The following is a 110,878-nucleotide window of genomic DNA, read 5'->3' as shown; positions in this document are numbered from 1 at the left end:
AGCCGCGCGCGATCATCCCGGTCGACCTGTTCGGCCTCGCCGCCGACTACGACGCCGTTGCCGAAATCGCCGCCCGCGAGAACCTGATGGTCATCGAGGATGCCGCCCAGTCGATCGGCGGCAAGGCCGATGGCCAAATGTGCGGTGCCTTCGGCTCCGTGGGCTCGACCAGCTTCTACCCGGCCAAGCCGCTCGGCTGCTATGGCGACGGCGGCGCCATGTTCACCAATGACGACGAACTGGCCGCGCGCCTGCGCTCCTTCGCCTTCCACGGCAAGGGCGAGACCCAGTACGACAACATCCATGTCGGTCTCAACTCGCGCCTCGACACGCTGCAGGCGGCGATCCTGATCGAGAAGCTGGCGATCCTGGAAGACGAGATGGAAGCCCGCCAGAAAGTGGCGCAGCGCTATCGCGACGGCCTGCACAATGTCGTCAAGGTGGCGCATGTGCCGGAAGGCCGCCGCTCGGCCTGGGCCCAGTACGCCATCGAGACGCCCTATCGCGACGAGCTCAAGGCTCACCTGCAGTCGCTCGGCATTCCCTCGGTGATCTACTATGTGAAGCCGCTGCACCAGCAGGTCGCCTACAACCACTACCCGCGCACGCCGAAGGGCCTGCCGGTTTCGGAAAGCCTGCCCGAGCGCATCCTGTGCCTGCCGATGCACCCCTATCTGAGCAATCAGGATCAGGACCGCATCATCGACGCGATCAGCGATTTCATCGCGGCCAGGACGGCTCAGGCCGCCGAGTAACTAGCCCGGCCTGCGACGACTCAGGCCCTGCTCTCTTACGAACCGCGCGCTGGAAACGGCGCGCGGTTTTTTGTTCCGGCTTGGTGCGCTTCATCCGCACCGAACCGCCGGATGAGAGGTCGAGGCATGGGTCCCCGGAACCCCTCGTCGCTCGCTACGCTCGCCCTCGGGGCCCGAGGACGACGGTGAGGCAAGGGCCCGCAATATGACCCCCAAAGAATGCGACGCTGAAGGTCAAAGGGAGGACGTGAAACTTCCGTCGTCCTCGGGCCGGAGCACGAGCGAAGCGACGTGCGGAGGTTCCGGGGACCCATGCCTCGGACTCTCAACAGGCAGTCCGGTGCAGGTTAGCACCCATCTGCGCGTCTAAAACTCCGGCGCGTCCGAAACACGTCCCATCGCGACAAAGGACGGGTTAGCAAAATCCGCCTCGCCCACCCGGTTGCGCTTGCCGTAGACCAGGGGCTTGCCGCCTGCCGTGGTCGTGCTGCCGCCTGCCGCGCGCAGCACGGCATCCCCAGCCGCCGTATCCCATTCCATCGTGCGGCCGAAGCGCGGATAGACGTCCGCCTCGCCCGCGGCGATGAGGCAGAATTTCAGCGACGAGCCCACGGAAACGATCTCGGCCGCCTCGATGCCCCGGACGTAGGCGTCCGTCTCGGGCGTGCGGTGCGACCGGCTGGCGACAATGGTCAGCGGCGTCCGCCCCTCCCTCACAGAGATGCGATGGCGACCGGAAATGGTCTGATCCTCGCCGACCGTCAGCGCTTCCGCCTTGCCCGGACGGCCGGAGAAGAACCGCCCGCTGCAAGGCGCGTAGACCACGCCAATTTTCGGAATGCCGTCGCGGATCAGCGCGATGTTGACGGTAAAGTCGGCGCTTCCGCCGACGAATTCCCGTGTGCCGTCGAGCGGATCGACCAGAAAGAAAGAGTGCCCAAGCTCCGGAGCCCGAATTCCCGCCGATGCCTCTTCCTCGGCCACGCAGGGAATATCCGGGAAGGCTGCACGCAGCCCCGCCAGAATGAGCCGCTCGCTCGCCCGGTCGGCTTCCGTAACGGGCGAGGAGTCCGCCTTGTGCTCCACGGACACCTTCGAGTGGAAGATATCCATGATGACGCGCCCGGCCTCGAGCGCGAGCCCCTCGAAAACCGAGAGGATCGCCTCGTCGTCAGATGCCGCCGCCGTCGTCGTAGTGTTGATTTGCAATGTCGCGCTCACGTAGCCAGCCTTCGAGAACATCTACCATTTCTTCGGGCGTCCTGCCGAGCGTCTGAAGGTGGATTTCCGGGTTTTCCGGCGTCTCGTAAGGAGAGTCAACGCCAGTGAAGTTCTTCATCTCTCCCGCCAGGGCCCGAGCGTAAAGCCCCTTGGGGTCTCGGCTGGCGCATTCGTCGAACGGCGTGTCGACGAACACCTCGATGAACTCGCCCTCGCCCATCAGCTCGCGCGCCATGCGCCGCTCGGCGCGGAAAGGCGAGATGAATGACACCAGCACGATCAGGCCGGCGTCCGCCATCAGCCGCGCCACTTCCGACACGCGGCGAATGTTCTCCACCCGGTCGGCCTCGGAGAAACCGAGGTCGCGGTTCAGGCCGTGGCGGACATTGTCGCCGTCGAGGATGTAGGTGTGGCGGCCGCTCGCATGCAGCTTCTTTTCGAGAAGATTGGCGATGGTCGACTTGCCCGAGCCCGAAAGGCCGGTGAACCACAGCACCGCCGGCTTCTGCTGCTTGGCGGCGGCGCGCGCCTCTTTCGTCACGTCCAGCGACTGCCAGTGGATATTGTCGGCGCGACGCAGCGCGTGCTGGATCATGCCGGCACCGACGGTGGCATTGGTCAGGCGGTCGATCAGGATGAAGGCGCCGGTGGCGCGGTTCTCGGCGAAGGCGTCGAAGGCCACCGGCGACTGCGTCGAGATCGTGCAGATGCCGACCTCGTTCATCTCCAGCGATTTGGCCGCCGCGTGCCCGAAATCGTTGACGTCGAGGCGGTACTTCAGCTCGGTCACGGTCGCACTGGCCTGGTCGGTCTCGGTGCGCAGGATGTAGGAACGCCCGGGAAGCAACGCCTGCTCGTCGAACCAGACGATTTTGGCCGCGAACTGGTCGGCGACATGCGGCCGCGCCGTGGGCGCGACCAGCAGGTTGCCGCGCGAGACCTCGACCTCGTCCTCCAGCACCAGCGTCACCGCCTGCCCCTCGACGGCCTGCGCCACGTCCCCGCCCGAGGCGACAATGCGCTTGACGCGCGAAGCCTTGCCGGATTTGGCGACCACGATCTCGTCGCCCTGTGCGATCGAGCCCGAGGCGATCGTCCCGGCAAAGCCGCGAAAATCAAGGTTGGGCCGGTTCACATACTGGACCGGGAAGCGGAACGGCTTATTCCACGCATCCTGTTCGACATCGACCGCTTCCAGGTGCTCGATCAGCGTTGGACCGGCATACCAGCCGGTCTGCTCGGAGCGGCGGCTGACATTGTCGCCGAACCGTGCCGACATGGGGATTGCGACGATCGATACAAAGCCGAGATCCTTCGAAAAGGCCGTGTAGTCGGCGACGATCTGCTCGAACGCCGCGCGGTCGAAGCCGACGAGGTCGATCTTGTTCACCGCCAGCACGATGTGGCGGATGCCCAGCAGCGAGGCGATGATGGAGTGGCGGCGCGTCTGCCGCAGCACGCCCTGGCGCGCGTCGATCAGAACGATGGCGAGGTCGGCGGTGGAGGCACCGGTGGCCATATTGCGCGTATATTGCTCATGGCCCGGCGTGTCGGCGACGATGAACTTGCGCTTCGATGTGGCGAAGAAGCGATAGGCGACGTCGATGGTGATGCCCTGCTCGCGCTCGGCCTCCAGCCCGTCCACCAGCAGCGCGAAGTCGATGTCGTCGCCGGTCGTGCCGTGCCGGCGCGAATCCCGCTCCAGCGTCGCCAGCTGGTCCTCGAAGATCTGCTTGGTGTCCGACAGCAGCCGCCCGATCAGCGTCGACTTGCCGTCGTCGACCGAGCCGCAGGTGAGGAAACGCAAGAGTGACTTCTGCTCCTGCGCGGCCAGGTAGTCGTCCACCGCCTCGGCGGCGACGAGGTTTTCCGCAAGCATGTGGCGCATGATCAGAAATATCCCTCGCGCTTCTTCTTTTCCATGGAGCCCGCCTCGTCGCGGTCGATCAGGCGCCCCTGGCGTTCGGAGGTGCGCGCGATCAGCATCTCGCTGACGATGCCCTGCAGGTCCGTGGCGTCGGAATCGATGGCGCCCGTCAGCGGGTAGCAGCCCAGCGTGCGGAACCGCACCAGCCTGTTCTCGATCACCTCGCCGGGCTTGAGCTTCATACGGTCGTCATCGCGCAGGATGAGCATGCCGTCACGCTCGACGACGGGGCGTTCCTTGGCGAAGTAGAGCGGCACGATCGGAATGTCTTCACGCAGGATGTATTGCCAGATGTCGAGTTCCGTCCAATTGGACAGCGGAAAGACCCGGATCGACTCGCCCGGCGCCACGCGCGTGTTGAAAATCTTCCACATCTCCGGCCGCTGGTTCTTCGGGTCCCAGGCGTGGCTCGAATTGCGGAAGGAAAAGATGCGTTCCTTGGCGCGGGACTTCTCCTCGTCGCGCCGCGCGCCGCCAAAGGCGGCATCGAAGCCGTATTTGTCGAGCGCCTGGCGAAGGCCCACCGTCTTCATCACATGGGTGTGCGTGTTGGAGCCGTGGTCGAACGGGTTGATGCCGTCGCGCACGCCGTCCTCGTTGATGTGCACCAGGAGATCGAAGCCCAGGCGCTCCGCCATCGCATCGCGAAACTCGATCATCTCGCGGAACTTCCAGGTCGTGTCGACATGAAGGAACGGAAAGGGCGGCTTCGCCGGATAAAAGGCCTTCATGGCCAGATGCAGCAGCACCGAAGAATCCTTGCCCACCGAATAGAGCATCACCGGCTTGGCAAACGTCGCCGCCACCTCTCGGAAAATGTGGATGGCTTCGGCCTCGAGCCGGTCGAGATGGGATAGCCTGGCAAGCATGGGGTGCCTATCAAGAATGCGATGCAAGGACGCTGCGGCTGCAACGCCCTGAATTTCCCCGATTTTCCCCGTAATGGCCCAGCGTCTCAAGGAGAACGCTACCAATTTCGCGGCCTTGGCCGCTCGGAACATGCGCGGCACGGCGCTTCGATGGAATCCTGTTCCTCGCCACCGCATGACTCCGCCTCGGCGGCGAAAATGAATTGCGCCGGTCGCCCACCCATGGCAGGTGATGCTTCAGAAACAAAATTGCGGCCGAAGTTTCCCACCCGACCCTTCATCGCTTCCCAGGCGATCTTAGCGGAATGATTTCATCTTGAAGAAATTCTTGAAATACGAATTCGTGAACCGGGCCTTCGCTTTCTTCTGCTTTGCCGCGGTGCCCGGACTCGGTTCGGTAGTCAGCTTCGTCTGGCACGGCGGCGCACTCTGGTGCGTGTTTGAGATCCTGTCCGGCCGGCGGACATTCAGCCGCGATCACAACATGCTCGTTATGACGCTGCTGGCCCTCCTTTATTGCGTGCTGAACGCGATCCCCACGCTCTGGCACCATTCGACATATGGCGGGGCCGACCAGATGCTGCGCCTGGGCACGCTGCTCCTTTTCCCCTTCTCCTACTCGATCTGGTCGATTTCGGATAAGGCGGCGCTCATGCGTACGGTCATACTGGCCAGCATGGTCGCCTGCTACAGCGGCCTGGCCGTGGCGATGGTGCAGACCTACGGTTTCGGCCACCGGGCAGCGGGCGGCGCCGGCAACGCCATCGTCTTCGCCTTCGCGATCAGCATGGCCGGTTCGATCTCGCTTGCCGGCCTGTTCTCCCAGGAAAACAAGCTGGTCCTGCCGCTGGCCGGGGCCTTCGTCGCCTCGTGGCTCGCTCTGTTCTACTCGGGCACCCGCTTCTTGTGGATCACCACCCTCCCCGTCGATCTGATCGTGCTCTGGATCTACCGCCGGCAGCTCTCCCGCTTCATTTCCCCTCGAACCCTCGCCCTCGTCGTGCTCGGGCTGGCGCTCGGCTTCGGTGCGAGCTTCAAGGGAATCCAGAACCGCCTGCAAGGCCTGAGTTCGGACTGGTACAAGGCCTCCCTCAACGACAATTACGACACCTCTGTCGGGGCGCGGCTCTCTCTGCTTGAGATGGCGCCGGAATACATCATCCAGCATCCGTTCGGCGGCCATGGCCTGGGAGCGACCAGGAAGCTGATCGAGACCGGTTTCAAGGAGAAGCACGGCCTGGACTACAGCTTCTCCCACTTCCACAACGGCTATCTGACCACCGCGGTCGAATCCGGCGTCCTCGGCCTCGTCTCGCTCCTCGCGATCTTCGTAGCGGCGATTGCCAACGCGTTGCGTGCAATCCGCAAAAACCTGGATCCCGTGGAGGTTTTTGGAGGGGCCATGCTCCTCATTCTGACCGCCACCTACGGCATCGGCGCGCTTGCCAACAAAGTTCTCGGCCACGACATCCAGGACACCGTGTTCATCGTGTTCCTGATCATGGGAACCTATCTCGCCTCCGGCACCTCGCGCCTTACCGACAACGACCGGGTCGCGGCTGCCTAGCTCCGAATGATCCCCGCAAACAAAAAGGCCGCGAACCTCCGTTCGCGGCCTTTTTGTTCGAATAGTTTTTCGAGGTCAGCGCTTCGGCAGCAGCGCCCAGACGGCCGGGGCCAGCGTTGAGGCCAGCGCGACCTTGATCAGGTCCGGAACGATGAACGGCACCACGCCGAACTGCCACGACTTCTCGACGCCGATCAGGGTGGCGAGCCAGGCGAAGCCCATCGCCATCATGACGACCTCGGCCGTCAGCACCGCGCCGAACATCTTGAACGGGCTGCGGTCCCAGCCGCGGTCAGCCGCCCAACCGACGATGGCCGCCATGGCCACGAAGCCGGCGAGATAGCCGCCGGTGGAACCGAGCATGTAGGCGATGCCGATGCCCTTTTCAGGCGTGCTCTGGAACACCGGGAAGCCCATGGCGCCCTGCGCCATGTAGAGAAGCAGCGTGGCCACCGCCAGCCGCATGCCGAAGGCGGCGGCGATCAGGAAGATCGCCAGCGTCTGCAGCGACATGTCGACCGGGCCGAGAACGACCTTGGTCTTGGCCGAGAGTGTCAAGAGCAGCGTGCCGGAAACGGCGAGGAAAATCTGGGTTGCAAGCCGCGCGGCGCCGCTCTCGGGCATGGCCAGCGAGACGAGCGGGCGGGCAGTAATTGAATTTGCCATTGTGGTCCCCATTTCTGTCGAGGTCGGCCGATCGGGTCGGCCGGGTTTGCCTATATTGGCTGGCGTGCTAAGCGGCAAACAGTTTTAGCGGTTTGTGCGCCAAAGGCGAGGCAGGTTTCGACGATGTCCCTGGAATTCGATACCAAGTTCGAACCGGCCTACGACGAGGCCGTGCCGGTCGCCAAGGGCATCGCGCGGCTGACGGTGAACAATCCCGGTGCCTTCACCTTCCACGGCACCAACAGCTACATCGTCGGGCAAGACACGTTGGCCGTCATCGATCCGGGCCCCGAGGACGAGGCGCATTTCCAGGCCCTGGTCAAGGCGATCGCCGGACGGCCCGTCAGCCACATCTTCGTCAGCCACACGCACAAGGACCACTCCCCGCTTGCCGCGCGCCTGGCCCAGCATACCGGCGCGGTCGTGGCTGCGGAGGGGCCCCACCGCCCGGCACGGCCGTTGCGGATTGGCGAAGTCAATCCGCTCGACGCCAGCGCCGACATGGATTTCGTGCCGGACCTGCCGCTCAACCATGGCGACATCATCGAGGGCGACGGCTGGCGCATCGGCACCGTACTGACGCCCGGCCATGCCGCCAATCATGCGGCCTTCTCGCTGGAAGGAACAGGCATCCTGTTTTCGGCGGACCATGTCATGGCCTGGGCGACATCCATCGTCGCGCCCCCAGACGGCGCCATGACCGATTACATGACCTCGCTCGATCGGTTGCTGGAACGCGACGACCGGCTGTACCTGCCGGGTCACGGCGGTCCCGTCACCAAGCCCCGCGCCTTCGTGCGCGGTCTGAAGGCGCACAGGAAGATGCGCGAGCGCGCGGTCCTCGAAAGGCTGAGGTCGGGCGACCGCACCATCCGCGAGATGGTGGCTGCGATCTACCGCGACACCGACCCGCGCCTACACGGCGCCGCCGCCCTCTCGGTGCTGGCGCATCTGGAAGACCTCGTCGCCAGCGGCGTGGCGACGACCGAGGGCGCGGTGTCCATCGACGGGCATTTCGCGCCCGCCTGATCGTCGTCAGTCGGAGTCGGCCGGCGCCTCGCCGAGTCGCGTCGCGACCTCGCCATCCAGCTCCTTCAGGAAACTGCCGATGCGCGCCGCATTGTCGCCGAGATCGTGGCGGCCGTAGCGCGAGGCCGAGCGCATGTCGACATAGGTCGTGTCGCCCTCGTCGATCAGGCGGATCGAGACGTCGATTGGAAAGGCCAGCAGCGTCGTATAGGCGAGCGCTTCGATGCTTACCTCTGCTTCGTCGCCGTTGGGATGCATCGGTCCGTACAGTTTCCAATCGGTATGCGACAGCACCGTCTCGACCGCATCGAGCGTGTTATCCAAAGACAGGTTGTAGCGCCGGCCTGTCAAATCCGGGTATTTTTCCATCTGCAGCTTGCGTTGTGCCGGCGTCGGTTCTGCCAGCGGGTTCATTCCGGGAGTGCGTGTCTTCGCTGCCAGCGTCAGGGCCGGCGGATCGTCGAGATCCGTGGAGATGTCGTTGAGTTCCGGATATTTGAAGGCGCGATAGCCCGAGAGCACGAACGGCACCAGCACGAGCAGCGCTACCAGAGCTCCAAACGTCAGGTCCCTGCCGCCGCGATCGCCATTGTTCCAGACACTCGGGAGAGCGTAGGCGACCAGCAAAAGCGCTAGGGCCGTAAGCAGCGCGACGATGCCAAGCACCACGAGGAAAGCGACCGTCTCCAGCAGCGCGTATCTGTGGGCGAGGCCCGACACGATGAACAACACCGCCGAAAACGAGGCCAGGCGTCGGGACCAGACAGCCGCCTTGGACGTTCTCTCTTCCAGATATGCCGCCATGTCGCCGTGCCGCAGGGTGCCCTATTCCGAATGCCGATTCCTTAGAGCATGATCCCGAAAAGTCGCAGACTTTTCGAACAAGATCGTGCTCCAAAAGCAAAAGCTTGAAGCGAGTTGGCCATTCAAGGAAAAGCCATCTCTCTCTAGAGCGTTTCGCCCTCCTGCAAAAGCCCGCTGTCCGTCGGCAGGCGGTAGTCGCCGAATTGCTTGCGCAAGGCGATCTTCTGGATCTTTCCGGTCGCCGTATGCGGTATCTCGTCCACGAAGGCCACATCGTCCGGCAGCCACCATTTGGCGACCTTGCCTTCCATGAAACCGAGTATGTCGGCCTTGGCCGGCTCTGCGCCCGGCTTGCGCACCACCACCAGCAGCGGCCGTTCGTCCCATTTCGAATGCCGTACCCCGATCACCGCGGCCTCCGCCACCTCGGGATGCCCGACCGCCAGGTTCTCCAGATCGATGGTCGAGATCCACTCGCCGCCGGACTTGATGACATCCTTGGCGCGGTCCGTGATCTGCATGTAGCCGCTGGCATCGATATGGGCGACGTCGCCGGTGTCGAACCAGCCGTCATCGTCGAACTGCTCGGCGCCCACGCCGCCATAATAGGCGCGCGCCACCGCCGGCCCGCGCACCTTGAGGCGACCGAAGGTCTTACCGTCCCAGGGCAACACGCGGTCATTGTCGTCCGTCACCTTCATCTCCACGCCGAAGGGCGCATGCCCCTGCTTGGCCTTCAGGTCGAGCAGCGCCTCGCCCTTAATGCCTTCGCATTCGGGTTTCAGGGTACCCAGGGTTCCGAGCGGCGACATTTCGGTCATGCCCCAGGCGTGAACGACCTCGACATCGTAGTTCTGCTCGAATTTCCGGGTCATGATGCGCGGGCAGGCGGCCCCGCCGATGACCACCTTCTTCAGGTAGGGCAGTTTCTTGCCGGTCTCCTCCAGATGCTGGAGCAGCATCAGCCACACCGTCGGCACGGCGGCCGTGAAGGACACTTTCTCGGTATCGAGCAGTTCGTAGAGCGACGCGCCGTCCATGCGTGCGCCGGGCATCACCAGCTTCGCACCGATCATCGGCCCGCTCTGGGCAAGCCCCCAGGCGTTGGCATGGAACATCGGCACCACCGGCAGGACCACGTCGCGCGAGGAGATGCCCATCGCGTCCGGCATGCAGGCCATCATTGCGTGCAGCACGTTCGAGCGATGGCTGTAGACGACGCCCTTCGGCTCGCCCGTCGTGCCGGAGGTGTAGCACATGCCGGCGGCGGTGTTCTCGTGGAATTCCTTCCAGCGGAAGTCGCCGTCCGCCTCGGCCAGCCACTCCTCATAGGCGATCGCGTTGGGCAGCGTGGTCTGCGGCATATGCGCGGCATCGGTGAGCAAGATGACCTGCCTGAGGCTCGGGACCGCCGGGGCGATCCTCTCCACCAGCGGCAGGAAGGTAAGGTCTACAAAGAGCGCCTTGTCCTCGGCGTGGTTCATGATCCAGGCGATCTGTTCGGGAAAGAGGCGCGGATTGAGCGTGTGATAGATCGCGCCCATGCCCATGATGCCGTACCACGCCTCGATGTGGCGCGCCGTGTTCCAGGCCAGGGTGGCGATGCGATCGCCTTGCCGGTAGCCGTCCCGCTCCAGGCGCTGCGCAAGCTTCAGCGCGCGCTGGCGGATTTCGGCATAGGTCGTGCGGACGATCGGCCCGTCGATGGAGCGTGAGACGACTTCACGGTGAGCGTGCTGGATACCGGCATGATCGAGAATTTTGTGACAGAGCAGCGGCCATTCCTGCATAAGTCCAAGCATTGCGATCCTCCCCGACGTTGTTTTCGGGCATTGTTGGAACGATCTGCGGGATTGTCCAGTAGTGCTTTCCCTTGCGTCACCCGGCCTTAGCCTAAATGACTAGGATTTCCGCACTTACCCTCACCAGATAGGAAGGAAGGCACGGCTTTCGTCACAATCCGGCCATGCTCGCTCCCAATTCTTCTTCTAGCGGGGACTATCGTTGATGGAACAGGGGTCCCGCATGAACGAGCAACCTGTCGAAGAGGACGTCGTGGACATCATGTCCGAGAACAGCGTCGAGCTTCCGGAAAAGGGAACCGCCGTCTCCGACCAGGATTTCGAGACCGTGGTGCGCGGTGCCCTCGATGCGGTGGGCGGCACCCTTCTCTTCAAGGTGCGGGTCGACCACGCGGAAGAGCCGCATCACGCAGCGGCAGCCTTCGTCGGCGAAGGCGAAAACCGTCAGTTCCTGGTCATGATCCTGCCGATTGTCGGCGGCCATCTGCGTGTCGAAACCACCGCCAAGAGCAAGAGCCCGATCGCCGGCATCGCCGCTGCCTACGTAGGTCTGGCCGAGGCATTCGGCCACGCTGCCTGAAAACCGCCTCGCTCGCCGCTATCGGCCCCCAAGCTGAAGTCGCGGCGGGAGCCTGCGGAACGGAAAGCCGGGCACGGCGTTTTCGGGCGACGCAGGAGCTTCGCCATGGCAACGTTAGCACCCCCCTCGCCCGGATTGCGGCGCAATCCTAATCACCGCCTCACAGTGAGACGCTTCGCGGGCACGGTCGTTGTCACTTTCGCCGACGCGGTCATCGCCTCGTCCACCGCCGCGAAGGTGCTGCGCGAGGAACACCGTCCGCCGGTCTACTACATCCCCTTCCAGGACATTTATTTCGAGTTCCTCATTCGTTCCGACAAGCGAAACCACAGCCCCTATCTGGGCGATTCATCCCATTGGAACATCACCGCCTCGGGTGCAGCGGAAAAGGATGTCATGTGGGCCTACGAGACGCCCTATGACGAGGCGAAGGCAATCAGGAATCACGGCGCCTTCGATCCGAACAAGGTCAGGGTAGACGTCCTGCCGACAGCGAAGGCGTGGCACCCCTGAGCCACAGTCACGGCAAGGGCCCTCGCCTGTCTTTTGTGGCTGTCAATCGGTGGTGTCGTTGGTTCCCACGCCGTCGGCGTCGTCGAGGCGCACGAAGTGTACGCCCTTTGCCTTGAGTTCGAGAAGCCCCTTCACGAGCCCCTCGCCGGCCGCATGGGTCGGCTGATTGATGTGTGCGATGATGACGTCGCCGTCCTTGGCCGCCGCCACCCGCCGCGCGGTTTCCCTGGCGCTCAGCAGCGAGCCGCCGTCGCCGTTGATCGAGTAGCCGGCGATCTTGAAGCCGAGCTTGCGGATCAACGCGATCGCCGAGGGGCTGTATTGCGCCGTGGCGCCGCGGAACCATTTCGGCGCCGGCTCGCCGGCCTTGGCAAGGGCGTCCGCGCCCTCCTCCACTTCGGCCAGCACGGCGTCGGGGCTGCCGGCGCTGCTGATGCCGTAGATCTTGCGAGGCGTATCCACCGCCGGGATGTGGTGGCCGCCGTGGTTTTCCAGCTCGAACAGGTCGGGATGCGCGCGCATGATCTCCAGCGCGGCGGCATTGCGCTTGAGCCAGGTTCCGGTGACGAAAATCGTTGCCGGGATCCGGTTCTCGACAAGCGCCGAGAGTATGCGTTCATCGGTCCTGCCGCCGCAGGCGTCGAGCGTCAGCGCGACGCGCGGGGTGCCGCTATCCTCATGTGGCTTGAGACGCAGGGTCGGCTCTAGCAGCGGCACGGCGTGGCTGGCGGAAGCCGCCGAGACGAGGAGCCCGGCGGCAAGGAAGGTTTTTACGAGCAGGCGCATGACAGTAAATTTCAGGCAATCGAGGGCCTCTCCCCCAATTCCCCCATCAAGGCGAAAATCGGGACGGCCGACGCCTGCGGCTGATTAAATGACCTTTCGCGACGTTTTGACCGCCGCCTGGGCCGCCGCCAGCCGCGCGATCGGCACGCGGAAGGGCGAGCAGGAAACGTAGTCGAGGCCCACTTCCTCGCAGAAGTGGATCGACACCGGGTCGCCGCCATGCTCGCCGCAAATGCCAAGCTTGATCTGCGGCCGCGTCGACCTGCCCCGCTCTGCGCCAATGCGCACCAGTTCGCCCACCCCTTCAACGTCCAGCGAGACGAATGGATCCTGCTCGATGATGCCCTTCTGGCGATAAACCTCGAGGAAGGAGGCCGCGTCGTCGCGCGAAATGCCGAAGGTGGTCTGCGTCAGGTCGTTGGTGCCGAAGGAGAAGAACTCGGCGTTCTCGGCGATAAGATGGGCGCGGATCGCCGCGCGCGGCAGCTCGATCATCGTGCCGGTGAGATACTCCACCTTCACGCCGGTTTCTTCCATGACGCTCTTGGCGACCGCATCGATGCGCGCCTTCACGAAGTCGAACTCCTTGGCCAGGCCCACCAGCGGGACCATGATCTCCGGCACGACCGGATTGCCCGTCTGCCTGCCGGCTTCCACCGCCGCCTCGAAGATCGCCCGCGCCTGCATCTCGGCGATTTCCGGATAGGATATCGCCAGGCGGCAGCCGCGATGGCCAAGCATCGGGTTGAACTCGTGCAGCAGTTCGGTGCGATGGCGCAACTTGTCGGCCGAGACGTCCATTACCGAGGCGACCTCGGCGATTTCCTCGTCGGTCTTCGGCAGGAATTCGTGCAGCGGCGGATCGAGCAGCCGGATGGTGACCGGCAGGCCGGCCATGATCTCGAACAGTTCCGTGAAGTCCGAACGCTGCATGGGCAGAAGCTTGGCAAGTGCCGCGCGCCGGTCGTTCTCCGTGTCCGAGAGGATCATCTCGCGCATGGCCAGGATGCGGTCGTCCTCGAAGAACATGTGCTCGGTGCGGCACAGGCCGATGCCCTCCGCGCCGAAGGACCGCGCCATGCGCGCATCGGCCGGGGTCTCGGCATTGGATCGCACCTTCATGCGACGGATCTTGTCAGCCCACTCCATGATCGACGCGAAGTCGCCGGAAAGCTCCGGCTGCAGCATCGCCACCGCGCCCTTCAGCACCTGGCCGTTGCCGCCGTCGATGGTGATGATGTCGCCCTTGTGGAAGGTCATGCCCATCGTCGTCAGCGTGCCGGCCTTGTAGTCGACCCGCAGGGAGCCCGCGCCCGAAACGCAGGGCTTGCCCATGCCGCGTGCCACAACGGCTGCGTGGCTGGTCATGCCGCCGCGCGTGGTCAGGATGCCTTCGGCGGCATGCATGCCGTGGATGTCCTCGGGGCTCGTCTCGACGCGCACCAGAATGACCTTCTTGCCGATGGCGCGCATGTCCTCCGCTTCGTTGGAAGAGAACACGATCTCGCCGGTGGCCGCGCCCGGCGAAGCCGGCAAGCCGATGGCGATGACATGACGCTCGGCCTTGGGGTCGATGGTCGGGTGCAGCAGCTGGTCCAGCGAAGCCGGATCGATGCGCGTCACCGCCTCATCCTTGGTGATCAGTCCCTCGGCGGCCATGTCGACGGCAATCTTCAGCGCCGCCTTGGCGGTGCGCTTGCCCGAGCGGGTCTGCAGCATCCACAGCTTGCCGCGCTCGATGGTGAACTCCAGGTCTTGCATGTCGCGGTAGTGCGTTTCCAGCCGCTCCGAGATCGCCATGAACGAGGCGAAGGCTTCCGGCATCAGCTTCTGCAGTGACGGCTTGTCGGAGCCGGCGGCGATACGCGCGACCTCGGTGATGTTCTGCGGCGTGCGGATGCCGGCCACCACGTCCTCGCCCTGCGCGTTCACCAGGAACTCGCCGTAGAGCGCCTTCTCGCCGTTGGACGGGTTGCGCGTGAAGGCCACGCCCGTGGCCGAGGTGTCGCCCATGTTGCCGAACACCATGGCCTGCACGTTGACCGCCGTGCCCCAGCTTTCGGGAATGTCGTGCAGCCGGCGATAGGTGATGGCGCGGTGGTTCATCCAGCTGGAGAACACGGCGCCGATGGCGCCCCATAGCTGCTCTTCCGGGCTCTGCGGAAACGGCTTGCCAAGCTCTTCCTCGACCTTGGCCTTGTAGAGCGCGATCACGTCCTGCCACTCGGCGGCCGACAGTTCGGTGTCGAGTTCATGGCCGAGACGGGCCTTTTCCTCCTGGAGGATTTCCTCGAACACCTCGTGGTCGAGGCCCATGACGACGTCCGAATACATCTGGATGAAGCGGCGATAGCTGTCGTAGGCGAAGCGCGCATCGCCCGAATCGGCGGCCAGCGCCTCAACCGTCTCGTCGTTGAGGCCGAGATTGAGCACGGTGTCCATCATGCCCGGCATCGAGGCGCGCGCGCCCGAGCGGACCGAAACCAGCAGAAGCTTGTCGGGATCGCCGAAGCTGCGCCCGGTGATCCGGCCGATTTGGTCCAGCGCTTCGCCGACCTGTGCATCCAGCCCATCGGGATAGGTGCGGCCGTTGGCATAGAAGGCGTTGCAGACCTCGGTGGTGATCGTAAAGCCGGGCGGCACGGGCAGGCCCAGGCTGCACATCTCGGCCAGGTTGGCGCCTTTGCCGCCAAGCAGGTTCTTGTCGCCCGCGCGCCCTTCGGCGGCGCCGTCCCCAAAGGTGTAGACCCACTTGGCCATGCTCGCTCCTCACCAGTCGGCTCGGGCCGCCTGCAACAAATAGGCCGGCGGCACCCTCTCGCGCGAAGCGATAAATTGCTGCGCTGCGAAAGGCAACATAAGCTTCGCGACGATCCGGCCCTACAATCGATTAAGAAATCCGCTTGTCCAAAGACTTGTGCGCCGGCTCCGAATTATCTAGAACGTAACGAGAACACGAGGATCGCCATGAAGCTTACAGGAAAGATAGATTACCTCGAAATGCCGGCCACTGGCGGCACGCTCGACAGCGTCAAGGCATTTTATGCCACCGCCTTCTCCTGGTCCTTCACCGACTACGGCCCCACCTACTCGGCCTATGACGAAGGGCTCGAGGGCGGTTTCGATGCCGACGCAGCGGGTGCTGTGGCAAAACCACTGCCGGTTCTCTATTCGGAAAATCTGGAGCAGACCCTTGCGGCGGTGGAAGATGCCGGCGGCAAGGTCGTGCGAGCGATCTTTTCCTTCCCCGGCGGCCGCCGCTTCCACTTCACCGACCCGGCCGGCAACGAACTGGCGGTGTGGGGGCAGTAGAGTTGGCTGGCACTTGAAGGCTCAGCGTTGATTGGGCGCCCACCCTCCCCTCGGTGAGAGTGGGCGGCTTGCGCAGGCGGAAGCTGGGAACACGACGCCTTGCGCGCGCAATGATGCCTGGCCCTCTCCCGTTCAAAATTAGCCGCGGCACGATTGTGCTTTTCGATCGCACTGAATATAAGCCGCACTGACTCGACTCGAACGCGTCGACTGTTGGGGCGTAGCCAAGCGGTAAGGCAGCGGTTTTTGGTACCGCCATTCCCTGGTTCGAATCCAGGCGCCCCAGCCACTTCCTCCTTTTCAGCAGAAGAAACCATGCTCAAGGCGCCGCCTTCAGCGCGTCCTTATAGTGGCTTCACCCGCGCCCGCGATAGGTCGGGACGCCCTGTTCCGGGATCCAGACATCGGCTGGCGCCGTGCCGGTCTGATAGAAGACATCAATAGGAATCCCACCGCGCGGATACCAGTAGCCGCCGATCCTCAGCCATTCGGGCTTCAGGTATTCGACGAGCCGCCTGCCGATCGTCACGGTGCAATCCTCGTGGAAGGCGCCGTGGTTGCGGAAGGACGTCAGGAACAATTTCAGCGATTTGCTTTCCACCAGCCACTCGCCGGGAATGTAGTCGATCACCAGATGCGCGAAGTCCGGCTGGCCCGTCATCGGGCAGAGCGAAGTGAATTCGGGCGCGGTGAAGCGGACGCAGTAGCGGGTGCCCGCCTGCGGATTGCGCACCCGCTCCAGCACGGCGTCTTCGGGGCTGGCGGGGATTCGCGTTTCTTTGCCGAGTTGCGTGAGTTCCGAATAGAAGTTGGTTTCCGACACGTTCGAGTGCCTTTCAATGAGGCCCCCGACGCAGCCGCACCGCAAAGGCTGCGATGTGCGATGGCTATCTCGGTGTCCTTGTTTTGACCGGGTAGGCTGCGACCGGGGGCAGTTATGCCAAGGCCCTCAGTTACCAGTTCGCCACGCCGAGGTAAAGAATGTCGGGGACAGACACCGAGTGGCGCGAGCCAAGGCGCTGCCCCTCAGCTCGCCTCGCGCATGCGCTCGGCGGCTTGCAGGTCCACCGAAACCAGCTGGCTCACCCCCTGCTCGGCCATGGTCACGCCAAACAGGCGGTTCATGCGCGCCATGGTGATCGGGTTGTGCGTGATGATGACGAAGCGCGTCTCGGTGGTGCGCGCCATCTCGTCCATCAGGTTGCAGAAGCGCTCGACATTGTGGTCGTCGAGCGGCGCGTCGACTTCGTCGAGCACGCAGATCGGCGCCGGATTGGTCAGGAACACGGCGAAGATCAGCGCCATGGCCGTCAGTGCCTGCTCGCCGCCGGAAAGCAGCGTCATGGTCTGCGGCTTCTTGCCGGGCGGGCGGGCGAGGATTTCGAGCCCCGCCTCCAGCGGATCTTCCGATTCGATCAGCTGCAGTTCGGCGGTGCCGCCGCCGAAGAGGTGGGTGAACAGCCGCTGGAACTGCACGTTCACCTTGTCGAAGGCAGCCAGCAGGCGCTCGCGGCCCTCGCGGTTAAGGCTCTGGATCGCCTGGCGAAGCTTGCGGATCGCCTCGATCACGTCGTCGCGCTCGGAAACGATTGCTTCATGGCGCTCGGAAAGCTCGCGCTGTTCCTCCTCCGCGCGCAGGTTGACCGCGCCCAGTCGCTCGCGCTCTATCTTCAGGCGCTCCAGCCGCCGCTCCACCTCGCCCGCGTCGGGCAGCGGGTCGTCGGCTTCGAGGCCGGTATGTCGGATGACGAGATGCGGCGCGGTGTTCAGCGCCTCGTGGATGCGCGCCTCGATCTCCTTGCGGCGATCATCGGCGGCGGTCAGGCGCTCCTCGGCGCGGCCGCGCGCCTCGCGCGCTTCCGAAAGGCCCTGGATCGCCTCGGTGGCCGCCTTGTCCAGAACCGACTGTTTGTTTTCCGCCTCCTGCAGCCGGTCCGCAACTTCCTTGCGCTCGGCTTCGGCCTTCGACAGCTGCGACAGCAGGCTGCGCCGCCGCTCGTCGATCTCGTCGGGCGCGTCGATCAGCCTCTCGCGCTCCTCGGCAGCCTCGGCCTGCCGCTCGTGCAGCGAGGCGATGTGCCCGGCGGCATTCTCGGCGCGCAGCGTCCAGTTGCGCCGCTCCAGCGCAATCGACTCCAGCCGGCGCGTGCGCGCATCCGCCTCGCGCCTCAGCCCGTCATGCACGGCGCGGGCGTCGGCGACCGCCGCGCGGTCGCGCGAGACACGGGCGGCAGCTTCGTCGAGCCGCGACTGCAAGTCGCCAAGGTCCGGCGCGTCGGCCAGCATTTCCTCCGCCTCGACATAGGCGGCCGCCACTTCCTCGTGGTCAGCCTCGATACGGGCGCGCGCATCTTCCAGCGCGGCGCGGCGGCTGGAAAGCTCGCCGGCGGCCTTCTCCGCCCTGGCCAGCGCGTCGCGCGCCTGGTCGACCGCGTGCTGGGCATCGCGCCACGCCTGGCGCGACTGGCGCTCCTCGTCGATGCGCTGGCGCACCGCGGCTTCCGCCTCGGCCAGCGCCTTTTCGGCCACACGCACCCTGTCTGCGGCTTCCACCGCCTCGGCTTCGAGCTCAGCCAGCCGGTTCTTCTGGGCCAGGCGCAGCGCGGCGGCGGTGGGCGCGTCCGCGCTTGCGGTAAAGCCGTCCCAGCGCCACAGCGCGCCGTCGCGACTCACCAGCCGCTGTCCGGGCGCCAGCAGCGCTTGCAGGCGCGGCCCCTCGCCCGGCTCGACGATGCCGATCTGCGCCAGGCGCCGCGCCAGCTGTTTTGGCGCACGAACGACCGTCGCCAGGCTCTGCGCGCCTTCCGGCAGGGCCGGGTCGCTTGCCGCCGGCTGGCTGTCGCCCCAGTGCACCGGCGCTGCCGGATCGAGCGGCACGTCGAGGTCTTCGCCAAGCGCCGCGCCCAGAGCGGTTTCGAAGCCACGCTCGACGCTGATCTGCTCCAGCACGGCCGGGAAGCCGTCGCTGCTTGTCGCGCTGAGGATCTTGGCGAGCGTCCGCGCCTCGGTCTCGACCTGCGCCAGTGCCGCCCGTGCCTCCTGCAGCGGCGGGCGCGCGGCGGCCTCGGCAGCGCGGGCTTCGGCCACCATCCGTTCGGCCTCTCCGGCACCCAGCTCGGCCTCTTCAAGGGCGGCCTGGGCCTCGTCGGCCAAAAACTTCTTCTCGGCCGGATCGGCCAGCCCGGCGATGCGCGCGGCGATCTCCGAAACCTCGCGGTCGACTTCCGCCAGCTGTCGCGCGAAGCGGTCGCGGCGTTCGGCTGTCTCGCGCAGCGCGCGCTCGAACTGGGTGCGCGAGGCCGCAGCCTCCGCCCGCTCGGCTGTCAGCTTGGAAAGGGCCGCTTCGCTCTGCTGAAGCGTCGCCGCAGCCTCCTCGAGTGCGGCGCTCGTTGCCACCTCGCGTTCGTCGGCGCCGTCGTTCTCGGCTCGCAGCGTCTCCTCTTCCTCAGCCAGCCGGCCAAGAATGTCGGCATTGTCGCGGACGAGTTGTTCCTCGCGCACGATGTCGGCGTCGAGCTGCTGCAGGCGGCGCTCGAGCTCGGCCTGGCGCGCCTTCACGCGGCCGGCCTCTTCCTCGATCTGGGTGCGAGCGATGGTCAGCCGCTGGAAGATCGCTGCAGCGGCGGCTTCCGCCTCGCGCAGTTCCGGCAGACGGTGCGCGCCGATCGCCTGTTCCTTGGCGGCGGTCATCTGGGAGGCGGCACGCTCGCCCACCAGCGAGGTAGCGGTTGCCAGCGCGGAGCGCGCCTCGCCTTCCTGCGTCTTGGCCTGCGTCCAGCGCAGGTGGAGCAGCGTCGCTTCCGCCTTGCGGATGTCGGCCGACAGGTTCTTGAAGCGCGAGGCCTGCCGCGCCTGCCGCTTCAGGCTCTCGATCTGGCTTTCGAGCTCGCCGACCACGTCGTCGAGGCGTTCAAGGTTTTGTTCTGCCGCACGCAGGCGCAGCTCCGCCTCGTGACGACGCGTATGCAGGCCCGAAATGCCGGCTGCTTCTTCAAGCAGCGCCCGGCGCGCCTGCGGCTTGGCCTGGATCAATTCGCCGATGCGCCCCTGCCCCACCATCGAGGGCGAGCGCGCGCCGGTCGACTGGTCGGCAAACAGAAGCTGCACGTCCTTGGCGCGCGCTTCCTTGCCGTTGATGCGGTAGATCGAGCCCGCCTCGCGCTCGATGCGGCGCGACACCTGCAACTCGTCGGCATCATTGAAGGCCGGCGGCGCGGTGCGGTCGCTATTGTCGAGGAAAAGCGTGACTTCGGCGGTGTTGCGCGCGGGCCTTGTGCCGGAGCCGGAAAAGATCACGTCGTCCATGCCCGAGGCACGCATGTTCTTGTATGAGCTTTCGCCCATCACCCAGCGCAGCGCCTCGACCAGATTGGATTTGCCGCAGCCGTTCGGCCCGACGATGCCCGTCAGGCCGCGTTCGATCACGAACTCGCCGGGTTCGACGAAGGACTTGAAACCGAGAAGGCGCAGGCGGGAAAATTTCATGCGCGCGGTCCCGCGACCGCAGGCGCGCCGGAGCGCAAGCGCCCCGGCCAAGCCGAACCGTCAGAGCATGCCGTCGATAATCGCCGACATTTCCTCAATCGACATAGCCCCTTTGTACATATTGCCATTGATGAAGAAGGTCGGGGTGGAATCGATCCCGAATTCGTCCGCACCACGTTTCTGTACTGCCCTGACATCGTCCAGAAGTTTCTGGTCCGTCAAGCAGGCCTCGAAGGACTCCTGTGAAAAACCGGCCAGTTTGGCGATTTGAAGGAGCGCGGACTTGGCATCCTGCACGCCCGCCCAGTTTTCCTGCTGCTTGAACAGCACCTCGACCATCGGGAAATAGTTGTCCTTCGAGCAGCGGGCAAGCATGAAAGCGGCTTCCGCGCGCGGGTCGAAGGGGAATTCGCGCAGGATGTAACGCACCTTGCCGGTGTCGATGTACTTCGTCTTCAACTCAGGGAAGGTCGAGTTGGCGAAGTGCGCGCAGTGGCTGCAGGTCATCGAGGCATATTCCACGATGGTCACCGGCGCATCGGCCTTGCCCATCACCTCGTCGGGCAGCGCACCGGGCTGCAGCAGCTTGGACATGTCGACCGTGCCCTGCGGCTTGGGCGCCTCGACCTTGGCGGATTCGGTCGGGGTGGCGGGCGTCGCCACCTCCTGCACGACAGAGGCCGCGCCCGAGTCGTCGCTGCAGGCGGCAAGCAGAGCAACCGCCGGAAGGGCGGCCAGCGAGGAAAGAACAGTTCTGCGCGAAATGGAACGGGTCATGCGAATCACCTGCCTGCCGTTTGAGTGTGCGATGCCGAAGCAACAAAAAGCGAGAGTTGGCACGAATTAAGGCATCCAAATCCCCAATCCAATTACCAAAATTTTCAGCCCCGATCACGAATCCGAGAGATGAAAGTCAGGACTTTCTTTGCCTTGTGCCGATAATCGTCGCGCCCAGCCTTTCGAGCGACGCGCGCAGCCCCTCATCTTCAATCATTCCCACCGCATTGTGAAGCTTTGCGCGCTCCCCCTCCGTCAGTTGCCGCGGACGCGGTCGCGGCGCAGGCGTGCTGTCGGCGATGGGTTTCTGCACAATGCGAATGCGCCCAATGGCGTTGAATCCGAGGAAGGCGTTGACGCGGCCGATGATCTCGCCGGTCTCGTGCTGCAGGTGAAGCGCGGCCATGCCTTCACAGGCCACCACCAGCGTTGCCGGCTCGAACGGATCGTCCTCGTGCAGACGCCGCGGCCACTGGATCTTCTCCGGCCGCGTCTTGGCCGAGAGGCGCGGTCCCACGATCTCTTCCCAGGACTGCACCAGCCCGACCGAAATGCCGGCGCGCTTGCGTAGCACCGGATCGAGGATTTCGGTGGCGAGATCGCTGACCGGAACGGGATTGCCGAACCGCCCTTTCCCTGTCATGTGCGTTCTCCAGATCAATCTGCGCCCGCGCGACAGGCGCATAGCGTTCCGGCGATCAATGGCATCACCTGGCACATCCCGCAAGAGCGTCGAGGCGACATCCCCCACCGTCGCGCAGCACCTGCTCGCCTGGTACGACGACAACCATCGCGAATTGCCCTGGCGGGTTCCGCCGCGCGAGCTCGCCACGGGCGTGCGCCCCGATCCCTACCGCGTCTGGCTGTCGGAGATCATGCTCCAGCAGACCACCGTCGAGGCGGTAAAGCCCTATTTTAGCGCCTTCCTTGAAAAGTGGCCGAACGTCGAGGCGCTTGCCGCCGCAGAGAACGAAGAGGTGATGAAGGCTTGGGCCGGGCTCGGCTACTATTCGCGCGCCCGCAACCTGAAAGCCTGCGCAAATGCGGTGGCGCAAGCCGGCGGTGTCTTTCCCGATACGGAGTCCGGCCTGCGCGCCCTGCCCGGCATCGGGCCCTATACGGCGGCTGCAATCGCGGCGATCGCCTTCAGCCGGCCGGCGGCGGTCATGGACGGCAATGTCGAACGCGTCATGTCGCGCCTGTTCATGATCGACACGCCACTGCCCGACGCCAAGCCGGAGATCCGCAGCTTGCTGGAAACGCTGGTTCCGGAGGACAGGCCCGGCGACTTCGCCCAGTCAATGATGGACCTCGGAGCAACCATCTGCACGCCGCGCCGGCCGCGCTGCATGCTTTGCCCGCTGCGAGACGAATGCCAGGTTCTGGGCCAGGCGGATCAGGAATTCTATCCGGTCCGCGCGCCCAAGGCGGAAAAACCGTCGCGTCAGGGTGCCGCGTTCGTGGCGGTCCGGCCCGATGGCGCGATCCTCCTGCGCAAGCGTCCGGAAAAAGGCCTGCTCGGCGGCATGACCGAGGTGCCGACGACCGGCTGGACAGCCCGCGCCGACGGTGAAACCTCGGCCGACGCAGCTCCCTTCCCCGCCGATTGGCGCAAGGCCGGCAGCATCAGCCACGTCTTCACCCATTTCGCGCTGGAACTGCATGTCTACCGCGCCGAGATTGCCTGCACCGCCGCGCCGCAAGACCATTTCTGGTCGCCAGCCGAAGCGCTTCATGGCGAAGCGCTGCCCACCGTCATGAAAAAGGCAATTGAGGCTGCGATACCCGGCGCGACTCGCAAGCCCCATTCCACCAACCCGAAGAGGCCCAAATGACCGAGATCCGCCACATCGTCTTCGACATCGGCAAGGTCCTGATCCACTACGATCCCGATCTGCCGTTCAGCCGGTTGATCCCGGACGAGACGGAGCGGAAGCGGTTCTTCGACACGATCTGCACGCATGAATGGAACATCGAGCAGGATCGCGGGCGCAGCTGGGAAGAGGCCGAGGCTCTGCTGATCGCGGAATATCCCGATCATGAAGAGAACATCCGCAACTTCCGCCGCCACTGGCACGAAATGGTGCCGCACGCCTATGACGACAGCGTTGCGCTGATGGAAGAGCTCATCGACGCCGGCCACGACGTGACGCTGCTGACCAACTGGGCCAAGGACACGTTCGTCGAGGCGCGCGGGCGCTTTCCCTTCCTCAACCGTCCGCGTGGCATCACCGTCTCCGGCGAGATCGGCATGATCAAGCCCGACCGCAGCATCTACGACCATCACGCCGCGACCTTCGGCCTGACGCCCGCCGCCACGATCTTCATCGACGATAGCCAGAAGAACGTCGACGGCGCCACGGCCGCCGGCTGGCACGCGGTCCTCTTCCAGAATGCCAAAACGCTCGAGGCGGACCTCGAGCGTTTCGGGATCAGCCGGTGACTGGAGCCCGGCTCATCGGTTAACTCTTGACGCGCGGTGCGCGGCCGGTCACGCGCCGGCGCGCTCCATGCCCAGGCGCGCGATGCGGCGCAGCTCGTCGATCTGCGTCAGGCCGCCATTGCGCTCGTAGTGCCAGAAGGTCCAGCCGTTGCAGGCGTCCAGCCCCTGCACGGCCGCGCCGATCCGATGAATGGAGCCAGCCTGGTCGGCTGTCGCCAGCGTGCCGTCGGCGCGCACCGTCGCCGACCAGCGCTTCTTCGCATCGTACAGAACGGTTCCCGGCTTCATCATGCCGGAATCGATGAGCGACACGAAGGCCACGCGCGGCTCCGCACGCTTGCCCGAAAGCACGGTCAGCGCAGCACTTTCCAGCGGCTTCACCGCGTCGATGCGCGCCGTGGCGGCGTCGATATATTCTTGCTCGCGTTCGATGCCCACGAAGTGGCGGCCAAGGCGCTTGGCCACCGCGCCGGTCGTGCCGGAGCCGAAGAACGGGTCGAGCACCACGTCGCCCGGCTTGGTCGACGCCATCATGATGCGGGCCAGCAGCGCCTCGGGCTTCTGCGTCGGATGCAGCTTGTCGCCGTTGTCGTCCTTCAGCCGCTCCGATCCGGTGCAGATCGGGAACAGCCAGTCCGAGCGCATCTGCACGTCGTCATTGGCCGCCTTCAGCGAGTCGTAGTTGAAGGTGTAGTTCTTGGAATTGGCGTCGCGCGAGGCCCAGATCATCGTTTCATGCGCGTTCTGGAAGCGACGGCCGCGGAAATTCGGCATCGGGTTGGTCTTGCGCCAGACGATGTCGTTGAGAATCCAGTAGCCGAGATCCTGCATCGAGGCGCCGACGCGGAAGATGTTGTGATAGGAGCCGATCACCCAGATGGTGCCGTTCGGCTTCAGCACGCGGCGCGCCGCCAGCAGCCAGGCGCGGGTGAAGGCGTCGTAGGCCGCAAAGCTGTCGAACTGGTCCCAGTGATCGTCCACGGCATCGACCTTCGACTGGTCGGGGCGGTGCAGGTCGCCATTGAGCTGGAGATTGTAAGGCGGGTCGGCGAAGATGACGTCGATCGACTTCTCCGGCAGCTTGTTGAGCGCGGCGACGCAATCCCCTTTCAGGATCGTATCAAGCCACTCGGCTTTCTGCGGCGTGGGGGAGAGGTCGACGGGAAGACGCACGGCGGACATTCAAGCACCCGGGTTACACGTTACTGTTTACACCCTGTTATGGTTACCGATCAGCGTAAACAATTGGTGAAGCCGGCGTCCAAATTTCTCGAGCAAGGCCCCTCAGGTTTGCGGATCAGGTGCCTATGGTGTATGTCGCTGCCCGAACCTACATAAGCCGTTTGCGGCCATTTCCTCCCCAATTTCCCGGATTGTCATGACACAGCCAGATCTCGTCATCTTCGATTGCGACGGCGTTCTCGTCGATTCAGAAATCATCGCCGCGCGCGTCGAGGCCGACCTTCTGACGTCCGCCGGTTTCCCGATTTCAGCCGAGGAACTGGCCGAGGTCTATGCTGGCCTCACCTTCAAGGACATCATGCTGCGCATCGAGGAGCAGTCGCAGATCCCGCTGCAGGCTTCCCTCATCGACCAGGCGGAAAAGCTTGTCGACCGCCGCCTGGAGGCCGAGGTCCGCGCCGTGGACGGCGTGCATGAGGCGGTGGCGGCCGTGGCGGTCCAGCGCTGCATCTGCTCCAATTCCAGCGCCGCGCGGCTTGAGATGACGCTTGGCAAGACGCGGCTTCTGCCGTTCTTCTCGGGCCGCGTCTTCTCTTCGCTGGATACGCCGACGAGGAAGCCCAAGCCGGCCCCGGACGTGTTCCTGCACGCAGCCAGCACTTTGGGAGCCGAGCCGACGCGCACCTTCGTGATCGAGGATTCGGTGCACGGCGTAGCCGGCGCGCGGGCCGCCGGCATGCGCGCCATCGGCTTCACCGGCGCCTCGCACAGCTACCCCGGCCACGCCGACGCGCTGACGGAAGCCGGCGCAGAAACCGTCATCCGCCGCTGGGCGGACCTTGCCGGCGTCGTCGCCGCGCTGTCGGAGTGGTCGGAAGACGCGTGATCGCCGCGTTACTTCTTCTTGGTCTTGGCCGGCGGGCCTTCGTCGTAGCCGGCATAGACCTGCACGTTCGGCTCCGTCGGGATCGGGAAGGTCACGGCCGGATCGTTGAACACGAACTGCGCGGCGGACGACTGGTCGGAGACCGCGACCTGGAAGTTGTGCAGCTTGGAATAGAGCACCTCCTCGCCGCGCACCACGGCGACGCGGATCGGCATCGTGACGTTGCCCGGTTTGGCCACAGGACCGGGCACCACCCTGCCGGCGACCGCGACGTTGAGGGTGAGCATGCCATCGGCGCGGCTGCAGCTGCGCGTGACGTCGGAGATGGACGACTGGTAGACCAGCTTAGTCGGATCGTCCTGCCCGCCCTTGGCGTAGGTGTTGAGGTATGCGGTTCCTTCCCGCAGCGTAACCCGCGGGCAGTATGCCGTGAGCTCGCTTGCGGCGACCTTCGGCTGCGCCTCCTTGCTGGCGGTGTCGCTGGATTGGCAGCCTGCGACGGCAATCATCAAGCCGGAAACTGCAAGACCCGTCAGAAAACGATTATTACCCAATCGAAACTGCAGAAACTTCATATGCTCGAACTTCCCTCTCGCAAAGCTGGCGCTGGTATAGCAATCGCGCGGCAAAAATGCGACTGACAGCGAGCAAGTTTTCAACCATCGGCTTTGCAATACAGGTTGCGCCAGGACAGACGGATGACGATGAACTACGTGAGCACCCGCGGGGAGGCACCCGCACTAGGCTTTTCCGACGCGATCCTGACCGGATTGGCGCGTGACGGCGGGCTCTACATTCCCAGCGAATGGCCCCACTTCAGCCCGGCCGAAATCCGTGCCATGCGCGGCCTGTCCTATCCCGATCTCGCCATCCGCCTGCTGACGCCGTTCCTCGGCGGCGAGATAGCCGCTTCCGACTTCGAGAAAATCGTGCGGGAGGCCTACGCCACTTTCCGGCATGAAGCGGTCTGCCCGCTCGTCCAGACCGGCGCCAACACCTTCGTGCTGGAGCTTTTCCACGGCCCGACGCTGGCCTTCAAGGACGTTGCCATGCAGATGCTGGCGCGCCTGATGGACCATGTGCTGGCCGAGCGCGGCCAGCGCGCCACCATCACCGCCGCCACATCGGGCGACACCGGCGGCGCGGCCATCGACGCCTTCGCCGGTCGCGCCCGCACCGACATGTTCGTGCTGTTCCCGCATGGCCGCGTGTCTCCGGTGCAGCAGCGCCAGATGACCACCCACGAGGCCTCCAACGTCCACGCTCTTGCGATCGAAGGCAATTTCGACGACTGCCAGGGCCTGGTGAAGGACATGTTCAACGACCATGCCTTCCGTGACCGCGTCTCGTTGTCGGGCGTGAACTCGATCAACTGGGCCCGCATCATGGCCCAGATCGTCTACTACTTCTCGTCGGCGCTTTCGCTCGGCGCGCCGGACCGGCCGGTCTCCTTCACCGTTCCCACCGGCAATTTCGGCGACATCTTCGCCGGCTATGCCGCCAAGCGCATGGGCCTGCCGATCGAGCGCCTGATCATTGCCACCAACGACAATGACATCCTCGCCCGCACGCTGGCGACCGGCGAATACCGCACCACCGGCGTCGTTGCGACCACGTCGCCTTCTATGGACATCCAGGTGTCGTCGAATTTCGAACGGCTGCTGTTCGAGGCTTCGGGTCGCGATGCCGGCGAGGTGCGGCGCCATATGGCCGGCCTCAAGCAGTCCGGTGCATTCACCATCGACGCCCCGACGCTCGCCGCGATCCGCGCTGAGTTCGACGCCGGACGCGCCACCATGGACGAAACCGCGGCCACCATTCGCGAGACGCTGCAGGCGAGCTCCTATCTCCTCGACCCGCACACGGCCACCGCCGTGCATGTCGCCCGCCAGCATGCCGGCGACACGCCCATGATCGTGCTGGCCACCGCCCATCCCGCCAAGTTCCCGGCGGCAGTGGAGGAAGCCTGTGGCATCAACCCGGCGCTGCCGGCCTGGCTCGGGGGGTTGATGGAAAAGAAGGAAAAGTACACGATACTTTCCTCCGAACTGAAAATGGTGGAAGATTACATTAGCCGCCACGCGCGGGCGGCGCGTTAGGGAGTAACTTTATGGGTGTTGAGGTAAGCCGTCTGTCGAACGGCCTGACGGTAGCCACCGAGACCCTTCCAAGTATCGAATCCGTCGCATTGGGCGTTTGGGTCAAGTCAGGGGCCCGGAACGAACGCGACGACGAGCATGGGATGGCCCACCTCCTTGAGCACATGGCGTTCAAGGGGACCAACAAACGAAGCGCGTTCCAGATCGCTGCCGATATCGAAAATGTCGGCGGCGAGATCAACGCAGCCACAAGCGTCGAAACTACGTCCTTCTACGCCCGCGTCCTGGCCGACGACGTTCCGCTCGCCCTGGACCTCCTGTCCGACATCCTGACGGAATCGAAATTCGATCCGGAAGAACTGGAGCGCGAACAGCACGTCATCCTCCAGGAGATCGGTGCTGCCCACGACACGCCGGACGATGTCGTGTTCGACCATTTCACCGAGACCGCGTTCCGGCACCAGACCATCGGCCGCTCGATCCTCGGCACGCCCGAAACCGTCAAATCCTTCACCTCGCAGCAACTCCACGCCTTCATGGAGCGCCAATACGGCGCCGAGCAGATGGTGATCGTCGCCGCCGGCGACGTGAAGCACGACGTCTTCGTGCGCGATGTCGAAAGGCGCCTCGGCCGCTTCCGCGCCAAGGCCGACGGCGTGATGCCGCAATTTGCGCACTATGTCGGCGGCGACTACCGCGAGCATCGCGACCTCATGGACGCGCAGATCGTGCTCGGCTTCGAGGGGCGCGCCTATCACATGCGCGACTTCTACGCCTCGCAGATCCTGTCGATGATCCTCGGCGGCGGCATGTCGTCCCGCCTGTTCCAGGAAGTGCGCGAGAAACGCGGCCTTTGCTACTCGGTCTATGCCTTCCATTGGGGCTTCTCCGACACCGGCATCTTCGGCGTCCATGCCGCCACCGGGCAGGCCGACATCGCCCGCCTCGTCCCCCTCATCATCAAGGAGCTGGAGCGGGCCGGCGACAGCATCCTTCAGGAGGAGCTAGACCGGGCGCGAGCGCAATATCGCGCCGGCCTCATCATGTCGGCCGAGAGCGCCTCGAGCCGGGCTTCGCAGATCGCACGCCAGATGCTGCTGTTCGGCCGTCCGATTGCCAAGGAGGAACTCATGGAACGGCTCGGCGCGCTCACCGTCGAGCGCCTGACCGACCTTTCCGCGCGACTGTTCTCGACCAAGCCGACGGTCACCGCCGTCGGCCCGATCGGGTCGCTCCCCCCCTACGAGGCGATCCGCGACGCGCTTCCCAAGGCAAACGGCCGCATGCACAAGCTGGCCGGCTGAGTCGGCGCCAGAGCGATGTTCGCGTTCCCTTTCTTTCGCCGAGAAGCACCGGCGCTGAGAGGTGAGCGCGTCCATCTGCGCGTGCCGGAGCCCGGCGACTATCGCGAATGGGCGGCCCTGCGCGCCGAAAGCCGCAGCTTCCTTGAACCTTGGGAGCCCCGCTGGGCTCCTGATGAGCTTCGCCGCTCGGCCTGGCGTCATCGCATCAGCCGCTATCGCGAGGATTTTGCCAATGGCACCGCGGTCGCCTTCTTCATTTTCGAGAACGACACCAACCGGCTGGTCGGGGGAATCACCCTCGGCAACATCCGCCACGGCGTCGCCCAGAGTGGCCAGATCGGCTACTGGATCGGCGAGCGCTACGCCGGCCAGGGGCTCATGCTCGACGCGGTGCTGCAGGTGACCCGTTTCGGCTTCGATACGCTAAGGTTGCACAGGATCGAGGCCGCCTGTATTCCCGATAACAAGCGCTCGATGCGCGTGCTTGAAAAAGCCGGATTTCAGCGTGAAGGACTGTTACGATCCTATCTGCGGATCAATGGAAACTGGCAGGACCACTACCTCTATGGCTTGATCGCAGACGATCAGCGCGGGGCGACGACAAAGGGCTGATTTTGGTAAATTATCTGCGGATGGGACGCCTGCTGGTCTTTTTTCTCGCGGCTATCGCGAGCCTCTGCACGGCCTCGTCCGCCTTCGCCATAGAGCCCATCAAGATCGCCCGTGACGACGTGGCGCTCGACCTGTCCCGCGCGGTGGAGATCTACCGGAATCAGGGCGAGAATTTTCAGGTTTCCACAGCCCCCGGCCCCGACGGAATCGTGCGGCGCATCGAGGTGGAAGCCAACGACTCACGTTCCAGCGGCGACTGGGCCGTCTTCGCGCTTGCCAACACCACCGAGCAGCAACTCGACCGCCTCATCGTGGCGCCGCATTTCCGCCTGGTGAATTCCGGCCTGTTCTGGCCCGACCTCGGCTCCAGCCGCATCGCCGCGATTACGCCCAGCGAGGGTTTTGCGCTCGACCGTCAGGCCAGCCCCGATGCCGATGTGTTCCTGGTCACCTTGAACCCCGGCGCCGTCGTTACCTTCATTGCCGAGCTGTCCTCGCCCAAGCTGCCGCAGGTCTATCTGTGGGATCCGGAAGCCTTCAAGGACTCGGTCAACTCCTACACGCTGTTTCGCGGCATCATCATCGGCATCGCCGGCCTGCTGGCGCTGTTCCTGACCATCCTTTTCGTGGTCAAGGGCACGTCCATGTTCCCGGCAACGGCAGCCCTCTCGTGGGCGGTACTGGCCTATATCTGCGTCGACTTCGGCTTCCTCAACAAGATCATCGCCTTCTCTCCCGGAAGCGAGCAGATATGGCGCGCGGGCACCGAAGTCGGCCTTGCCGCAACCTTCGTGGTGTTCCTGTTCGCCTATCTCAACCTCAACCGCTGGCACGGGCACTTCAGCTATGGCGTCTTCGCCTGGATCCTCGGGCTGCTAATGATCGCCGGCGTCGCCGTCATCGATCCGGCCGTCGCGTCCGGCATCGCGCGCCTGTCATTTGCCGCCGCTGCCATCAGCGGCACCGGACTCATCGTGCTGCTCGGCATCCGCGGCTATGACCGCGCCATCATGCTGATCCCCAGCTGGGTCATGGTGCTTATCTGGCTCTGCGGATCATGGATGGCCGTCACCGGCCTTCTCGACAACGACGTTGTCCAGCCGGCGCTGGGCGGCGGTCTGATCCTCATCATCCTGCTCATCGGCTTCACCGTCATGCAGCACGCCTTCGCGGGCGGCGCCCTGCATCAGGGCCTTTTCAGCGATCTGGAACGCCAGGCGCTGGCCGTTGCCGGCTCCGGCGACATCGTCTGGGACTGGGACGTGCTGCGCGACCGGGTGGTGACCCGCCCCGACGTCAGCCTGCAGCTCGGCCTCACGCCCAACGCGCTCGGCGGTCCGGCCCGCAACTGGCTGCCCGTTCTCCACAGCGATGACCGCGACACTTTCCGCACCACGCTCGACGTCGTACTTGAGCACAGGCGCGGACGCGTGGCGCAGAACTTCCGCCTGCGGGGTGCCGACGGTCACTATCACTGGTTTTCGCTGCGCGCCCGGCCGGTGGTCGGCTCCGACGGCGAGGTCATCCGCTGCGTCGGGACGCTGCTCGACGTGACCGAGCAGAAGAAGTCGGAAGAGCGGCTTCTGCATGACGCCGTGCACGACAATCTGACCGGCCTGCCCAACCGCGAGCTGTTCATGAACCGGCTCGAGGCGGTGCTCTCCATCGCCAAGACCGAGGACAAGATCCGCCCGACCGTCTTCGTCATCGACATCGACCGCTTCAAGCACGTCAATGACAGCCTCGGCATCTCCGCCGGCGACACCATCCTGCTCACCATCGCGCGGCGCCTCAACCGCCTGCTCAAGCCGAAGGATTCGCTGTCGCGTTTCGCCGGCGACCAGTTCGCGCTGATGCTGCTCTCCGAACAGGAGCCGGCCCGCATCGCCGCGGTCGCAGACGCCATCAAGCAGGCGGTGGGCTCGCCGATCACCTTCGCCAAGCGCGAGATCCTGCTGACCGCCTCCGTCGGCCTAATCACCTGGACGCCTGCGCAGGCCTCGGCTGAAGACATGGTCAAGGATGCCGAACTGGCCATGCATCAGGCCAAGCGCTTCGGCGGCGACCGTATCGAGCCCTTCCGCCCCGCTTTCCGCTCGGTCGGCACCGACCGGCTGCAGCTCGAATCGGACCTGCGCCGCGCAGTCGAACGCAGGGAGTTCACCCTCGCCTACCAGCCGATCGTCCGGCTCGAGGACCGCACCGTCGCCGGCTTCGAGGCCCTGCTGCGCTGGGAACATCCGCGCCGCGGCATGATCCCGCCCTCCGACTTCATCCCTGTCGCCGAAAGCTGCGGACTGATCGTCCCTCTGGGCCTGTTCGCCATGCAGCAGGCGGCGGAAGACCTGGTCACCTGGCAGAAGCAGATCGGCGATGCGCCGCTATCGGTCTCGGTCAATCTCTCCAGCCGTCAGCTCATCCGGCGCGACCTCGTCAGCGACGTGCGCTCGATCATCTCCAAGACCGGCCTGAGGCCCCGCTGCTTCCGCCTCGAACTGACCGAATCGCTGGTGATGGACAATCCCGAGCAGACCGCCCATGTGCTGACCAAGCTCAAGCAGCTCGGCATCGGCCTCTCGCTGGACGACTTCGGCACCGGCTATTCGTCGCTCTCCTACCTGACGCGCTTCCCCTTCGACACGATCAAGATCGACCGGAGCTTCGTCGATGACTCCTCATCCAAGCGCACGGTGCTGCTGAAATCCATGGTCAACATGGCGCATGAGCTTGGCATGTCGGTGGTGGCGGAAGGCATTTCGGACGAGAACGACGCACTGCAGCTGCGGCAGATGGGCTGCGAATATGTGCAGAGCTTCATGTTCGGGTTACCGATCGGCGGCGACGCGGTGCTCAAGCTTTTGAAGGAACAGTATCCGCTCGCTCAAGCCTGACCTGCCGGGCGCTCAAGCGCGCCCGATGCGCCGGCGCAAGGCGGCAATTTCCGCCGGGATGGGCTCAGGCGTGGCCGGCTTCTTGGCTGAGATGGGCGAGATCGATACCGATCGAGGCGAGAAGGCGATCATACTTGAACTCGATATCGCCATCGAAAAGGAATTCCGGGCTGGCCGGGCAGGTCAGCCAGCCGTTTTCGGCGATCTCGTTTTCCAGCTGTCCCGCGCCCCAGCCGGCATAGCCGAGCACCATCAGCGCATGGCGCGGCCCGCGCCCGATTGAGATCGCGCGCAGGATGTCGACGGTTGCCGTCAGGCAGACGCTGTCGGAAATCGGCAGCGAGGATTCGACCCTGTAGTCGTCGCTGTGAAGCACGAAGCCACGGCTGCGGTCGACCGGCCCGCCATTGCGCACCACGAAGTCGCGCGCCGGCGGCGGCAGGCGGATCGCCTCCTCCTCGTCGAGGATGCCCAACTGCACCAGCAGGTCGGGAAACAGCAATTGCTGGCTTTGGTTGATGATCAGCCCCATCGCGCCCTCTTCGCTATGGGCGCAGATATAGATCACCGAGCGCGCAAACCGTTCGTCCTTCATGCCCGGCATGGCAATCAGGAACTGATCGTCCAGGAAGCGACGACCCGCGGCGCTCTTCTTTGGGCTCGGAATAACCATCTGCCAAAGGTAATCCGTTTTTTCCACACATGAAAGATAGGCCCCGGTGGAAATGAGGAACGGCGATTCGAATGGTCTCACGCAAAAATGATGCCGGCGTGCGCCCAGCCTTGGTTGCGCAACTCTGTGGTTCAGATCAAATCGCAGTCATGAAAACCATCGCAACCGCAGCACTCTCCCTTCTCGCCGCCGCAACCTGGAGCGGCCCTGCCTTCAGTTCCTCGACCGACTGGGTCGAAGCGCAAGGCGGCCAGGTGCGCCTCGTGACCAGCGGCGTTCCCGATGACCAGGGCCGGCTCAAGGGCATGCTAGACATACATCTGGATCCTGGCTGGAAGACCTACTGGCGCGATCCCGGTGAAACCGGCGTGCCGCCTTCCTTCGACGTTTCTGCAAGCAGCAATGTCGCCGCGGCGGAAGTCAGCTTCCCCGCCCCGCAGCGCCACGACGACGGCTATTCGGTCTGGGCCGGCTACGACCGCTCCGTCGCGCTGCCGATCACGTTCCATGTCGCGGCGCCCGGCCAACCGGCAATGATCGAGGCCGACGTCTTCATTGGCATATGCGAGACGATCTGCATCCCCGTTCACGCCAAGCTGGCGCTCGATCCCGCTAGCGACCCCGACAATGCAGGCGACGCCGCCGGCATCTCAGCCGCGACGGAGGCGCTGCCCAAGGCGGCTCGCCCGGACTTCGGCGTCCACGTCGTGAGCCAGGACGAAAAGAAGCTGCTGGTCGAGGCGGTCCTCCCCGGCGATGCGACCTCGGCCCAGTTCTTCCTGGCCGGCGGCGACGGCTACACCCTCGCCACGCCGCAACGGGAGGAAAAGGATGGCAAGACGCTGTTCTCGGTGGAGATTCTCGACCGGCCGACCGCAAAACCCGCGGCAGGCGGGCTTCATTACACGCTCGTTGCCGGCAACGATTCGGTAAGGGGCCTCCTCCCCTATCCCTGAAACTTCGCCCCCGTGGTTGCCCGCGGGGCGATAAGGCGTTACCGGGCTTGGATAGTGACTCGAACTGTTGAGGGATGCATGACCATTTCCGTTGGCGACAAATTGCCCGACGCCACTTTCAAGACCATCACCACCGAAGGCACCAAGACCGTCACGACCGGCGACGTCTTTTCGGGCAAGAAGGTCGTGCTGTTCGGCGTACCGGGCGCTTTCACCCCGACCTGCAGCAACAACCACCTTCCCGGCTATCTCGAAAACCGTGACGCCATCGTCGCGCGCGGTGTCGACACCATCGCCGTGGTGGCGGTCAACGACCATTTCGTGATGGACGCCTGGGCACGTTCCACCGGCGCCGACGGCAAGATTCTGTTCCTGGCCGACGGCAATGGCGATTTCGTCCGCGCCGCTGGTCTCGACACGGATCTCACCGGCGGCGGGCTCGGCATCCGCTCGAAGCGCTTTTCGATGATCGTGGACGACGGCAAGGTGACGGCGCTTAACATCGAGGATGCACCCGGCCAGGCCGTGGAATCGGGCGCGGCAAAGCTGCTCGAGCAGCTTTGACAATATCAGGCGCGCGTCAGCCCTTGTCGGCGCGCGCCTTGTCCGCCGGAGCACCCGGCGCCTGCGACTTCTTCTTGAACGGCTCCATCCCCATGCGGGCCAGTTCGTCGGCGCGCTCGTTTTCGGGGTGGCCGGCATGGCCCTTCACCCAGTGCCAGTTCACCGTGTGGCGGCGGTTGGCTTCGTCCAGCGCCTGCCAGAGCTCGCCGTTCTTCACCGGCTTCTTGTCGGCCGTCTTCCAGCCATTCCGCTTCCAGCCATGGATCCATTTGGAGATGCCGTCCATGACGTACTTGCTGTCGGTGTAAAGCTCGACCGCGCACGGCTCCTTGAGCTCGTTCAGGCCCGAGATCGCCGCCATCAGTTCCATGCGGTTGTTGGTGGTCTCCGCCTCGCCGCCTGAAAGCTCCTTGGTCACGCCTTTGAAGCGCAGGATCGCACCCCAGCCGCCGGGCCCGGGATTGCCCGAGCAGGCGCCGTCGGTGAAGATCTCGACCGATTTCCTCATTTCAGACCATATTCGGATGGCGACTTGATCTGCCTGTGGAACCGCACTTTGCGGATGAACTCCATCGGGTCGCGCTTCTGGACCAGCGCCCCGTCGGGGATCGTCAGCCAGTCGTAGAGCCGCGTCAGCATGAATCGCAGCGCCGAGCCGCGCGCCAGGATCGGCATCGCCTCCTTCTCCGCTTCGCTCAGCGGCCGCACCGACTGATAGGCGGCAAGCAGCGCGGCGCCCTTGGTCAGGTTGAAGGAATTGTCCTTCTCGAAGCACCAGGCGTTGAGGCACGTCGCCAGATCATAGGCGTAGAGGTCGTTGCAGGCGAAATAGAAGTCGATCAGCCCCGACAGCTTCTCCCCCAGGAAGAAGACGTTGTCGGGAAAGAGATCGGCATGGATGATGCCGGCCGGCAAATCCTTCGGCCAGGAGCGCTCAAGTTCGGCGAAGTCGGCATCCACCTCCGCCGTCAGCCCCGGCTCGACCTCGTCGGCGTGGTCGTGCGAGCCTTCCCACAGCTTGCACCAGCCGGTCATGTCCAGCGCATTGGGGCGCGACATGGGAAAGTCCATGCCGGCCAGGTGCAGGCTTGCCAGCGCCTTGCCGACCTCGCGGCAATGGGCGACGGTGGGCCTGCGCATCCACATGCCCTCCAGGAAGGTGATCACGGCCGCCGTGCGTCCCGCCAGCACGCCGGTGACGCTGCCGTCGCACCGGTGCACCGGCAGCGGGCAGGAGATGCCCTTGCGCGCCAGATGCTCCATCAGGCCGAGGAAGAACGGCAGGTCGTCCTTGTCGACCCGCTTCTCGTAGAGGGTCAGGATGTAGGAGCTGCTGGTGGTGTGCAGCAGGAAGTTGGAATTTTCCGATCCTTCGGCGATGCCCTTGTAGGAGAGAAGCTCGCCGATCGAATATTCCTTGAGAAAGGCCCCGAGCTCGCTCTCGGAAACGTCCGTGTAAACCGCCATCACACGGTTCCGTTGACAAATGCCATGTCAGACGGTGTCAGCTCGACATCGCGCAGCACGCTCATGACCGGGAAATTCTCCGTTTCCGTTGCCGTCACCGCCAGTTCGACCGACACGTCGAAGCGCTCGCGGAACGCGTTGATGATTTCGTCGACGATGATCTCCGGCGCGGATGCCCCCGCAGAGAGGCCAAGCGTCGAAATGCCGGCGATTTCATCCCACGGAATCTCGGAGGCGCGCTGCACCAGAAGCGACATCTTCGCGCCGGCCCGTTCGGCGACCTCCACGAGCCGCTTGGAATTGGACGAGTTGGGCGCTCCGACCACCAGGAAGAGATCGGCGCCCGACGCCGTTTCCTTCACGGCCTCCTGGCGATTGGTGGTGGCGTAGCAGATCGATTCGGCCGAAGGCGCCATGATCGCCGGGAAGCGCTGCTGCAACGCATGGATGAGCCCGGCCGTGTCCTCCACCGAAAGCGTCGTCTGGGTCACGAAACCCAGCGCTTCCGGGTTTTCGGGCACGAAGGCGGCAATGTCGGCTTCCGTCTCGATGAGGGTCACCGAGCCCTCGGGCAGTTGCCCCATCGTGCCGATCACCTCCGGGTGGCCAGCATGGCCGATGAGCAGCACATGGCGGCCAAGCCGCTGATGGCGCATGGCCTGCTTGTGCACCTTGGAAACCAGCGGGCATGTCGCGTCGAGATAGAAGAGATTGCGCTCCTGCGCGTCGGCCGGCACCGACTTGGGCACGCCATGCGCCGAAAACACGACCGGGCTTTCGCGATGCTCGGTCGGAATCTCGTGCAGTTCCTCGATGAAGACGGCGCCGAGATTCTGCAGCCCCTCGACCACGTAGCGGTTGTGCACGATCTCGTGGCGCACATAGACCGGCGCGCCGTATTTCTTGAGGGCCAGCACCACGATCTGGATGGCGCGATCAACGCCCGCGCAGAACCCTCGCGGCTGGCAGAGACGGATCGTCAGGGGCGGCTTGGATAAGGCTTCGGGCATGATCTCGGGTCTTCCTTCTCGTGCCGAAATGATGTCTGCACCCTGCTCCTGTCAAGGGTGCAGGCGTCGCCTCAACCGGCTTTGCGCCGCGAGCGCCAAAGCCACATGCCGAGCACGCCGGCAAGCGCCGCCGCCAGCCCGTACCATGTGACGGCGTACTGGAGGTGGTCGTTGGGCAGGTCGATGATGGTCACGCCGCCGATCGGCAGCCCACCCGGGTTGGGCGTCTTATCCGCATCGATGAAGAACGGCACCAGCTTCGCGTCAGCGGGAAGGCCCGCCGTGGCAGCCATGGCGTCGCGGTCCTTCCAGAAGAAAATGTTTTTCGCCAAGTCGTTGTCGGGGACGAGGCTGGAAGGCTTTTCTGCCAGCGGATTCCGCGCCAGGCCGACGACGGTCACCTGGCCCTCAACCTCCCCCCTCTCCCGCTTGTGCGGGTCCTTCAGGTCGTAGGGCACGAAGCCGCGATTGACCAGCACGAAGCGGCCGTCGGGGAGCCGCATCGGCGTGTAGACAAAGTAGCCCGCATCGCCCTGATGGGTTGCGAAGAAATGGCGCTCGCCCCCGTGCAGGAACTCGCCGGTCACCGTCACCGGCCAGTAGTCGACGTCGCCCGTCGCCGCGAACTTGGCCTCTATCTCCGAAAGCGGCAGCGGCGCGGAGTGGCTGCGCTCGGTGATCGTGGCCAGAAGCGCCTCCTTCCACTGCAGCCGCTGCACCTGCCAGGTGCCCAGCGCGATGAGAACCGCGAAGGCGACGAGGCCGAGGATCACCGCGAGCCACCGTGCGGACGCTTTCGCCGGGGAACGCGCTGCCGAAGGTTCGCTCATCTCTGGTTCTCCAGCCGCCCTTCAGCGGCCTTGTTGCGATATTGCAGCGTGATCAGCAGGCCCTTGATCAGCCGCAGCGCGGTGAGGCTGAGCACCACCGTCAGCGGAATCCAGAGCAGGAAGTGCACCCAAAGCGGCGGGTTCAGCGACACCTCCATCCACAGCGCGAGGCCGACGACGATGAAGCCGATGATCAGGATGACGAATACGGCCGGCCCGTCGCCTGCATCGGCGAAGGAATAGTCGAGGCGGCAACTGCCGCAGCGCGGCGCCACGGTCAGGAAGCCGGAGAAGAGCTTGCCCTCGCCGCAGCGCGGGCAGCAGCCCCGCAGGCCCGCAGAGATAGGTTCCACCGGCGGCCAGGTGGCCAGATCCTCGTTGGTCGGCTGCGTCATGCTGGTTCTCCGTCTTGGCGCGCGCCCGCACCATGTCTCCGAAAAAGACAAGGCGACCGTGTTGCCACGGCCGCCTTCGTTTCTAGCAGATCATTGCGGCTCAGTCGGTGCCCGCAATCGTCGCACCCACCGACGCCCAGACATAGATGCTGGCGAAGAGGAACAGCCAGACCACGTCGACGAAGTGCCAGTACCAGGCAGCCGCCTCGAAGCCGAAGTGCTGCTTGGGCGTGAAGTGGCCACGCATGGCGCGCAGCAGGCAGACCAGCAAGAAGACGGTGCCGATGATGACGTGGAAGCCATGGAAGCCGGTCGCCATGAAGAAGGTGGCGCCGTAGATGGAGTCCTTGAAGTTGAACGGAGCGTGCATGTACTCGTAGGCCTGCACGAAGGTGAACAACACGCCCAGGCCGACCGTGATTGCCAGGCCGTTGACCAGGCCCTTGCGATCGCCGTGCAGCAGCGCGTGGTGTGCCCAGGTCACGGTCGTGCCCGACAGCAGCAGGATGATCGTGTTGTAGAGCGGCAGGTGCCAGGGGTTCAGAACCTCGATGCCCTTCGGCGGCCACACGCCACCGGTGAACTCGGTGCGGAGATACTGGTGAGCTTCGCCCGGGAACAGGCTGGCGTCGAAGAAGGCCCAGAACCAGGCGACGAAGAACATCACCTCGGAGGCGATGAACATGATCATGCCGTAGCGCAGGTGCAGCGACACCACGCGGGTGTGGTGGCCTTCATGCGCTTCCTTGATCGTGTCCGACCACCAGGAGAACATCGTGTAGAGCACGATCGCGACGCCGATGGCGAAGATCCAGTAATGGGCGTGGGCGAGGTCCAGTCCCAGGAACGGGAAGCTGCCCTGCTTCATGTACTGCATCCAGGCAACGCCGCCGATCGCCATGACGAGCGCACCGAGCGAGCCGATGAACGGCCACGGGCTAGGATCGATGATGTGATAGTCGTGTTGTGGTTTTGCGTGCGCGTCTGCCATATCAGCCCCCGAGGTTTCCTTCGGTGTTGTCGTTTGTCTTGAGGTTTTCAGCCTTCGGCGTCGAAGCCACCGGCTTTTGCCCCTCGATCGGGAAAAAAGTATAGGAAAGTGTGATCGTCTTGACGTCCTTCAGTTCCGGAACGTTGACGATGTCGGGGTCGACGTAGAAGACCACCGGCATGTCGAGCGTCTCGCCCGGCTTCAACGTGGTGTCGGTGAAACAGAAGCACTCCACCTTGTTGAAATAGGCCCCGGCCAGATCCGGCGTGACGTTGAACGTCGCCCTGCCGGAGGTCGGCTTATCGGACATGTTCGTCGCCGTATAGTGCGCCTGCGCGGTCTCGCCGATCTTGATCGTCATGTCGCGCGCCACCGGACGGAACTTCCAGGCCAGCCCGCCGGACGTGTTGGCGTCGAAGCGGATCGTGACCTTCTGGTCGAGGACGCGGTCGGAATACTGCTCGACACGCTGCGTGGTGCCGCCGTAGCCGGTCACCTTGCAGAACATCGAATAGAGGGGAACCGCCGCATAGGACATGCCGACCATGCCGCCAATGAAGGCCAGGCAGACGGCAGCCACCACCTTATTGGACTTTGCGGTCTTCTGATCGTTGGTCGACACGGTTTCGCGGTTCATGGCGGCCCTCACATCGCTCCGTGCAGAATCGACGGGCCGAACTTGATGATGGTCGCGACGTAGAAGATCACGACGAGCAGGGCAAGCCCGAGCCCGATGGCGATCGAACGGCTGCGTTGCGCCTTGCGCTGGCTTTCGGTGAGGGTCACCGTCTCGTTCTCGTTCATGGTCATACTCCCGGCATCGCGAGCACATGCTCGACGACGCTATCGGTCAGGTAAGCTGCGAAGATAACGAACAGGTAGAGCAATGAATAACCGAACAGTGCCTTGGCCGGCTTCATGGTGCGGTCGCTGTCGGGCATGACCAGCACCTTCCAGGCATACCAGATGAAGCCAAGGCCGAGCGCGATCGCGACGACGCCATAGGCCAGGCTGGTGAAGCCGAGAAGCCAGGGTAACACGCCCACGGGGGCGGTCAGTAGAGTATAGGCGAAGATCTGCCTGCGGGTGGAGGCTGCACCGGCGACGTTCGGCATCATCGGGATGCCCGCGCGCTCGTAGTCCCCGGACTTGAAGAGAGCCAGCGCCCAGAAATGGGGCGGCGTCCACAGGAAGATGATGAGGAAGAGGATGATGCTTTCGAGGCTCACCGAACCGGTTGCGGCAGCCCAGCCGACGACCGGCGGGAACGCACCGGCGGCGCCGCCGATAACGATGTTCTGCGGCGTCCAGCGCTTCAGCCAGATCGTGTAGATCACCGCATAGAAGAAAATGGTGAAGGCGAGCAGCGCGGCCGAAACCCAGTTGACCAGCACGCCCAGCGTCATCACCGAAAGCAGGGAAAGGACCAGGCCGAAGGCCAGTGCCTCGCGGGGCAGAACGCGTCCTGACGGCACCGGCCGCTTGGCGGTGCGCGTCATGACGGCGTCGATATCGGCGTCGTACCACATGTTCAGCGCGCCGGAGGCGCCTGCACCGATGGCGATGGCCAGGATGGCCACGACGGCGATGAAAGGATTGATCGACACGGGCGCGGCCATCAGGCCGACAAAGGCCGTGAACACGACGAGCGACATCACCCGCGGCTTCAGCAGCGCGAGGAAATCGCCGGCGGTCGCTTCCGACAAGCGGATGCCGCCTTCGTCCAATGTTCTCTTTTCAACCAGGGCCATGCCTAACCAGTCCACTTTTCGTTCGCTCGAAACCGCCGACGAGCGGCGGTTTCGAAGTTTTCATGGTGCCGTTACTTGATGCGCGGCAGCTGTTCCCACTGGTGGAACGGCGGCGGCGAAGACAGCTGCCATTCCAGCGTGGTCGCACCATCGCCCCACGGGTTGGCGCCGGCGACGCGCTTCTTGGCGAATGCCTCGAACACGCCGAACAGGAACACACCCACCGCGAAGGCCGAGATGTAGGAGCCGTAGGACGACACCTGGTTCCAGCCCGCAAAGGCATCCGGGTAGTCGATGTAACGGCGCGGCATGCCGGCCAGACCCAGGAAGTGCTGCGGGAAGAAGATCATGTTCACGCCCACGAAGGTGATCCAGAAGTGGGCGTTGGCGATCACCGGCGAGTACATGTAGCCGGTCATCTTCGGGAACCAGTAGTACCAGGCCGCGAAGATGGCGAACACCGCACCCAGCGACAGCACGTAGTGGAAGTGCGCGATCACGTAGTAGGTGTCGTGCAGCGAGCGGTCGAGGCCGGCGTTGGCGAGCTGGACGCCCGTGACGCCACCGACGGTGAACAGGAAGATGAAGCCCACTGCCCACAGCATCGGCGTCTTGAAGGAAATCGAGCCGCCCCACATCGTGGCGATCCACGAGAAGATCTTCACGCCCGTCGGCACCGCGATAACCATCGTGGCGAACACGAAGTAGCGCTGCGTGTCGAGCGACAGGCCGGTGGTGTACATGTGGTGAGCCCACACGACGAAGCCGACCGCGCCGATCGCGACCATGGCGTAAGCCATGCCGAGGTAACCGAAGATCGGCTTGCGCGAGAAGGTCGCAATGATGTGGCTGACGATGCCGAAGCCCGGCAGAATCAGGATGTACACTTCCGGGTGACCGAAGAACCAGAACAGGTGCTGGAACAGGATCGGGTCGCCGCCGCCTTCCGGCGAGAAGAACGCCGTGCCGAAGTTACGATCGGTCAGCAGCATGGTGATGCCACCCGCCAGAACCGGCAGCGACAGCAGCAGCAGGAAGGCCGTGATCAGCACCGCCCAGGCGAACAGCGGCATCTTGTGCAGCGTCATGCCCGGAGCGCGCATGTTGAAGATGGTGGTGATGAAGTTGATCGCACCAAGGATCGACGAAGCGCCGGCGATGTGCACCGACAGGATCGCCAGGTCCATTGCCGGCCCAGGCTGACCCGAGGTCGCATAGGGCGGATACATGGTCCAGCCGCCGCCGACGCCATGGCCACCGGCCGGACCGGGGACGAAGAACGACATCAGCAGCAGGATGAAGGCCGGAACCAGCAGCCAGAACGAAATGTTGTTCATGCGCGGGAATGCCATGTCCGGCGCACCGATCATGATCGGCACCATCCAGTTGGCGAAGCCACCGATCAGCGCGGGCATGACCATGAAGAAGATCATGATCAGGCCGTGCATGGTGGTGAACACGTTGAACATCTGCTTGCCGGCATCGATCGCGGCATCCCCCTCGACGCCGTAGACCATCGACGCAAGGCCGTGGAAGATCTGGATACCCGGCTCAGCCAGTTCCCAGCGGATCATCACCGACAGGAAGCCGCCGATCAGGCCCGCGATGATCGCGAAGATCAGATAAAGCGTGCCGATATCCTTGTGGTTGGTCGAATAGAGCCAACGAACCAAGCCTTTCGGCTTGTGATCGTGGCCGTCGTGAACTGCAGCGCCTGCCATGTTCCGCTCCATTCCTAAATTCTGTCCGGACGCGGCATCAATTGCCGGCGGCCGCCACCTTGTTGGTGGTTTCAATTTCAGCCATCAGTGCCTTGTTGGCGCCGTCGAGATTGGACTTGGCCGTGGCAACCCAGGTTTCATACTGCTGCTCGCTGACGACGCGAACCGCGATCGGCATGAAAGCATGGTCCTTGCCGCAGAGCTGCGAGCACTGACCGTAATACAGACCTTCCTTGTTGGCCTTGAACCAGGTCTCGTTGATGCGACCCGGCACCGCGTCCATCTTGACGCCGAAGGCCGGCACGGCGAACGAGTGGATCACGTCGCTGGCGGTGATGAGGACGCGAACGACCGTATTGACCGGAACGACGATCTCGTGATCGACGGCCAGAAGGCGCGGATAGAGAGTGCGGTCTTCCTTGCCGGCGGCAGCGCGGTCGGCGTCTTCCAGAATCGCCGAGTTAAAGGAGAAGGCGTCGGCGGTCTGGTATTCGTAGTCCCAGTTCCACTGGTTGGCCGTGGCCTTCACGGTGACCTTGGCCTCTTCAGGGGGCGAGTACTGAGCGGTGAGCAGCTGGAACGACGGAACGGCGAGGAACAGCAGGACCACGACGGGTCCGACGGTCCAGATCACCTCGATCAGCGTGTTGTGGCTGGTCCGCGAAGGGTTCGGGTTTGCGGCGGCGCGGAAGCGCAGAACGCAGTATGCCAGAAGCAACACCACCAAAAGCGTGATCGGCCCCATGAACCACAAGGTGTAGTGCTCGAACCAGGTAATCTGCTCCATGATGCCCGTGGCAGCGGGCTGGAACCCGGTCTGCCAAGGCGTTGGTGCCGCATAAGCCGCGGCGGTGGCGAAAAAGGCTGCCGCAGCGCCAGCACTTGCAAGGATTTTTCTCATCGCCCTCTTTGTCTCCCAATTTCGTGCTTTCAGGTCGCACGAATAAAAAAGCGCATCGGGACGGGAATCCCGATGGTCCTAGCGTGGGTTCAAACCATACTCTCTTTCCGTCCGCAAGGAAGGAGCACAAGAACCTGTGCGGCATTTTTGCGCGCAGCCACGGATATGCCGTATTTTTTCGTTTTCCCACAGGGAGCAGGAAGCGGCGGAGCAGGCCCGCACCTCGGCCAAGTGGGCGCTTTCTGCCGCCAAGTTTCGCAATCGATCGGTACGAATTTGGCTTGGAAAATCGCGCAAACTGCCGCAATTGTTTGGGCCGGCCATCCTGTTGCCTTATAGATTCAATTGTCACGGTCCGTCTTGCCGCGATTCGAAATGGAGCCATCATGACCTCTCGACTTTCGGGTACCTTGGCGAAGGTCGTTCTTTTCGCCGCCCTTGCCGGTTCGATCGTTCCGGCGAGCGCGCAGCAGCCTGCCCCGGAGCAACAGCCCCAGGCACAGCAGGCGCCCAAGCCGCAAGGCGGAACAGTGCGCTCCACCCACGGCGCCTGGTCCATCATCTGCGACACGCCGGCTGGCGCGACCGCCGAGCAGTGCGTGATGATGCAGAATGTGATTGCCGAGGACAGGCCCGAGATCGGCCTTTCGGTGGTCGTGCTGCGCACGGCCGACAACAAGGCTGAGATCCTGCGCGTTCTCGCGCCGCTCGGCGTGCTCCTGCCCAACGGGCTGGGCCTCAATATCGACGGCAAGGACATTGGCCGCGCCTATTTCGTGCGCTGCTTCGGTGACGGCTGCTACGCAGAGGTCATCCTCGAGAAGCCGCTGCTCGACACGCTGAAGTCCGGCACCTCGGCCACCTTCATCGTCTTCCAGACGCCTGAGGAAGGCATCGGTATCCCTGTCGACCTGAAGGGCTTCAACGACGGTTTTGCCGCCCTGCCCTGATGGCAGCGGCGGAATTGGCACGGACGGGATAGGGGCGCAAAGCCGCCCCGCACCTTCTTTGCCAACCATTGGCGCATTGCCGAAAGCCGTCGGCACGCCTACATCGTGGGTCGAATGTCATCTTCCAAACGAGGCGGACCCGCCATGAACAGCCTTCTCGGCCAATTCGACATCTCCGAAGACCAGATCCGTCGCATCGTCTCCGAAACCATCGGCGGCGCGGACGACGGCGAGCTCTTCCTCGAATATAGCGAGAGCGAGTCGCTGATGTTCGACAACGGCCGCCTGAAGACGGCCAACTTTAACACCGACCAGGGGTTTGGCTTGCGCGCCGTTGCCGGTGAAGCCACCGGCTACGCCCATGCCAGCGAATTGTCGGAAGCTGCATTGCGCCGCGCCTCCGACGCCGTATCCGCTGTCAAAGGCGGCTATTCCGGCACGCTTGCCGCGGCGCCCGCGCGCACCAATCGCCATCTCTACAGCGAGGAGAACCCGATCCCCTCGCCCAGCTTCGAGGCCAAGGCCAAGCTTCTGCAGGAGATCGACGCCTGGTTGCGCGCCAAGGACCCGCGCGTACGGCAGGTCACCGCCGCGCTCACCTCATCCTGGCAGCATGTCGAGATCATGCGCCCCGACGGCCATATGGTGCGCGACGTACGCCCGCTCGTGCGGATGAACGTCTCCGTTGTGGTTGGCGAAGGCGACCGCCAGGAAACCGGCTCCTACGGCATGGGCGGCCGCAAGGGTTTTGGCGAGTTCCTCGCCGAGGACAGCTGGAAATTCGCCGCCGACGAGGCGCTTCGCCAGGCGCTGGTCAACCTCAGGGCCATCCCCGCTCCTGCCGGCACCTTTGACATCGTGCTCTCCAGCGGCTGGCCGGGCGTGATGCTTCACGAGGCGGTCGGCCACGGGCTGGAGGGCGACTTCAACCGCAAGAAGACCTCCGCCTTCGCCGGCCTGATGGGCCAGCAGGTTGCCGCCAAGGGCGTCACCGTCGTCGATGACGGCACCATCGCAGAGCGCCGCGGCTCACTGACCGTCGACGACGAGGGCACGCCCAGCGCCCGCAACGTGCTGATCGAGGACGGCAAGCTCGTCGGCTACATGCAGGACCGCCAGAATGCGCGCCTGATGGGCGTGGCCGCCACCGGCAACGGCCGGCGCGAATCCTATGCGCACCAGCCCATGCCGCGCATGACCAACACTTATATGACTGGCGGCGACATGGCGCCGGAAGAGATCATCGCGTCGGTCAAGCGCGGCATCTATGCCGTCTCCTTCGGCGGCGGCCAGGTCGACATCACTTCGGGCAAGTTCGTGTTCGGCTGCACCGAGGCCTACATGATCGAGGACGGCAAGGTGACCCAGCCGATCAAGGGCGCCATGCTGATCGGCAATGGCCCCGACGCCATGCACCGCGTCACCATGGTCGGCAACGACATGAAGCTCGACCCCGGTATAGGCATGTGCGGCAAGGGCGGCCAGGGCGTGCCGGTGGGCGTGGGCCAGCCGCATCTGCGCATGAACCAGATGACCGTCGGCGGCACGCAGGCCTGATCCGTCCCACCTCTATAATTAAAGTTTTGAGGACAAAACTTTAATTCCCAAGGCCGCTATTGAAGGCGACTTGAATCACTCTGACTGAGATTATAGTTTCTACGTTCAAACTATAATCTCAGTCGGTTGCGCTATGAATCCCGTGGAATTCTCCAACTCTCCCAGTGGACGACTTGTTCCCGCAATAGGTGGGCAGATGGCGTTCGCACCCAATCCACTGCCGCCTGAAATCGATTATTCCACTCTCGCCTTGCCACTGGCAGAGGCGATGCAGGCAATTGGTGAATTGAACGGCGCAGGGCGAGGACTTGCCAATCCGGCGCTCGTCATCCGGCCCTTGCAACGCCAGGAGGCCCTGCTGTCTTCTTCGATGGAGGGAACCTATACGACGGCCAACGCTCTTGCCATCGCCGAAGCCGGTGCGGAAACGGACGTTGACGATTCGACAATAGAGGTCCGAAACTATCTGCGCGCATTCGAACTCGCCGACCGCTTGCGTCAGGAAATCCCAATCTCGAACCGATTGATCAAGCAGACACATGCTATGCTTCTCAGCGGTGCGCGACGGGAAAGAGGTGCACACAAGCGTCCGGGAGAATACAAGGACCAGCAGAATTTCATCGGCGGTCGAAATCGGCAGATCGAAAATGCCAGATTCATCCCACCGCCGCCGGCGGAAACAGAAATCGCGATGGCGGCACTGGAGCGTTACATAAATCGCGACCAACGCGGCAACACGCCGGCCATCATCGATGCCGCCCTGTTTCACTACCAGTTCGAAACGATCCATCCCTTTGCCGATGGCAACGGCCGGGTCGGGCGAATACTGATCCCTATCTTCCTGATGCAGGAAAACGTCCTTGAACGTCCCCTGCTCTATCTCAGTCCAGCTGTCGAGGGCCGAAAGGACGACTATGTCGACCTCATGCTGGCCGTGTCGCGCGACGGCGACTGGAATGGATGGCTGCGCTTCTTTCTAGAAATGGTGACCAGTTCCTGTCGCTCCGCCTGCCGTACGTTGTCCGACCTCGAGAATCTGCGGCACGATATGCGAAGCCGCGTTACTAATGCAGGCGGCAGTGCACGCGACGTAATGACGATCGATGACCTCTTTGTGACGCCTGTCTTGTCCATTCCGCGGCTTGCCGAGAGGCGTGGGGTTACATATCCAGCGGCCAAGGCTGCCGTCGAACGGCTGATCGCTCTCGGCATTCTTGCCGAGGTTGAGAGCACCTCGAATCCGAAGCTCTTCATCTGTTGGCCGGTTGTTCATCTCAGCGAGGGTAGATAGTGGGCGCTCCCAACTCCATCGTCATCCTCACCGGCGCCGGCATCTCGGCCGAATCGGGCATCGACACCTTCCGCGACACCAACGGCATCTGGTCGAAGGTCGATTACCGAGACGTCGCGACGCCCGAGGGTTTTGCCCGCAATCCTGGGAAGGTGCACGCCTTCTACAACGAGCGCCGACGCGGCCTGCTGCGCGTCCGGCCCAATGCAGCGCATGAGGCGCTGGGGCGGCTCGAAGCGGCGTTCGGCGGCTCCTTCCTGCTGGTCACGCAGAACATCGACGACCTGCACGAAAGCGCCGGTTCGCGCCGCCTCCTCCACATGCATGGCGAGGTGAACTCCGCGCTTTGCGAGGCCTGCGGCAAGCGCTCCCGCTGGTCGGGCGACATGTCGATCAATTCGCAGTGCCCGCATTGCGGCACCGTCGGCCGCATGCGCGTCGACGTCGTCTGGTTCGGCGAGATGCCTTACCACATGGACCGGATCGAAGCCGCGATCGCCGCCTGCGACCTGTTCGTCTCCATTGGTACCAGCGGCAACGTCTATCCGGCGGCCGGCTTTGTCGAGCAGGCAAGGCTGGCCGGCGCCCATACTGTCGAGCTCAATCTCGAACCCTCCGAAGGCTATTCGAGCTTCAACGAAGCAATCTATGGCCGGGCGACCGAGATCGTGCCCGAATTCGTCCGCCAGTTGCTCGCGGCTGAAGTCGACGCAGCCTTCGAGCGCATCAGCCCGCTACCGTAGCGCCCCGCTCTACCGCCGCTTGCGCGGCTTCTCCAAAAGCGCCACCGCCTCGACATGCGGCGACCAGAGGAACTGGTCCACCGGCGTCACGCTCGTCAGCTTATAGCCGCCGTCGACCAGAATACGCAGGTCGCGCGCCAGCGTCGCCGGATTGCACGACACGGCCGCCACCAGCGGCACGTCCGATTTCGCGATCTGCTTGCACTGGTCCTCCGCACCGGCGCGCGGCGGATCGAAGGCCAGTCCATCATAGGCCGCGAGTTCCTTGAAAGTCAGCGGCCGGCGGAACAGGTCGCGCTTTTCAACCACCACCCGCTTCAGCCCGCTGCCGAAGCGAAAGCCCCGGTCGAGTGCGGCGAGTGCGGCCGCATCGCCTTCCACCGCATGTACCTCGGACTTCGTGGCCAGCCGCAACGCGAAAGCCCCTGCCCCGGCAAACAGGTCCACCACCTTCTTCGCCTTCTTCAGGTGTCCGCACACAAGCTCCGCCATCACCGCCTCTGCCGAGGCCACCGCCTGCAGGAAGCCGCCGGGCGGCGGTGCGACCGACACCTCGCCAAACGACACCAGAGGCTTCTTCGGCTCCACCACGATCTCGCCGTCCACCGACACACGCGCCAGCCCCTCTCGAATCGCGAAGGCCGAAATCGCCATGCGCGCCTTGTCCTCCAGCTTGCCAGCATCCTGCGCGGCAATGTCGAGGCCCGACTCGGTGTGGGTGACGGTGAGGTGGAATGCCTGCGTCGTGTGGCAGATCAGGGCGGCCAGCCGTCGCAGCATGGGAAGCGCGTCTTCGATCTGCGGCTCGACGATCGGACACTCCTCGATGTCGATGATGTGGTGCGAATGAGCGCGATTGTAGCCCAAGAGCATGCCGGCCTCGGTACGACGCACCGAAAAGGTGGCGCGGCGGCGCGAATGCGGCGCGCAGGGCACCGTCGCCGCCACCTCGACATCCAGGCCGCGGCTCTTCAGCGCCTGCACGATCTTGCCGCGCTTCCAGTCCAGATAGGCCTGAGGCTCCAGATGCTGCAGCGCACAGCCGCCGCATTCCGTGAAATGCCGGCAGGCGGGTTCGACGCGCAGCGGCGATGTCTCCAGCACAGCCATGAGCGTGCCGCGGTCCCTCTCGCGGGCGGCCGTCACTGTCTCGCCGGGCAGCGCAAAGGGAATGAAGAGCGGGCCCTGCGGCGTGTCAGCGACGCCGTCGCCTTGCGCGCCGAGGCGTGCGATCTGGAATTTTGTGCTCATGCCTTCACTCCGGCCAGCAGGAATTCGCGGTTGCCGTCGCCGCCTTCGATCGGTGATGGGCAGAGGCCCAGCGCCCGCCAGCCGGGCTGGCTGCCAAGCCATTCGGCAAGCGCCTCGGCCACCGCCGGCCCATCCGCCGGGTTCTTCAAAATGCCGCCCTTGCCTATTGCCTCGCGGCCAGCCTCGAACTGTGGCTTCACCAGGAAAATACCATGCGCTCCGGCCCGTGCCAGCGCCAGTGCCGGCGGCAATGCGAGCTTCAGCGAAATGAAGCTGACATCGGAGACGATCAGGTCGAGCGGGCGGCCCTCCAGCACCTCGGCGGTCAGGTCGCGGGCGTTCAGGCCCTCCACGCAGGTCACGCGCGGATCGCTACCCAGGCGCTCATGCATCTGGCCGTGGCCGACATCGATCGCGGTCACATGCGCGGCGCCCCGCTCCAGCAAAACCTGCGTGAAGCCGCCGGTCGAGGCGCCGATGTCGAGCGCGTTGCAACCGCGCGCAACGATGCCGAAATGGTCGAGCCCGGCAATCAGCTTCAGCGCCGCGCGCGAGACATAGGCCTGCGCGGGGTCCGCCACCGTAATGACTGCAACATCGGGGACGGCCTGCCCGGCCTTAGTTGCGACCACGCCGTCGACGCTCACGGTACCGCGCTCCACGGCGTCGCGCGCCCGCGAGCGGCTGGCAAAGAACCCGCGAGCCACCAGCGCCTCGTCGAGGCGGCGGCGTGTGTCCTGTTGTTGTTCGGCTTTCATCGGCCTTCATTGGCGAAAGCCGGGACGGAAGGCAAGCGCGGCGCGCTTGCGGGCGTCAAAAGGCGATGATGACCCGCGAAATCTTGCGCTCGGACACCGGGTGACGGCCGTCGGCGAAGCGGCGATTGAGTTCGGTCCGCTCGGTTTCCAGGGAGGTGTGGTTGCTGGCGGAATCATCCGACAAGATCACGAATTCCGGCTTGCGGCGGAAGGCAAAACTGCCCCTGAGCTCGCCCATCCTGCTGGCGACGATGTCCATCACCGCCTGTTCGAGTTTCACGTCGTAGCGCGTCTCGGCCGCCGCCGGTGTCATCGATGCGGCCAGCAATACCGCCCCCGTCGGAAGAATTTTCATGAAGCCCCCCTGCCTGGGGAGAGCTTTTAGCGGCAGGCCGCTAAGAATCGGCCAAGAAAAAGGGTAAGCAAAGCTCCAAAAGGCAGCGTAAACAATCGGTTAGGATTCGGATTAACCATTTCTGCCGAGCAACCAAAGATACATTGCTGGTCCAGGGCGATTATGGCCTAGGCGCGACGGCCGTCATCGATAATAGTTGCCGTCATCACCAGCAACAGTCACGGCGGAGACCAATGAGCATTCGGATTGCAGCAGAGGATCCTGGAACTGACGAGATAGTAGCGCTGCTGGAGGCGGGCGAGGCCCATGCGGCAGCCCTATATCCCGCCGAAAGCAACCATTTCCTGAGCATCGACTCGCTGCGCGCGTCCAATGTCAGTTTCATCGTCGCCCGAGACGATGAAGGCGACGCGGTCGGAACCGGCGCCGTATCCATCAACGACGGCTGGGCGGAACTCAAGCGGATGTGGGTTGTTCCCTCAGCCCGCGGCAAGGGAATTTCTAAGGTGCTTCTTCTCGACCTTGAAGACCGCGCCAGGAATGCCAGCGCGCAGTGGCTACGCCTCGAAACCGGCATTTTCAGCCATGAAGCGCTGGGGCTTTATGAACGGACAGGCTTCGTGCGCTGCCCTCCCTTCGCGGACTATCTGCCCGATCCAAACAGCGTCTTCATGGAGAAGCGCCTGGCGGCCGGCTGATCCGCCGCGCTCTGCCTTAGGCGGTGGCAGAACGAATGGAGTGGCCAAGCGCCGCAAAAACCGTGCGCACGATGCCGGCGGTATCAAGCCCGGCGTCGGCATACATCTTCTCGGGCTTGGCGTGGTCGGTGAACTCGTCTGGCAGCACCAGCGGCCTCACCTTCAGGCCGGAATCAAGCAGGCCTTCCTTGGCGAGGAAGTGCAGCACATGGCTGGCGAAGCCGCCGATCGCGCCCTCCTCCACCGTCAGCAACACCTCGTGCGAGGTGGCGAGCCGGCGCACCAGATCCTCGTCCAGCGGCTTGGCGAAGCGCGCGTCGGCCACGGTGGTCGAAAGCCCGGCTGCGCTCAGTTCCTCGGCCGCCAACAGGCAATCCTGCAGGCGCGTGCCGAACGACAGCAGCGCCACCTTGGTGCCCTCGCGCAGGATACGGCCCTTGCCGATCTCCAGCACCGAGCCGCGCTCGGGCATCTCCACGCCCACGCCGTTGCCGCGCGGGTAGCGGAAGGCGATCGGGCCTTCGTCATAAGCGGCGGCGGTGCGCACCATGTGGCGCAGTTCCGCCTCGTCGGCGGCAGCCATCACCACAAAGTCCGGCAGCGTGGCCAGATAGGTGGTGTCGAAGGCCCCGCAATGGGTCGGCCCATCGGCGCCGACGAAGCCGGCGCGGTCGACGGGGAAGCGCACCGGCAGCTTCTGGATCGCCACGTCGTGCACCACCTGGTCGTAGGCGCGCTGCAGGAAGGTGGAGTAGATCGCAGCGAACGGCTTCAGGCCCTCGGTTGCAAGCCCGGCCGCGAAGGTCACGGCGTGCTGTTCGGCAATGCCGACATCGAAGGTGCGGGTCGGGAAAACCTCGCCGAACAGGTCGAGGCCGGTGCCGGAAGGCATGGCGGCGGTGATGGCGACGATCTTCTCGTCCTCGCGCGCTTCCTGAATCAGGCTCTGCGCGAAGACCTTGGTGTAGCTCGGCGCATTGGCTGGCGCCTTGGCCTGCGCGCCGGTGATGACGTCAAACTTGTTGACGCCGTGATACTTGTCGGCCGCGGCTTCGGCCGGGGCGTAGCCCTTGCCCTTCTGCGTCACGACATGGATGAGCACCGGCCCGTCGCCATTGTCGCGCACGTTCTTCAGCACCGGGATCAGGTGCTCCAGATTGTGCCCGTCGATGGGGCCGATGTGGAAGAAACCCAGTTCCTCGAACAGCGTGCCGCCAGTCACGTAGCCCCGCGCATGCTCCACTGCGCGGGTGATCGCGCGGTCGACGCGGGCGCCAAGATAGGAGGTCAGCTTCTTGCCGAGATCGCGAATGCCCTGATAGGCGCGGCCCGAGCCGAGACGCGCCAGATAGGCGCTCATCGCGCCGGTGGGCGGCGCGATCGACATGTCGTTGTCGTTGAGGATGACGATCATGCGCGAGTTCAGCGCGCCGGCATTGTTCATCGCCTCATAGGCCATGCCCGCCGACATGGCGCCGTCGCCGATCACGGCGATGACATTGTTCTTGCGCCCGGCCAGATCGCGAGCCACGGCCATGCCGAGGCCGGCCGAGATCGAGGTCGACGAGTGGCCGGTGCCGAAGGTGTCGTATTCGCTCTCGGCGCGCTTGGTGAAGCCCGACAGCCCGCCCTCCTGGCGCAGCGTGCGGATGCGGTCGCGGCGGCCGGTGAGAATCTTGTGCGGATAGGCCTGGTGGCCGACGTCCCAGAGGATGCGGTCATCCGGCGTGTCGAACACATAGTGCAGCGCCACCGTGAGCTCGACGACGCCCAGGCCGGCCCCGAGATGCCCGCCGGTGTGCGAGACGGCGTCGATCAGCTCGGCGCGCAATTCCGAAGCCAGTTGCGGCAGGTCGCTTTCGGGCAGCCGCTTCAGGTCCGCAGGAATGCGCACCGTATCCAGCAGCGGCGTTTTGGGCGGCAAAGTCACGAGATTCAGCCTGTCTAATCGATCAATATCGGCTTCGGAGATAGAGTGTCGTTGCCAGAAAGTAAATGAGCGCGGGCAAGATGTGTCCTTATGCCCGCAAACTCAGCGCTCGGGCAAAGGTATGAATTCCTTCTCGTCGCCAGGCACGATGTCGAATCGGCCAGTCTTCCATTCTTCCTTGGCCTGCTCGATGCGCTCCTTCGACGAGGAAACGAAGTTCCACCAGATGTAGCGCTGCGAGCCCAGCGAGGCGCCGCCGAACAGCATGAAATGCGCGCCCTCGTCGGCCGACACCACGATCTCGTCGCCGGGGCGGAACACCAGCAGCCGGTCGGGCGGGAATCGGTCGCGCAGGACCGTGACATTGCCTTCCAGCACATAGATCGCGCGCTCTTCCGCGTCGGCCGGAATGCGGATCTTCGCGCCGGGCTCCAGGCGCACATCCACATAGAGCGTGTCGTGGTAGACGGTCACCGGCGAGCGATGGCCCTCGAAGTCGCCCATCACCACGCGCACCTTTGCGCCATCCGCATTGAACTCGGGCAGCGAGGTATTGGCCGTGTTTTCGAAGCCCGGTGCCATTTCCTCCTTGTTGTCGGGCAGCGCAATCCAGGTCTGCAGGCCCGAGATCGAGGTCGGCGCGCTGCGGATCTCCTCCGGCGTGCGCTCGGAATGGACGATGCCGCGCCCGGCCGTCATCAGGTTGACGTCACCGGGCGAGATGACCATCTCGGTGCCAAGCGAATCGCGGTGCCGGATCTGCCCGTCGAACAGATAGGTCACGGTCGAGAGGCCGATATGCGGGTGCGGGCGCACGTCCAATCCATGCCCTGCCCGCAGAATCGCCGGGCCCATGCGGTCGAAGAAGATGAAGGGACCCACCAGCCGCCGCCGGGCGGTCGGCAGCGCGCGGCGAACCTCGAAGCCGCCAAGGTCCTTGGCGTTGGCGATCACCATCAGTTCGAGGGCATCGCAGGAATAGGCGTTGCCCAGTTCGGGATCGGGTGCGGGAAAGAAGCTCATGGTAACCTCCAATCGGCGGCAGTCGTTCAGCCTTTGCTTAGAGGCTACGCCGCGACAGACGCGGCCGAAAGACCGCTCCGCCGAGACGGTTTGTTCAACGAACGACCTGCTTGAGGCGTGTTTGCATCAGCCTACCACGTTATGACGGTATCGCTATAGGCGACGACCAGCGGGTCGCGAGAGACAAGCCGCATCGGCTCCGAAAGCGCCTGGGCCACGAGCAGCCGATCGAAGGGGTCAGCATGCAGAAGCGGCAAATGATCCACGCCAGCGGCATGTTGGGCACTCACGGCAAGCAGCGCGAAATCCGCCCGCTCAAAATAGTCGATAGCTTCAGTTCCGGAAAACGGCGGAGCGTTTCGCTTCTTGAGCTTGAATTTGATGGCAATCTCCAACACGCTGACCGCCGAAACGAAAACCTCGTTCGAGCTATCCTCAAGCAGTTGCTGAATTTCGCCGGAAAGCAATTCAGGCTGGGTAAGCGCCCAGATCGCCACATGGGTATCGAGCAGGAGCCTCAATCGTCCGAACCGTAGAACAGCGCGGCGATCTCGTCATTGGTCGAATTGAGGTCTTCGAGCGACATCGGCGGGTATTTGCCGGCAAGCAGCCCCAGCCGGACGCCCTTCTTTTCCTTGGCTCCCTCAAGAGGCACCAGCTTTGCCGCCGGCTTGCCGTTGCGCGCGATGATGATTTCGCTTTCGGCGCCGCTTTCGACCGCCTCCACCAGCCGCGAGAGGCTGCTCTTGGCTTCCAGCATGTTCACGGTCAGCATCTTCGCAGCCCTTCTTAGCCAGACCTAGCTAAGATAAGTCTGAAAGATCCCGGAATCAACGCGCCCCGACGCGCCCGCAGCCTACTCGCCGTCGAGCGGTTCTGCTCCCACTGGCTTGCCGTCGCGCGACAGGCGGATCTTCTCCACCTTGTCCTCGGCCGCCTTGAGCAGCCGGTCGCAATGTGCCTTCAGCGCCTCCCCGCGCTCGTAGATGCGGATCGACTGGTCGAGCGGCACGTCGCCGCGCTCCAGATGGTCGACGATGCTCTCCAGCGCTTCCAGCGCCTGTTCGAAGCTCATCGCCTTGATGTCGTCATTCGGTTCGGAGTCCATCAATTCATCCTTTCATCAGGCGCTTCACATGCGCCGCGACCGAGAAAGACAGGCCCTGCAGGTCATAGCCGCCCTCGAGCAGGCTCACGATGCGATTGTTCGCATGGCGCGCCGCGCGGTCCATGAGCTGGCCTGTCGCCCAGTCGAAGTCCTCTTCGGTCAGATTGATCTGTGCCAGCGGGTCGCGATGGTGCGCGTCGAAACCGGCCGAGATGATGACCAGGTCCGGGCCGAAGGCATCGAGCGCCGGAAGCACGCGTGCGCGGAACGCTTCGCGGAACAAGTCGCCGCCGCTCTCCGGCGACAGCGGCGCGTTGACGATGTTGCCCGCGCCGGTCTCGTCCTTGGCTCCCGTGCCCGGATAGAGCGGCATCTGGTGCGTGGAGCAGAACAGCACGCTCGGATCACTCCAGAAGATGTCCTGCGTGCCGTTGCCGTGGTGCACGTCCCAGTCGACGATGGCAACACGCTCGGCACCAAATTTGCGCTGCGCGTAGCGGGCCGCGATCGCGGCATTGTTGAACAGGCAAAAACCCATCGCCGTCGTCTTCTCGGCATGGTGGCCTGGCGGGCGCGCCGCCACGAAGACATTGTCGGCCTTGCCGGTGAACACGTCGTCCACCGCGGCATTGGCCGCGCCGATCGCCGTCAGCGCCGCCTGCCAGCTCTTGGGGCTGACCGTGGTGTCTGGGTCGATGCCCACGAGCCCCTCCTCGGGGATCGCCGCGCGAATCCTGTCCACGAAGCTCTCGGGATGGGCGAAAAGGATCGTCGCCTCGTCGCCCTCCGGCGCCTCGACGCGCACGAGGTCCGAAAAGGCCTCGTCCTCCAGCACGCGCGCGATCGCGCGCAGCCGGTCCGGGCGCTCCGGGTGCCCCGGCGGCGTCAGGTGCTCGAGATAGATAGGATGCGAATAAAGGCGCGTGGTCATGCCGGGCAGCTTATCAGCAATGGCGCGCGTCGCCACGCACTACCTGCCGAAGCCTGGGGAAAATCGTTCTTTCTCCAAAGTCCATGTCGCATGGCGAGGATGGACCGCCAGCCATTTCGCGATAGTGTCGCCGCGCTGCAAGGTGCCCGCCTTAGAGCATGATCCCGAAAAGTTACAGACTTTTCGGACAAGATCATGCTCCAGAAACTGGGAGCAAGATGGCGTTTCAAGGAGAAGCCATCGCGCTCTAAGGCGGGAGAATCGGGAACGCGGTGCAAATCCGCGGCGTGCCCAACGCTGTAAGGGGGACCGCATCGGTAGATGCCACTGTTCTGCGGAACGGGAAGGCGCCGATGGCGGGACGAACCCGAGCCAGAAGACCGGCCAGGCAGAAATAGTCGTCCGCATGGTCAGGCGGAACGATGCCGAGCCTGTTCGCAAGGGGAAACGCGATGCCGGCAAGCAGCCATCCTATGCCCGAAAACGCCTTCGAAGACGCCGCGCGCGAGGCGGTCTACCGCGCCATCTTTACGCGCCGCGACGTGCGCAGCCATTTTGCGCCCGAGCCGCTGGACGACGCCGTTCTGGCGCGTCTCCTGCTGGCCGCCCATCACGCGCCGTCAGTCGGCTTCATGCAGCCATGGAACTTCATCGTCATCAGGGACATGGAGCGACGCGAGCGGGTGCGCGACCTGTTCCTCACCGCCCGCGAGCAGGAACTGCACGCCATCGCCGCCGAGCGGCAGGCGCTCTACCGCAAGCTGAAGCTCGAAGGCATTTGCGAAAGCGCGCTGAACCTCTGCATCACCTGCGACCGCCGGCGCTCGGAAAACTCGCCGCTCGGCCGCTGGCACAACCCGCAGATGGACCTCTACAGCACCGTTTGCGCGGTGCAGAACCTCTGGCTCGCCGCGCGCGCCGAGGGCGTGGGGATAGGCTGGGTCAGCATTCTTGACGAACAGGCGCTGAAGGAGCTTCTCGGCATTCCCGAGCATGTCGCGCCGATCGCCTATCTGTGCGTCGGCCGTGTCTCGCAGTTCGCGCCGAAGCCGGATCTCGAAGCAAGCGGCTGGGGCAATCGCCTGCCCCTGCCCGAGCTCATCATGAGCGAGGCCTTCGGTGGCGCCGGAGAAACCTTACTCAAGGAAACCGTAGCCAGTGAATCCCTGTCCTGGCGACCCTGAGCATGCTTAGCGAGCCTGCTTGGCCGGCTGCCATGCCGCCCCGCCAGCCGAGCCCAGCGCCTTGTCCTTCAGCTCGCGGAACTTGCCCGATGCCTCGGCCAGCCGGCGATCCCAGTCCGGATTGGGCACCTGCCCTTCGATAGTCTTGAAATAGACCTGCATCAGCGAGGCGATGGCGAAGGGCTCGATCAGCGCCGCCTTGATGGCCCAGGCGAACACGATCGCCAGCACGAAGGCCCAGCCCGCCAGTTGCCCCGGCATCATGTAGAGGATGGCTGCCGCCGGCGTCAGCATCATCAGGAAGATGACGAAGGTCAGGCCCCACATGACGATCGCAAGCCACACGGCGTTCTTGACCATGGTGCCGGCGTTCTGCGCGTAGAGGACGACGCCCTGGCGCGCGGTCTCGTAGGGGCTGTGGCTGTCGAGGCGAATGTTGTAGGCGAGGATGATCTCGTCGACATAGGTCAGCGACAGGCGAATGACCGCGTTGACGAACTTCACCAGCCCGTCGAGCCCGGGAATGGGGAGGAAGGCCGCGATGCCACCGATCAGGCCGGTGATCGCGGCGATGGCGCCCTTCACCAGTTGGTCGAGCACGAAGAGAATATTGGCTTCCGCAAAGCGCGTGGTCACAACCTCCCGCGCATAGGAGATCTGCCCCTGGCCGCTGGGCACTCCGTGCCCGTCCAGTAGCCGAACCATGACGGCGATGTGGCCTGCCTTGACGATGTACAGGATGTATTCGCGGATCCAGTAGACGATCAGCGACACCAGGCCGAAGCTGATAATGCCGCCCCAGATCGACAAGGTGGCGGGACCGTCCTCGCCGCCGAAGATGTGGCCTGCGCCATAACCGACGCCAGCTCCGGCGCCTGTCGCAAGCACATATGCCGCGGTGATTGCAAAAAACACGATCATGCGAAAGACGATGAAGGGCCATGTCTTCATCATCATCGACAGCGTCTTGCCGATATCGAAGTCCCACATGCAATAATCCCCCCAAGACAGGCAAATTTAGCATGTCCTGAGGGGAAATATTGTCAAGCGTCTGCCGCGCGGCAGCGACGTTTCTCGCTAGAGAATTTCAGTTTTGGCGATCTTGATGCCGAAACCTTCGAGGCCGACATAGTGGCGCTCGCGCGAGGCGATCAGGTTGATCGAGGAGATGCCGAGGTCGCGCAGTATCTGCGCGCCGAGGCCGATCTCGCGCCACTCGCTCTCGCGCTTGCGGGCTTCGGCGTGGGCTTCCGCCTCGTTGTGCAGCGGGCGGTTGCGGTCCTGGTGGGCAACGCCCACCGAACCCTCGCGCAGATAGACGATGACGCCGCGCTTGCACTCGCCCATGGATTTCATGATCGACTGGAGGTCGTGACCAGTGCCGAACACGTCGGCCACCACGTTCTCCGAATGCAACCGGACGGGCACTTCCTCGCCGTCGCGGATGTCGCCAAAGACGATCGCCAGGTGGTGCATCACGTCCCAGGGCAGCGTGTAGGTATAGGCCTTGGCCTTGCCGCCGGGCGTCTCGATGTCCGAGCACTCGACACGCTCCACCAGCTTTTCTTGGCGCTGGCGATAGGCGATGAGGTCGGCCACCGACACCTGCATCAGGCCATTGGCCTCGGCGAAAGCCTCCACCTGCGGCCCGCGCATCACCGTGCCGTCGTCATTGACCAGTTCCGAGATGACGCCCACCGGCGGCAGGCCGGCGAGCTTGCAGAGGTCCACCGCCGCCTCGGTATGGCCCGAGCGCATCAGCACGCCGCCCTCGCGCGCCACCAGCGGGAAGATGTGGCCCGGACGTACGAAATCGGCGCCGCCGACATTGTCGTTGGCCAGGTTGCGCACGGTCAGCGTGCGGTCGTCGGCAGAGATGCCGGTGGTGGTGCCGTGCTTGAAGTCGACGCTGACTGTGAAGGCGGTGGTGTGGGCGGAATCGTTCTCGGCGACCATCGGCGTCAGGTTGAGCCGGCGGGCGTCCTCGCGCGTCATCGGCGCGCAGACGATGCCCGAGGTGTGGCGCACGATGAAGGCCATCTTCTCGGCCGTGCAGTGCACGGCCGCGACGATCAGGTCGCCCTCGTTCTCGCGCCCATCGTCATCCATCACGACGACGATTTCGCCACGTTCGAAGGCCCGCAGCGCCTCGACGACTTTCTTCTGGTCGTAGCCCATCTTGTCCGGAGTCCGTTCAGTTGCTCACTTGAAAACTATCACACCCGGCCGGTCTGGCCGCGATGCCGCAGGTAGTGGTCGGCGATGGCGCAGGCAACCATGGCCTCGCCGATCGGTACGGCGCGGATGCCTACGCATGGATCGTGGCGGCCCTTGGTCATCACGTCGACGTCGTGTCCGTCGACATCGATGGACTTGCGCGGCGTCAGGATCGACGACGTCGGCTTGACGGCGAAACGCGCCACGATTGGCTGACCGGTCGAGATGCCGCCCAGTATACCCCCGGCGTGGTTGGACAGGAACACCGGCTTGCCGTCATTGCCGATCCGCATCTCGTCGGCGTTCTCCTCGCCGGTGATGCGCGCGGCCTCGAAGCCGTTGCCGATCTCCACCCCCTTCACCGCGTTGATGGACATGAGGTTGGAGGCGATGTCCTGGTCGAGCTTGGCATAGACCGGCGCGCCGAGGCCGGCGGGCACGCCGTCTGCCACGATCTCCACCACCGCGCCCACCGAAGAACCGGCCTTGCGGATGCCGTCGAGATAGTCGGCAAAAACTTGCACCGACTCCGGATCGGGCGTGAAGAAGGGATTTTCCGGATCGTCGACGAAATTCCAGTTCCAGCGGCTGCGATCGATCTCCTTGACGCCCATCGAAACCAGCGCGCCGCGCACCACCATGCCCGGCACCACCTTGCGCGCCAGGGCGCCGGCAGCCACACGCGCCGCCGTCTCGCGGGCCGAGGAACGGCCGCCGCCGCGATGGTCGCGCAGGCCGTATTTGACATGATAAGTATAGTCGGCGTGGCCCGGCCGGTACTGGCGGGCGATCTCGCCATAATCCTTCGAGCGCTGGTCGACGTTCTCGATCATCATCGACACCGGCGTGCCGGTGGTAATCATCGTCTCGCCGTCCTCGTCCAGCACGAAGCCGGACAGAACCTGCACCTCGTCGGGCTCGCGGCGCTGTGTCACGAATCGCGACTTGCCGGGGCGGCGCCGGTCGAGTTCGGCCTGGATCTCGGCGCGGGTGAAGCGGATGCCGGGCGGGCAGCCGTCGACCACGCAGCCCAAGGCCGCGCCGTGGCTTTCGCCCCAGGTGGTGACACGGAACAGATGTCCGAAAGTGTTGTGCGACATGGATACTCAGCCCTGCCCGGCCGCGCCGGCTCTGCGGTGCGTTCTATTGGCGTTTTAGGCATGGGTCAAACCATGATCTGGCCCGATGCCCGATTGTGTTCCGCGGCTCTCGCGAGAACCGTTTCAGGGTTTCCCCACACTTGTTGCAACGTCTTGAAAACAAATAGTGAAATAGTCGAGTTTTAGTTTTGACACATTCCCCATGATAATGGTTTCTTCCTGCTCGCAATCGCGAGCCGTCGCCCGTCGACGCCAAGGATAAACATAACGAGGATGGACCATGCGTAGCCTGATCGGCGCTCTCGCCGCTGTACTGATGATCTCCAGCGCCGCCTACGCCGCCGAGGCGGAAGGCAAGATCAAGGCGATCGACCGCGAGAAGCTGTCCATCACGCTCGAAAATGGAAAGTCCTACAAGTTGCCCGGCGAATTCGACGTCGACGCGCTCCAGGAAGGCATGGACGTCCTGCTTGCCTACGACCAGGTCAACGGCGTCAACATGATCACCGACATGGAACTGCCCGAGTAGGCATTCCACCCCTCAAGAAACGCCATCGAACGATCGAACCGCGCGCCAGGGCGCGCGGAACGCTTCAATCCATATGCGGAAGCCGCGGAAAATCGCTCAGAGCCAGTCGAGGCGGCCGTTCTCGAACCGGAGAACCCGGTCCTGCGGAATTTCCATCGCGGCAGCCAAGTGGGTCGGTATCGCCTGCGCCAGCCTGAAGATGACGCGCAGCACGCCGCCATGGGTCACACAGACCGTGGGGTGCTTCAGACCCTCGAACCAGGGCCTTATTCGCCCGAGCAGCATCTCATAGCTCTCGGCATCCTCGCCCGGCGGCACGAAGCTCCATTTGTCGCGCGAGCGCTCCTCCTTGCACCCCGGATAGCGTTGTTCCAGTTCGGGGAAAGTAAAGCCCTGCCAGTCGCCAAAATTCACCTCGACCAGCCGCGGATCGGTGCGATAGCCATTCGAGGCCAGCCCCATGGCCGCGCGTGCGCGCTCCATGGTTTCACGCGTGCGCCGCATCGGGCTCGCGACGAAATCAAAGTCGTGCGGATCGGCAATCAGTTCGGCCAGGCGCTGGCCGTTGCGGTCGGCCTGGGCGCGGCCGACCTCGGTGATGTCCGTGTCGGCCTGCCCCTGCAGGCGTTCTTCGGCGTTCCATTCCGTCTGGCCGTGACGCACGAAATAGACAAGCGGAAACATGGCGCGCTGCACGCCTCCCAAAGCCTGCTGAGCCGCGGGAGCTCAGTCCTTGATGGTGGAAATATCCGGGGCGTCCACGGCCTTCATGCCGACGACGTGGTAGCCCGAATCGACGTGGTGCACCTCGCCGGTGACGCCGCGCGACAGGTCGGACAGGAAGTAGAGGCCGGAATCGCCCACTTCCTCCGGGGTCACGGTGCGCTTCAGCGGGGCGTTGTATTCGTTCCACTTCAGAATGTAGCGGAAGTCGCCGATGCCGGAGGCGGCCAGCGTCTTGATCGGGCCGGCCGAAATCGCGTTGACGCGGATGCCCTTGCCGCCGAGGTCGACGGCCAGATAGCGCACGCTCGCCTCGAGCGCGGCCTTGGCAACGCCCATGACGTTGTAGTGCGGCATCACCTTCTCGGCGCCGTAATAGGTCAGCGTCAGCAGCGAGCCGCCATCGGTCATCAGCGGCTCGGCGCGCTTGGCGATGGTGGTGAAGGAAAACACCGAGATGTCCATCGTGCGCAGGAAGTTGTCGCGCGTGGTCTCGACATAGCGGCCGTCAAGCTCCTCCTTGTCGGAGAAGGCGATGGCGTGGACCACGAAGTCCAGCTTGCCCCACTTCCTGGCGACGTCCTCGAAGACGGCGTCCAGGCTTTCCGGATCGGTCACGTCGCAGTGGCCAGCCACATGGGCGCGATCACCTAGTTCGGCAACCAGCGGCTCGACGCGCTTCCTGAAGGCCTCGCCCTGATAGGTCAGTGCCAGCTCGGCGCCCTGATCGGCGCAAGCCTTGGCAATTCCCCAGGCAATCGACCGGTTGTTGGCCACGCCAAGAATAAGGCCACGTTTTCCGGCCATGAGGCCCTGTCCAACCGCCATATGATCCACTCTCCGCATTCTCTAACAACCAAGAACTGCCCCTATCGCACAGCCACAGGGCACCTTCAAGCGCCCTGCGCGCTGAACAGATCTGCGCCAAGAGGCGGAAATGGTCAGTTCGCGGACTTCCGCATCAGCGCTTCCAGCTCCGGATCACCGTTTTCCGGCAGCATGACGCGGACATGGACATACAGATCGGCGTGGCCGCCGGTCTTCTGGGTCAGGCCGCGCCCCTTGAGGCGCAGCACCTTGTCGGAGCTGGACCATGCCGGCACCGTCACCGCCAGCCGCCCGGTCGGCGTCTCCACCGGCAGCTTGGCGCCCAGCACCGCATCGCGCAGCGGAACGGGCAGATCGACATGCAGGTCGCGCCCCTCCACGCGGTAGCGCGGATGCTTCTTGAAGTGAATCTTCACCAGCGCGTCGCCCGGCCCGCCAATGCCCGGCTCGCCCTGCCCCTTCAGGCGGATGGTCTGGCCGTCCTCGACATAGTGCGGCAGCTTGACCGCAAGCTTGCGGCCATCGGGAAACACCGCCGTGACCTTCTCGGCAGCGGCCACATCCTCGATACCGACGTCGAGCGTGGCGTTGAGATCGGCGCCGGCGGGCGCCCGGTGCGCGGTGCCGCCCGCGCCGCGCTGCGAGAAGGCGTGGCCGAACAGTTCGCTGAAAATGTCGCTGTCGCCGAAGGAATCGCCGCCGGTGCCGCCGGAGCGGAACTCGAAGCGCGAACCGCCGGGCCCCTGGCTCTGGCGACGGAAGCCCGCGAAGGGATCGCCGCCCGCCTGGCCTTCGAAGCCCTGGAACCGCGGCTTGCCTTCGGCATCGATCTCGCCGCGGTCATAGGCGCCCCGGCTCTTCTCGTCGCCGAGGATCTCGTACGCCTGGTTGGCGGCGGCAAACCGGTCCTTCGCCTTGGGATCATTCGGATTCTGGTCCGGATGATGCTTCTTGGCGAGTTTCCGGTACGCCGACTTTATCTCCTTGGCTGACGCGTTCTTCGCAACGCCCAGCACTTCATAGGGATCACGCATGCCTTCTGCCTGCCGAATTTTTCAAGGAATAGGGACTCGCACCCTATATGCTCCTCGGTAGGAACAAATTCCAGTGGAGACCGGAGAAGCGGCACGTGCGTTTCGGGAGGCTCTATTTGGCGGAAGCCGGCTGGAAATTCATCATGCGCCAGGCGCCGGCGCCGGCCCTGCAGACCTCGCCGTGGTAGAGACCGACCCCGTTGAAGCTCTCGCGTGAGGTGGTGAACTTGCGGCACAGCGCGCCGTTGTCACTGCTTTCGATGAGGTTGTTGATGGCCCCGCGCGAGCCGGTGTCGGTGTTAGCCCAGGCCAGCGCGCCGCCGCCCAATTCGGTGATGTCGGCGGCAGAGACGGCATTGCGGATGGTTGCCTCGTCCGACACCTGCTGGGCATCGGCGGACACCTGCCCCGTCGATGAGACGGTGCCGGTGACGAGCGACCGGTCAACCTCGGCCTTTTCCAGGCTGAAGCCGCCAGCGGCACAGCCGCAAAGCGAGAAAGCAACAGTGAGCACCGCCGCCGTTCTCAGGCGACCGAACCGGAAATGGCACGACAAACTGTCTCTCCACGCTTGCGCAACGCGCGACAATAGGCAATCTCCAGCCATCAGCATCACTTCGAGAAAAAACTATGGCCGAAACAGCATTAACAACCGGTGACTTTACCGAAAGCGCCGAACCGTTTCGTCTTTTCGCGACGTGGCTTGACGACGCAGCCCAGAGCGAGCCGAACGATCCCAATGGCGTGGCGCTGGCGACCGTCGACCCCGACGGCATGCCCGACGTGCGCATGGTTTTGCTCAAGGGCTTCGACGAAAAGGGTTTTGTCTTCTACACCAATTTCGAAAGCGCCAAGGGCCGCGAGATCCTCGCCACCATGAAGGCCGCCATGTGCTTCCACTGGAAGTCGCTGCGCCGCCAGGTGCGCGTGCGCGGGCCCGTGGAGATCGTCAGCGACGCCGAGGCCGACGCCTATTTCGCCTCGCGCCCGCGCGGCAGCCGGATCGGCGCCTGGGCCTCGAAGCAGTCGCGGCCGCTGGAAAGCCGCTTCGCGCTCGAGAAGGCGGTGGCCGAATACACCGCCCGCTATGCGATCGGCGAGATACCGCGCCCCGCCTACTGGTCCGGTTTCCGCATCGTGCCACAGACGATCGAGTTCTGGCACGACCGCCCCTTCCGTCTGCACGACCGCATCGTCTTCACCCGCACCGAGGATGGCGGCTGGGAAAAGAGCCGGCTTTACCCCTGAGGGGCCCATTTCGCCGGCGCCCGCAAGGCAATGATTACCGAAATTTAATGAATTCATTCAGTTACGGTTCATCCTTCACCTGTCATGTTCTCAGGCAGGGCTTGGAAAACTGAATGAGGTACTTATGAAAAAGCTTTTGCTAACCATTTGCGCAGCCGCCATGGCCGCGACCGCCATTGCCTCGAGCATGGTGGAGGCAAACGCCGCGCCCGTGCTGCTTCCCAGGCTCGAAGCCGGCGCCTCCGACATCCAGCAGGTGCGTGACGGCGGCGAGCGTTTCTACCGTCGCGGCGGCAACTACTACTACAACGGCCATCGCGGCTACCGGCACTCCCGGCCGGGCTGGCGCGAGCACAATGGCTGGTGGTTTCCGCCCGCGGCCTTCATAGCCGGCGCGATCATCGGCGGCGCCATCGCCAGCCAGCCGGCGCCCGTCTATCGCGAGCCCGCGCCTGTCTATCGTCAGCCGAGCTACGGCGACGCGCATATGCGCTGGTGCTACGATCGCTATCGCTCGTACCAGGCCTACGACAACACGTTCCAGCCCAATTATGGGCCGCGCCAGCAGTGCGTTTCGCCTTACTATCGCTGACGCGATCCTGACGATCCTCAGGCATACCCGATTGACCCCGCTTCGGCGGGGTCATTTCTTTCGGCTCATGAAGGCGACGAAGGCCTGCTTGGCCTCGTCCGATTTCAAGCGCTCGCGAAAATGCTCGCCCTCCTCGCGGATGCGGGCGACGACCGCCTCGCGCGGCGCGCGCATCAGGTCGCGCGCGATCTTCAGCGCCTGCGGCGGCTTGGCCGCAACCGCCTCAGCAGCCGTCAGCACGGCCGCCTCCAGCGTATCCTCCGGCACCACGTCGTAGATCAGTCCCGCCGCCTTGGCCTGTTCTGCCGAAAATCCCTTGCCGAGCCCCAGCATGGCGAAGGCTTGCTGACGGCCGAGCACGGCCGGAACCAGCAGGCTCGAACCGGCCTCCGGCACGAGGCCGAGATCGACGAATGGCGTCTTGAACACCGTGCGCGGTGTGGCAAAGGTCAGGTCGCAGTGGAGGTTCAGCGTCGTGCCGATGCCCACCGCGATGCCGTCCACGCCCGAGAGCAGCGGCTTTTCCGACTGCGCCAGCGCAAGCAGGAAGTCCCAGACTTCCTGGCCGCCATCGCCACCCATGGCCACCGCCATGAAGTCGGCGAGATCGTTGCCGGCCGAGAAGGCGCCCGGAACGCCGAAGAAGACATGCGCGCGGATTTCCGGATCGGCATCGCCCGACTGGAGTGCTGCGGCCATCGCGGCATACATGGCGCGGGTAATGGCGTTTTTCTTGTCCGGCCGGTTCATGCGGATCGTCTGCACCGCCCGGCGCCGCTCGATGATGATGTGGCCGTTAGCCAGGCTCGCCATGTTCCCCTCCCCCTGTTTCCATCAAGCCGAAATCAGGCTCTCGCCCGCTACGGCCAGGCTAGCCGCCCCATCCACGACACGCTCCTTTAGCGCCCGCGTCTCGCCGACGAGATTTTCGGCGAAGAAACGGCACAGCGCCTGGCGCTCCCCATCGCCGCCGGCCAGAGCTGCCTGCGCCAGATAGGCTCCGCCGGCCGCAAGCCCGAACAGCCTGAGATAGGGCGTGGCGCCGGCCAGCGCTTCATCCATGCGCCCCTCGCCCATTGCTTTCTCCAAATGCCGCGTCGCCTCCGAAAGATGGCCCAGCGCGGCCTCGAGCTCGTTGGCCGTGCGGCCGAAGCCCTGCAGGTTAGACGCGCGCACCCGGCCGACGACCTCGCTTAGTTCGTTGATATAGCGGTGCACATGCTCGCCGCCGCCTTGCGGCAGCTTGCGCGTCACCAGGTCGATCGCCTGGATGCCGTTGGTGCCCTCGTAGATCGGGGCGATGCGGGCGTCACGCAGCAGCGCCGCCGCCCCCGTCTCCTCGATAAAACCCATGCCGCCATGCACCTGTACGCCGAGCGAGGCGACGTCGACGCCGACATCGGTGGAAAAGGCCTTGGCGACGGGCGTGAGCAGGTTGGCCCGCTCCTGCCAGAACTGGGCGCCATCACCGCCGGCACGGGCGCGGTCGGTCGCATGCGCGCAGGAATAGCAGATGGCGCGGGCGGCCTGCGTCAGCGCCTTCATGGTCAGCAGGTTCCGCTGCACGTCGGGATGGAGGACGATCGGCGCCATGCCCTCGCCGTCATAGCCAGCTGCCTTGCCCTGCCGGCGCTCATTGGCATAGGCCAGCGCCTTCTGGAACGCGGCTTCGGCCACCGCCACGCCCTGGATGCCGACGGCGAGACGGGCGTTGTTCATCATGGTGAACATGCAGGCGAGCCCCCGGTTCTCCTCGCCGATCAACCAGCCGATGGCGCCCGGCTCGCGATCCTTGGCAAAGCCGTCGCCGAAGATCATCGTGCAGGTGGGCGAGGCATGGATGCCGAGCTTGTGCTCAAGGCCCGAGCAGAACGCGTCATTGCGAGCCCCAAGCGAGCCGTCCTCGTTGACGAGGAATTTCGGCACCAGGAACAGCGAGATGCCGCGCGTGCCGGCCGGCGCATCGGGCAGGCGCGCCAGCACCAGATGCACGATATTATCGGTGAAATCGTGCTCGCCATAGGTGATGAAAATCTTCTGGCCGAAGATGCGATAGGTACCGTCGGCGGCGCGCTCGGCGCGCGTGCGCAGCGCGGCGAGGTCCGAGCCCGCCTGCGGCTCGGTAAGGTTCATCGTACCCATCCACTCGCCCGAGACGAGCTTTTCCAGATAGGTGCGCTTGAGTTCCTCGGAGGCGTGCTTGTCCAGTGCCTCAACCGCGCCCATGGTCAGCGTCGGGCCGATGCCGAAGGCCATGGAGGCGGAGTTCCACATTTCCAGCGCCGCCACGCCGAGCATAGCCGGCAGGCCCTGCCCGCCGAACTCCTCCGGTGCCTGCAGCGCATTCCAGCCGCCTTCGATCCAGCGCGCGTAAAGCTGCTTCCAGCCGGGCGGCGTCGTCACCGCCGCGTCCTTCAGCACCGCTCCGTGCCGGTCGCCGATCTCGCGCAGCGGCGCCACCTCCTCGGAGGCGAAGCGCCCCGCTTCCTGCAGGATCGCATCCGCAAGGTCCTCGCTGAGGTCGCCCAGCGCCCCTGCCTCGATCGCTGCCTTCAGTCCGGCCACATGCTTGAGCGTGAACGAAATCTCCTCGACGGGTGCGCGGTACATTTCTGGCCGGTCCTCCTGATCAGGGATCTGAGCGTAGCGCAGATTACGCGGAAACGCCTCCGCAGCGCTACTTACTTTTGACGTAAACGTCAAATTTGGTGCGAAAGTTGCACGGGCGCACCCTTGTCCCTAACTATGCCGTGAAAGGACTTCTTATGCTCGCCAAACCCGAAACCCGTCGCTGTGTGGAATGTGGCCTGCCGTATGGCTCCGTTGGCTTCTGGTATCATGAGGGCGACATCGCGCATGGCCCGGCTTACTGGTCGGATCGCGGCATTTTGTGCTCGCCCAGATGCTCGCTGACGCATTTTCGTCGTCGTGAAGCTGAAGGAAGCCTGCCGACAGAACCGGCGCAGGATCCGTTCGCGTTGACGTACGGTCACTGAGGCCACAATTTAAGCACTTCCTTAATTATAAAGGAGCGGGACCACTGCTTGCCCCGCGGGAACACCTGTATTGAACCCAACACGCCTACGTCACTGTCGACGCATTCTGGCAGCGCTGAGCGCAGCGCTTGCGCTGCACTGGATGCCCGCCGCCGCCTCTGATTTTTCCGAGCCGTGGAAGCGGCCGGACCGCGCGCTGGTCGTCGACGCCTACGAATACAACGCCATCGACTGGGAACAGCTCGTCACCGACAAGCGCGTCGTCGGCTTCATCAACAAGGCCTCGGACGGCCTGTCGCCGCCCTATTCCTGCAGCGGCAGCGATACCGAGGTGAAGCTCTGCAAGGCGCTCTGGAAGCGGCATGCGGTGGCGCGCGAGCTGTTCCAGACCCGCCGCGCCATGGCCAAGGCGCTCGGCCTCAAATGGGGCGCCTACCACCTCGCCCGCCCTGGCAATCCCATCGAGCAGGCCAACAATTTCCTCGACTTCGCCCAGCCCGGCCCCGACGACCTGATGGCGCTCGACATCGAGGAAAATGACCCGCAGAAATGGATGTCGCTGGGGGATGCCGAGCAGTTCGCGCGCCAGATCCAGCGCCGCACCGGGCGTTACCCGATCCTCTACACCAACGGCAGCACCGCCCAGCACATCGCCGACAATCGCGACAAATACCAGCTGCTGTCGCGTCTGCCCCTCTGGTACGCCCGCTACAAGCCCGAAATCGGCGAACATTTCCCGAAGGGCAACTGGCAGGGTTACGCACTCTGGCAGTTCGCCGCGCAGGCCAATTGCCGCGGCGCCAAGAGCTGCCCCTACCGCGTGCCGGGAACGCCGATCGACATCGACGTCAACGTGGCCTCGATGAACGCAGACGAACTGCGCGGCACCTGGCCCTTCGGCAAGCTGCTCGATGCGCCGTCCGAACTGATCGCCAAGGCACCCACGACCAAGCGGGATGCCGCGCCGGCTCTCGATCTGGCCTACGCGCCACACGAGCAGACTGGCCCGCTGGCCGCGCTGGAAAACGCCCTGCATCCCGAACGCGCCGAACCCGAGAACGACAAGGCCGCTACCCCCGGCAAATCGAAAGCTGCCAAGAAGCCCGGCAAGACCAAGAAGGCGGACACGGCCAAAAAACTGGCCGCGACGAAGTCCGCCGCTGCCGCCCAGCCCCCTGCGCAACCTGATGTAGCCAAACAGCCTGGCGCACAGGGTGATGGCCTTGCGGCAAGCGAACAGCACGATATCGATCGCGTGGACCCCGTGGACCCCAAAGGCGACACGGTCGCCGCGCCGACCAACCCGGACTCAGACCAAAAGCCGGACGTGACCCAAGAGACGAATGCGGAAGCAACTGCCCAGCCTGCCCCGCAGCCCGATGCGCCTGCCCAGCCGATCGTGCAGCAAAACGCCCTCGATGCGGCTGACCAGCAACTCCCTATCACTTCGACGCCGACAGCCGAACAGATCGCTGAAGCTGAAGGCGATATCCTGCAGCGGCTCGGCGGTTATCTGGTGTCGATTCGTGAGAGCTTGATCGCCTGGGCCTTCGGCGAAGGAAAGCTGTCGGGCGATCTCGACCCGACGATGACGGGAACCGTGCCTTCGGCTGTGGATCGCATTGACTGATAGGCAAAGCTTAGCAAACGACGAGGCCGCGAATGGTTGCGGGGATCCAGACCTCGACAGCCGTGCCGCCAGAGCTACCGCCTACGACGCAACGCCGCCGGGCATGAGACCTACCCCCTGCGCACCACTTCGCCGTCTTCCTTGGTGAAGGTGCCGATGTCCGGATTGGGCAGCACGTCCAGCACCTTTTCCGAAGGCCGCGCCAGCACCGCGCCCTTTTCCGACACGACGATGGGTCGCTCGATCAGGATCGGGTGCGCGAGCATGAAGTCGATCAGCTCGTCGTCTCTCCATTTCGGATCGTCGAGACCAAGTTCGTCATAGGGCGTGCCCTTGCGGCGCAAGAGGTCGCGCGGCTTCATCTTCATCATGCCGAGCAGTTCCACCAGCCGCTCGCGCGAGGGCGGGGTCTGCAGATATTCGATGATCTCCGGCTCCTCGCCGGAAGCGCGGATCATCGCCAGCGCGTTACGCGAGGTGCCGCATTTCGGGTTGTGATAGATCGTGACGGTCATTTCGCCTGCTCCCGCTCGACGGCGCGCCAGCCGATGTCACGCCGGCAGAAACCTTCCGGCCAGTCAATGACATCCACCGCCTCATAGGCCTTGCGCTGTGCTTCCGTCACTGTCTTGCCGGTGGCGGTCACATTCAGCACGCGGCCGCCGGCGGCGACGATCTCGCCATCCTCCTCCGCCGTGCCGGCATGGAAGATTTCCACGCCCTCCGGCGCCTTGTCGAGGCCGCGGATGATGGTCCCCTTCATCGGCGTGCCCGGATAGCCCCTGGCCGCCATCACCACAGTCAACGCCGCCTCGTCGTACCAGCGCGCCGACATGTGCGAGAGCTGCCCGTCGGCCACCGCGCTCAGGAGCACCAGCAGGTCGTCCTTCAACCGGGTCATCAGCACCTGGCATTCGGGATCGCCGAAGCGGACATTGTATTCGATGAGCTGCGGACCCTTGTCGTTGATCATCAGACCGGCGAACAGCACGCCCGAGAACGGCATGCCCATCTCGGCCATGCCGCGCATGGTCGGCTCGATGATCTCGCGCATGGTGCGCTCGATCAGTTCCGGCGTCATCACCGGCGCCGGCGAATAGGCGCCCATGCCGCCGGTATTGGGGCCAGTATCGCCCTCGCCCACGCGCTTGTGGTCCTGGGCGGTGCCGAAAGGCAGCGCGGTCTTGCCGTCGCACAGGCAAAAGAAGCTCGCCTCCTCGCCGGTCAAAAACTCCTCGACCACCACTTCCGCGCCCGCGCTGCCAAAACCGCCGTCGAAGCAGGCATCGATCGCGCCAAGTGCCTCGTCCAGCGTCATCGCAACCGTCACGCCCTTGCCGGCGGCCAGCCCGTCTGCCTTGACCACGATGGGCGCGCCCATCTTCTCGATATAGGCCTTGGCGTCGGCGGCGTTGCCGAAGCGCTCATAGGCGGCTGTGGGGATGTTGTATCTGCGGCAGAGGTCCTTGGTAAAACCCTTCGAGCCCTCGAGTTGCGCCGCCTTGGCCGAGGGGCCGAACACGCGGATGCCGGCCGCCCTAAGGTCGTCGCCGAGGCCGGCGACAAGCGGCGCTTCCGGCCCGACCACCACGAGGTCGATTGCCTTGTCCTTGCAGAAGGCAGCCACGGCCGCGTGGTCGTTGACGTCCAGCGCGACGATCTCCGCCTCTCCGGCGATGCCCGGATTGCCCGGCGCGGCGTAGAGCTTGGTCAGCATGGGAGAGGCCGCGATCTTCCAGGCCAGCGCGTGCTCGCGGCCGCCCGAACCAATCAGAAGAACATTCATGCCATCACGCTCCGTGCCTGTGTTCGTCCGTTGCGGCCTCCGGTATGGCCCTTGCGCGGCGCGGTCAACCGTCAACGCCTATTATCAAGGACAAATCATCTTCTTGACGAGCGTTGCGGCTGCTGTCACCTCAAGAGCATGGAAAATATTCAGTCGAGAGAGGCGCAAGGCCGCGTTGCCGACGCGCCGAGTGGTCATTGGGTCTATCGGGTTCTGCCGCGCTGGGTATGGCCCTACGCGCAGCTTGCGCGCTGGGATCGTCCCATCGGCTGGATCCTGCTTCTGTGGCCCTGCTGGTGGTCCACGGCGCTGGCGGCGGTTGCCTATGCGCGGCCGGAAGACCCGCTGCTGACGCTTCTGCCCAACCCCTGGTATCTGGTGCTGTTCCTGGTCGGGGCCATCGCCATGCGCGGCGCCGGCTGCACCTACAACGATCTCGTCGACGAGAAGATCGACGCCGAGGTCGAGCGCACGCGCTCGCGGCCCCTGCCGTCGGGCCAGGTCAGCCGCAAGCAGGCCTGGCGCTTCCTGCTCATGCAGGCGCTGGTCGGGCTTCTGGTGCTCGTCCAGCTCAACGGCTTCGCGATCCTGCTCGGCCTCTGCTCGCTCGGCATCGTGGCGATCTACCCGTTCATGAAGAGAATCACCGACTGGCCGCAGTTCGTTCTCGGCCTTGCCTTTTCCTGGGGCGCGCTGATGGGCTGGGCCGCCGAGTTCTCCGATCTCGATGCCGCGCCGATCCTGCTCTACATCGGCTCGATCATGTGGGTGATCGGCTACGACACCATCTATGCCCACCAGGACAAGGAAGACGACGCGCTGGTGGGCGTGCGCTCCACCGCGCGACTGTTCGGCGAAAACACCAAGCTGTGGCTGGTGGGGCTCTATGGCGGCGCGCTGATCTGCTTTGCGCTCGCCTTCGCCGCTGCGGAAGCGCCGATGCCGGCGCTGGCCGGGCTGGTGGCCGCGGGCGCGCACATGGCACGCCAGATCCGGGTGCTGAACATCGACGATCCCGACCAGTGCCTGAAACTGTTCAAGTCAAACGGAACTGTCGGCTGGCTGATTTTCCTCGGCCTGATCGGCGGCGGCCTGTGGATCGCGCTCAAGCCGCTGGTTTGAGGCGACAGACGCCTTCCTGCCCAGTCCCCCTCTCCGCCTCGCTCAAGCTCGGCACCTCTCCCCCATTTCATGGGGGCGAGGAACCAAAATTCTGCGATGTCGCGACCTCAGCGAGTGCCGGTTCCTCGCCCCCGCTTGCGGGGGAGAGGTGGCCGCGAAGCGGACGGAGAGGGGGAATTCGAAGACGTTCCGTAGAAGTTGGTCTAACGCCAACAGCCTTCACCGCCCACGAGCGCGGCCCATGGACGGCAAAGACCCAAAAACTTCAGTTGCCTACTGCCGGGCGATGATTTCCTCGCCGCCGATCACCAGCCGCAGGCCGAGATTGCCGGTCTTGCGGCGGGCCTGGAAGCGCGAGCGGCGCGCCATGGTCGGGCGCCCCTTGCGGCGGCCCTGCGGCGGCATGGCCTTGATCGCCGCGCCGAGCGATTCCTCCAGCGTACGAGCCACGCCGTCGGCCTCGATCAGAAGCATAGGCAGGCGGTAGGCTTCCGCCCAGGCGCGCCAGTCGGCGGCCACGTCTTCCAGATTGTCGGCCACCAGGAGCGGCACCGACAGCTGCGGGTCGTTGTGCAGCAGCTCGAGCGTCACCGTCACGTTGAGCAGGTCGTCCTCGATCGCCCGGGCAGCCACGCCGCGGAAGGCCCTGGCCGGCAGCACCACGGTGGCCGGCAGGCCGCTCTTCTTGAGTATGCGCCGGACCGTCGCGCCGCGCTGGTCGATGGTGAAGCTGACGTCACCGAACTCGTCGTGCGTGGCAAAGCTGGTCATCTGGGGCAAGCGATAAGGGTCGAGGCGCATGGTGCGCCCCGCCCAGACTGGCTTCAGTCCGGTGCTCATTGATTGTGCCTTCTTCCTGTTACTCCTGAGAGCCGGTGTTCCGGTCTCTCCGAACCGGGTTTTCCCGGTCTCGTTATGGGAAGGACACTAGCGCGGGGTTGTTACCGCCCCGCTTAAGAAAGTCGGTTAAATTTTGCTGATCTACCAGATGGTTATCGGAATCCGACCAGCTACAAGATGTTGTAAACCTGTCTGAAGAAGGGGTGAAGAAGACCCTCAGATCACCTTGCCCGGGTTCATGATCCCCGCCGGATCGAACGCCTTCTTCACGCGGCGCATGAGGTCGATGGCGATCGGCTGCGTCGTGGCGATCAGTTCTTCGCGCTTCATCTGGCCGATGCCGTGCTCGGCCGAGATCGAGCCGTTCATCTCCCGCACGATATCGTGCACCGCCTTGTTCATGTCCGGGTAGAGGTCGAGGAAGGCCTCGGTATCGCCGCCCGCCGGCTGCGAGATGTTGTAGTGCAGATTGCCGTCGCCCATGTGGCCGAAGCAGGCGATACGCGCCTCGGAACAGATCGCGGCCACCGCCTTGCCCGCCTGCTCGATGAAGGCCGGGACGGAGGCGACTGGCACCGAAATGTCGTGCTTGATCGAGCCGCCCTCTGGGCGCTGCGCCTCCGAAAGGCCCTCGCGCAGCCGCCAGAAGGCGCTCGCCTGCGCAAGGCTGGCGGCGATCGCCGCGTCACCCACCACGCCCGCCTCGAAGCCGGCGGTCAGCACCTCTTCAATCGTCTCGCGCGCATCCTCGGCCGAGCGGCCCGACGAAATCTCCATCAGCACATGCCACGGCCATTCGCTTTCCAGCGGCCGTTGCGCGTCGGGAATGTGGCGCAAGCCAAAGCCCAGCACCATGTCGGAGATGAGCTCGAAAGCGGTCAGGCCGCTGCCCGCCTGTTCGCTGGCGCGGCCGAACAGCTCCAGCGCGGCTTCCGGCGAGGAAAGGCCCACCCAGGCCACTTCCCTGCCCTTCGGCTTCGGAAACAGTTTTAGGACCGCCGCGGTGATGACGCCGAGCGTGCCTTCGGCCCCGACGAACAGGTCCTTCAGGTCATAGCCGGTGTTGTCCTTCTTCAGCTTGCGCAGGTCGTCAAACACCTCGCCGGTGGGCAGCACCACCTCCACGCCCAGGCACAATTCGCGCGCATTGCCATAAGCCAGCACGCCGGTACCGCCGGCATTGGAAGACAAATTACCGCCGACCTCGCACGATCCCTGCGAGCCGAGCGACAGCGGAAATAGCCGCCCCGCCGCATCGGCCGCCTCCTGCAGCTTTTCTAGGATCACGCCGGCCTCGGCGATCACCGTGTTGGACTGCGTGTCGATCTCGCGGATCCTGTTGAGCCGCGACAGAGAAAGCACCACCTGCGTGCCGGAGTGGTCAGGCATCTGTGCGCCCACCAGCCCGGTATTGCCGCCCTGCGGCACGATCGGCGTGCACGTTTCGGTGGCAAGCTGCATGATGCGGCTCACCTCCTCCACGCTGCCCGGGCGCAGCACCAGCGGCGAGACGCCGCCGAAGCGGCCGCGCGGCTCGGTGAGGTAAGGCGCGATGTCCGCCTCGTCGCGCAGCGCATGGCGCTCGCCGACGATCGCCGCGAAGCGGTCGAGCAAGGCGGAATCGAGAGGCGTCGAATGCTTTGTCATGTCAGCTACTTGGGTTCGAAATTCTCAACTGTCTCGCGCGGGGCGGCGGCGCGCGAAAGCCGGTCGTTGATCGCCTCGCCCAGCCCCTCATGCGGCACCGGCTCCACGGCGATAATCTTGGCGCCCGAACGGTCCAGCGCCTGCATGTATGTAAACAGATTGGCGGCCGCCTCGCGCAGATTGCCGGCCTCTGAAAGGTTCAGGAAGGCCACCGCCTTCTCCGCGCCGGCCGCGCGCTTGGCCCCGAAACCCAGCAGCGCCTCTCCCGGCTCGACGGCGGAAGCGTCCAGCCGCATCGCCGCCCCCGGCGCATAGTGCGACAGCATCATGCCCGGCGCCTCGATGCCCGCATCGCTGTTGCGCAGCAGTTTTGTCCCTGCCACCGCCTCGATCTCCTCGGCCGGGATGCCGCCGGGCCGCAGCAGGCGCAAGGCCCCGTCCTCGACCTTCACGATGGTCGATTCCACCCCCACCTGGGTCGGCCCGCCATCCACCACCAGCTTGATGCGGCCGCCCAGATCGGCATTTACGGCCTCGGCCGTGGTGCCGCTGATCTTGCCGGAGGAATTGGCGCTGGGGGCGGCCAGCGGGCGGCCGAAGGCGGCTATAAGCTCGGAGCCAAACCCCTTGGGCATGCGCAGCGCAATCGTGCCCAGCCCGGCCGTCACCAGCGGATGCAGGCCGCTGTCGGCGCGATGCGGCAGCACCAGCGTCAGCGGCCCCGGCCAGAAGGCTTCGGCCAGCCGGCGCGACAGCGGGTCGAATTCGGCGATCGTCTCGGCCATCGCCATGGAGGCGACATGCGCGATCAGCGGGTTGAAGCGCGGCCGGCCCTTGGCCTCGAAGATGCGCGCCACGGCCTCACCATTGGTGGCATCGCCGGCCAGCCCGTAAACGGTCTCGGTGGGAATGGCCACGAGTTCGCCGGCCGCCAGAAGCGCCAGCGCCCGCTCCATTGCTTTGCTGCCCTCGAGGATTTCGGCCACGTGCGACGATCTCTTTATTGAACACCGCCTGCCTATAGCGGGCGGCCTGCCGCGGCAAGTGCCGAGGAGTTTTTTCCGGCAATCGCTAAAATGCCGCGCTTTGCTTCAAACAAGCGGCAACGCCTGTTGCGCTATGAGCCATGGCAGGCAAATGGCAGGAGGGGGCAATGCGCATTGCAGGTGCTTTTCTGATTGCGGCGACCGTGCTGACGGCGACGACCGCGCAAGCCGGTTCCATCGAGACGCTAGAAGCAGCCAACTCGCCCGGCCCGTCGATCATGACCCTCGCCGCGCAGGCAGGCCAGGCGGCACGGCCATCCGTGATCACGCTCGGCAAGCCTGTCGCCACCGACGACAAGGTCGCCTCCAGCGCAGCCGTTTCGCGGTACTGGCCGGCCGAGCCGACCGTGTTCCGCGGCGGCGTGGTCGGCGGGGCGTGGGCTTCGAGCAACTGAGCCTGCCCGTTTAGGCTCTGGGGCCCTGTTCCCCCGTCGTCCTCGGGCCGCAATATTAGTGAAGCCGTGAAGGTTAAGGGCAGCCCGCCCCCAACCCGTCGTCCTCGGGCCGAAGCACGAGCGAAGCGAAATGCGAAGGTTCCGGGGACCCAGGCCTCGGACTCGCCACCGGCAGTCCGAGGCAGGTTTGGCGTCGACGCGCCGAACGTCAGATACCTACAAAAAGCCCGCAACCTCGCCGGCAACAGTACGAACGCGTCAACTTTGGACCGGCTTGCCCATTGGACCGTCGAGGCCTGGATCCCCGCAACCCCTCGCTTCGCTATCGCTCGCGCTCGGGGCGCGAGGATGACGGAGGGAGAGAGGCCCGCGGAAACTCCCCAGCGTTGAAGGCTTGCCAGAAACCTTACCCTGTCCTCCTCGGCCGCAATATGAGCACAGCCGTGAAGGTTAAGGGCCGACGCCCCGTCATCCTCGGGTCGCAGCACGAGCGAAGCCGCGAAGGCTAAGAGCGATGGCTCTCACCCGTCGTCCCCGGACCGCGGGACAAACGCAGCCGAGAAGGTTAAGGCCAGCCCGCCCCCAACCCGTCGTCCTCGGGCCGGAACACGAGCGAAGCGAAGTGCGGAGGTTCCGGGGACCCAGGCCTCGGACTCGCCACCGGCAGTCCGAGGCAGGTTTGGCCTAGATACGCCGAACCCGGAAACGCGTCAGCCCGCGATCTTCGAAAAATCCGCAACCTCGTCGGTGGCGGCGCGGATGCGCGACAACAGCGCGAGGCGGTTGGCGCGCACGTCGAGGTCCTCGTCGTTGACCAGCACATCGTCGAAGAAGGAATCGACCGGTGCGCGCAGCGCGCTCAGCGCCCGCATGGCGGCCGAAAAATCCTCGTTCTGGATCGCTTGCGCGGCTTCCTTGTCGGCCTGATTGATCGCCGCGAACAGGGCCTGCTCCTCGTCCTCGCGGAACAGCGAAGTATCGACGGCTTCCGCGATGCGCGTGCCCTTCTTCTCTTCAGCCGCAAGGATGTTGGCCGCGCGCTTGGTGCCGGCCAGCAGGTTCTTGCCGTCCTCGGTGTCGAGGAAGGTGCCGAGCGCCTCGACGCGGCGCACGACCATCAAGAGGTCGTCGTTGGAAGCCGTCCCCTCGCCAGCCGCCAGCACGGCGTCGATGAGATCGTAGCGGGCGCCCTGATCGCGCAGATAGACTTTCAGGCGATCGTGGAAGAAGGAGAGAAGGTCCATGAAAAGCTGAGCACGCTGGCCGGAAACCTGCGAGTAGCCGTTCATGGCGAAATCGCCGGCGCGGCCGAGCTGAACCCGCGCGGCGTTCTCGATGAGCATGCGGATCACGCCCAGCGCCGCCCTGCGCAGCGCATAGGGGTCCTTGGAGCCCGTGGGCTTTTCGTCGATGGCCCAAAAACCCACCAGCGTGTCGAGCTTGTCGGCCAGCGCCACCGCCACCGAAACCGGGTCGGTCGGCACACGATCGGACGGGCCCTGCGGCTTGTAGTGCTCCTCGACGGCTGCCGCCACCGAAGCATGCTCGCCCTGCAGCAGCGCATATTTGTGGCCCATGGCGCCCTGCAGTTCGGGGAACTCGCCAACCACCTCGGTCTGCAGGTCTGCCTTGGCCAGAACCGCGGCGCGCTCGGCCAGGGCTGGATCGGCGCCGACGATCGGCGCGATCTCGCGCGCCAGCTTGCGGATGCGGTCCACGCGCTGCCCTTGCGTGCCGAGCTTGGCATGGAAGGTCACGTTGAGGTGGTCGAGCCGCGCCATGCGCTGGTCGAGCGGCTTCTTCATGTCGAGGCCGAACTTTTCGGCCGAAGCCCCAAGCTCGCCAAGGTCCGGCAGGTCGTGCTGGTCGGTGTTCCAGAAATAGTGCGCGTCGGAGAGGCGTGCGCGCACCACCTTTCCATTGCCGTGGGCGATCTCCCTGCCGCCGTCCTTCGCCTCGATATTGGAAATGAGCACGAAGCGGTTGGAGAGGCCTTCGGCCTCGCCATGCGGCCGCGTGACGAAGCACTTCTGGTTGGCGCGGATGGTCAGGCGGATCACCTCGGCCGGGATGGCCAAAAAGTCCTGCTCGAACTCGCCCATCAGCACCACCGGCCATTCGACGAGACCCGACACTTCCTCCAGCAGGCCTTCGTCTTCGACCAGGTCGAGGCCGCTGGCGAAGGCCAGGTTCTTGGCATCGGAAAGGATGATCTGCTTGCGGCGATCCGCATCGAGCACCACCTTGGCGGCCTCGAGCTTGGCCACATAGTCGTCGAAGCGGCGCACGGTGATGGCGCCGGGCGCATGGAAGCGGTGTCCGTAGGTGACATTGCCGGCGCGGATGCCGTCGATCTCGAAATCCACTACCTTGGGCTCCTCGGTCTCGGGACCGAAGGTGCAGACGATGGATTGCAGCGGGCGCACCCAGCGCAGCGTGTCGCCGCCGCGGCCTTCCGCGCCGTTATACCTCGCGCCCTTCGGCCCGGAGGCCGCGCCCCAGCGCATCGACTTCGGCCAGGGGAAGGCGCGGATCACGGCCGGCATCAGCTCGGCGATGATCTCCTCCGCCGCGCGGCCAGGCTTCGAGATATGGGCGACGTAGAAATCGCCCTTCTTGGGGTCCGTATGCACATGCGCCTGGGAGATGTCGGTCAGCCCGGCCGAGCGCAGGAAGCCTTCGATCGCTTGCTGCGGCGCCTTGGTGCTGGGCCCCTTCTTCTCCTCGTGCACGTCCTTCGAGCGCGGGGTCATGCCGCGAATGTCCAGCGTCAGCCGGCGCGGCGTCCAGTATTCGCGCGCCGCCTCATAGGTGAGGCCCGCTTCCACCAGGCCGTCGGTGACCATCTTCCTCAGGTCGCCGGCAGCCTTGCGCTGCATGCGCGCGGGGATTTCCTCGGAGCGAAGTTCAAGCAGAAAATCGGGCATTTATGCAGCCTCGCCGGTCATCGCGAAGCCACCGGCCTCGGTTTGAAGGAACGCCTCCCCGCACTGGCGCGAGAGGTTGCGCACGCGCAGGATGTAGCTCTGCCGCTCGGTGACCGAGATCACCCCGCGCGCGTCGAGCAGGTTGAAGACATGGCTGGCCTTGATGCACTGGTCATAGGCCGGAAACACCAGCTGGTGCGGCTTGCCGTCGGTGCGCTCGGCACCGGCCTTGAGCAGCGCCTCGCACTCGGCCTCGGCCTCCTCGAAATGCCTCAGCAGCACCGCCGTGTTGGCGTGCTCGAAATTGTAGCGCGAATATTCCTGCTCGGCCTGCAGGAAGACTTCGCCATAGGTGACCTTTTCGTCACCGTCGCGGCCGTTGAAGTTGAGGTCATAGACATTGTCCACGCCCTGCACATACATGGCCAGGCGCTCGAGCCCGTAGGTCAGCTCGCCGGCCACCGGCGCGCATTCGATGCCGCAGACCTGCTGGAAATAGGTGAACTGCGACACTTCCATGCCGTCACACCAGCATTCCCATCCCAGGCCCCAGGCGCCCAGCGTCGGGCTTTCCCAGTCGTCCTCGACGAAGCGGATGTCATGCAGCAGCGGATCGATGCCGATCGCCTTCAGCGAGCCGAGATAGAGCTCCTGCAGGTCCGGCGGGTTCGGCTTCAGGATCACCTGGTACTGGTAGTAGTGCTGCAGCCGGTTCGGGTTCTCGCCGTAGCGGCCGTCCTTGGGCCGGCGCGAGGGCTGCACATAGGCCGCTTTCCAGGGCTTCGGCCCCAAGGCGCGCAGCGTCGTGGCCGGGTGGAACGTACCGGCGCCGACCTCCATGTCGTAGGGCTGCAGGATGACGCAACCGTATTTTGCCCAGTAGTCGTGCAGAGTCAGGATCAGCCCCTGGAACGAGCGGCTGGGGTGCATATGGGCGGGTAAATTGGCGGTCACGGGAAAGCCTCAAAAAGACGGGCCGAAAGACGGCCCGTCCTATTCCGGCCTGCCGGAAGCGTCAAGTTTTCCCGAGAGGATCAGTTGCCCTACTACAGCACAGCGCGCCCGAAAGGGCGCGCAAAGGACGCTGTAGCACTTTGAATCTATGCATAATCCCTTTCCAAAAATCGGTTCCGATTTTTGGGGTTATGCGTCAGGGAATGATCAATTCCTGGCCCGGCACGATGCGGCCGGGATCGCCGTGCAGTTGCGGGTTGAGGTTGAGGATTTCCTGATAGCGGTCGCCATTGCCGAGCACCTCGTTAGCGATCGACCACAGCGACTGGCCGGGCTGCACCGTGTAGGCCGCGGGCTTCGCGGAAATCTTTTGCACCGGGGCCAGGTCGGGATGCTCCCCCTTCTTCTCGGGCTGCGGTTCGGCCGGTTCCTCCGGCTTCACCTCGGGCTCCACCGGCTTGACCGGCGCCTGCGCGGCGGCCTTGCCCTCCAGCGGCGGCAGGCCTTCGGACAGCTTCTTCTGCACCGAGGCCAGCACATCCGGCTCCGGCTTCATGTCGCGCGCGTGGCTCCACTGGAAGGTCGCCTCCAGCTTGCGGCCGGCGCGCCAGTAGGCGTCGCCGAGATGGTCGTTCAGCACCGGGTCCTCGGGCTTCAGCGAAACCGCCCGCTCCAGTTCCGTCACCGCTTCGTCGAAGCGGCCGAGGCGGTAATAGGCCCAGCCCAGCGAATCGACGATGTAGCCGTCGCTCGGCCTCAGGTCGACCGCCTTGCGGATCATGGCCAAGCCTTCATCGAGGTTCGTGTTCATGTCGACCCAGGAGTAGCCCAGATAGTTCAGAACCTGCGGCTGGTCGGGCATGAGCTTCAGCGCTTCGCGGAAGTTCGGCTCGGCCTTGGGCCATTCCTTCAGCCGTTCATAGGCGATGCCGCGCTGGTAGAAGATGTTCCAGTCGGATTTCTCCGGCTTCTTCAGCCGCTCCACCGCCTTGTCGTAGACCTCGGCCGCGGCGCGAAAATTCTCGGTCGAGGCATAGACGCCGCCGAGCGCCAGATAGGCGCGCATGTCGTCTGGCGCCTGTTCGAGCAAGGATTTGAGAAGGGTGATCGCCTCGTCGTGCTGCTTGAGGTCGGCGAGGTTGAGGCCGAGCTGCAATTCGGCGGAACGCTTCAGCGGCGAGTCGGCCGGCACGCGGCGATAGAGATCGATCGCCTCCTGCCCGTTCTCCTGCTGCTCGGCCACTGCCGCCAGCTGCATCAGCGCTGCATCGCTGTCGTGGCGCAGCGCCAGAGCATATTGCAGGTAGAGCCGCACGAAGGGCTCGCCGCCGCCCCGGTTCAACGCGGCGGCGAGGTCCAGCAGGATTTCGCTGGCGCCGTCCGCCGGAGTGGCGATCAGCTGCGAAACCGGCTCGCCCTTCTCGATCTTCTGGCGTAGCACGGTCAACGCCACGCGGCCGCTGGCGAAAGAGTTGGCCTTGTCCAGCACGGCCAGCGCCTTCTTCTTCTCGCCGCGATGGGCAAGCGAGCTGGCATAGGCCTCCGCCGCCCGCAGCCAGGTTTCCGGCGCCGCGCCGCCAGCCGCGACGTTCTCGAGCGTGGCGGCGTAGATTTTGTCAGCCTCCTGCGTCTTGCCGGCGACATCGGCGATCAGCGCGCGGTGATAGGTGGTGAACAGCGAATACCACTCAGGCCCCTGGAGCTTCTCCAGATAGGAAATCGCACCCTTGGTGTCGCCGGCACCAGCCTTCGACCAGGCGGTCATGACGCTGGTGATGAGCCGGTCGAGGTCGGATTCGACCGTAAGCTTGAGGAGGTTCTCGGAGGACTTGTAGTCCCCCTTGCGGATAGCGTCGGCCGCCAGTGCCAGGCGCGAGAAGCGCTCGATATCGGGCACGGCCTTCAGCTTCTCGGCATAGGGCAGCGATTCGTCGAAGCGCCCCTGGGCGATCAGCGCCAGCATCAGGCTCTGCTGGAGGTCCGAGTTCTCGGTGTCGAAGGCAAGCGCGCGCTTGTAGTAGGCGATGGCGCTGTCGAGGTCGTTGTCGACTTCGGCCACCCGAGCGGCGAGATAGGCACCGGACAACGAATTGATGTTGACCGTTTCGTTGGTCTGCTTGGCCAGAACCGGCTGTCCTATCACCATCAGGCCCGCCAGCGCCGAAACACTCGCCAGCCAGCCCACGCTCATTCGCCGCATATTCGTCCTTCCCGCCGCACCGCCCCAATGGCGGCGTGACTCACTTGCGCGATAGTTCGCAAAAGCATGGCCTTTTTGCGGTCGCGGTTCAATCGGCCGCACTTCACAATCCGGTCAAAGACCGGCCGTCATTGCCTTGCCAATCAGCCTTTATACCACGCGGCTGATGCAGAAATCGATGACGTCGATCAATGCTGTCTTCTGCGGCGTCGCATCGAGGGGCGCCAGCGCGTCGCGGGCGATCTCGCCGAAGTGTCGCGCGCGGCCGATCGTGTCGGCGATCGCGCTGTGGCGCGTCATCAGGCCTATCGCCTTCTCCAGCGCCGCGTCGTCGGCGTTGTTCTGCTCGATTGCAACCTTCCAGAACTCGCGCTCGGCCGCCGTTCCGCGCCGGTAGGCGAGGATGACCGGGAGCGTCACCTTGCCCTCGCGGAAATCGTCGCCGACATTCTTGCCCAAATTGGAGCTGTCGCCGCCATAGTCCAGGGCGTCGTCGATGAGCTGGAAGGCCAGGCCGAGATTCATGCCGTAGGAGCGCAGCGCCGCCCGCGCCGGCTTGGACGCGCCTGCAATCACCGGGCCGACCTCGGCCGCGGCCGAAAACAGCGCGGCGGTCTTGGCCTTGATGACGGCGAAGTGCTCGTCCTCGGTCGTTTCGAGGTTCTTGGCGGCGGCCAACTGCATCACCTCGCCCTCAGCGATGATGGAGGCAGCCGTGGACAGGATGTCGAGCGCTTCGAGCGAGCCGACTTCGACCATGAGCCGGAACGCCTGACCGAGCAGGAAATCGCCCACCAGCACGCTAGCCTGATTGCCCCAAATCATGCGTGCCGTCTTCTTGCCGCGGCGCATGCCGCTTTCGTCGACGACGTCGTCATGCAGCAACGTGGCCGTGTGCATGAATTCCACGCTCGTGGCGAGCTTGATGTGGCCCTCGCCGGAGTAGCCGAACATCTGCGCGGCTGCCAGCGTCAGCATCGGCCGCAGCCGCTTGCCCCCCGAGGAGATGAGGTGGTTGGCGACCTCGGGGATCATCTCCACATCCGACCCGGCCTTGGACAGGATCAGCTTGTTCACCCGCGCCATGTCGGGCGCCGTCAGGTCGATGAGTTCCTGGATGGAAGCGGCCTCGCGCTTCCCCTCACCGATGTTGAGAACGACACCCACCATAAACTCTCCACATTTCGAGCCGAGCCCCTCAGGCTGGGCCATGATTTAGGTCGCCAAGGCCTTCATGGGCAAGAGGCGAATTAGCGCGGTCGATAGCTATGCCAAGACAGCGGCTCGAAACGAAGGAAACTATCCGCTGGTTTCTACGCGTCGGAGCACAATGCCAACACCTCGGCGGCGTTCACGGGCGTGAGATAAAGCCCCGAGGAGTTCGAGCGGCTGAAGCTATTTTTCAGGAAGCGCTGAACGAAGCAGCGGCGTATGCTCCCGGCAACCGTTTACATCGCCCCCACAAACTGCGAGTCTTACGCGCATGATCGAGCTCATCCGCACCAACGATGCCGTCGTCATCTCCTTCATCGAATCGCTGCTGCGCGATGCCGGCATCCACTGCCTCGTCGCCGACCAGAACATGAGCGTGCTGGACGGCTCGATCGGCGTGCTGCCGCGCCGCATCCTCGTGGCGGACGCCGATGAGAAGGAGGCCCGACGCCTGCTGACCGACGCCGGCTTCGCCAAGGAAATGCGCCGGGACCGTCCATGACGACGGCCGTGCGCGAGCGCGCCGTCTTCACCGTCGACGCCTTCCATCGCGGCAATTTCTGGCTGGTGCAGCCGCGCGACGCCGGGCACCGCGCCGGCATGGACGCGCTGATGCTGGCGGCCGCCGTGCCGTCCGACTTTCGCGGCCATCTGGCCGACTTCGGCGCTGGCGCGGGCGCGGCTGGGCTGGCGGCCGCCTCGCGCTGTCCGGAAGCGACGGTCACGCTCGTCGAGCAGTCGCCCGAGATGGCCGATTGCGCCCGCCAGACGCTCGCTCACGAAGGCAACGCGCATCTTGCCTCCCGCGTCTCACTACTCGAGGCCGATGTGACGCTTGCCGGCAAGGCGCGCGCCGCTGCCGGGCTCGCCGACAATTCCTGCGATTTCGTCATCATGAACCCGCCCTTCAACACGTCGCGCGACCGGGCCACGCCCGACGATCTGCGCCGCCAGGCGCATGTGATGGAGGACGGGCTGTTCGAGCGCTGGCTGCGCAGCGCCGCGGCAGTGGTGCGCCCGCGCGGCGGGCTGGCGCTGATCGCCCGGCCGCAGTCGCTGCCGCAGATCCTGGCCGCGCTTGCCGGTCGCTTCGGCTCGGCCGAGATCATGCCCATCCACCCGCGCGCCGAGGCCGCGGCCATCCGCATCGTGCTGCGCGCCCGCCGCGCCGCGCGCGGGGCGCTTGCGCTTTGCCCGCCGCTGGTCCTTCATGAGCATGGCCACAAGCTCTCGCCTCGCGCCGATGCGGTCAGCAACGGGCGAGCATCGCTTTTCGGCGACTGACTTTTTCCGGGCGGCATTGCGGTCCGGACGCGAATGCCTACATGCGAAGCAATTCCACCGGAGATCCATTCTGTGAGACGACTGCTCGACCGCCTTCTGCCGAAATCCATGCGCTCGCAGGTGACGACGATCCCGGTCATCAGGCTCCACGGCGCGATCATGTCGGGCGGCCCCCAATTCCGGCCGACCCTGTCGTTGGCCTCCACGGCAAGCGTCATCGAGAAGGCCTTTACCTTCGCCGACGCGCCGGCGGTGGCGATCTCCATCAACTCCCCCGGCGGGTCACCGGTGCAGTCGCGCCTGATCTACAAGCGCATCCGCGACCTCGCCGCCGAGAAGAACAAGCAGGTGCTGGTCTTCGTCGAGGACGTGGCGGCCTCCGGCGGCTACATGATCGCGGTGGCCGGAGACGAGATTATCGCCGACCCCTCCTCCATCGTCGGCTCGATCGGCGTGGTCTCGGCCTCCTTCGGCTTCCCCGAGCTGCTGAAGAAGATCGGCATCGAGCGCCGCGTCTACACCGCCGGCGAGAACAAGGCTGTGCTCGACCCCTTCAAGCCGGAGAAGAAGGAGGACGTCGAGCGCCTGAAGGCGCTGCAGCTCGAGGTCCACGGCACCTTCATCGACCTCGTCAAGGAACGGCGCGGCGCAAGACTGAAGGACGATCCCGACCTCTTCACCGGCCTGTTCTGGAGCGGCAAGCGCGGCCTCGAGCTCGGCCTAGTCGACAGCCTCGGCGACATGCGCTCGGTGCTGAAGCAGCGTTTCGGCGAAAAGACCCGCCTGCGCCTGATCACCCCGCCGCGCGGCCTGTTCGGCCGCCGGCTCGGCGTCTTCGGCACGCGACAGGGCTTTTCAGCACCCGACATCGCCGCGGCCGCCGCTGGCGGCCTGCTGGAGGCGGCCGAGGAGCGCTCGCTCTGGGCGCGCTTTGGCCTTTGAAAAGCCCGACAAGATGCCTATGATGACAAAAAGCCCGCTTGAGCGGCGCTCGGCAGCCCCATGGACAAGGGGAGAACAGGAACAATGCCACAGCTAATCTTCTTCGCGCTCGTCGGCCTGGTCGCCTATTGGGGCTATCGCCACTTCGTCCGGGAAGCCGAACGCGTGACGGCGAAAATCCGCCGCGCCGAGCGGCAGGCCGCCACCGGCACCATGGGCACGCTGGTCAAGGACCCCAAGACCGGCGAATACCGCCTGGCCAAGGACTGACCGAAACGCCGTGCATGCTCCCGCTCCCGCCGAACATGCGCCGGCGAAGATCAATCTGGCGCTCCATGTCACCGGCCGGCGGGCCGACGGCTATCATCTGCTCGAAAGCCTTGCCGTCTTCACCGAATTCGGCGACTGCCTGATTGTGAGCCCGGCCACGGAGGACGCTTTCTCCGTCACCGGCCCGTTCGCCGCACAGGTCCCGCTGGATGCCGGCAACCTCGCCATCCGCGCCCGCGATGCGCTGCGCGCATTTTCTCCCGCCTCGGCCGCGCCGGTGGCGATCTCCCTCGAAAAGAACCTTCCCGTCGCCTCCGGCATCGGCGGCGGCTCCAGCGATGCGGCGGCCGCCCTGCGCGCGCTGGCCCACCACTGGGGCATCGAGGCCGACCTTGCCGCGCTCGGCCTGAAGCTCGGCGCCGACGTGCCCATGTGCCTGGCTGCCCGGCCGTTGCTGGCGCGCGGCATTGGCGAGGTTCTGGAGCCTGTGGCCGACCTTCCACCGCTGCCGCTGGTGCTGGTCAATCCCGGCGTCGGCGTCTCCACGCCCGATGTCTTCCGTGCGCTGGCAAGCCGCGAGAACCCGCCCCTGCCGCCCCTTCCCGGTCGCCTCGACCCCGCATCGGTGCTGGAATGGCTGCGCGCTACGCGCAACGACCTGGAAAACCCCGCCAAGACCCTTGCGCCGGCCATTGGCGACGCGCTTGATGCGCTTGGCGGCACAGGCGCGCCCTTTGCCCGCATGTCCGGCTCGGGCGCGACCTGTTTCGGCCTGTTCGAAACCGACGCCGATGCCGCCCGCGCGGCCGAGGCGATCCGCGCCAGCTATCCCGGCTGGTTCGTCGCGGCGACCACAAGCATGAGGTAAGAAAAAATGTCCGACGAGACGCGCCCCTTCATCCCGGTCCGCATCGCCGTGCTCACGGTTTCAGACAGCCGCACGCTGGCCGACGACAAGTCGGGGCAGACGCTAGCCGATCGCATCGCGCTGGCCGACCATGTGCTGGCCGCGCGCGACATCGTCCGTGACGACAAGGAAGAGATCCGCGAGCGGGTGCTGAACTGGTCGCGGGACAAGAACATCGACGTGGTCATCACCACCGGCGGCACCGGCTTCACCGGCCGCGACGTGACGCCGGAGGCGCTGGAGCCGATCTTCGAAAAGCGCATGGACGGCTTCTCGGAGCTGTTCCACCGCATCTCCTACGACAAGATCGGCACCTCAACCGTGCAGTCGCGCGCCACCGGCGGCGTGGTCAACGCCACCTTCGTCTTCGTGCTGCCGGGTTCGCCCGGCGCCTGCAAGGACGCCTGGGACGGGATCCTCATGCCCCAGCTCGACTACCGCCACATGCCGTGCAATTTCGTGGAGATCATGCCCCGCCTGGACGAGCACCTGAAGCGCGGCGGCAAGTCGGCCTGATCCGACACATCGGCCAAGCCGCCCAGCGCCGCGAATACCAGCGGTCAGCAGGCCCGCCTCCCTTTGATCGCGAAACGCCCTGAGGCCCCTTCAGCCCGGCGCGGCCACGTGGATTTCGGCCGACAGCCGTTTCGCCGCCAGCCCGTGCGCCAGCGCCTCGGCATTGGTTGCGCGGCGCGAGAGAGGAAACGCCTGTGCCTTACGGATCAGCAGTCCCTCCGCCAAGGCCCGCTGGCGGGCGAACAGGCGCGTGAAAAACGGTGTCTTGTCGTCCCGGGAGCGGACGAAGCGCCCCGGCATGGCCATCATTTCCATGTGATGCTCGACCGCCTCGGCCCATCCGTCGACCAGCCGCGCGCCTGGCTCGATCAACAGCAGCCAGTCGCTCTTGGCCTGCGCGATGCCGGCGGCGATGCCGCCTTCGGCGAGAAAATGACAGCCGGTCTGGTCGGCGACCTGGTGGGTATGATCGGTCGATCCGAGATCGCACACAATCACCTCGCGCACCGTCCCCGCCACGGCCGCGCCGATCAGCGACGACAGCGTCCGCGCCAACGCTTCCTCATTGTTCCTGGTTTCTATCAGGACGCTCAGCATCGCCATCGCCTATCCCAAACCGCTCCAAATTGCCATCCTGTACGCCTCGGCACTAACGCCTTCCCCCCGTAATTGGTCGCGGGCGCCCCCATCCCCATCATCCTCGGGCCGGAGCACGAGCGTAGCAGGGGAGCGAGCGACGAAGGTCCGTCCGTGATTGGCCGCAGGCGCACCCACCCTCGTCATCCTCGGGCCGGAGCAGGAGCGATAGCGAAGTGCGGAGGTTCCGGGGAACCATGCCTCTCCGCCGAAGCTGCCGCAACGACGCAGGAAGAACCGGTCGCATAGTGCGCACCCTCACAATCTAAAAAGTTCTTGCTTTGTTCTCATTCGCCGAATACGAATAGGGTCATGAACGGCACGAGTCGCCGACGACCTCTGGAGACGAGCGGAATGGAACCGATCGCGCGCGCGGATGCTGCGGCTTTCAGGAACGGCGGTTCCGCGATGGCCAACGCGGTCATCGAGGAAAGCGGCATCAGGATCGATGGTGAACGGCGGCGCGGCCGCGCGGCCGGCATCAATCCGACCGGCCGCTTCGAGCCGGTGACCCGCCACGTGTTCGACGACGGCTGGAGCACCATCGAGGAACTTCCTCCCTTCAAGACCGAGGTGCAGACGGAAAAGCCGCGCACCATCATCACGCGCAACAGTTCGCCCGACATTTCCTTCGATCGATCGATCAATCCCTATCGCGGCTGCGAGCATGGCTGCGTCTACTGCTTCGCGCGGCCGACCCACAGCTATATGGGCATGTCGCCCGGGCTCGACTTCGAGTCGAAACTGTTCGCCAAGCCCGATGCGGCGAAGCTGCTCGACAGGGAACTGTCGAAGGACGGCTACCAGCCGCGCACGATCGCCATCGGCACCAACACCGACCCCTACCAGCCGATTGAGAAGCAATGGCGCATCATGCGCGAGATCCTCGAGGTGCTGGAGGCGCGCAAGCATCCGGTCGGCATCGTCACCAAGTCGGCGCTGGTGGTGCGCGACATCGACATACTGTCGCGCATGGCCGAGCAAGGCCTGGCCAAGGTGGCGCTGTCGGTAACGACGCTCGACCGGATGATCGCCCGTACCATGGAGCCGCGCGCGGCCACGCCTACCCGCCGGCTGGAGGCGATCCGCCAGCTGAGCGACGCCGGCATCCCGGTCGGCGTCATGGTTGCTCCCATCATTCCCGGGCTGACCGATTCCGAGATCGAGCGCATCCTCGATTCGGCCTATGCGGCCGGTGCGCGCGAGGCGGGCTACGTCATCCTGCGTCTGCCGCTGGAGGTCAGCCCGATCTTCAAGGACTGGCTGCTGCGCCACTATCCGGATCGCTACCGTCACGTCATGTCGCTCGTCCGCTCGATGCGCGACGGCAAGGACTACGACGCGGAATGGGGCAAGCGCATGAAGGGCTCCGGCCCCTATGCCTGGCAGATCGGCCGTCGCTTCGAGATCACCGCGCGCAAGCTCGGGCTGAACCTGCGAAAGACCCAGCTTCGCGCCGACCTTTTCGTGGCCGCGGAGAAGCAGCACGAGCAGCTGATGCTGCTTTGACGACATGACTTGCCGGCCGTCGCCACGGCCGGCAGCGCCATCGGTTCCCGTCCGGCCTTTCCCTACCGCCGACGGCAACCTTCCAGGCCTCCGCCCCGAACGGCCCGGAAGGACTTGCGGAGAATCGGGCCTGATGCGAGCATCGCCGCACTATGGCTCGCCAGCGTCCCGATTCTCCGCCCCTCTTCGAAATCGTCGACTACCCCGATTTCTCCTTCGAGAAGCGTGCGATCGCGCGCGGCCAATGGCCGGTTGCCGGCCTGGACGAAGCCGGGCGTGGGCCGCTGGCCGGCCCGGTGGTAGCGGCGGCAGTGGTGCTCGATCCGGCGCGCATTCCCGACGGCCTTGACGATTCCAAGCGGCTCACCCTCGCCCAGCGCGAGCAAATATTTTCGCAAATCCTCGCCACCGCGCTCGGCGTTTCCATGGCCTCGGTCTGTGCGGAAGGCATCGACCGCAGCGACATCCGCAAGGCGAGCCTGGAGGCGATGCGCCGGGCTCTATGCGGCCTGCCGCTGGCGCCGAAGCTGGCGCTGGCCGACGGCCGCGACGTGCCGCCGGGCCTACCCTGCCCGGGCGAGGCGCTGGTCAAGGGCGATCGCCGCTCTCAGTCCATCGCCGCCGCCTCGATCGTCGCCAAGGTCATGCGTGACCGCATGATGACTGGCTGCGGCAACGTCGATGCGCGCTACGGCTTCGAGATACACATGGGCTATGCCACCGCCCGCCATCGCACCGCGATCACGACCTATGGCGCGGTCGCCCGCTGGCACCGCATTTCCTTCGCCCCGTTCCGGAACGGGGCAGCCGAGAACACCCCCTCCGAAGACGAAGAGCAGATTCTCTGAGCCGGATTTCGTACCCCGTCGCCAAATTTCTTGGCGACGCAACGGTGATGAGCCGAACCGGCCCCCGTCGCTGCTGACTGCATTCGATCGCCGCTGCCTTGGCAGCCTTTGCCAAAGCTCACATGCCGAAGCCAGAACCGTCACCTGGTCGCGCCTTAGGCGGACAAAATCCGCGCACGAAAAAAGCCGCCGGCTAGCCGGCGGCTTCAAAATCTACTGTCGGACGATGCCGCTCAGTTGAGCTTGGACTTCACTTCCTGCAGCGAAGTCTTGAAGAGGTCGGCACCGGCCTTGGCGTCCACCTTGGCGGCAAGCAACGTGCGGGCTGCCTCGACGGCGAGATCGACCGCGCTCGAACGCACCTCGTTGATCGCATCGCGCTCTGCCTGGCCGATCTTCTGCTCGGCGAGAGCGGCGCGGCGGGTGACGTACTCTTCGGTCTTCTTCTTCGCTTCGGTAACCAGCAATTCGGCCTCGTGCTTGGCAGCCTCGACGATGTCGGCGGCGTCCTTCTCGGCTTCCTTGCGCTTGCGCTGGAACTCGGCGAGAAGCTGCTGCGCTTCTTCGCGCAACTTGCGGGCTTCCTCGAGCTCGTTGCGAATGCGGTCCGCACGCGAATCGAGCGACTTAGAGATCATCCCCGGCACCTTCATATAGAGGACGACGGCGACGAAGATGATGAGGGCAACGGTGGCCCAGAATGTAGCATCCATGGCCTGCTCCTACTCCTGCGCGGCCTTGACGGCGGCAGCAACGGCAGCCTTGTCGGCCTTACCGCCGACCAGTTCCTGGACGATTGCGGCAGTGGTGTCTTCCGCGATCGTGCCGACTTCCTTCATCGCGGCGGCCTTGATGGCGGCGATGCGGCCCTCAGCCTCGGCGAGCTTCTGCTCGAGTCCGGCTTCGACCTTCTTGCGCTCCGCCTCGGCATCGGCCTTGGCACCGTCACGGGCCTGCTGACCGATCGTATTGGCCCTGGCCTTGGCTTCGGCAAGCTCCTGCTCGTAGGCGACAACCGCGGCGTCCGCTTCACTCTTCATGAGAGCGGCCTGGTCGAGATCCTGCGCGATACGATCGCGACGGACTTCGAGGATACCACCGACACGCGGCAGAACCACCCTCTTCAGGAAGATGTAGAACAGGCCAAACGTGATCGCGAGCCACAGAATCTGTGACGGATAGAATGACGGATCGAACGGCGGGAACTTCGCCTCGCTCTCCGCATGCTCCAACGATTGGGTTTCATTCGTCGCCGGAGCCTGCTCCTGCGCGAATGCCGGTGTCACGAACATTTGCTTCCCCTGTTCAGCCTATCCGGCCGCAACAGCGCGGCCGGAGATATCGCTCGGTCCAGCAATTCTTACGTGAAGAGGAGCAGGAGGGCGACGAGGAGCGAGAAGATGCCGAGAGCTTCGGTAACGGCGAAGCCGAAAATCAGGCGGCCGAACTGACCATCGGCAGCCGACGGATTGCGCAGCGCGCCCGCCAGGTAGTTACCGAAGATGGTGCCGAGGCCGATGCCTGCACCGCCCATGCCGAGGCAGGCGATGCCCGCACCGATTGCCTTTGCTGCTGCTACTTCCATGTCCAACTCCTTGTGGATCGAAATTCAGTTCAATGCTTTCACTTGGCGGGAGGAGGCCCGCCGGCGACTTGTATTAGTGGCCCGGATGCAGGGCGTCGTTGAGGTACATGCAGGTCAGAACCGCAAAGACGTAGGCCTGCAGGAAGGCCACCAGGAACTCGAGGGCGGTGATCGCAACCGTCATGGCGAGCGGCAGGATCGAGCCGGCGACACCAACCGCACCGAGAGCGCTCAGCGAGGCAACGAAGCCCGCAAAAACCTTAAGCGTGATGTGACCGGCCAGCATGTTCGCGAAAAGACGGACGGAGAGGCTGATCGGACGCGAAAGGAACGAAATGATTTCGATGAGCACGACCAGCGGCACGAGAATGCCGGGCACGCCACTCGGCACGAACAGCTTCAGGAAGCCGATACCGTTCTTCATGAAACCATAGACGATCACGGTGCCGATCACCAACAGCGCCAGCGCGAAGGTGACGATGATCTGGCTGGTGACGGTGAAGAAATACGGGAACAGGCCGAGCAGGTTGGCCACCAGCACGAACATGAACAGCGAGAAGACGAACGGGAAGAATTTCATCCCGTGCGATCCCGCCGCGTCTCGCAACATGGAGGCCACGAACTCGTAGGACATTTCCGAAATGGACTGAAGCCGGCTCGGGATCAAGCCGCGGCTCGACGTCGTCAGAAACAGGAAGGCGCCGGCGACCGCGATCGTGGCGACCATGAAGGCCGACGAATTGGTGAAGGAGAAGTCGTATCCGCCGATTTCGATCGGAATCAACTTCGTGATGTGAAACTGATGGATCGGATCGTTGGACACGCGGCCCCCTTAGTAAAAATTGTGCCCGCAAGCACAGTTGATTCAGTCTTCCGAACCCTCGGAACGCTTGTCAGGCGCTTTCGGACCCGGCTGGGCAACGACGCCCGCAGAACGCATGACATTGAGAACGCCGGCACCGAAGCCAAGGAGCAGAAAAACAATCAAGCCCCATGGCGACGTTCCAGCCAGGCGATCAATCGTCCAACCCAGTCCGGCACCGACAGCCACGCCCGCGATGAACTCGCTGGACAGCTTTACCGCCTGACCGTATCCGGTCGCTCCGCCTGACTTGGCGCCCCGCTCCCCGTCACTTCCGCTGTGCAGCCTGGCCGCGATTTTCGCGTCAAGCTCGCGCCGGCGGCGCTCGAGGTCGTCGTCGCGGAGGTCAGGCTCATGCTGCTCCCCAGGCCCGGCTTTTCCGGTTTCGTCTGGCCTTCTCTTGTTGGCCATCGCAACCTCCTTGCCTGGACAGAACGTCGCCGTCCATCCGCTTCAAAGTCGCCGGCAACATAGTTAGGGAGCCTATCTGCGTCAAGCCACGGAGTGGGCGCTCTCCCGATGTATTTTAGCAAATGAAATCATATGCTTGGCAAAGTGCGACATCCTGCCCGGCACTGCAGGTGCGCCGTTACACCCGAATCCGGGCCAAAACCGGGCCGCAGGTCGCTCTTCAAGGAAGGTGCGGCAGGCTGCCGAAAAGGTCAGATCCAGCCGCCCCCATAGGTCCGGTAGAAGATGTGCAGCCCGATTCTCTTCATCTTCTCCATCGTGCGGGCCCAGCCAGGGCTTACATAGGCGGCGTAGTAGTGCGTGGAGGAAGCGACTTCCGGGATGAAGATCTTGCCGGCGGTGACCGCCATCGCGATGTCCTCGGCGATCTTGTAGTGCTCGCGGCTGGTCACGACCTTCTTGCGGCCATCGCATGCGAAAGAGAACTGGCAGCGATTGAGCCAGTCGTCGTTCTGGTAGACGACGCCGCAGATCGTGTCCGGATAGGCCGGATTGCGAACGCGGTTGAGGATGACCTGCGCCACCGCAGCCTGGCCCTTCAGGCTTTCGCCCTGCGCCTCGAAATAGATGGCGGTCGCCAGGCACTTCTGCTCGGGCTTGGAAAAGACGCTGGCCGGCAGCGGGTTGCGCATCCAGTCGTGATCGCCCTCCGCAAGCGGCGGGATGAATCGACCGGCCGATGGGTCCGTGTCCTTGAGCAGGCTCTCGAAGGGCGAGGTCTTGGCGTAGTCCGGCGCCGGCGGCGCATAGGCGGTCGCCAGGATGTCCGGCGTGTTGTTGTTGACGAGGCTGGCCAGCATGGTCGGCACGCCGGGAGCCTTCTTCTTCTTGTCCTCCGTGGCGTGGAATGCCGTGGCGATCTTGACTTCCTTGCCTTTGATCTGTGGATTGACGAAGGCCATCTTCAGATTGCCGTCGAAGGTAGGCTGCATGAGCGAGCTGGTGCGGCGCAGGATAGAGCCGGCTGTGAAGGCCTTGGGCGGCGCGGCCGGCGTCACATTGACGATGCGCCCTTTCTTGTCACGCCGGTTGATGCGCTCCTCGTCCGGAACGTCGTTGCCTGCCGCGCCCTTGCCCCGAAACGCCACCGCGCCGATACCGGGCGCCGTCACGCCGGCCCCCGAAATCGATCCGGTGATGATGTCGCCATCTGCAAAGGGCATCTCGACCGCATGCGTGGAGCCGGCAACAGCATTCTGGACGAAGGAGTTCCAGCGTGCGCCCGAAGCCTCGGCGCCGGAAATCAGGCTGGCCATGTCCTGATAGGCTACCGTGGTCGGAAAGCCGATCCAGATACCAAGTCCGATCACCAGCGGGGGAAGAAATGAGCGCCTTTGCGGTCTGGCAACGGCCAGTTGCGGCGTCGATGAACGTCGATGCACAGAAACTCTCCGGAACGCAACAGCAACCTACGGAGACAGAAAGCAGAGCACGGCCAGCCCGGGATGCGCCAAGGGCCATGCTCTGAACCCTCTCCGAAAAACACCCGTTAACCATAGGAAGGCATGGTTAATGCGTACTTAATCGGAGACATTGAGCCTCTGCTCCCGAGGCGGGGCGCAAGACCAACATGCTACAAGCGGAATCGATCGATGCCGAAAAGAAGCGCCGGCATTCTGATGTTCAAGCAGACCGACCGCGGCACGGAGGTCCTGCTCGTGCATCCTGGTGGGCCGTTCTGGAGAAACAGGGATAGCGGCGCCTGGAGCATACCCAAAGGGGAATATGACGAGGCTGAAGCAGCGGAAAGCGCGGCCAGGCGGGAGTTCCGGGAAGAGACAGGCGCCGAAGCAGCAGCCAAGTTGCAGCCTCTTGGGACGCTGCGCCAGCCAGGCGGCAAGCTCGTCACCGCCTTCGCCATGGAAGGCGATTTCGACACCGACGCGCTTCAAACCAACAGCTTCGAGATGGAATGGCCTCCGCGCAGCGGCCGCACGCAATCATTTCCCGAAGTGGACCGTGCCGGATGGTTCACGATCCAGGAGGCCCGGAAGGCCATTCTTCCCGGCCAGGCTCCATTCCTGGCGGAATTGCTAAAGCTGCTCGGCAGGCCACCGTTGCCGCCCGCCTCACCCAGGGGATGAGGCGCAGCAGCGAAATCAGCTGCGCTTTCTGGCCCGACCGGCGAACGGATTTTCAGGCGCGCGCAGCACCATGCGGATCGGCACGCCCGGCATGTCGAAGTAATCCCGCAGGTTGTTGACCAGGTACCGCACATAGGATTGCGGCATGGCCTCAGGCCGGGTGCAGGACAGGACAAAGCCCGGCGGCCGCGTCTTGGCCTGGGTGATGTACTTGATCTTGAGGCGGCGGCCGGCGACCGCGGGCGGTGGATGATGCGCCAGGATGCGTTCCAGCCAGCGATTGAGACGCCCGGTGGAAACGCGGCGGTTCCAGACCTGGTGCGTCTTCAGCACCGCGTCCATCAGCTTGTCGAGGCCGCGCCCGGTCTCGGCCGAGACGGGAACCGCCAGCAGGCCGCGCACCTGCGGCAGCAGCCGGGCGGTCTTCTCGCGCAGGTCGGCCAGCGTCTCCTGCGGGTTCTCGATCAGGTCCCACTTGTTGAGGGCCAGCACCAGCCCCCGCCCCTCGCGGATGATGAGGTCGGCGATCTGCAGGTCCTGTTTCTCGAACGGGATGGTGGCGTCGAAGACGACGATGACGATTTCGGCGAAGCGAACGGCGCGCAGGCCGTCGGCCACGGACAGCTTCTCGAGCTTTTCCTGAACCTTGGCCTTGCGCCGCATGCCGGCGGTATCGAACAGGCGAATGAGGCGTCCGCGCCAAGTCCAGTCGACCGAGATCGAATCGCGGGTGATGCCGGCCTCAGGCCCGGTCAGCAGCCGCTCCTCGTCGATCAGCGCGTTGATCATCGTCGACTTGCCGGCATTGGGCCGGCCGACGACGGCGATGCGCATCGGCTTGGTGTCGTCATAGGCGGGTTCGACGTCCGGATCGGCGATGTCCTCGCCGACGAGAACTTCCGTCAGCGGATGATCCTCGGACTCTTCCTCGTCCTCGCCGAAGGCGCGGTCCGCGCCAATCGCCTCGATGATCGCCTCGCGAAGGTCGGGCATGCCCTGCCCGTGTTCGGCCGAGATCGGGATCGGCTCACCGAGACCGACTTCCCAGGCTTCCAGCATGCCGCCCTGGGCGCCACGCGCCTCGGCCTTGTTGGCGACAAGAACGACGGGCTTGCCCGAACGGCGAACGACGTCGGCGAAGGCCTTGTCGTCCGGCATCAGGCCGGACTTCGAATCGACCACGAACAGGACGAGATCGGCTTCGTGTATGGCGAGCTCGGTCTGCGCCCGCATACGGCCCTGCAGCGTGGCGGCAGCGGCCGTTTCGAAACCGGCGGTGTCGATCACCTCGAAATTTAGGTCGTAAAGCTTGGCCGCATGGATGCGGCGGTCGCGCGTGACGCCCGGCGTGTCATCGACCAGCGCAAGCTTCTTGCCGACAAGGCGATTGAAAAGCGTCGATTTGCCGACGTTAGGTCGGCCTATGATGGCTACTTTGAAGGTCATGTCGCAGCGTCACGACGCAGCGCCCGAACCGCGGATCAGTTCGGACATGAGGGTGGCGCGTTCGCGCGCGTTGCGCGGGGCGCCGTCGTCGGACGAGATCTGGTCGAACAGCTTCAGCGCATCTTCCGCCTTGCCGTCCTTCCAGGCCGCGAGGCCGAGCGCTTCACGTGCGGAGTTCCGCAGCGGGTTGGTGTCGGCGGTGAGGTCCTCGACCCGCTTCGACACATCAGCATAGGAGCCGTGGTCGACCAGGATGTAGGCGGCGCGCAGCCGCGCCATGTCGCGAAGCACGCCAGGAATGGCACTGTCGGCACCAACCTCATCGAAGGCCTTTACGGCGCCGTCGAAATCGCCCTTGTCGGCCAGCACCGTCGCCGCGCGCATGCGCGCCAGCACCGGATAGGCACCGTAGCCGTCTGCCTCCAACGTCTTCAGTTCCGCGAGTGCCTCGTCGCTATTCCCGGAATTGGCCAGCGTGAGCGCCTGCAGGTAAGCGTCGCCAGAGCGGCTGGCCTGGCGTTCGGCCCAGTATTCGTAGGCAACGAAAGCGGCGGTGCCGAGCACCACCAATATCGCAAGCACCAGCGCGACGGGGCCAAAACGTTCCCACAGGAGGCGCGCCCGGTCCTGGCGCATCTCCTCGTTGACTTCGCGGATGAAACTGTCGTCCGACATTCGATCAAACCATGTTTGCCCAATCCGGGCTCTTCTGCGCAGCGTTGTAGCGATATTTCGCCCGCATGGAAGGGGGCGAGGCGGAAAATCGCGGATTGCCGGTTCAAGTCGTCGGCAAAGATCTGTTCATTAACCGGTCCGGCACCATGCTCACCCGCAACCGCGCCACATTTGAACCATACCCCAGCCTGCCGTCATTTTCATTCAGAACCGGAGCAATGTCAGTAGTTTTTCGTGCTTGTACGCTTACTTGCGTCTCCCTTTCGCTTGTCCTGCCGGCGCTCGCGGACGAATCTCTCCCGAGGCGGCCGCAATATGTCATCATCTCTTTCGACGGCGCCCATGAGCTGGCGCAGTGGCAGCGCAGTCGCACCCTGGCCGCCCGCACCGGCGCGCACTTCACCTATTTCCTGTCCTGCGTTTTCCTGCTCAGCCGCGACACCCGCAACCAATACCAGGCGCCCGGCAAGTCGTCCGGCCGCTCCAATGTCGGCTTCGCGCAGTCGAAGGACGAAGTGCGCCAACGCCTGGCTCAGATCTGGCTGGCGCGCGCCGAAGGCCACGACATCGCCAGCCACGCGTGCGGCCATTTCGACGGCAAGGACTGGAGCAAGGCCGATTGGCTGAACGAATTCGCCTCCTTCTCCCGCATCCTGCGCGACGCGTACAAGATCAACGGCATCGAGGGCGAACCGGAGGGGTGGAAGAAGTTTGCCGAGACCGGCGTCTCGGGCTTTCGCGTCCCCTATCTTTCGGACGGCAAGGCGCTTTACGCGGCCCTCTCGGAGGCAAAGTTCGCCTACGACGCCAGCGGCGTCTCGCGCGGACCGGCCGAGCCGCAGATGGTCGGCGGCATCATGCGTTTCGCGCTGCCGCAGATCCCCGAGGGGCCAAGCAGCCGGCCGATCATCGCGATGGACTACAATCTGTTCGTGCGCCATTCGGGCGGTATCGAGCGCAAGGACACCGATGCCGCCTTCGAGAACCGTGCTTATGAGGCGTTCCGCTCTGCCTTCGAACGCGAGTACAACGGCAAGCGCGTGCCACTGGAAATGGGCTTCCATTTCACGCTGATGAACGGCGGCGCCTATTGGCGGGCTCTTGAACGCTTCGCCGGCGAGGTCTGCGTGAAGGCCGACGTGAAATGCGTGAGCTACGCCGACTATCTCGCCGACCATCATGGGATCGACGGCACGAAGACGGGCGATGTCGGCGGCTGAGCCGCCGACATCTTGCTACCTCAAAAGTGGTCCGTGGCGGCAACGCGCCCTTCGACATAGCGCTGGTCGATGCCCGGCAGCGGTTCGCCTTCCAGCGTCGCCTCGAAGGCCCTGAGACGCTTGTAGATAGAAAGCAGCTCGATGATCGTCGGCCAGGAATTGACCAGATACTGGAACGACGATGTCACCTGCGAAAAGGCGTTGCTGATCTGGTTCAGCAGGCCCAGCGTGATCGTACGGGCAACAAGCGACGGCACGATCAGGATTAGAGAGAATACATTGTTTACCTGAAGGTAGAGATAGCGGAAGACGTTGAAGTACACATAGTGGAAGTACATGCGGAAATAGTTTCTCCGCACGTTGTCGAACAGCTCAGCCAAGGCTATCGGCTGCGCACGTTCTATGTGGTCTTCACCATAGACCAGTTCCTTGCGGTAGGCGGCTTCGACGCGCTGATTGCGGAACTGAAGCCCCGGAAGCTTCACGCCAACTGCGGCGAGCAGCACCGTTCCGAAAATCGCCCAGGCGATGGCTGCCAGAACCAGCGGGTGCGGCACGGCCCCGACAATCGGCAGTTCCGTGATGTGCGTCGAGAGGCGGATCAAGAGCGGCGTAAAGGCGATGAGCGTCATGACCGAGTCGATCAGGTTGCCGCCCAGGCTCTCCATGATCGTCGAAAACCGCATCGAGTCTTCCTGGACACGCTGCGCGGCGCCTTCGATGTGACGCAACTTCGGCCAGTTCGCGACATAGAAATTGTTCATCGCCGTACGCCAGCGGAAGACATAGTGGCTGACGAGGAATACAGTGAGCGCACTGACGACGACCGCCACGCCCGCAATGCCCATGAAGGTCGCAACCTCCCAGTAGACATCACTAGCCTCGGCCTTCACCTGACCGGAAATGATGTTCTGGATCAGATCCCAGAACGGCCCGTACCAATTGTTGATCGCGACGCTGACCTGCACCTGGAAGTAGGTGATGAACAGGATGAGCGCCGTGCCGAGGATCGACCAGCGCTGCCAGGGGTGCGGCGAGAACCAGCTCCAGAAGCCGTAGAACAAAAACACGGTTACGGCGAAGTAGACATAGAACCACAGGAACGGAGCCGACCAGAACGCGGAGACGCCGATGACGGGCGGCGCATCTGCCGCGGCCGGCGGCATGCCGAACATGCCGCCCATGCCTTCTCCTCCGAAGTACCACAGCAGCATGGCCAGTGCTGCCCAGACGAGCGCCGAAGCGAAGAACACCTTCGGCCGTGGAAAGAACGATACGAACACTCGGGATAGATCCTTTGACGCGCTTGAGCGCGGTTGCATTTGACCGGCATGAAGTCACAGTTCGCTGTGAAAGAAAATGCCCTTCCGCCGAATCTCGCAGCTGTCCAAACCGATAAATGTGGCGATTTTGACGCAACGTAAGGTGCGGCGACACGCGCGTTTACCTTTTTGGACGGCATGGCTTACACATCCTAGCAGATATGCTGGAGCCAGATCGATGAATCAGACCGCAATCGCCACCGTCGGCCTCTATGCCGTGCTCAACATGGCCATACTGTTCTGGCTGGTCGTGGCGACGAGCCAGTTGCGTCGCCGCTACAAGGTCTGGGTCGGCCATGGCAGCGTGGCGCATCTCGAGCGCATCATGCGCGGCCACGCCAACGCTATCGAGAACATGCCGATGACGATGCTGCTGCTCCTGATCGCAGCTCTTCTTGGCACCTCGACGCTTGCTCTCCACCTTCTGGGCGTCTGCTTCACCGTCGGTCGCCTGCTGCACGCCTGGCACTTCATCGAGGAAAAGGGCGCGCGCTGGCAGCGCGAGATCGGCTTCGGCCTCAGCGGATTGGCGACCATCGTGACGATGGCCGCCCTTCTCGGCCACGCCTTCCGGCTGCTTCTCTGAGCCCGCCGCCTCTCGAAATCTACCGGCAGCTTTCCTGCGCGAAACCGCAACTGCGATAGTCGCGGTTGAAGGGCAGATCGCCAAGCTCGCGTTGGGACATTACGCCAAGCGCCGGATGCGCGAGCGGATCGCGAACCCAGGCCGCATTGTCGCTTTGTTCTGACATGACCCCACGCGGATCGAGAAGCGACTGAACGAATGAGATAATCTTCATATCCTGCTCTCCGTCGGCCTGCGACAGCGGCTATTTTCAGGCTTTCCTGCATCCAGGCAATCGACAATTCGAGAGGATGGGTTTAGAAAAACTGTATCATGAACCTCAACAGCGTCCACCTCAACGGATTGCGCGCGGTGGAAGCCGTGGCGCGCTGCGGATCGCTTCTCAAGGCCGCAGAGGAGCTCGGCGTTTCGCCGAGCGCGGTCAGCCAGCAGATCAACCGCACGGAGAAGCAGCTCGGCAGGGCATTGTTCGACCGTCGGCCCACTGGCCTTGTCTTGACCGAGTTGGGCACCGCCGTTGCCGCGCGCCTCACCTCCGGCTTCCGCGAGCTTGCCCAGGCAATTGCCCTGGCCGACGACCGCACTTCCAACACGCTGATCGTCTCGGTCGCGCCGGCCTTCGCCTCGCGCTGGCTGGTGCCGCGCCTCAGCCGCTTCTTCAAGCTCTATCCCGACATCCTGATCCGCATTGATGCCTCGACCCAGATCGTCGACCTCGACCGATCCGATGTCGACGTCGCGATCCGCCTGGGCGAAGGCCGCTGGCCGGGCACACGCGCGGAGTTGCTATTGCCGATGGAGATCTTCCCTGTCTGCTCGCCCCATATTGCCCGGAAGCTGAAATCCATCGCCGACCTCGCCAGAACCTGGATGATCACCGACGAAAACAGCATGATCTCTTGGGAAAGCTGGTTCGAGGCGGCCGGTGTCGCCCCGGCAATGCCGCAGCAGGGCGCCAGCTTCACCGATCCGATCCTGTGCCTGGAATCGGTGATCGCCGGCCATGGCGTCATGCTGGGCTGGCAGTTCCTGGCCGCCGATGCGCTGGCCGACGGCCGGCTCGTCGCGCCCTTCGGCGTTTCGGCAAGCACCGGTTTCGGCCATTACCTCGTTACAGCAGAAGGCAAGCGCGCCAGCCGCAAGGTCGATTGCTTCCGCAAATGGGTGAACGAAGAAGTGAAGACCGCAACGGCGAATATGCAGCTGGCAAGGGCCAATGCATCGCCTGACAATGGTGTTCTTCCAGCCCGATCGGAGCTATGACTCCCGGCAAAACGATCACAGGAGCAGTTTCGTCATGACCTCCCACACGAGCGCAATCGCTGCAATCGATCCCGTCAAGCTCGACCGTCTGGCCGAGGTGGCGGTCAAGGTCGGCCTGGACCTGCAGCCGGGCCAGGACCTTGTGCTGACGGCGCCGATTTCGGCGCTGTCGCTGGTGCGCCGCATCGCCGAGCATGCCTACAAGGCCGGCGCCGGCGTCGTCACGCCCATCTTTTCCGACGACGAGCTGACGCTCGCCCGCTACCGCCATGCGCCAGACGCCAGCTTCGACCGCGCCGAGGGCTGGCTCTACGAAGGCATGGCCAAGGCCTTTGCCGGCAACGCCGCGCGGCTGGCCGTGCGCGGCGACAACCCGATGCTGCTCGCGGCGGAAGACCCGGCGAAGGTATCACGCGCCAACAAGGCGACCTCGACCGCCTACCGCCCGGCGCTGGAAAAAATCACCGGCTTCGACATCAACTGGAACATCGTCGCCTTCCCGACGCCTGCCTGGGCCGCGCTGGTGTTTCCGGGCGAGGCCGAGGACGTCGCCGTCGCCAAGCTGGCGGAGGCGATCTTCGCGGCCTCGCGCGTGGACAGAGAAGATCCCGTCGCGGCCTGGAAGGAGCACAACGCCGCCCTTGCCCGCCGCACGTCCTGGCTCAACGGCAAGGCCTTCCATGCCCTGCGCTTCCGCGGCCCCGGCACCGACCTGACCGTCGGCCTGGCGGACGGCCACAAATGGAACGGCGGCGCGGAGACGGCCAAGAACGGCATCACCTGCAACCCCAACATCCCGACCGAGGAAGTCTTCACCACCCCGCATGCACACCGCGTGGAGGGCCATGTGACGAGCACCAAGCCCCTCTCCTATCAGGGCACGCTGATCGACCAGATCTCGGTGCGCTTCGAGGGCGGCCGCATCGTCGAAGCGAGCGCTGCGCGTGGCGCGGATGTGCTGAACAAGGTTCTGGACACCGACGAAGGCGCACGGCGTCTGGGCGAAGTGGCGCTGGTGCCGCATTCCTCGCCGATCGCGCAGAGCGGGCTTCTGTTCTACAACACGCTGTTCGACGAGAACGCCGCCAGCCACATCGCGCTCGGCCAGTGCTATTCCACCTGCTTTGCCGACAGCAATCTCACCCCCGGGGAAGTGGCCGCACGCGGAGGCAATTCCAGCCTCATCCATATCGATTGGATGGTCGGCTCCGGCGAGATCGATATCGACGGCCTCGACAAGGACGGAAATTCCGAGCCGGTGATGCGCAAGGGCGAATGGGCCTGAGCCCTGCCTGTCCGACCTAATGACTAAGGGCGGCGCGAGCCGCCCTTTTCATTGATCGACAGAACCCGTCGCCTCAATTAACCAGCGCTTGCGCATAAATCTCCGGCTTGAAGCCGACGAGACGCCGGTCGCCGAGGTCCAGCACAGGCCGCTTCACCATCGAAGGTTGCGCCAGCATCAGCGCCATCGCCTTTCCCGCATCGAGATCTTGGCGATCAGCATCAGGCAGCTTGCGGAAAGTCGTTCCGGCCCGGTTCAGCAGCGTCTCCCAGCCGAGTTCATCACACCAGAGCGCCAGGCGCTCGCGGTCGAGACCTTCGGCCTTGTAGTCGTGAAACGCATAGTCAACGCCATGGCTTTCCAGCCAGACGCGCGCCTTCTTCATCGTGTCGCAGTTCTTGATGCCATAAATGGTAACCGTCAAAGCAAGTCCTCTCATGACGCCAACACAAGTGGCCAGACTTAACCACGGAAGGGCCACTTGCCGAGCAGGTGATGCCTGCCGGCACCCACTTCGCTGTGGACGAAAGCAAGTTCCGTAACAGCAAGGCCGAGCATCTTTGAGTCCGCGCGAACCGGGGGCTGCTGAAACGGGAATGAAGACGTGCGACAGGAAGTAGCGGCAATCACGCCCGGCCTCTGTTTGAGGTGACTTCCTGCCGCTGATTTGGGTGGCAGCTTCCCACCAAAGCAAGAGAAGCCCGCCTTCCCAGCCAAGTTTCGTTAGTTGCGCACCCAAGAAGTCGCACGCGGCTGCAATTTCTCCAATGGAGTGCCTTATGCTTGCACGGAAACCGGAAAAAAGAACCCTTATAAACCTGAAGCTTAGCGCTAAACGGAAAATGAACCTTTTGGAGTCCTATTGGCGAGAAACCGCACGCACGCCTCGCAGAGCCGCCGAGCGGGGTCCGGCAGAATGCCCAGAAGGAATGAAAATGTCTGAAACCTCCGTTGCCTCAGACGCCGCTATAACTCGACGCCTAGCCTTCGTGCGCTTCGATGACGACGCGCGCGATGCCTTGAACGACGTCAGGCCCGCGATCGAAGCGGCGTTGCCGGCTGTTATGGATAGCTTCTACAGCCACATCGCCCAGTTCGAAGAGGCCCGGCATTTCTTTGGTGCCGGAAGCGAGAGGATGCAGGCGGCAAGTGGCCGCCAGGTAAAGCACTGGAGCGCAATCGCTGCAGCAAACTTTGGCAATGCCTACGTCCAGTCGGCAAAACGGATCGGCAAGATACACGCCGACATCGGGCTGGAGCCCCGCTGGTATGTCGGCGGCTACACAGTGATCATCGACGAGCTCGTATCACTTATCCTCGAGCAACTCTGGCCGAAAGCTTTGGGCATCCGGGCGCCGGGACGCGAGAAGGCGGCCCGCGCGCTGAGCGCCCTGCTCAAGGCTTCGCTTTTCGACATGGAACTGGTGATCTCCACCTATCTCGAGGAGTCCGAGCGGCGCAGGCTCGCTGCGGAGGCTGCCCGTGAAGAGGCCGAGAAAGAGCAGCGCACGGCACTCGTTTCCCTTGCCGCGGCTATCGATCATCTCGCCAAGGGGCATCTGAACTATCGCATCGACGCGGTCGACGCACCGACCTACGACTCGATCAAGACGGACTTCAACGGCGCGATGAGACTTCTCGAAGAAGCCGTTGGTCGCATCCATGGAAACGCAGCCGTCATTCGCGACGGCTCCAGCAAGATGGTTCAGGCGGCCGATGACCTGGCGCGGCGGACGGAGCACCAGACGGCCAGCCTCGAAGAGACCGCGGCGGCTCTTGAGGAGATATCGCAGGCCACGTCCCAGACCGCCAACGGAGCGCTGCAGGCGGATAGCGTAGCGCAGGACGCCAAATCTAGCGCTCAGTCCAGCAGTCAGGCAATGCGGGACATGGTCGTCGCTATGGCGGAAATCGACAGCTCGGCCAAGCAGATCGGCCAGATCGTCTCCTTGATCGACGACATCGCCTTCCAGACCAACCTGCTGGCGCTAAACGCCGGCGTGGAGGCCGCACGGGCTGGTGATGCCGGCCGCGGCTTTGCCGTCGTCGCCTCCGAGGTTCGCAGCCTGGCGCAACGCTCGGCGGATGCCGCGCGCGAGATCAAGACGCTGATCGCATCATCCGGCGAACGCGTCGCGGCGGGCGTCAGGCTGGTCGGCCAGACGGGTGACGCCCTCGAGGTGCTCATCGGCAAGGTCACGGAGATCAGCGCGCTCGTCGCCGAAATCGCGAATTCGGCCAAGGAGCAGTCCATCGCCCTCACCGGGATCAATGACGCGGTAAACCAGCTCGATCAGGTGACGCAGCAAAACGCGACCATGGTCGAAGAATCCACCACCGCCTCCCATGCCCTGGCCCTGGAAGCGGAGAACCTCGCAAGAAGTGTATCCCACTTCGAGATCACGGGACATGCGCTTCCGGAGGCTCCCGTCGAAGCGACTCTGCGCAGGCCGACGCCCGCCCTCAAGGTCGTTCGCAGCAGAAGCGCCCAGTCCGCCGCGCAAGACGACGACTGGACCGAATTCTGAGCAGTCCGGCACCACCCCATTGCCCTTCCTATCGGACGCGCGGCGGTCCAAATCCTTGAATCCAACGGCCCGAAAATCGGCTTCGATTTTCGGGCCGTTCCTTTTCAAATGTTGTCCCCTTCCGTGGTGGTTCTCCGGGACGCTTCGGCAGCTCCTGTCGCGCCCCACTTCCATCCGCTGATCGAAGGCATATCGTCGCCGTATTTCTCGATATACCGCCGATGTTCAATCAGCTTCTCGTGAATTGCCTGCTTGAAGTAGGCGGCGCGGGCACCAAGCTGCGGCAGCCGGTCGATGACATCCTCGACAAGGTGGAACCGGTCCAGTTGGTTCAGGACCACCATATCGAATGGTGTCGTCGTCGTCCCTTCCTCTTTGTAGCCGCGCACATGCAGATTGCCGTGGTTCGTTCGACGATAGGTAAGCCGATGGATCAACCAGGGATAGCCATGGAAGGCGAAGATAATCGGCTTGTCCTTCGTGAACAGGGTATCAAAATCTCTGTCTGACAATCCGTGCGGATGCTCTTCCTGCGGTTGGAGCTTCATCAAGTTGACCACGTTTATGACGCGCACTTTCAAATCCGGCAGGTGCTCGCGGATCAACTGGACGGCTGCGAGCGTCTCCAAGGTCGGAACGTCGCCGCAACACGCCATGACGACATCAGGTTCGACGCCCTTGTCGGTGCTGGCCCACTCCCAGATGCCCAGCCCCTCGCTGCAATGCTTGATGGCTTCATCCATGTTCAGCCATTGCGGTGCGGGCTGCTTGCCGGCGACCACGACGTTGACGTAGTCGCGGCTACGCAAGCAATGATCCGTGACGGAAAGCAGCGTGTTGGCGTCCGGCGGCAAGTAGACCCGGATCACGTCCGCCTTCTTGTTGACGACGTGATCGATGAAGCCGGGGTCCTGATGGCTGAAGCCGTTGTGATCCTGTCGCCATACATGGGAACTGAGAAAGTAGTTCAGCGACGCGATGGGCCGCCGCCATGGGATCTCGTTGCACACCTTCAGCCACTTGGCATGCTGGTTGAACATCGAGTCGATGATGTGGATGAAGGCTTCGTAGCAGGAGAAGAAGCCGTGGCGTCCAGTCAGGAGATAGCCTTCCAGCCATCCCTGGCACTGATGCTCGCTCAAAACCTCCATGACGCGGCCGTCCGGCGAGAGATGATCGTCGTACGGATAGATTTCCGCCATGTAGCAGCGGTCAGTGACCTCCAGAACATCCTGCCAGCGGTTGGAGTTGTTCTCGTCCGGGCTGAACAGGCGGAAGTTCTTACTGCCCATATTCAACTTCATGATGTCGCGCAGGAACTTGCCCATGACGCGTGCCGCCTCGGCCGTCGTGGCACCCGGGCTGGGGACGGGTACGGCATAGTCTTCGAAATCCGGCATCTTCAGGTCGCGCAACAGCAATCCGCCGTTGGCATGCGGGTTGTCGCTCATCCGGCGATGCCCCACCGGAGCCAGTGATGCTAGTTCAGGTTTGAACCGGCCGGCATCGTCGAAAAGCTCCTCGGGCCGATAGCTCTTCATCCACTGTTCGAGGATGCGAATGTGTTCCGGCTTGTCCATCTCGCCCATGGGCACCTGATGCGAGCGCCAGTAATCCTCGCACTTCTTGCCATCGATCTCCGGCGGGCAGGTCCAACCCTTGGGCGTGCGGAAGACGATCATCGGCCACGAAGGGCGCTTCTCGTGGCCATTTTCGCGTGCGTCGGCCCATATTTTCCGGATTTCGTCTACGACGGTGTCGAGCACGCCGGCCAGTTGCTGGTGCACGCTTGCCGGATCGTGTCCCTCCACGAAATACGGCGTGTAGCCCATCCCTTCCAGGAACTTCCGCAACTCGTCCTCGGGAATGCGGGCCAGGTAGCACGGATTGGCGATCTTGTAGCCGTTGAGGTGAAGGATGGGCAGCACGCAGCCATCGCGCGCCGGATTCAGGAATTTGTTGCCGTGCCACCCGGTGGCCAATGGCCCGGTCTCGGCCTCCCCGTCACCGATGATGCAGGCCACGATGAGGTCGGGATTGTCGAAGGCTGCGCCATAGGCATGGCTCAGCGAGTAACCAAGCTCGCCGCCCTCGTGGATGCTGCCCGGCGTCTCGGGGGCGACGTGGCTGGGGATGCCGCCCGGGAAGCTGAACTGCTTGAACAGCCGCTTCATCCCCTCCGCGTCCTCGCTGATGTTCGGGTAGACCTCGCTGTAGGTCCCTTCCAGATAGGCATGCGCGACCAGGGAGGGCCCGCCATGCCCCGGCCCGATGACGTAGATCATATCGAGATCGTCGCGCTTGATGACCCGGTTGAGGTGAACATAGAGCATGTTGAGGCCCGGCGACGTGCCCCAATGGCCGAGCAGCCGAGGCTTTATGTGCTCGCGTTTCAGCGGTTCCTTCAGCAGCGGATTGTCGAGAAGGTAGATCTGGCCGACCGAGAGATAGTTCGACGCCCGCCAGTAGGCGTCCATCCGTTGAAGCTCTTCCGCCGACAATAGGCCCCTCGCCGCCGGCTTGTCGTCAGCTGCTCGTCGTTTGTCCTGTGCCGTGTCAAGCGAAGTCATCGAAGCCTCCTCAGCTATCGGTTTCTCCCCTCTCGCAAGTTCCGGTCTCACGAGTCGTCAGGACGACTGCACGCGGGCGGCTCCAGGCGATCAGCCTGGATCTTGCATCCAGGTGACGCCGCTCGGGATGCTCCCTGTGACGGACCCGATCAGATCCAGCGTATGGCGCGCGATCATGAGCTCCTCGTCAGTCGGGATGACGTACAGTCCAATCCTGCTCTCGGGTGCTGAAATGCAGAGATGATGGTTGCTGTTCCGGCCCAAATCCAATCTTGCTCCGAGCCACCCAAGATTTTTTGTTATCCGTGCCCGCATCTCGGCAGAGTTCTCGCCGATCCCCGCAGTGAAGACGAAGGCATCGAGGCCGCCGAGGGCGGCCGCCAGGGCTCCTGCATGCAGGCCGATACGATACACAAAATAGTCCAGCGCGAAGGCGGCGCACGGGTCATCGCTGGCCAGCAGGACACGAACATCGTTGCTGATGCCGGAGAGGCCCTTGAGGCCTGAATCGTGGTAAAGCAGCTCCTGCACCTGCGAAACCGACATGCCTTTTTCCGTGAGCAGATAAAGGATCACGCCCGGGTCGATCTGGCCGCATCTTGTGCCCATGGGCAGGCCGTCGAGCGCGCTGAAGCCGAACGTGGTTTCGACGCTGCGCCCCTTGGAAAGGGCGCACATCGAGGCGCCGTTGCCGAGATGGGCGATGATGACGCGTCCAGCGGCCACGTCACGGGCCACTTCGCGCAGCCGCCCCGCGACATATTCGTAGGAAAGGCCATGCAGGCCGTATCGCCGCACCCCCTCGACGAAGAAGCGCTCCGGGATCGCATAGTGATCGGCGACGAGGCTGCGCCCCCTGTGGAAGGAAGTGTCGAAGCACGCGACCTGCGGCAGATCCGGTCGCCGCTCGAGGATCACGCGAATGGCCGCCAGATTGCTCGGCTGGTGCAGCGGAGCGAGCGGAACGTAGCGCTCGAGCTGTTCCAGAACATCCCTGTCGACCATCACGGGCCGCATGTAATCCGGCCCACCGTGCACGACCCGATGACCGACGGCCGCGAGTTTTCCGGGGTGGGTTTCGCGCAGCCAGGCACCCACGACATGCATGGCTGCCTGCGCATTCGATACATCGCTTTGCGAATAGCAGGTGTCCGCAAGGAGTTGGCCGTCACTTCCCTTGATGCGTAGCCGGGGGGACGTGCCGATGCCGTCCATCTGCCCCTTTACCCGCTTGTGCAACCCCTCGCCGATGGCAAAGAGCTCAAACTTGAGACTGGACGAGCCGGCATTGACGACGAGGATCGTATCCATAGGCATTACGCACCTGGAACGGCTGCGACGCGCCACCCCGCACCGGCAAGAAGGTCGGTGAGGATGACGCGAGGCAGATACGAACGAGCCTGGTTCTTGGCGCGAGAATGACCCCGACGCAGGCGCCAAGCACGCCCTGCGGCATCCACCTTCTGTCGGAATCTATCCGATTTTCGGCACCATG

Annotated in this window: 108 protein-coding genes, 1 tRNA gene, 1 pseudogene and 1 riboswitch (1 of these 111 cut by a window edge); of the genes and pseudogenes, 43 read left to right on the top strand and 67 right to left on the bottom strand. The window is 64.3% G+C overall.

Annotation, left to right across the window (positions count from 1 at the left end):
* Positions 1–755: the 3' portion of a DegT/DnrJ/EryC1/StrS aminotransferase family protein gene (locus ABLE85_RS02450; protein WP_348791085.1), read on the top strand. Its footprint begins 385 nt before the window's first position; the window shows 755 of its 1,140 coding nt (coding positions 386–1,140); its start codon lies beyond the left edge, outside the window; it ends in the stop codon at positions 753–755.
* A gap of 366 nt (positions 756–1,121) precedes the next feature.
* Here the strand turns inward: ABLE85_RS02450 and cysQ are convergent, their stop codons facing one another.
* Genes cysQ through cysD form a run of 3 tightly spaced genes read right to left on the bottom strand, consistent with a single transcriptional unit; the run spans position 1,122 to position 4,772 of the window.
* Positions 1,122–1,997: a 3'(2'),5'-bisphosphate nucleotidase CysQ gene (gene cysQ / locus ABLE85_RS02445; RefSeq protein ID WP_348791084.1), complete on the bottom strand. Its 876-nt coding sequence runs from the start codon at positions 1,995–1,997 to the stop codon at positions 1,122–1,124.
* Positions 1,927–3,864 (bottom strand): sulfate adenylyltransferase subunit CysN, encoded by a 1,938-nt coding sequence (cysN, locus tag ABLE85_RS02440; protein WP_348791083.1) that lies wholly within the window; start codon positions 3,862–3,864, stop codon positions 1,927–1,929. Before cysN ends, cysQ begins: the two co-directional genes overlap by 71 nt.
* Before the next feature lie 2 nt (positions 3,865–3,866).
* On the bottom strand, positions 3,867–4,772 hold the full coding sequence (gene cysD, locus ABLE85_RS02435) for a sulfate adenylyltransferase subunit CysD (protein WP_348791082.1): 906 nt from the start codon (positions 4,770–4,772) through the stop codon (positions 3,867–3,869).
* A 316-nt stretch (positions 4,773–5,088) separates the two neighbouring features.
* Between cysD and ABLE85_RS02430 the strand changes: the two genes are divergently transcribed.
* On the top strand, positions 5,089–6,339 hold the full coding sequence (locus ABLE85_RS02430) for an O-antigen ligase family protein (protein WP_348791081.1): 1,251 nt from the start codon (positions 5,089–5,091) through the stop codon (positions 6,337–6,339).
* A gap of 75 nt (positions 6,340–6,414) precedes the next feature.
* Here the strand turns inward: ABLE85_RS02430 and ABLE85_RS02425 are convergent, their stop codons facing one another.
* Positions 6,415–7,005: a biotin transporter BioY gene (locus ABLE85_RS02425; RefSeq protein ID WP_348791080.1), complete on the bottom strand. Its 591-nt coding sequence runs from the start codon at positions 7,003–7,005 to the stop codon at positions 6,415–6,417.
* 123 nt (positions 7,006–7,128) lie between these two features.
* Between ABLE85_RS02425 and ABLE85_RS02420 the strand changes: the two genes are divergently transcribed.
* Positions 7,129–8,034, top strand: coding sequence for an MBL fold metallo-hydrolase (locus ABLE85_RS02420; protein ID WP_348791079.1), 906 nt, complete (start codon positions 7,129–7,131; stop codon positions 8,032–8,034).
* A gap of 6 nt (positions 8,035–8,040) precedes the next feature.
* On the opposite strand, the gene ABLE85_RS02415 is transcribed toward ABLE85_RS02420, so the two are convergent.
* A complete protein-coding gene (locus ABLE85_RS02415) occupies positions 8,041–8,838 on the bottom strand; it encodes a DUF1499 domain-containing protein (RefSeq protein WP_348791078.1) in 798 nt (265 codons plus the stop codon).
* A 143-nt stretch (positions 8,839–8,981) separates the two neighbouring features.
* The gene (locus ABLE85_RS02410; RefSeq protein WP_348791077.1) at positions 8,982–10,640 is read right to left on the bottom strand and encodes a fatty-acid--CoA ligase; all 1,659 of its coding nucleotides are present in this window, start codon (positions 10,638–10,640) and stop codon (positions 8,982–8,984) included.
* A 223-nt stretch (positions 10,641–10,863) separates the two neighbouring features.
* Here ABLE85_RS02410 and ABLE85_RS02405 point away from each other — a divergent pair, with 223 nt between their 5' ends.
* On the top strand, positions 10,864–11,220 hold the full coding sequence (locus ABLE85_RS02405; RefSeq protein ID WP_348791076.1) for a hypothetical protein: 357 nt from the start codon (positions 10,864–10,866) through the stop codon (positions 11,218–11,220).
* A gap of 105 nt (positions 11,221–11,325) precedes the next feature.
* On the top strand, positions 11,326–11,733 hold the full coding sequence (locus ABLE85_RS02400; protein WP_348791075.1) for a DUF427 domain-containing protein: 408 nt from the start codon (positions 11,326–11,328) through the stop codon (positions 11,731–11,733).
* A 42-nt stretch (positions 11,734–11,775) separates the two neighbouring features.
* Here the strand turns inward: ABLE85_RS02400 and ABLE85_RS02395 are convergent, their stop codons facing one another.
* Both ABLE85_RS02395 and ppdK read right to left on the bottom strand, forming a co-directional pair.
* Positions 11,776–12,519 (bottom strand): polysaccharide deacetylase family protein, encoded by a 744-nt coding sequence (locus tag ABLE85_RS02395; RefSeq protein WP_348791074.1) that lies wholly within the window; start codon positions 12,517–12,519, stop codon positions 11,776–11,778.
* 84 nt (positions 12,520–12,603) lie between these two features.
* A complete protein-coding gene (ppdK, locus tag ABLE85_RS02390) occupies positions 12,604–15,279 on the bottom strand; it encodes a pyruvate, phosphate dikinase (protein WP_348791073.1) in 2,676 nt (891 codons plus the stop codon).
* A gap of 207 nt (positions 15,280–15,486) precedes the next feature.
* Between ppdK and ABLE85_RS02385 the strand changes: the two genes are divergently transcribed.
* Entirely contained in the window at positions 15,487–15,831 is a 345-nt protein-coding gene (locus tag ABLE85_RS02385) for a VOC family protein (RefSeq protein ID WP_348791072.1), read from the top strand.
* 214 nt (positions 15,832–16,045) lie between these two features.
* Positions 16,046–16,120: transfer RNA gene (locus ABLE85_RS02380), tRNA-Gln, on the top strand.
* Positions 16,121–16,186: 66 nt separating this feature from the next.
* On the opposite strand, the gene queF is transcribed toward ABLE85_RS02380, so the two are convergent.
* The 4 genes from queF to ABLE85_RS02360 all read right to left on the bottom strand — a co-directional run bounded on the left by queF (position 16,187) and on the right by ABLE85_RS02360 (position 21,736).
* On the bottom strand, positions 16,187–16,654 hold the full coding sequence (gene queF / locus ABLE85_RS02375; protein WP_348791071.1) for a preQ(1) synthase: 468 nt from the start codon (positions 16,652–16,654) through the stop codon (positions 16,187–16,189).
* A 203-nt stretch (positions 16,655–16,857) separates the two neighbouring features.
* Positions 16,858–20,316 carry a chromosome segregation protein SMC gene (gene smc, locus ABLE85_RS02370; RefSeq protein ID WP_348791070.1) on the bottom strand — a complete coding sequence of 1,153 codons (3,459 nt, stop codon included), beginning with the start codon at positions 20,314–20,316 and terminating at the stop codon, positions 16,858–16,860.
* Between the two features lie 60 nt (positions 20,317–20,376).
* Complete coding sequence (locus ABLE85_RS02365; protein ID WP_348791069.1) at positions 20,377–21,093, bottom strand: DsbA family protein; 717 nt, start codon at positions 21,091–21,093, stop codon at positions 20,377–20,379.
* A gap of 136 nt (positions 21,094–21,229) precedes the next feature.
* A complete protein-coding gene (locus ABLE85_RS02360; protein ID WP_348791068.1) occupies positions 21,230–21,736 on the bottom strand; it encodes a DUF721 domain-containing protein in 507 nt (168 codons plus the stop codon).
* A gap of 58 nt (positions 21,737–21,794) precedes the next feature.
* Here ABLE85_RS02360 and mutY point away from each other — a divergent pair, with 58 nt between their 5' ends.
* Together mutY and ABLE85_RS02350 are read left to right on the top strand one after the other, a co-directional pair.
* A complete protein-coding gene (gene mutY, locus ABLE85_RS02355) occupies positions 21,795–22,928 on the top strand; it encodes an A/G-specific adenine glycosylase (protein WP_348791067.1) in 1,134 nt (377 codons plus the stop codon).
* Positions 22,925–23,536: an HAD family phosphatase gene (locus ABLE85_RS02350; protein WP_348791066.1), complete on the top strand. Its 612-nt coding sequence runs from the start codon at positions 22,925–22,927 to the stop codon at positions 23,534–23,536. Before mutY ends, ABLE85_RS02350 begins: the two co-directional genes overlap by 4 nt.
* Positions 23,537–23,584: 48 nt before the next feature.
* Here the strand turns inward: ABLE85_RS02350 and ABLE85_RS02345 are convergent, their stop codons facing one another.
* Positions 23,585–24,718, bottom strand: a complete 1,134-nt coding sequence (locus ABLE85_RS02345; protein ID WP_348791065.1) for a site-specific DNA-methyltransferase — start codon at positions 24,716–24,718, stop codon at positions 23,585–23,587.
* Positions 24,719–24,914: 196 nt separating this feature from the next.
* On the opposite strand from ABLE85_RS02345, the gene ABLE85_RS02340 reads away from it, so the two are divergent.
* Positions 24,915–25,604: an HAD-IA family hydrolase gene (locus ABLE85_RS02340; RefSeq protein WP_348791064.1), complete on the top strand. Its 690-nt coding sequence runs from the start codon at positions 24,915–24,917 to the stop codon at positions 25,602–25,604.
* A gap of 8 nt (positions 25,605–25,612) precedes the next feature.
* Here the strand turns inward: ABLE85_RS02340 and ABLE85_RS02335 are convergent, their stop codons facing one another.
* Positions 25,613–26,113 (bottom strand): hypothetical protein, encoded by a 501-nt coding sequence (locus ABLE85_RS02335; RefSeq protein WP_348791063.1) that lies wholly within the window; start codon positions 26,111–26,113, stop codon positions 25,613–25,615.
* Between the two features lie 195 nt (positions 26,114–26,308).
* On the opposite strand from ABLE85_RS02335, the gene thrC reads away from it, so the two are divergent.
* From thrC to ABLE85_RS02315, 4 genes are read left to right on the top strand one after another with little or no spacing between them, the layout of a single operon-like run.
* Complete coding sequence (gene thrC, locus ABLE85_RS02330) at positions 26,309–27,703, top strand: threonine synthase (RefSeq protein ID WP_348791444.1); 1,395 nt, start codon at positions 26,309–26,311, stop codon at positions 27,701–27,703.
* Between the two features lie 11 nt (positions 27,704–27,714).
* Complete coding sequence (locus ABLE85_RS02325; protein ID WP_348791062.1) at positions 27,715–29,007, top strand: pitrilysin family protein; 1,293 nt, start codon at positions 27,715–27,717, stop codon at positions 29,005–29,007.
* A 15-nt stretch (positions 29,008–29,022) separates the two neighbouring features.
* On the top strand, positions 29,023–29,619 hold the full coding sequence (locus ABLE85_RS02320; protein ID WP_348791061.1) for a GNAT family protein: 597 nt from the start codon (positions 29,023–29,025) through the stop codon (positions 29,617–29,619).
* Positions 29,620–29,621: 2 nt separating this feature from the next.
* Entirely contained in the window at positions 29,622–32,510 is a 2,889-nt protein-coding gene (locus ABLE85_RS02315) for an EAL domain-containing protein (RefSeq protein WP_348791060.1), read from the top strand.
* Between the two features lie 64 nt (positions 32,511–32,574).
* On the opposite strand, the gene ABLE85_RS02310 is transcribed toward ABLE85_RS02315, so the two are convergent.
* Positions 32,575–33,183 (bottom strand): YqgE/AlgH family protein, encoded by a 609-nt coding sequence (locus tag ABLE85_RS02310; RefSeq protein WP_348791059.1) that lies wholly within the window; start codon positions 33,181–33,183, stop codon positions 32,575–32,577.
* A gap of 149 nt (positions 33,184–33,332) precedes the next feature.
* Here ABLE85_RS02310 and ABLE85_RS02305 point away from each other — a divergent pair, with 149 nt between their 5' ends.
* Both ABLE85_RS02305 and ABLE85_RS02300 read left to right on the top strand, forming a co-directional pair.
* On the top strand, positions 33,333–34,139 hold the full coding sequence (locus ABLE85_RS02305) for a protein-disulfide reductase DsbD domain-containing protein (RefSeq protein WP_348791058.1): 807 nt from the start codon (positions 33,333–33,335) through the stop codon (positions 34,137–34,139).
* Between the two features lie 78 nt (positions 34,140–34,217).
* Positions 34,218–34,703, top strand: a complete 486-nt coding sequence (locus tag ABLE85_RS02300) for a peroxiredoxin (protein ID WP_348791057.1) — start codon at positions 34,218–34,220, stop codon at positions 34,701–34,703.
* A 16-nt stretch (positions 34,704–34,719) separates the two neighbouring features.
* Here ABLE85_RS02300 and rnhA read toward each other — a convergent pair whose 3' ends face one another.
* The 11 genes from rnhA to coxB all read right to left on the bottom strand — a co-directional run bounded on the left by rnhA (position 34,720) and on the right by coxB (position 43,769).
* Positions 34,720–35,211 carry a ribonuclease HI gene (rnhA, locus tag ABLE85_RS02295; RefSeq protein WP_348791056.1) on the bottom strand — a complete coding sequence of 164 codons (492 nt, stop codon included), beginning with the start codon at positions 35,209–35,211 and terminating at the stop codon, positions 34,720–34,722.
* A complete protein-coding gene (locus ABLE85_RS02290) occupies positions 35,208–36,170 on the bottom strand; it encodes a homoserine kinase (RefSeq protein WP_348791055.1) in 963 nt (320 codons plus the stop codon). Before ABLE85_RS02290 ends, rnhA begins: the two co-directional genes overlap by 4 nt.
* Complete coding sequence (gene ispH, locus ABLE85_RS02285) at positions 36,170–37,180, bottom strand: 4-hydroxy-3-methylbut-2-enyl diphosphate reductase (RefSeq protein WP_348791054.1); 1,011 nt, start codon at positions 37,178–37,180, stop codon at positions 36,170–36,172. The genes ABLE85_RS02290 and ispH overlap by 1 nt, the downstream gene beginning before the upstream one ends.
* 71 nt (positions 37,181–37,251) lie before the next feature.
* A complete protein-coding gene (locus ABLE85_RS02280) occupies positions 37,252–38,010 on the bottom strand; it encodes an SURF1 family protein (RefSeq protein WP_348791053.1) in 759 nt (252 codons plus the stop codon).
* Positions 38,007–38,405 (bottom strand): DUF983 domain-containing protein, encoded by a 399-nt coding sequence (locus ABLE85_RS02275; RefSeq protein ID WP_348791052.1) that lies wholly within the window; start codon positions 38,403–38,405, stop codon positions 38,007–38,009. The genes ABLE85_RS02280 and ABLE85_RS02275 overlap by 4 nt, the downstream gene beginning before the upstream one ends.
* Positions 38,406–38,505: 100 nt before the next feature.
* Positions 38,506–39,396 carry a cytochrome c oxidase subunit 3 gene (locus tag ABLE85_RS02270; RefSeq protein WP_348791051.1) on the bottom strand — a complete coding sequence of 297 codons (891 nt, stop codon included), beginning with the start codon at positions 39,394–39,396 and terminating at the stop codon, positions 38,506–38,508.
* Position 39,397: 1 nt separating this feature from the next.
* Positions 39,398–40,033 carry a cytochrome c oxidase assembly protein gene (locus ABLE85_RS02265; protein WP_348791050.1) on the bottom strand — a complete coding sequence of 212 codons (636 nt, stop codon included), beginning with the start codon at positions 40,031–40,033 and terminating at the stop codon, positions 39,398–39,400.
* A gap of 8 nt (positions 40,034–40,041) precedes the next feature.
* Entirely contained in the window at positions 40,042–40,200 is a 159-nt protein-coding gene (locus tag ABLE85_RS02260; protein WP_348791462.1) for a hypothetical protein, read from the bottom strand.
* Positions 40,201–40,202: 2 nt separating this feature from the next.
* Complete coding sequence (locus ABLE85_RS02255) at positions 40,203–41,147, bottom strand: heme o synthase (protein WP_348791049.1); 945 nt, start codon at positions 41,145–41,147, stop codon at positions 40,203–40,205.
* A 71-nt stretch (positions 41,148–41,218) separates the two neighbouring features.
* The gene (gene ctaD / locus ABLE85_RS02250; protein ID WP_348791048.1) at positions 41,219–42,868 is read right to left on the bottom strand and encodes a cytochrome c oxidase subunit I; all 1,650 of its coding nucleotides are present in this window, start codon (positions 42,866–42,868) and stop codon (positions 41,219–41,221) included.
* 37 nt (positions 42,869–42,905) lie between these two features.
* A complete protein-coding gene (gene coxB, locus ABLE85_RS02245) occupies positions 42,906–43,769 on the bottom strand; it encodes a cytochrome c oxidase subunit II (RefSeq protein ID WP_348791047.1) in 864 nt (287 codons plus the stop codon).
* Between the two features lie 386 nt (positions 43,770–44,155).
* Here coxB and ABLE85_RS02240 point away from each other — a divergent pair, with 386 nt between their 5' ends.
* The 4 genes from ABLE85_RS02240 to ABLE85_RS02225 all read left to right on the top strand — a co-directional run bounded on the left by ABLE85_RS02240 (position 44,156) and on the right by ABLE85_RS02225 (position 48,310).
* Positions 44,156–44,719 carry an invasion associated locus B family protein gene (locus ABLE85_RS02240; protein ID WP_348791046.1) on the top strand — a complete coding sequence of 188 codons (564 nt, stop codon included), beginning with the start codon at positions 44,156–44,158 and terminating at the stop codon, positions 44,717–44,719.
* Between the two features lie 144 nt (positions 44,720–44,863).
* Positions 44,864–46,276, top strand: a complete 1,413-nt coding sequence (gene tldD, locus ABLE85_RS02235; protein ID WP_348791045.1) for a metalloprotease TldD — start codon at positions 44,864–44,866, stop codon at positions 46,274–46,276.
* A 196-nt stretch (positions 46,277–46,472) separates the two neighbouring features.
* Positions 46,473–47,567: a Fic family protein gene (locus ABLE85_RS02230; protein WP_348791044.1), complete on the top strand. Its 1,095-nt coding sequence runs from the start codon at positions 46,473–46,475 to the stop codon at positions 47,565–47,567.
* On the top strand, positions 47,567–48,310 hold the full coding sequence (locus tag ABLE85_RS02225; protein ID WP_348791043.1) for an NAD-dependent deacylase: 744 nt from the start codon (positions 47,567–47,569) through the stop codon (positions 48,308–48,310). Before ABLE85_RS02230 ends, ABLE85_RS02225 begins: the two co-directional genes overlap by 1 nt.
* Positions 48,311–48,319: 9 nt before the next feature.
* On the opposite strand, the gene ABLE85_RS02220 is transcribed toward ABLE85_RS02225, so the two are convergent.
* Genes ABLE85_RS02220 through ABLE85_RS02210 form a run of 3 tightly spaced genes read right to left on the bottom strand, consistent with a single transcriptional unit; the run spans position 48,320 to position 50,674 of the window.
* Entirely contained in the window at positions 48,320–49,561 is a 1,242-nt protein-coding gene (locus tag ABLE85_RS02220; RefSeq protein ID WP_348791042.1) for a class I SAM-dependent RNA methyltransferase, read from the bottom strand.
* A complete protein-coding gene (locus tag ABLE85_RS02215; protein WP_348791041.1) occupies positions 49,558–50,319 on the bottom strand; it encodes a TlyA family RNA methyltransferase in 762 nt (253 codons plus the stop codon). Before ABLE85_RS02215 ends, ABLE85_RS02220 begins: the two co-directional genes overlap by 4 nt.
* Positions 50,320–50,374: 55 nt before the next feature.
* Complete coding sequence (locus ABLE85_RS02210; RefSeq protein ID WP_348791040.1) at positions 50,375–50,674, bottom strand: hypothetical protein; 300 nt, start codon at positions 50,672–50,674, stop codon at positions 50,375–50,377.
* A 233-nt stretch (positions 50,675–50,907) separates the two neighbouring features.
* Here ABLE85_RS02210 and ABLE85_RS02205 point away from each other — a divergent pair, with 233 nt between their 5' ends.
* The gene (locus tag ABLE85_RS02205) at positions 50,908–51,372 is read left to right on the top strand and encodes a GNAT family N-acetyltransferase (protein ID WP_348791443.1); all 465 of its coding nucleotides are present in this window, start codon (positions 50,908–50,910) and stop codon (positions 51,370–51,372) included.
* 16 nt (positions 51,373–51,388) lie between these two features.
* Here the strand turns inward: ABLE85_RS02205 and dxs are convergent, their stop codons facing one another.
* The 6 genes from dxs to ABLE85_RS02175 form a co-directional block, all read right to left on the bottom strand.
* Positions 51,389–53,302 carry a 1-deoxy-D-xylulose-5-phosphate synthase gene (gene dxs / locus ABLE85_RS02200; protein ID WP_348791039.1) on the bottom strand — a complete coding sequence of 638 codons (1,914 nt, stop codon included), beginning with the start codon at positions 53,300–53,302 and terminating at the stop codon, positions 51,389–51,391.
* A 102-nt stretch (positions 53,303–53,404) separates the two neighbouring features.
* Positions 53,405–54,325: a pirin family protein gene (locus ABLE85_RS02195; RefSeq protein WP_348791038.1), complete on the bottom strand. Its 921-nt coding sequence runs from the start codon at positions 54,323–54,325 to the stop codon at positions 53,405–53,407.
* Between the two features lie 131 nt (positions 54,326–54,456).
* Positions 54,457–54,846: a type II toxin-antitoxin system VapC family toxin gene (locus ABLE85_RS02190; protein ID WP_348791037.1), complete on the bottom strand. Its 390-nt coding sequence runs from the start codon at positions 54,844–54,846 to the stop codon at positions 54,457–54,459.
* Complete coding sequence (locus ABLE85_RS02185) at positions 54,843–55,100, bottom strand: type II toxin-antitoxin system prevent-host-death family antitoxin (protein WP_348791036.1); 258 nt, start codon at positions 55,098–55,100, stop codon at positions 54,843–54,845. The genes ABLE85_RS02190 and ABLE85_RS02185 overlap by 4 nt, the downstream gene beginning before the upstream one ends.
* An 81-nt stretch (positions 55,101–55,181) precedes the next feature.
* On the bottom strand, positions 55,182–55,433 hold the full coding sequence (locus ABLE85_RS02180; protein ID WP_348791035.1) for an exodeoxyribonuclease VII small subunit: 252 nt from the start codon (positions 55,431–55,433) through the stop codon (positions 55,182–55,184).
* Positions 55,434–55,437: 4 nt separating this feature from the next.
* A complete protein-coding gene (locus tag ABLE85_RS02175) occupies positions 55,438–56,364 on the bottom strand; it encodes a histone deacetylase family protein (RefSeq protein WP_348791034.1) in 927 nt (308 codons plus the stop codon).
* Between the two features lie 223 nt (positions 56,365–56,587).
* A riboswitch (cobalamin riboswitch) is annotated at positions 56,588–56,768 on the top strand.
* A 48-nt stretch (positions 56,769–56,816) separates the two neighbouring features.
* On the opposite strand from ABLE85_RS02175, the gene bluB reads away from it, so the two are divergent.
* On the top strand, positions 56,817–57,548 hold the full coding sequence (gene bluB, locus ABLE85_RS02170; RefSeq protein ID WP_348791033.1) for a 5,6-dimethylbenzimidazole synthase: 732 nt from the start codon (positions 56,817–56,819) through the stop codon (positions 57,546–57,548).
* A 6-nt stretch (positions 57,549–57,554) separates the two neighbouring features.
* Here bluB and ABLE85_RS02165 read toward each other — a convergent pair whose 3' ends face one another.
* From ABLE85_RS02165 to aroC, 3 genes are all read right to left on the bottom strand, one after another.
* A complete protein-coding gene (locus tag ABLE85_RS02165) occupies positions 57,555–58,538 on the bottom strand; it encodes a hypothetical protein (protein ID WP_348791032.1) in 984 nt (327 codons plus the stop codon).
* Positions 58,539–58,625: 87 nt separating this feature from the next.
* A complete protein-coding gene (gene ribB / locus ABLE85_RS02160) occupies positions 58,626–59,726 on the bottom strand; it encodes a 3,4-dihydroxy-2-butanone-4-phosphate synthase (protein WP_348791031.1) in 1,101 nt (366 codons plus the stop codon).
* Positions 59,727–59,764: 38 nt separating this feature from the next.
* Positions 59,765–60,865, bottom strand: a complete 1,101-nt coding sequence (gene aroC, locus ABLE85_RS02155) for a chorismate synthase (protein ID WP_348791030.1) — start codon at positions 60,863–60,865, stop codon at positions 59,765–59,767.
* Between the two features lie 280 nt (positions 60,866–61,145).
* Here aroC and ABLE85_RS02150 point away from each other — a divergent pair, with 280 nt between their 5' ends.
* Positions 61,146–61,394, top strand: coding sequence for a DUF1344 domain-containing protein (locus ABLE85_RS02150; protein ID WP_348791029.1), 249 nt, complete (start codon positions 61,146–61,148; stop codon positions 61,392–61,394).
* A 96-nt stretch (positions 61,395–61,490) separates the two neighbouring features.
* On the opposite strand, the gene ABLE85_RS02145 is transcribed toward ABLE85_RS02150, so the two are convergent.
* From ABLE85_RS02145 to ABLE85_RS02130, 4 genes are all read right to left on the bottom strand, one after another.
* Positions 61,491–62,078 carry a histidine phosphatase family protein gene (locus ABLE85_RS02145; protein WP_348791028.1) on the bottom strand — a complete coding sequence of 196 codons (588 nt, stop codon included), beginning with the start codon at positions 62,076–62,078 and terminating at the stop codon, positions 61,491–61,493.
* 42 nt (positions 62,079–62,120) lie between these two features.
* Complete coding sequence (gene fabI, locus ABLE85_RS02140; RefSeq protein ID WP_348791027.1) at positions 62,121–62,945, bottom strand: enoyl-ACP reductase FabI; 825 nt, start codon at positions 62,943–62,945, stop codon at positions 62,121–62,123.
* Positions 62,946–63,058: 113 nt separating this feature from the next.
* Positions 63,059–63,979 carry a DnaJ C-terminal domain-containing protein gene (locus ABLE85_RS02135; protein WP_348791026.1) on the bottom strand — a complete coding sequence of 307 codons (921 nt, stop codon included), beginning with the start codon at positions 63,977–63,979 and terminating at the stop codon, positions 63,059–63,061.
* A 112-nt stretch (positions 63,980–64,091) separates the two neighbouring features.
* Positions 64,092–64,568 carry an RT0821/Lpp0805 family surface protein gene (locus ABLE85_RS02130; protein ID WP_348791025.1) on the bottom strand — a complete coding sequence of 159 codons (477 nt, stop codon included), beginning with the start codon at positions 64,566–64,568 and terminating at the stop codon, positions 64,092–64,094.
* Between the two features lie 41 nt (positions 64,569–64,609).
* Here ABLE85_RS02130 and pdxH point away from each other — a divergent pair, with 41 nt between their 5' ends.
* Entirely contained in the window at positions 64,610–65,227 is a 618-nt protein-coding gene (pdxH, locus tag ABLE85_RS02125) for a pyridoxamine 5'-phosphate oxidase (protein ID WP_348791024.1), read from the top strand.
* A gap of 124 nt (positions 65,228–65,351) precedes the next feature.
* Entirely contained in the window at positions 65,352–65,819 is a 468-nt protein-coding gene (locus ABLE85_RS02120; protein ID WP_348791023.1) for a BA14K family protein, read from the top strand.
* A 51-nt stretch (positions 65,820–65,870) separates the two neighbouring features.
* On the opposite strand, the gene ABLE85_RS02115 is transcribed toward ABLE85_RS02120, so the two are convergent.
* Positions 65,871–66,632, bottom strand: coding sequence for a crotonase/enoyl-CoA hydratase family protein (locus ABLE85_RS02115; protein ID WP_348791022.1), 762 nt, complete (start codon positions 66,630–66,632; stop codon positions 65,871–65,873).
* 21 nt (positions 66,633–66,653) lie between these two features.
* On the bottom strand, positions 66,654–68,429 hold the full coding sequence (locus tag ABLE85_RS02110; RefSeq protein WP_348791021.1) for an acyl-CoA dehydrogenase family protein: 1,776 nt from the start codon (positions 68,427–68,429) through the stop codon (positions 66,654–66,656).
* Positions 68,430–68,584: 155 nt separating this feature from the next.
* Here ABLE85_RS02110 and ABLE85_RS02105 point away from each other — a divergent pair, with 155 nt between their 5' ends.
* Positions 68,585–68,815 (top strand): hypothetical protein, encoded by a 231-nt coding sequence (locus ABLE85_RS02105; RefSeq protein WP_348791020.1) that lies wholly within the window; start codon positions 68,585–68,587, stop codon positions 68,813–68,815.
* Positions 68,816–68,957: 142 nt separating this feature from the next.
* Positions 68,958–69,725 (top strand): annotated as a pseudogene (locus tag ABLE85_RS02100) (GH25 family lysozyme); the annotation flags it as partial.
* A gap of 830 nt (positions 69,726–70,555) precedes the next feature.
* Here the strand turns inward: ABLE85_RS02100 and arsC are convergent.
* Both arsC and purD read right to left on the bottom strand, forming a co-directional pair.
* The gene (gene arsC / locus ABLE85_RS02095; RefSeq protein ID WP_348791019.1) at positions 70,556–70,960 is read right to left on the bottom strand and encodes an arsenate reductase (glutaredoxin); all 405 of its coding nucleotides are present in this window, start codon (positions 70,958–70,960) and stop codon (positions 70,556–70,558) included.
* Entirely contained in the window at positions 70,957–72,231 is a 1,275-nt protein-coding gene (gene purD, locus ABLE85_RS02090) for a phosphoribosylamine--glycine ligase (protein ID WP_348791018.1), read from the bottom strand. The genes arsC and purD overlap by 4 nt, the downstream gene beginning before the upstream one ends.
* Positions 72,232–72,369: 138 nt before the next feature.
* Between purD and ubiA the strand changes: the two genes are divergently transcribed.
* Complete coding sequence (gene ubiA, locus ABLE85_RS02085) at positions 72,370–73,353, top strand: 4-hydroxybenzoate octaprenyltransferase (protein ID WP_348791017.1); 984 nt, start codon at positions 72,370–72,372, stop codon at positions 73,351–73,353.
* A gap of 273 nt (positions 73,354–73,626) precedes the next feature.
* On the opposite strand, the gene ABLE85_RS02080 is transcribed toward ubiA, so the two are convergent.
* The 3 genes from ABLE85_RS02080 to ABLE85_RS02070 all read right to left on the bottom strand — a co-directional run bounded on the left by ABLE85_RS02080 (position 73,627) and on the right by ABLE85_RS02070 (position 76,826).
* Positions 73,627–74,193 carry a DUF6101 family protein gene (locus ABLE85_RS02080; RefSeq protein ID WP_348791016.1) on the bottom strand — a complete coding sequence of 189 codons (567 nt, stop codon included), beginning with the start codon at positions 74,191–74,193 and terminating at the stop codon, positions 73,627–73,629.
* Between the two features lie 216 nt (positions 74,194–74,409).
* The gene (locus tag ABLE85_RS02075) at positions 74,410–75,840 is read right to left on the bottom strand and encodes an FAD-binding oxidoreductase (protein ID WP_348791015.1); all 1,431 of its coding nucleotides are present in this window, start codon (positions 75,838–75,840) and stop codon (positions 74,410–74,412) included.
* 5 nt (positions 75,841–75,845) lie between these two features.
* Positions 75,846–76,826, bottom strand: a complete 981-nt coding sequence (locus tag ABLE85_RS02070) for an L-threonylcarbamoyladenylate synthase (RefSeq protein WP_348791014.1) — start codon at positions 76,824–76,826, stop codon at positions 75,846–75,848.
* A gap of 167 nt (positions 76,827–76,993) precedes the next feature.
* Between ABLE85_RS02070 and ABLE85_RS02065 the strand changes: the two genes are divergently transcribed.
* On the top strand, positions 76,994–77,281 hold the full coding sequence (locus ABLE85_RS02065; RefSeq protein ID WP_348791013.1) for a hypothetical protein: 288 nt from the start codon (positions 76,994–76,996) through the stop codon (positions 77,279–77,281).
* Positions 77,282–77,991: 710 nt separating this feature from the next.
* Here ABLE85_RS02065 and glyS read toward each other — a convergent pair.
* From glyS to ABLE85_RS02045, 4 genes are all read right to left on the bottom strand, one after another.
* Positions 77,992–80,208: a glycine--tRNA ligase subunit beta gene (gene glyS / locus ABLE85_RS02060; RefSeq protein WP_348791012.1), complete on the bottom strand. Its 2,217-nt coding sequence runs from the start codon at positions 80,206–80,208 to the stop codon at positions 77,992–77,994.
* Entirely contained in the window at positions 80,209–81,162 is a 954-nt protein-coding gene (locus ABLE85_RS02055) for a glycine--tRNA ligase subunit alpha (RefSeq protein WP_348791011.1), read from the bottom strand.
* A gap of 196 nt (positions 81,163–81,358) precedes the next feature.
* Positions 81,359–83,362, bottom strand: a complete 2,004-nt coding sequence (locus tag ABLE85_RS02050) for a tetratricopeptide repeat protein (RefSeq protein ID WP_348791010.1) — start codon at positions 83,360–83,362, stop codon at positions 81,359–81,361.
* A 150-nt stretch (positions 83,363–83,512) separates the two neighbouring features.
* Complete coding sequence (locus ABLE85_RS02045) at positions 83,513–84,529, bottom strand: polyprenyl synthetase family protein (protein WP_348791442.1); 1,017 nt, start codon at positions 84,527–84,529, stop codon at positions 83,513–83,515.
* A 316-nt stretch (positions 84,530–84,845) separates the two neighbouring features.
* Between ABLE85_RS02045 and ABLE85_RS02040 the strand changes: the two genes are divergently transcribed.
* From ABLE85_RS02040 to moaB, 6 genes are all read left to right on the top strand, one after another.
* Positions 84,846–85,076: a DUF2007 domain-containing protein gene (locus tag ABLE85_RS02040; RefSeq protein ID WP_348791009.1), complete on the top strand. Its 231-nt coding sequence runs from the start codon at positions 84,846–84,848 to the stop codon at positions 85,074–85,076.
* The gene (locus ABLE85_RS02035; RefSeq protein WP_348791008.1) at positions 85,073–85,858 is read left to right on the top strand and encodes a methyltransferase; all 786 of its coding nucleotides are present in this window, start codon (positions 85,073–85,075) and stop codon (positions 85,856–85,858) included. Before ABLE85_RS02040 ends, ABLE85_RS02035 begins: the two co-directional genes overlap by 4 nt.
* Before the next feature lie 72 nt (positions 85,859–85,930).
* A complete protein-coding gene (locus ABLE85_RS02030; protein ID WP_348791007.1) occupies positions 85,931–86,800 on the top strand; it encodes a S49 family peptidase in 870 nt (289 codons plus the stop codon).
* 84 nt (positions 86,801–86,884) lie between these two features.
* On the top strand, positions 86,885–87,070 hold the full coding sequence (locus ABLE85_RS02025; protein WP_348791006.1) for a hypothetical protein: 186 nt from the start codon (positions 86,885–86,887) through the stop codon (positions 87,068–87,070).
* A gap of 10 nt (positions 87,071–87,080) precedes the next feature.
* Positions 87,081–87,938, top strand: a complete 858-nt coding sequence (locus tag ABLE85_RS02020; RefSeq protein ID WP_348791005.1) for a 4-(cytidine 5'-diphospho)-2-C-methyl-D-erythritol kinase — start codon at positions 87,081–87,083, stop codon at positions 87,936–87,938.
* Positions 87,939–87,944: 6 nt separating this feature from the next.
* Positions 87,945–88,493 carry a molybdenum cofactor biosynthesis protein B gene (gene moaB / locus ABLE85_RS02015; protein ID WP_348791004.1) on the top strand — a complete coding sequence of 183 codons (549 nt, stop codon included), beginning with the start codon at positions 87,945–87,947 and terminating at the stop codon, positions 88,491–88,493.
* Between the two features lie 90 nt (positions 88,494–88,583).
* Here moaB and ABLE85_RS02010 read toward each other — a convergent pair whose 3' ends face one another.
* Positions 88,584–89,090 carry a glycosyltransferase gene (locus ABLE85_RS02010; RefSeq protein ID WP_348791441.1) on the bottom strand — a complete coding sequence of 169 codons (507 nt, stop codon included), beginning with the start codon at positions 89,088–89,090 and terminating at the stop codon, positions 88,584–88,586.
* 393 nt (positions 89,091–89,483) lie between these two features.
* On the opposite strand from ABLE85_RS02010, the gene ABLE85_RS02005 reads away from it, so the two are divergent.
* On the top strand, positions 89,484–90,638 hold the full coding sequence (locus ABLE85_RS02005) for a PA0069 family radical SAM protein (RefSeq protein ID WP_348791003.1): 1,155 nt from the start codon (positions 89,484–89,486) through the stop codon (positions 90,636–90,638).
* Between the two features lie 152 nt (positions 90,639–90,790).
* Positions 90,791–91,486 (top strand): ribonuclease HII, encoded by a 696-nt coding sequence (locus ABLE85_RS02000; protein WP_348791002.1) that lies wholly within the window; start codon positions 90,791–90,793, stop codon positions 91,484–91,486.
* Positions 91,487–91,719: 233 nt separating this feature from the next.
* Here ABLE85_RS02000 and ABLE85_RS01995 read toward each other — a convergent pair whose 3' ends face one another.
* From ABLE85_RS01995 to ABLE85_RS01970, 6 genes are all read right to left on the bottom strand, one after another.
* Positions 91,720–92,199 carry a F0F1 ATP synthase subunit B gene (locus tag ABLE85_RS01995; protein ID WP_348791001.1) on the bottom strand — a complete coding sequence of 160 codons (480 nt, stop codon included), beginning with the start codon at positions 92,197–92,199 and terminating at the stop codon, positions 91,720–91,722.
* A 9-nt stretch (positions 92,200–92,208) separates the two neighbouring features.
* Positions 92,209–92,778: a F0F1 ATP synthase subunit B gene (locus ABLE85_RS01990; protein ID WP_348791000.1), complete on the bottom strand. Its 570-nt coding sequence runs from the start codon at positions 92,776–92,778 to the stop codon at positions 92,209–92,211.
* A gap of 68 nt (positions 92,779–92,846) precedes the next feature.
* On the bottom strand, positions 92,847–93,071 hold the full coding sequence (locus ABLE85_RS01985) for a F0F1 ATP synthase subunit C (protein WP_106723915.1): 225 nt from the start codon (positions 93,069–93,071) through the stop codon (positions 92,847–92,849).
* A 73-nt stretch (positions 93,072–93,144) separates the two neighbouring features.
* The gene (locus ABLE85_RS01980; RefSeq protein WP_348790999.1) at positions 93,145–93,894 is read right to left on the bottom strand and encodes a F0F1 ATP synthase subunit A; all 750 of its coding nucleotides are present in this window, start codon (positions 93,892–93,894) and stop codon (positions 93,145–93,147) included.
* 42 nt (positions 93,895–93,936) lie between these two features.
* Positions 93,937–94,344, bottom strand: coding sequence for an AtpZ/AtpI family protein (locus ABLE85_RS01975; protein WP_348790998.1), 408 nt, complete (start codon positions 94,342–94,344; stop codon positions 93,937–93,939).
* Positions 94,345–94,595: 251 nt separating this feature from the next.
* The gene (locus ABLE85_RS01970; protein ID WP_348790997.1) at positions 94,596–95,786 is read right to left on the bottom strand and encodes a cell wall hydrolase; all 1,191 of its coding nucleotides are present in this window, start codon (positions 95,784–95,786) and stop codon (positions 94,596–94,598) included.
* Between the two features lie 210 nt (positions 95,787–95,996).
* Between ABLE85_RS01970 and ABLE85_RS01965 the strand changes: the two genes are divergently transcribed.
* Positions 95,997–96,488 carry an NUDIX domain-containing protein gene (locus ABLE85_RS01965; RefSeq protein ID WP_348790996.1) on the top strand — a complete coding sequence of 164 codons (492 nt, stop codon included), beginning with the start codon at positions 95,997–95,999 and terminating at the stop codon, positions 96,486–96,488.
* Between the two features lie 15 nt (positions 96,489–96,503).
* Here ABLE85_RS01965 and der read toward each other — a convergent pair whose 3' ends face one another.
* Together der and ABLE85_RS01955 are read right to left on the bottom strand one after the other, a co-directional pair.
* A complete protein-coding gene (gene der / locus ABLE85_RS01960) occupies positions 96,504–97,934 on the bottom strand; it encodes a ribosome biogenesis GTPase Der (protein ID WP_348790995.1) in 1,431 nt (476 codons plus the stop codon).
* Positions 97,935–97,943: 9 nt separating this feature from the next.
* Positions 97,944–98,609: a tetratricopeptide repeat protein gene (locus ABLE85_RS01955; protein WP_348790994.1), complete on the bottom strand. Its 666-nt coding sequence runs from the start codon at positions 98,607–98,609 to the stop codon at positions 97,944–97,946.
* A 218-nt stretch (positions 98,610–98,827) separates the two neighbouring features.
* On the opposite strand from ABLE85_RS01955, the gene ABLE85_RS01950 reads away from it, so the two are divergent.
* A complete protein-coding gene (locus ABLE85_RS01950) occupies positions 98,828–99,829 on the top strand; it encodes a polysaccharide deacetylase (RefSeq protein ID WP_348790993.1) in 1,002 nt (333 codons plus the stop codon).
* A 20-nt stretch (positions 99,830–99,849) separates the two neighbouring features.
* Here ABLE85_RS01950 and sbmA read toward each other — a convergent pair whose 3' ends face one another.
* Entirely contained in the window at positions 99,850–101,112 is a 1,263-nt protein-coding gene (gene sbmA / locus ABLE85_RS01945) for a peptide antibiotic transporter SbmA (RefSeq protein ID WP_348790992.1), read from the bottom strand.
* A 217-nt stretch (positions 101,113–101,329) separates the two neighbouring features.
* Between sbmA and ABLE85_RS01940 the strand changes: the two genes are divergently transcribed.
* A complete protein-coding gene (locus ABLE85_RS01940) occupies positions 101,330–101,737 on the top strand; it encodes an MAPEG family protein (RefSeq protein ID WP_348790991.1) in 408 nt (135 codons plus the stop codon).
* Positions 101,738–101,756: 19 nt separating this feature from the next.
* Here the strand turns inward: ABLE85_RS01940 and ABLE85_RS01935 are convergent, their stop codons facing one another.
* Positions 101,757–101,951, bottom strand: a complete 195-nt coding sequence (locus tag ABLE85_RS01935) for a hypothetical protein (RefSeq protein ID WP_348790990.1) — start codon at positions 101,949–101,951, stop codon at positions 101,757–101,759.
* Between the two features lie 95 nt (positions 101,952–102,046).
* On the opposite strand from ABLE85_RS01935, the gene ABLE85_RS01930 reads away from it, so the two are divergent.
* Both ABLE85_RS01930 and ABLE85_RS01925 read left to right on the top strand, forming a co-directional pair.
* Positions 102,047–103,000: a LysR substrate-binding domain-containing protein gene (locus ABLE85_RS01930; protein WP_348791440.1), complete on the top strand. Its 954-nt coding sequence runs from the start codon at positions 102,047–102,049 to the stop codon at positions 102,998–103,000.
* Positions 103,001–103,034: 34 nt separating this feature from the next.
* On the top strand, positions 103,035–104,285 hold the full coding sequence (locus tag ABLE85_RS01925) for an aminopeptidase (RefSeq protein WP_348790989.1): 1,251 nt from the start codon (positions 103,035–103,037) through the stop codon (positions 104,283–104,285).
* A 73-nt stretch (positions 104,286–104,358) separates the two neighbouring features.
* Here ABLE85_RS01925 and ABLE85_RS01920 read toward each other — a convergent pair whose 3' ends face one another.
* Positions 104,359–104,709 (bottom strand): ArsC family reductase, encoded by a 351-nt coding sequence (locus tag ABLE85_RS01920; protein ID WP_348790988.1) that lies wholly within the window; start codon positions 104,707–104,709, stop codon positions 104,359–104,361.
* 247 nt (positions 104,710–104,956) lie between these two features.
* Here ABLE85_RS01920 and ABLE85_RS01915 point away from each other — a divergent pair, with 247 nt between their 5' ends.
* Positions 104,957–106,813, top strand: a complete 1,857-nt coding sequence (locus ABLE85_RS01915; RefSeq protein ID WP_348790987.1) for a globin-coupled sensor protein — start codon at positions 104,957–104,959, stop codon at positions 106,811–106,813.
* Between the two features lie 104 nt (positions 106,814–106,917).
* Here the strand turns inward: ABLE85_RS01915 and ABLE85_RS01910 are convergent, their stop codons facing one another.
* Positions 106,918–109,383, bottom strand: coding sequence for a phosphoketolase family protein (locus ABLE85_RS01910; protein WP_348790986.1), 2,466 nt, complete (start codon positions 109,381–109,383; stop codon positions 106,918–106,920).
* A 90-nt stretch (positions 109,384–109,473) separates the two neighbouring features.
* Positions 109,474–110,694 (bottom strand): acetate/propionate family kinase, encoded by a 1,221-nt coding sequence (locus tag ABLE85_RS01905; RefSeq protein WP_348790985.1) that lies wholly within the window; start codon positions 110,692–110,694, stop codon positions 109,474–109,476.
* Positions 110,695–110,878: the final 184 nt, after the last annotated feature.

The organism is Mesorhizobium sp. KR1-2, from assembly GCF_040045035.1.
In the GTDB taxonomy this organism is placed as follows: Bacteria; Pseudomonadota; Alphaproteobacteria; order Rhizobiales; family Rhizobiaceae; genus Pseudaminobacter.
The sequence above is the reverse complement of the archived record's forward strand: the minus strand, read 5'-3'. Positions and strand labels throughout refer to the sequence as shown.

Excerpts from the sequence above, each read along its gene's own strand:
- cysQ (WP_348791084.1), bottom strand. The coding sequence starts at position 1,997 with ATGTTCTCGAAGGCTGGCTACGTGAGCGCGACATTGCAAATCAACACT.
- cysN (WP_348791083.1), bottom strand. The coding sequence starts at position 3,864 with ATGCGCCACATGCTTGCGGAAAACCTCGTCGCCGCCGAGGCGGTGGAC.
- cysD (WP_348791082.1), bottom strand. The coding sequence starts at position 4,772 with ATGCTTGCCAGGCTATCCCATCTCGACCGGCTCGAGGCCGAAGCCATC.
- ABLE85_RS02425 (WP_348791080.1), bottom strand. The coding sequence starts at position 7,005 with ATGGCAAATTCAATTACTGCCCGCCCGCTCGTCTCGCTGGCCATGCCC.
- ABLE85_RS02420 (WP_348791079.1), top strand. The coding sequence starts at position 7,129 with ATGTCCCTGGAATTCGATACCAAGTTCGAACCGGCCTACGACGAGGCC.
- ABLE85_RS02415 (WP_348791078.1), bottom strand. The coding sequence starts at position 8,838 with ATGGCGGCATATCTGGAAGAGAGAACGTCCAAGGCGGCTGTCTGGTCC.
- ABLE85_RS02410 (WP_348791077.1), bottom strand. The coding sequence starts at position 10,640 with ATGCTTGGACTTATGCAGGAATGGCCGCTGCTCTGTCACAAAATTCTC.
- ABLE85_RS02405 (WP_348791076.1), top strand. The coding sequence starts at position 10,864 with ATGAACGAGCAACCTGTCGAAGAGGACGTCGTGGACATCATGTCCGAG.
- ABLE85_RS02400 (WP_348791075.1), top strand. The coding sequence starts at position 11,326 with ATGGCAACGTTAGCACCCCCCTCGCCCGGATTGCGGCGCAATCCTAAT.
- ABLE85_RS02395 (WP_348791074.1), bottom strand. The coding sequence starts at position 12,519 with ATGCGCCTGCTCGTAAAAACCTTCCTTGCCGCCGGGCTCCTCGTCTCG.
- ppdK (WP_348791073.1), bottom strand. The coding sequence starts at position 15,279 with ATGGCCAAGTGGGTCTACACCTTTGGGGACGGCGCCGCCGAAGGGCGC.
- ABLE85_RS02385 (WP_348791072.1), top strand. The coding sequence starts at position 15,487 with ATGAAGCTTACAGGAAAGATAGATTACCTCGAAATGCCGGCCACTGGC.
- smc (WP_348791070.1), bottom strand. The coding sequence starts at position 20,316 with ATGAAATTTTCCCGCCTGCGCCTTCTCGGTTTCAAGTCCTTCGTCGAA.
- ABLE85_RS02365 (WP_348791069.1), bottom strand. The coding sequence starts at position 21,093 with ATGACCCGTTCCATTTCGCGCAGAACTGTTCTTTCCTCGCTGGCCGCC.
- ABLE85_RS02360 (WP_348791068.1), bottom strand. The coding sequence starts at position 21,736 with ATGACAGGGAAAGGGCGGTTCGGCAATCCCGTTCCGGTCAGCGATCTC.
- mutY (WP_348791067.1), top strand. The coding sequence starts at position 21,795 with ATGGCATCACCTGGCACATCCCGCAAGAGCGTCGAGGCGACATCCCCC.
- ABLE85_RS02350 (WP_348791066.1), top strand. The coding sequence starts at position 22,925 with ATGACCGAGATCCGCCACATCGTCTTCGACATCGGCAAGGTCCTGATC.
- ABLE85_RS02345 (WP_348791065.1), bottom strand. The coding sequence starts at position 24,718 with ATGTCCGCCGTGCGTCTTCCCGTCGACCTCTCCCCCACGCCGCAGAAA.
- ABLE85_RS02340 (WP_348791064.1), top strand. The coding sequence starts at position 24,915 with ATGACACAGCCAGATCTCGTCATCTTCGATTGCGACGGCGTTCTCGTC.
- ABLE85_RS02335 (WP_348791063.1), bottom strand. The coding sequence starts at position 26,113 with ATGATTGCCGTCGCAGGCTGCCAATCCAGCGACACCGCCAGCAAGGAG.
- thrC (WP_348791444.1), top strand. The coding sequence starts at position 26,309 with ATGAACTACGTGAGCACCCGCGGGGAGGCACCCGCACTAGGCTTTTCC.
- ABLE85_RS02325 (WP_348791062.1), top strand. The coding sequence starts at position 27,715 with ATGGGTGTTGAGGTAAGCCGTCTGTCGAACGGCCTGACGGTAGCCACC.
- ABLE85_RS02320 (WP_348791061.1), top strand. The coding sequence starts at position 29,023 with ATGTTCGCGTTCCCTTTCTTTCGCCGAGAAGCACCGGCGCTGAGAGGT.
- ABLE85_RS02310 (WP_348791059.1), bottom strand. The coding sequence starts at position 33,183 with ATGGTTATTCCGAGCCCAAAGAAGAGCGCCGCGGGTCGTCGCTTCCTG.
- ABLE85_RS02305 (WP_348791058.1), top strand. The coding sequence starts at position 33,333 with ATGAAAACCATCGCAACCGCAGCACTCTCCCTTCTCGCCGCCGCAACC.
- ABLE85_RS02300 (WP_348791057.1), top strand. The coding sequence starts at position 34,218 with ATGACCATTTCCGTTGGCGACAAATTGCCCGACGCCACTTTCAAGACC.
- rnhA (WP_348791056.1), bottom strand. The coding sequence starts at position 35,211 with ATGAGGAAATCGGTCGAGATCTTCACCGACGGCGCCTGCTCGGGCAAT.
- ABLE85_RS02290 (WP_348791055.1), bottom strand. The coding sequence starts at position 36,170 with ATGGCGGTTTACACGGACGTTTCCGAGAGCGAGCTCGGGGCCTTTCTC.
- ispH (WP_348791054.1), bottom strand. The coding sequence starts at position 37,180 with ATGCCCGAAGCCTTATCCAAGCCGCCCCTGACGATCCGTCTCTGCCAG.
- ABLE85_RS02280 (WP_348791053.1), bottom strand. The coding sequence starts at position 38,010 with ATGAGCGAACCTTCGGCAGCGCGTTCCCCGGCGAAAGCGTCCGCACGG.
- ABLE85_RS02275 (WP_348791052.1), bottom strand. The coding sequence starts at position 38,405 with ATGACGCAGCCGACCAACGAGGATCTGGCCACCTGGCCGCCGGTGGAA.
- ABLE85_RS02270 (WP_348791051.1), bottom strand. The coding sequence starts at position 39,396 with ATGGCAGACGCGCACGCAAAACCACAACACGACTATCACATCATCGAT.
- ABLE85_RS02265 (WP_348791050.1), bottom strand. The coding sequence starts at position 40,033 with ATGAACCGCGAAACCGTGTCGACCAACGATCAGAAGACCGCAAAGTCC.
- ABLE85_RS02260 (WP_348791462.1), bottom strand. The coding sequence starts at position 40,200 with ATGAACGAGAACGAGACGGTGACCCTCACCGAAAGCCAGCGCAAGGCG.
- ABLE85_RS02255 (WP_348791049.1), bottom strand. The coding sequence starts at position 41,147 with ATGGCCCTGGTTGAAAAGAGAACATTGGACGAAGGCGGCATCCGCTTG.
- ctaD (WP_348791048.1), bottom strand. The coding sequence starts at position 42,868 with ATGGCAGGCGCTGCAGTTCACGACGGCCACGATCACAAGCCGAAAGGC.
- coxB (WP_348791047.1), bottom strand. The coding sequence starts at position 43,769 with ATGAGAAAAATCCTTGCAAGTGCTGGCGCTGCGGCAGCCTTTTTCGCC.
- ABLE85_RS02240 (WP_348791046.1), top strand. The coding sequence starts at position 44,156 with ATGACCTCTCGACTTTCGGGTACCTTGGCGAAGGTCGTTCTTTTCGCC.
- tldD (WP_348791045.1), top strand. The coding sequence starts at position 44,864 with ATGAACAGCCTTCTCGGCCAATTCGACATCTCCGAAGACCAGATCCGT.
- ABLE85_RS02230 (WP_348791044.1), top strand. The coding sequence starts at position 46,473 with ATGGCGTTCGCACCCAATCCACTGCCGCCTGAAATCGATTATTCCACT.
- ABLE85_RS02220 (WP_348791042.1), bottom strand. The coding sequence starts at position 49,561 with ATGAGCACAAAATTCCAGATCGCACGCCTCGGCGCGCAAGGCGACGGC.
- ABLE85_RS02215 (WP_348791041.1), bottom strand. The coding sequence starts at position 50,319 with ATGAAAGCCGAACAACAACAGGACACACGCCGCCGCCTCGACGAGGCG.
- ABLE85_RS02210 (WP_348791040.1), bottom strand. The coding sequence starts at position 50,674 with ATGAAAATTCTTCCGACGGGGGCGGTATTGCTGGCCGCATCGATGACA.
- ABLE85_RS02205 (WP_348791443.1), top strand. The coding sequence starts at position 50,908 with ATGAGCATTCGGATTGCAGCAGAGGATCCTGGAACTGACGAGATAGTA.
- ABLE85_RS02195 (WP_348791038.1), bottom strand. The coding sequence starts at position 54,325 with ATGAGCTTCTTTCCCGCACCCGATCCCGAACTGGGCAACGCCTATTCC.
- ABLE85_RS02185 (WP_348791036.1), bottom strand. The coding sequence starts at position 55,100 with ATGCTGACCGTGAACATGCTGGAAGCCAAGAGCAGCCTCTCGCGGCTG.
- ABLE85_RS02180 (WP_348791035.1), bottom strand. The coding sequence starts at position 55,433 with ATGGACTCCGAACCGAATGACGACATCAAGGCGATGAGCTTCGAACAG.
- ABLE85_RS02175 (WP_348791034.1), bottom strand. The coding sequence starts at position 56,364 with ATGACCACGCGCCTTTATTCGCATCCTATCTATCTCGAGCACCTGACG.
- bluB (WP_348791033.1), top strand. The coding sequence starts at position 56,817 with ATGCCGGCAAGCAGCCATCCTATGCCCGAAAACGCCTTCGAAGACGCC.
- ABLE85_RS02165 (WP_348791032.1), bottom strand. The coding sequence starts at position 58,538 with ATGTGGGACTTCGATATCGGCAAGACGCTGTCGATGATGATGAAGACA.
- ribB (WP_348791031.1), bottom strand. The coding sequence starts at position 59,726 with ATGGGCTACGACCAGAAGAAAGTCGTCGAGGCGCTGCGGGCCTTCGAA.
- aroC (WP_348791030.1), bottom strand. The coding sequence starts at position 60,865 with ATGTCGCACAACACTTTCGGACATCTGTTCCGTGTCACCACCTGGGGC.
- ABLE85_RS02150 (WP_348791029.1), top strand. The coding sequence starts at position 61,146 with ATGCGTAGCCTGATCGGCGCTCTCGCCGCTGTACTGATGATCTCCAGC.
- ABLE85_RS02145 (WP_348791028.1), bottom strand. The coding sequence starts at position 62,078 with ATGTTTCCGCTTGTCTATTTCGTGCGTCACGGCCAGACGGAATGGAAC.
- fabI (WP_348791027.1), bottom strand. The coding sequence starts at position 62,945 with ATGGCGGTTGGACAGGGCCTCATGGCCGGAAAACGTGGCCTTATTCTT.
- ABLE85_RS02135 (WP_348791026.1), bottom strand. The coding sequence starts at position 63,979 with ATGCGTGATCCCTATGAAGTGCTGGGCGTTGCGAAGAACGCGTCAGCC.
- pdxH (WP_348791024.1), top strand. The coding sequence starts at position 64,610 with ATGGCCGAAACAGCATTAACAACCGGTGACTTTACCGAAAGCGCCGAA.
- ABLE85_RS02120 (WP_348791023.1), top strand. The coding sequence starts at position 65,352 with ATGAAAAAGCTTTTGCTAACCATTTGCGCAGCCGCCATGGCCGCGACC.
- ABLE85_RS02115 (WP_348791022.1), bottom strand. The coding sequence starts at position 66,632 with ATGGCGAGCCTGGCTAACGGCCACATCATCATCGAGCGGCGCCGGGCG.
- ABLE85_RS02110 (WP_348791021.1), bottom strand. The coding sequence starts at position 68,429 with ATGTACCGCGCACCCGTCGAGGAGATTTCGTTCACGCTCAAGCATGTG.
- ABLE85_RS02105 (WP_348791020.1), top strand. The coding sequence starts at position 68,585 with ATGCTCGCCAAACCCGAAACCCGTCGCTGTGTGGAATGTGGCCTGCCG.
- arsC (WP_348791019.1), bottom strand. The coding sequence starts at position 70,960 with ATGACCGTCACGATCTATCACAACCCGAAATGCGGCACCTCGCGTAAC.
- purD (WP_348791018.1), bottom strand. The coding sequence starts at position 72,231 with ATGAATGTTCTTCTGATTGGTTCGGGCGGCCGCGAGCACGCGCTGGCC.
- ubiA (WP_348791017.1), top strand. The coding sequence starts at position 72,370 with ATGGAAAATATTCAGTCGAGAGAGGCGCAAGGCCGCGTTGCCGACGCG.
- ABLE85_RS02080 (WP_348791016.1), bottom strand. The coding sequence starts at position 74,193 with ATGAGCACCGGACTGAAGCCAGTCTGGGCGGGGCGCACCATGCGCCTC.
- ABLE85_RS02075 (WP_348791015.1), bottom strand. The coding sequence starts at position 75,840 with ATGACAAAGCATTCGACGCCTCTCGATTCCGCCTTGCTCGACCGCTTC.
- ABLE85_RS02065 (WP_348791013.1), top strand. The coding sequence starts at position 76,994 with ATGCGCATTGCAGGTGCTTTTCTGATTGCGGCGACCGTGCTGACGGCG.
- glyS (WP_348791012.1), bottom strand. The coding sequence starts at position 80,208 with ATGCCCGATTTTCTGCTTGAACTTCGCTCCGAGGAAATCCCCGCGCGC.
- ABLE85_RS02050 (WP_348791010.1), bottom strand. The coding sequence starts at position 83,362 with ATGCGGCGAATGAGCGTGGGCTGGCTGGCGAGTGTTTCGGCGCTGGCG.
- ABLE85_RS02040 (WP_348791009.1), top strand. The coding sequence starts at position 84,846 with ATGATCGAGCTCATCCGCACCAACGATGCCGTCGTCATCTCCTTCATC.
- ABLE85_RS02035 (WP_348791008.1), top strand. The coding sequence starts at position 85,073 with ATGACGACGGCCGTGCGCGAGCGCGCCGTCTTCACCGTCGACGCCTTC.
- ABLE85_RS02025 (WP_348791006.1), top strand. The coding sequence starts at position 86,885 with ATGCCACAGCTAATCTTCTTCGCGCTCGTCGGCCTGGTCGCCTATTGG.
- moaB (WP_348791004.1), top strand. The coding sequence starts at position 87,945 with ATGTCCGACGAGACGCGCCCCTTCATCCCGGTCCGCATCGCCGTGCTC.
- ABLE85_RS02010 (WP_348791441.1), bottom strand. The coding sequence starts at position 89,090 with ATGCTGAGCGTCCTGATAGAAACCAGGAACAATGAGGAAGCGTTGGCG.
- ABLE85_RS02005 (WP_348791003.1), top strand. The coding sequence starts at position 89,484 with ATGGAACCGATCGCGCGCGCGGATGCTGCGGCTTTCAGGAACGGCGGT.
- ABLE85_RS02000 (WP_348791002.1), top strand. The coding sequence starts at position 90,791 with ATGGCTCGCCAGCGTCCCGATTCTCCGCCCCTCTTCGAAATCGTCGAC.
- ABLE85_RS01995 (WP_348791001.1), bottom strand. The coding sequence starts at position 92,199 with ATGGATGCTACATTCTGGGCCACCGTTGCCCTCATCATCTTCGTCGCC.
- ABLE85_RS01990 (WP_348791000.1), bottom strand. The coding sequence starts at position 92,778 with ATGTTCGTGACACCGGCATTCGCGCAGGAGCAGGCTCCGGCGACGAAT.
- ABLE85_RS01985 (WP_106723915.1), bottom strand. The coding sequence starts at position 93,071 with ATGGAAGTAGCAGCAGCAAAGGCAATCGGTGCGGGCATCGCCTGCCTC.
- ABLE85_RS01975 (WP_348790998.1), bottom strand. The coding sequence starts at position 94,344 with ATGGCCAACAAGAGAAGGCCAGACGAAACCGGAAAAGCCGGGCCTGGG.
- ABLE85_RS01965 (WP_348790996.1), top strand. The coding sequence starts at position 95,997 with ATGCCGAAAAGAAGCGCCGGCATTCTGATGTTCAAGCAGACCGACCGC.
- der (WP_348790995.1), bottom strand. The coding sequence starts at position 97,934 with ATGACCTTCAAAGTAGCCATCATAGGCCGACCTAACGTCGGCAAATCG.
- ABLE85_RS01955 (WP_348790994.1), bottom strand. The coding sequence starts at position 98,609 with ATGTCGGACGACAGTTTCATCCGCGAAGTCAACGAGGAGATGCGCCAG.
- ABLE85_RS01950 (WP_348790993.1), top strand. The coding sequence starts at position 98,828 with ATGTCAGTAGTTTTTCGTGCTTGTACGCTTACTTGCGTCTCCCTTTCG.
- ABLE85_RS01940 (WP_348790991.1), top strand. The coding sequence starts at position 101,330 with ATGAATCAGACCGCAATCGCCACCGTCGGCCTCTATGCCGTGCTCAAC.
- ABLE85_RS01935 (WP_348790990.1), bottom strand. The coding sequence starts at position 101,951 with ATGAAGATTATCTCATTCGTTCAGTCGCTTCTCGATCCGCGTGGGGTC.
- ABLE85_RS01925 (WP_348790989.1), top strand. The coding sequence starts at position 103,035 with ATGACCTCCCACACGAGCGCAATCGCTGCAATCGATCCCGTCAAGCTC.
- ABLE85_RS01910 (WP_348790986.1), bottom strand. The coding sequence starts at position 109,383 with ATGACTTCGCTTGACACGGCACAGGACAAACGACGAGCAGCTGACGAC.
- ABLE85_RS01905 (WP_348790985.1), bottom strand. The coding sequence starts at position 110,694 with ATGGATACGATCCTCGTCGTCAATGCCGGCTCGTCCAGTCTCAAGTTT.